Here is a 115,343-nt window from a genome sequence, read left to right as displayed (position 1 = left end):
GCTTCATCTTCCAGCAGTTCAACCTGCTGCCGACGCTGACCGCCGAGGAGAACATCCTGCTGCCGCTGTCGATCGGCGGGCGGAAGGCCGATCCGGCCTGGTACAACACCGTCATCGACACGGTCGGCCTGCGCGACCGGCTCTCGCACCGCCCGAGCCAGCTCTCCGGCGGCCAGCAGCAGCGCGTCGCCTGCGCCCGGGCCCTGGTGTCGCGGCCCGAGGTCATCTTCGCCGACGAGCCCACCGGCAACCTCGACTCGCGCTCGGGCGCCGAGGTGCTGGCGTTCCTGCGCAACTCGGTCCGCGACTTCGGCCAGACGATCGTGATGGTCACGCACGACCCGGTCGCGGCCTCCTATGCCGACCGCGTCGTCTTCCTCGCCGACGGCCACATCGTCGACGAGCTGCACGCGCCGACCGCCGACGCCGTCCTCGACCGGCTCAAGCGCCTGGACAAGGTGGCCTGACCCTCATGCTGAAGGCCACCATCAAGAGCCTGCTGTCGCGCAAGCTGCGGCTCGTGCTCTCCGGGCTCGCGGTCGTGCTCGGGGTCATGTTCGTGTCGGGCGCGTTCGTGCTCACCGACACCCTCGGCCGCTCGTTCGACAGCCTCTTCGCGTCGGTGTACTCCGGCACCGACGTGCAGGTCAGCAAGAAGGCCACGCTGGCCGGCGGCGGCTTCGACGGGCCCGAGCAGGCCGCCGCGGGGATGCCGGCCGACCTCGTCGACAAGATCAAGTCGGTGCCGGGCGTCGCCGGGGTGACCCCGCAGGCCGCCGCCGACGGGGCCCGGGTGATCGGCAAGAACGGCAAGGTCGTCACCACGTTCGGCCCGCCCCGGCTGGGCGAGAACTGGACCGGCGAATCGGACCTGCTCAAGCTGCGGCAGGGGCGGGCACCGAGCGCCGACGACGAGATCGTCGTCAACGCGGAGCTGGCCAAGGCCGCCGGGATCACGGTCGGCGACGACGTCGGGGTGCTCACCCTGCAGCCGAAGAAGACCTTCAAGCTCGTGGGCATCTTCGGGTACAGCGGCGACCGCGACTCCATCGGCGGCTCGCTCGAGGTCATGTTCACCACGCCGGTCGCCCAGGAGCTGATGCTGGGTCAGAAGGGGGTGTTCAGCAGCGTCGACGTCAAGGCGGAGCCGGGCGTCACCCACGAGGCGCTGCGCGACCGGGTCGCCGCCGCGCTCGGCGACGGCTACCAGGTCAAGACCGGCAAGGAGCTGCAGGACGCGACGACCAAGGACTTCAAGGCGGGCCTCGGCTTCTTCAACAACATCCTGATCGGCTTCGCCGGGGTGGCGCTGTTCGTCGGTACCTTCCTGATCCTCAACACCTTCTCGATCATCGTCGCGCAGCGCACCCGGGAGCTGGCCCTCATGCGGGCCCTCGGCGGCAGCCGCGCCCAGACGCTCGGCTCGGTGCTCACCGAGGCGGTCGCCATCGGGCTGCTCGCGTCGGTGCTCGGGCTCGCGGCCGGCATCGGCGTCGGGGTGCTGCTGGCCTGGCTCTTCGGCAACCTCACCGGCGTCGCGCTGGCCTCGGTGGGCGTGCCCGCCGCCGCGGTCATCAGCGCCTTCGTGGTCGGACTGGTCGTGACGGTGGTGGCGGCGGTACTGCCGGCACTGCGCGCCAGCCGCATCCCGCCGATCGCCGCCCTGCAGGAGGTGGCCACGCCCGACCGGCCGCTGACGAAGCTCACGGTCAGCGGCGCGCTCGTCGGCGCGGCCGGCGGCACGCTGCTCGGGCTCGGCCTGGCCGGCAAGGGCAGCGGCAACACGACGCTGTGGCTGATCCTCGGCGGCGTGCTCGTGACCTTCATCGGCGTCGCGCTGCTCACCCCGCTGCTGGCCCGCCCGGTCGTCGGCCTGCTCGGCCGGCTGTTCTCGTGGTCGGTGCCGGGCAAGCTGGGCCGGCTCAACTCGGGCCGCAACCCGCGCCGCACGGCGATCACCGCGGCCGCGCTCATGGTCGGCCTCGCGCTCATCACCGGCGTGAACGTCGTCCTCGCCTCGGCCAAGTCGAGCCTGAACCAGCAGGCCCAGAAGGACGTCACCGTCGACCTCATCATCTCCGGCGACGGCGACCAGAACGGGCCGGCGACGTTCGACCCGGCCGTGATGGACTCGGCCGCCCGGATCCCGGGGGTGTCGAGCGCGGCGGCGGAGTACTGGGAGTACGGGCAGGTCGGCGACGACCGCGCCAGCGTCTCCGCGGTGCCGGACGTGGTCGCGTGGGCGGGCATGTTCAAGCTCGCCGCGCAGCAGGGCTCGCTCGCGTTCACGGGCAAGAACCAGGCGATCCTCGACCCGGACACGGCCAAGCGCCGCGGGCTGGCGGTCGGGCAGAGCGTGGACATGCGCTTCACCCGCGGCGAGGTGCACCACGTGACCATCGTGGGCATCTACGCCAAGAGCAACGTGGCCGGCGGGATCATCGTGTCGCCCGACGTCATCGCGGACTTCCGGGTGCAGCAGCCGTCGTGGGGATACCTGAAGGTCGCGCCGGGCACCGCCGTCGCCGACGTCCAGCGGCAGGTCGACACGCTGCTCAAGGACAACCCGGAGGTGTCGGTGGCCAACCGCGCCGAGTACGTGGCGGCGCAGTCGGCCCAGTTCGACCAGCTGCTCACGATGATCCAGGTGCTGCTGGCGCTGGCGATCCTCATCGCGGTCCTCGGCATCGTCAACACCCTGGCGCTGTCGGTGCTGGAGCGGACCCGGGAGCTGGGCCTGCTGCGGGCGATCGGCATGCGCCGGGCGCAGACGATGCGGATGGTCACCGTGGAGGCCGTCGTGATCTCGGTCTTCGGCGCGCTGCTCGGCCTGGGCGTGGGCGTCGGGCTCGGCTCGGCGGTGGTGCGGGCGCTCAAGAACGAGGGCTTCACGCAGATGGCGTTCCCGTGGACGCAGATGGGGACGTACCTGGTGCTGGCCGCGCTGATCGGCGTCGTGGCCGCGGTGCTGCCCTCGATCCGGGCCGCCCGGGTCAACGTCCTGCAGGCGATCGCGCACGACTGAGCTTGCTCATCGGGGGTGGACGCCCGCGGCCTCGTGGCCGCGGGCGTCTTGCCGTCAGGCGACGAGCTTGCGCAGGTAGTCGACGTCGACGTCTTGCAGCGAGCCGATGAGCGTGACGCCTTCGGGGTCGAGATCCACCTCGCACGGTACCGCCAGCACGGCACACCCGGCCGCCCGCGCGCTCTTGATCCCGTTGGGCGAGTCCTCGACCGCGACGCAGTTGGCGGCCTCGGCCCCGACCAGCGCGGCGGCGGTCAGGTAGGGCATCGGGTGCGGCTTCGTCTCGTCCACCTCGTCCCCGGCCACGACGGCGTCGAAGTGCTCGGCCCCGATCGTGAGCAGCGCGACATCGACGAGATGCCGGTGGGTGGCCGTGACCAGGGCCAGCGGTACGCCGGCCGCCTTGAGCGCGCCGAGCAGCTCCTTCGCGCCCGGCCGCCATGGCACTCCCAGCCGCAGCAGCTCCTTCACCCGCTCCTCGAGCCAGACGACGGACTCGTCCATGGCCTCGCGGGTGGCGGGCAGGCCGAGGTCGTCGTGGAGGATGCGCATGGACTCGGCCATGTTCGTGCCGACCATGTCGCGCCGGGCCTGGGCAGACAGGGGGCGGCCGTGGTGGGCGGCCAGTTCCGTGAGGCCTACCTCCCAGATCTTCTCGCTGTCCACGAGGGTTCCGTCCATGTCGAAGAGCACCGCCTGCATCGCCACGGTTCCGGATCCTGCCTCGGCCGGGTTTCGGGTCGGGGGGTCGGCGGCTGTTCCGTGCGCAAACTCACGGGGGCCAGGGCGATAAGTCGGGCGCTCCGCGCCACGACTTATCGGATTTATGTCGCGCTGGGCGAAAAGTCCGACATGCTCCGCATGTCGGTTCTTGGCCACACCGGGCGTGGGACGTGCGGCGCGGCGTTGAAACCCTGCGCGACCGCGCAGAGCGAGGTGTGCGGCGTGGCGTTGGAGCGCATGCGGGGCCGGGGCCGGGTTCGCCGCGACACGACACCGCCGGCGTGTGGTCAGCGGTGTCGCCTCGTGTGCACAGCGCGTGCGGGCCGTTCCGGAAAGAGCCGGGCACCGATGGCGGCCGGGGATCGCGTTGCCGGGCTGCTCAGGACTCGTTGATGGCGGCCAGGAGTTGGGCGGGGGTCAGGGCTCCGGGGGCCTTGGCGGTGCGGGCGGCGTCCACCACCAGGCGGCGGGCCGTCTCGTTGGCCGGGGCCGGGACGCCGTGGAGGCGGCCCAGCAGGACGATCTCGCCGTTGAGGTAGTCGGCCTCGACCGTGCCCGTGCGCCGGGTCAGGCTCTGCCACGTCGAGCCGCCGCCGCGCATGGTGCCCGCCACCGGGACGAGCTGGAGGATGTCGCCGCGCCGGGCCTTGTCCTCTTCCAGGGTGGCGAAGTCGATGCCCGCGGCCTTCAGGACCGTCTCGCCCTCGGCTCGCAGGATCGCCGCGGGCTCGTCGGCGCCCTCGACCTGGCCGCACAGGGCCTCGACGGCGTTGCCCAGGTTCATCAGCAGTTTCGCGTACTTCTGGCGCATGATGTCCGGCCGCGCCTGCGACACGAAGCCGGCCTTCGACAGGTGGGCGGCGATCTCCCGGCTGGTGTCGTCGACGCCGCCGGGGAAGCGGCCGATGTCGAGGATGCCCGGCACCGGGGCGCACTGGGCCACGACCACGCCGGGCTCCAGGTGGGCCGACGGGAGCATGACGCAGATGGCGTACACGTCGGGGAACAGGCGCAGGGCCGCGCGCTCGTTGGCCACGCCGTTCTGCAGGCAGACGACGGGGACGTCGCGCGGGAGCTGTTCCAGGACCGCCTGGGTGTCGTTGCTCTTCACGGCCAGGACCGCCACGTCGCCGGGGCGCCAGTCGACCTCGGACGGGGTGGCGTGGGCCGGCAGGTGGTGTCTCGAGTCGCCGGCGGCCTCGCGCAGCAGCAGGCCGTCGCGGCGGATGGCGTCCAGGTGCGGGCCGCGGGCGACCAGCGCCACGGGCGCGCCCGAGCCGGCCAGCCGGCCCGCGACCACGCCGCCGACCGCACCCGCTCCGATGATCACGAATCGCACGCCCCCGACGGTACCCACTGAACCGGCCCTAGCCACGTACGACCGTCGCTCGTAGTGGGCAGCCCGGCTGGCACGAATGGGGGACTCGGTCTACGAGATTGGCTAGTAGTGTTCCTCGCATCTGATCCACCCCCCTTCAGCTACAGCACCGAGAGGAATACGACAATGAGCGAGTACGGCGACTTCTCCATGGGCCAGGAGTCCAGCGAGCTGGAGCAGCTGCACCAGGCCTCCGGCGGCGAGCAGGACTTCCAGTCGCAGTTCGGGGTGTTCGAGGCCGACCACTCGGCGGCCGAGTCGACCGACTTCGAGACCGGCCGGCACGTCGAGTTCGAGGGCGCGGACGGCAGCCGCTACGAGTCGACCGACTTCACCAACTACTCGCACGACACCGAGGAGTCGGACCACGTCTTCGCCGCCGAGGGCAGCGAGTCGATGCACAGCGCCCAGTTCTCCGAGATCGACGCGTTGCGCGCGCAGATGGGCAGCAGCTTCGCGCAGGGTACGCAGATCAGCACCGGCGGCGACGGGTTCTCGATCGCCGGAAACTGACGACCGTCGCGCCACGCGGGCGCCGTGCCGCATCAGCCCCGGCCGGCGTCCGCGCGGCGTTGCGTGACAAACGCGACAAACAGGACCAGGAATCGGCGACCGTCGCGCCGCGTTCCGCGCGACGAGCAGGACTGGGGACTGACGACCGTCCCGCCCGGCCGCATCAGCTCCGACCCGCGTCCGCGCGGCGTTGCGCGACGGACGGGAGTCCCGTGACGGGCGGCGTCCGCGCGGCGTTGCGTGACGGACAGGAGTGGTGGCGGTCTGTTCTTGCCACCGCGGAGGCCGGGATTCCTGGCGGGAGCGACGGTCCGCAGGTGACGCGGACCCGAGCCATGCGCTTGCTACAACGCCAGGAGCGTGCGCTCCAGGATCGCCAGCACCGGCGGGGCGGCCAGGGTCGCGCCACAGAGCGTGACGATGGCGGCGCGCGGGAGCCGGCGCAGGGGGCGGGGCGGGTCCAGCAGGCGGTGCATCCGCTCCAGGGCGTCGCCGCCGTGCAGGGGCAGGCCGGGCGCCGGTCCCGCCGAGCCGGCCATCGCGGCGAGGGCCCGGGCCAGGTCCACGCGCCGGGCGGTCCGCGCCGCGGTGTCGTCCGCGCACAGCTCGACCAGGCGGTCGACCTGCCGCGCGCCGAGGCGGAAGCAGGGCGCCCACGGGAACGCCTGGGCCAGCATCCGCATCCAGCGGGTCGCCTCGAAGTGGCGGCCCTCGTGGTGGCCGCGCTCGTGGGCGAGGACGGCCGACAGCTCCGGCGCGGCCAGGCGGTCCACGGCGGCCGACGTGATGACGATGTCGGCGGCGCGCCCGGGCAGCCGCGGGCCGGGCACCAGGTAGGCGGCCGGCTCGGGGTGCGTCACGACGGTCGCGCCCGGCACCCGCTGGCCGGTCCCCGCGGCCCGCACGAGCAGCCGCAGCCGGCTGCGCAGCGTGCGATGGGTGGCGTACAGCCGCCCGGCGCTGAGCACCAGCCGCACCCCGAGCGCCAGCAGCACCACGAGCCCCGCGAACGCGATGGCCCGCGCGCGGTGGTGGTCGTGGCGGCCCAGGAGCGCGTCGAGGCACATGTGCCAGGCCCCGGCGGCGAGGTCGTGCGCGCAGTCCCAGTAGAGCAGCAGCGTCAGCGCGGCCAGCAGGGCCGAGGCCAGGATCGCGGCGCTCAGCACCAGCCAGGCCGCGACGCCCAGCCGCGGCGAGCGGGTCACCCATCCGGCCGCGGCCAGCCGCGGGGCGCCGAGCGCGGCCAGCGCCAGCGCGAACCCGACCAGCAGTAACGGGCTCATCGCCCGGCGATCTTGCGCTCGTACGTGCTCAGCGCCGCGCGCAGGGCCGCGGCCTCGTCGAGGGTCATCCGGCCGACGAAGTGCGTGAGGGCCTCGAGGCGATCGCCGCTGTCGACGAGGACCTCGTGCATGGTCTGGGCCACGTACTGGTCGCGGGTCAGGGCCGGGCTGTACCGGTAGGCGCGGCCGTCGGGCTCGCGGGTCAGCCAGCCCTTGCGGAACAGGGTGTCGAGCACCGTCATCACCGTCGTGTACGCGAGCTCGCGGTGCCAGGTCAGCTCCGTCATCGCCTCCCGGACGGTGGTCGGCCGCTCGCGCTGCCACAGCAGCTCCATGAGCGCCGCTTCCAAGTCCCCGAACCCCTGCACCGCAGCCCCTCCCCTGGCCCGCCCAACTATCGCGAATCGTACCCACGGGCGGCCCGTGTGCCAGTCGGCCGCGGGGCCACATCCTGGGAAGTGGCTACCGTCGCGGTTGCCGGCGAGTCGTAGGGTGCCTGCATGCAGGTGACTCAGTCCGCGAAGCTGGCCAACGTCTGTTACGACATCCGCGGGCCGGTCATGGCCGCCGCCAAGCGCATGGAGGCCGACGGCCACCACATCCTCAAGCTCAACATCGGCAACCCGGCGCCGTTCGGCTTCGAGGCGCCCGAGGAGATCCTGCAGGACGTGATCCTCAACCTGCCGGCCGCGCACGGCTACGGGGACTCCAAGGGGCTGCTGTCGGCCCGGCGGGCCGTGGTGCAGTACTACCAGCAGAAGGACGTCACCGGCGTCGACATCGAGGACGTGTACCTGGGCAACGGCGTCTCCGAGCTCATCGTCATGTCGCTGCAGGCGCTGCTCGACAACGGCGACGAGGTGCTCATCCCCTCCCCCGACTACCCGCTGTGGACGGCGTCGGTGTCGCTGTGCGGGGGGCGGCCCGTGCACTACGTGTGCGACGAGTCCAACGACTGGATGCCCGACGTCGAGGACATCGCGGCCAAGGTGACCCCGCGCACCAAGGCGATCGTGGTCATCAACCCGAACAACCCGACCGGCGCGGTCTACAGCCGGCAGATGCTGGAGCGCATCGCCGAGGTCGCCCGGCGCCACGACCTCATCGTGTTCTCCGACGAGATCTACGACAAGATCCTCTTCGACGGCGCCGAGCACGTCTCGACCGCGGCCGTCGCGCCGGACCTGCTCACGATCACGTTCAACGGGCTGTCCAAGGCGTACCGGGTGGCGGGCTTCCGCACCGGCTGGATGGTCCTGGCCGGGCCGAAGGCGCACGCGACGAGCTACATCGAGGGCCTCGACATACTGGCCAACATGCGGCTGTGCCCGAACGTGCCGACCCAGCACGCGGTGCAGACGGCCCTGGGCGGCTACCAGTCGATCAACGACCTGGTCCTGCCCGGCGGGCGGCTCCTGGCACAGCGCGACATCGCCTGGAAATTGCTCAACGACATCCCGGGCGTGTCGTGCGTGAAGCCGCAGGGGGCGCTCTACATGTTCCCGCGCATCGACCCCGAGGTGCACCCGATCAAGGACGACCTGCGCTTCGCCCTGGACTTCCTGAAGGCGGAGAAGGTGCTGGTCGTGCAGGGCACCGGGTTCAACTGGCACCACCCGGACCACTTCCGCATCGTGACGCTGCCTCGGGTGGCCGACCTCGAGGACGCGGTGACGCGGCTCGGGCGGTTCCTGAGCACGTACGTGCAGGACTGACGCGGCGACCCGGGCGCGCGAGCGCCCGGGTCTTCCCGTTCCGGACATGTCGCCCGACGAGGTATAAGTCCGAAATGTCGGCCGGTTCGGCCGCGAAGCGGCCGACATTTCGCACGGAAGCTGCGGGAGCGGTCTACCAGGCCCCGGTCGCCGACGGGCCGGCCTGGCCGCCGCGGCGGCGCAGGTACTTCTCGAACTCCTGCGCGATCTCGTCGCCGGACAGCGGCTGCAGCCCCGCGTCGCCGGAGCGCTCCTCCAGCTCCCGCACGTATTCGGCGAGCTCGGCGTCCTGCTCGGCGGCCTGCTTCAGCCGCTCCTCCCACTCCGCGGACTCCTTGGCCAGGTCGCCGGTCGGCACCGGCAGGTCCAGGATCTCCTCGAGGCGGTGCAGCAGGGCCAGGGTCGCCTTCGGGCACGGCGGGTTGTTCGCGTAGTGCGGCACGTGCACCCAGAACGACACGGCCTCGAGGTCGGCGCGCACGCTCGCGTCGTGCAGGACGCCCACGATGCCGGTCGGGCCCTCGTAGCGGGTCGGGATCAGGCCGAGGCGCTCGATCGTCTCGGCCGAGGCGCCGGACGGGGCCGAGCCGCTCACCGGCAGCGGCCGCGTGTACGGCACGTCGGCGAGCAGCGCCCCGAGCAGGACCACGCGGCTGACCTCGAGGGAGTGGCACACCTCGAGGACCTCCTCGCAGAAGGTCCGCCAGCGCATGCTCGGCTCGATGCCGCGGATCAGCACGATGTCGCGCTCGGCGTCGGGCGGGCTCGCCACCGAGAAGCGGGTGGTCGGCCACTCGATGCGCCGCGTCTCCCCCTCGGACATCACGACCGTCGGCCGGTTGACCTGGAAGTCGTAGAAGTCCTCGGGGTCGAGCGAGGCGATGGTCTCGGCACCCCACTCCTGCTCGAGATGCTCGACCACGGCGGTCGACGCATCGGCGGCGTCGTTCCACCCTTCGAACGCGGCAATCGCGACAGGGGAGCGCAGCACGGGCAGGCCGTCGAACTCGGTCACGGGTCCCAGCCTACGTGGATGCCCGCGCAATGGCTTGTTGGCCGCGCTGGGGAACCCAGATGAGAGTGGATACCCGCCGCCGCCGGCGCCGGGTGAGATGTCACGCCCAGTAGCAGGGGACTCAAGATCTCTCGGTAGCATCCGGGAATGCGAAACGGTCGCAGGTCCTGGCTGCTCGCCTTCTCGGCGTTCTTCCTCGTCTTCGGTGCCTGGTGCTTCGCGGCCCCCTTCGACGGGCCGGCCGACGAGGTTCAGCACACCATCCGGGCCGCCGGGGTCGCCTCCTTCGACCCGGGGCAGATCTTCGCCCGGCCGGCGACCGTCCCGGACGCCTTCGAGAAGCCCGGGATGGGGGCCTACCAGCGCGTACCGGTCGGCATGGACGCCCACGCCGTATGCTTCGGATTCAAGCCCAACGTGTCGGCGGCCTGCGCCGAGGGGCTCAAGGGCGGCCCGATCGGCGAGGTCAGCACCAGCGCCGGGCGGTACAACCCGCTCTACTACTTCGCCGTCGGCGTGCCGCTGCGGCTGTGGCCGAACTGGGGCGGCCTGGTCGTCGCCCGGCTGATCAGCGCGGCGATCTGCGCGGCCCTGCTGGCCTCGGCGTTCGTGTCGCTGCTGCGCTGGTCGCGGTTCGGGCTGGCGGCGGCGACCCTGCTCGGCGTGGCCACCCCGATGCTGGCCCACCTGGCCGGCGGCGTGAACCCGAACTCGGTCGAGATCGCGGCCGGCATCGCGTTCTTCGCCGCGGGCATACCGCTGCTGCTGGAGCCGCCCGACCTGGCGAACAAGCGCTCGCTCGTCACGCTGCTGGGCATCAGCGCGGTGCTGCTGCTGACCCTGCGCTCGGCCGGCCCCGCCTGGTTCGCGTTCGCGTTCTTCGCCCTCGCGGTGCCGGTGCGGTGGAAGTGGCTGCGGGAGTACTGGGGGCTGCTGCGCGTCAAGCTGTGGACGGGCGGCGTGATCCTCGCCGCGGTGCTGTCCGCCGCGTGGATCGTCGGCATGAAGACCGGCGAGCTCGTCCCGCCGCCGCCCGGGCTGTACCAGTACAAGACCGGCGAGGCCATCGCGATCTACGCGAACAGCTGGTGGGTGTACATCGAGGGCATGATCGGCGTCGCGGGCTGGTTCGACGTGCTCATGTGGGCGCCGTTCTACGTGGTCTGGGCGCTGCTCGTGGGCGGGCTGGTCTTCCTCGGCGGGATCTTCGGGGACTGGACGACGCGGTGGCGGTACCTCGTCATCCTCCTCGGCGGCGTCGCGCTGCCCGGCATGCTCCAGGTGAGCCAGGCCAACATGACCGGATTCATCATCAACGGGCGGTACATGCTGCCGCTGCTGGCCGGCCTGCCCCTGCTGGCCGCGTGGACGCTCGAACGGCGGCTGTTCGACGCCGGGCAGACCCGCACCCTGACCCGCACGATGATCATCTTCCTGCTGCCGATCCACTTCGTGCTGCTCGTCTGGGCGATGGTGCGCTGGCAGCGCGGCCTGCCCAACAACGCCGGCGTCGGCTGGTTCAACCCCCTCGCCGGCAAGTGGCACCCGCCGACCGGCTCGATCACCCCGCTGCTGATCATGGGCGTGGCGCTCATCTTCCTGGCCGTGGTGTTCTGGCACGTCCCCCACGAGGAGGCGCCGGCCGCCCAGCCGGCCCCGAAAAGTGATGCAGGCGGTGACCTCCTGACCACGGAAGTTCCCACCCAGCGGGAGATCAGTACCGATACGTGGCGGGAATCGCGTCTGCCCGGGGCGGATTCGACGCCGGGCGCCCGATAGCCTCTGGGGTATGCCGGATCTACTGAAGACCCTCGCTGAGCGCGTGCTCCTCGCCGACGGCGCGATGGGCACCATGCTCCAGGCGGCCGAGCTCACCCTCGACGACTTCGAGGGGCACGAGGGCTGCAACGAGGTGCTCAACGTGACCCGCCCCGACGTCGTGCGGCAGGTCCACGAGGAGTACTTCGCGGCCGGGTCCGACGCCGTCGAAACCAACACGTTCGGGGCAAACCTGGCCAACCTCGGCGAATACGGCATCGAGTCGCGCATCCGCGAGCTGTCCCAGGCCGGCGCCCGGCTCGCCCGCGAGGCCGCCGACGCCCACAGCACCCCCGAGCGGCCCCGGTTCGTGCTCGGCTCGATCGGCCCCGGCACCAAGCTGCCCACGCTCGGCCACGCCCCCTTCGCCGCCCTGCGCGACGCGTACTTCGACAACGCCGCCGGGCTCATCGAGGGCGGCGCCGACGCGCTGATCATCGAGACCTGCCAGGACCTCCTGCAGACCAAGGCGGCGATCATCGGCGCCCAGCGGGCCTTCGAGTCCACCGGGCTCACCGTGCCGATCATCTGCCACGTCACCGTCGAGACGACCGGCACCATGCTGCTCGGCTCGGAGATCGGCGCCGCGCTCACCGCCCTGGAGCCGCTCGGCATCGACCTCATCGGCCTCAACTGCGCCACCGGGCCCGCGGAGATGAGCGAGCATCTGCGGTACCTCGCCCAGCACGCCCGAATCCCCGTGTCGGTCATGCCGAACGCCGGCCTGCCCCAGCTGACCGCGAACGGCGCCTACTACCCGCTCACCCCGGACGAGCTCGCCGAGGCGCTGCAGCGCTTCGTGCTCGACTACGGCGCCGGGCTCGTCGGCGGCTGCTGCGGCACGACCCCCGCCCACATCAACGCCGTCGCGAACCGGCTCGGCGCCCAGCACCCGGTCACCCGCCGGCCGCAGATCGAGCCGGGCATCGCCAGCATCTACCACCACGTGCCGTTCCACCAGGACGCCAGCGTGCTCATGGTCGGCGAGCGGACCAACGCCAACGGTTCCAAGGCGTTCCGCGAGGCGATGCTCGCCGCCGACTACCAGACCTGCCTCGAGATCGCCCGCCAGCAGGCCCGCGACGGCTCGCACATGCTCGACCTCAACGTCGACTACGTCGGCCGCGACGGCGCCCAGGACATGCGCGAGCTCGCCGGCCGCTTCGCCACCGCCTCCACCCTGCCGATCATGCTCGACTCGACCGAGCCCGAGGTCATCGCGGCCGGCCTGGAGATGCTCGGCGGCCGCTGCATCGTCAACTCCGTCAACTTCGAGGACGGCGACGGCCCCGGCTCCCGCTACGCCCGGATGATGCCGCTGGTCAAGGAGCACGGCGCCGCCGTCGTCGCGCTCACCATCGACGAGGAGGGCCAGGCCCGCACCGCCGAGTGGAAGGTCCGCGTCGCCGCCCGCCTCATCGACGACCTCACCACGAAGTGGGGCATGCAGGTCTCCGACATCCTCGTGGACTGCCTGACCTTCCCGATCACCACGGGCCAGGAGGAGGTCCGGCGCGACGGCATCGAGACGATCGAGGCGATCCGGGAGATCTCCCGGCTGTACCCCGGGATCAACTTCACCCTGGGCATCTCCAACGTCTCGTTCGGCATCAACCCGGCCGCGCGCCAGGTGCTCAACTCGGTCTTCCTGCACGAGTGCCAGGAGGCCGGCCTCACCAGCGCCATCGTGCACGCGTCGAAGATCCTGCCGATGAGCCGCATCCCCGACGAGCAGCGCGAGGTCGCCCTCGACCTCGTCTACGACCGCCGCCGCGAGGGCTACGACCCGCTGCAGCGCTTCATCGAGCTCTTCGAGGGCGTCGACGTCGCCTCGGCCAAGGCCTCCCGCGCCGAGGAGCTCGCCGCGCTGCCCCTGCACGAGCGGCTCAAGCGGCGGATCATCGACGGCGAGCGCAACGGCCTCGAGGCCGACCTCGACGAGGCGCTGACCGGCCTGAGCGCGCTCGCCATCATCAACGACGTCCTCCTCGACGGCATGAAGACCGTCGGCGAGCTCTTCGGCTCCGGGCAGATGCAGCTGCCGTTCGTGCTGCAGTCCGCCGAGGTGATGAAGACGGCCGTCGCCTACCTCGAACCGCACATGGAGAAGTCCGACGACGACGCCGGCAAGGGCCGCATCGTGCTGGCCACCGTCAAGGGCGACGTGCACGACATCGGCAAGAACCTCGTCGACATCATCCTGTCCAACAACGGGTACGAGGTCGTCAACATCGGCATCAAGCAGCCGATCTCCGCGATCATCGAGGCCGCCGAGGAGAAGCAGGCCGACGCGATCGGCATGTCCGGCCTCCTCGTCAAGTCCACGGTGATCATGAAGGAGAACCTGGAGGAGATGAACACCCGCGGCGTCGCCGAACGCTGGCCGGTGCTGCTCGGCGGGGCCGCCCTCACCCGCGCCTACGTCGAGGACGACCTGCGCGCCCTCTACCACGGCGACGTGCACTACGCCCGCGACGCCTTCGAGGGCCTCGCCCTCATGGACCGGGTCATGACCGCCAAGCGCGGCGGCGCCCCCGTCATCGACGCCGAGCGCGAGGCCGCCCTGGCCGCCCGCCGGGAGCGCCGCGCCCGCACCGTCGAGGTCCGCGAGGACCTGCCGGCGCTGGACGACGCCTCGGTGAAGTCCGACATCGACTACACCGCGCCGGTGCCGGTGGCCCCGTTCCTCGGCACCCGGGTCGTCAAGGGCATCCCCCTCGCCGACTACGCGGCCCTGCTCGACGAGCGGGCCACCTTCCTCGGCCAGTGGGGCCTGCGCGGCGCCCGCGGCGGCACCGGCCCCTCCTACGAGGAGCTGGTCGAGACCGAGGGCCGGCCCCGGCTGCGGTACTGGATGGACCGCCTCGCCTCCGACCGGGTCCTCGAGGCCGCGGTCGTCTACGGGTACTTCCCCTGCTACTCCGAGGGCAACGACCTCGTCGTGCTCGACGAGAACGGCCACAGCGAGCGGGCCCGGTTCTCCTTCCCGCGCCAGCGCCGCGACCGCCGCCTCTGCATCGCCGACTTCTTCAAGCCCCGCGACGCCGGCGAGCTCGACGTCATCGGCATGCAGCTGGTCACCGTCGGCCAGCCGGTGTCGGACTACACCGCGAAGCTCTTCGCCGAGAACGCCTACCGCGACTACCTCGAGGTGCACGGCCTGTCGGTGCAGCTGACCGAGGCCCTGGCCGAGTACTGGCACCGGCGCGTGCGCGAGGAGCTCGTCCTGCCCGGCGACCGCCCGATGTCCGACGAGGACCCGAAGGACCTCGACGGGCTGCTGCGCACCGAGTTCCGCGGCTGCCGGTACAGCTTCGGCTACCCGGCCTGCCCCGACCTGGAGGACCGCGCGAAGACGGTCGCCCTGCTGCGGCCGGACCGCATCGGGGTGTCGCTGTCGGAGGAGTTCCAGCTGGTGCCGGAGCAGGCCACCGACGCGATCATCGTGCACCACCCCGACGCGTCCTACTTCAACGCCAAGTAGCACCAGCTTTGAGCAGCCGACGCGCCCGAGCGCGTCGGCTGCTCAGCCCTGTCCGCCACAGCCTTGCCACTCAGGCCGCCCATCGACCGGAACGCCACTTTGTCCTGACAAATGCGAAATATCCGGTAAGTCACGCCGTGACCTGCCTGAGCTTTGCCACACCGCCACCGTTGCCGCGCGTCAGTTCACTCGAACACGTTGCGCACGGCATCCTAGGAGGCTAGGTTGAGCCCTATGACCATCAACCCGGGCGCGGCGGAGTTCCCGCATCGGCAGATCGGCGCCCAGATCCGCGCGCAGATCCAGCGCGGCGACTGGGCCCCCGGCGAGCGACTGCCGTCGATCCCAGCCCTGGCCGCGCAGTACGGGGTGGCCAAGCAGACGGTCCAGCGCACGATCGACCAGCTGCGCATCGAGGGCCTGCTGATCACCCGGCCGGGCTCGGGCACGTTCGTGCGCGGCACCAAGCGCCGGATGAACCGGCTCTCCCGCGGCCGCTACGGTTCCCAGCGCGGCTACCACGCGGAGCTCGCCGCGCGGTACCGTCAGCATCTCATGATCGTCGCGCAGCTGCCGGCCCCCGCGGACGTGGCCGAGGCGTTCGGCCTCGACGCGGGCGCGCCGCTGCTCGTGCGGCGGCACCTGGTGCGCACCGGTGACTCCCCGGTCGAGGTCGGCGCCTCCTGGTTCCGCCCCAATGATGTGCGCGGGACGTCGATCGAGCGCCCCGACGTGTTCGACCGGCCGCTGTTCCAGGAGGTCGAGGAGGAGCTCGGCCGCCGCTACGCCAGCGCCCGCGACCAGGTCAGCGCCCGGCTGCCGACCCGGGAGGAGGCCGAGCTGCTGCAGATCCGGCCCGACACGCCGGTCCTGGTGCTGCTGCACGTGGCCTACGACGACGACCACAAGGTCATCGAGGTCGCCCAGGCGGCCTGGCCCGGCCCGATGACCCAGCTGACCGAGGAGTACCGCATCCCGGCCCCCCGCCCCGGCCTGCCCGACGACGAGCCCGGCCTGGCGCTGGGCTGACCACGAGTGCTGGTCGGACGCGATTCGCAGTGGGCGCGGCTGCACGCCGTGCTGCGCTCGGCCGCCCGCGACCAGGGCGGCGGACTGGTGCTGCGCGGCGAGGCCGGCATCGGCAAGACGGCGCTGCTGGCCCAGGCGGCCGACACGGCCCGGGCCGAGGGAATGCGGGTCGTCACGGCGGCCGGGGTGCAGGCCGAGGCCCTGATCCCCTACGCGGTCATCCACCAGCTGCTGCGCCAGGTCGGGGTGCGCTTCGACCCGGACGGGGAGTCCTCGCCGTACCGGATCGGCATGCGGGTCCTCGACCGGCTCGGGGACCTCGGCGAGCCGGTCCTGCTCGCCGTCGAGGACGCGCACTGGGCCGACGCGCCGAGCTGGGATGCGCTGACGTTCCTGGGCCGCCGCCTGGAGTCCGACCGGATCGCGCTGGTGATGACGGTCCGCGACGGCGACGACGTCGAGCGGCGCCTGGCCGCCGCCGGGCTGCCCGAGATCCGGCTCGACCCGCTCGGGCCGGGGCCCGCCGCGGAGCTGCTCGACCGGATCGTCCCCGGCCTCTCCCCCGCCCTGCGGGCCCGGGTCCTCGACGGGGCGGCCGGCAACCCGCTCGGCCTGGTCGAGCTGGGCGAGGCCGCGGCCCGCTCCGGGGCCGCCGCGCTGCTGCCGGCCGCGCTGCCGCTGAGCACCCGGGTCGAGCGGACGTTCTCGGCCCTGGTCGCCGAGCTGCCGGAGCCGACCCGGGCCCTGCTGCTGACCGCCGCGCTCGACGACGGCGACGCGCTGGACGAGGTGACGGCCGCGACCGCGATCGTCTGCGGGCGGCCGGTCACGGGGGCCGACGCGGAGCCGGCGGTGAGTACGCGGCTGATGGCCGTCGACGAGCAGTACCGAATCCGGTTCCGTCATCCCCTGCTGCGCTCGGCGCTGGCGGGATCGGCCGCGGCGGAGGTGCGCCGGGCCACGCACGCCGCGCTGGCCCGGGTGCTCGCGGCCGAGCCGGGCCGCCAGATCTGGCATCGCGCCGCGGCCGCCGCCGGCCCGGACGAGGCGATCGCGCGGGACCTGGCCAAGACCGCGATCCGGGCCCACCGCAGCCAGGCCGCCGGGGTCGCGCAGGCCGCGCTGGAACGGGCCGCGCAGCTCAGCGAGGACCACACCGAGCGTGTCCTGCGGCTGCTCTGGGCCGCGGAGATGGCCAGTCAGCAGGGCGACGGCGACACCGTGCGGCGGCTGCTGGCCCAGGTCGGCTCCGAGGAGCTGCGACCGGCCCACCGGGCGCGCTACGCGTGGCTGCACGAGTCCTTCGTCGGCGCGGGCTTCACCGGCACCACCCGGCTCGGGGTGTACCTCGATCTCATCGACGACATGCGCCGGACCGGCGACGCCAACCTCGCCCTGAGCTCGCTGATCGACCTGAGCCTGCGCATGCACTGGTCCAACCCGGGCGACGCGCTGCGCCGGCGCTACGTCGAGATCGCCGAGGCGCTCGACACGCCCGGCGACGACTACCGGGCCCTGGCCGCGATGGCCACCGCCGCCCCGATCGAGCGCGGCGTGGCGAGCCTGGAGCGGCTCGAGCGGCTGCGCCACCGGGTCGGCCTGAGCGCGGTGGCGCTGAGCGAGCTCGGCGTCGCGGCATCCGGCGTCGGCGCGTTCCCGCTGTCCAATCACCTGCTGATCCCGAGCATCGCCGACCTCAGCCGGCAGGGCCGGCTGGGCCTGCTGGTGCACGTGCTCAACAGCCTCGCCTTCAACGCGGCCGCCCTGGGCGACGCCCGCTCCGCGCTGCGGCACGCCGAGGAGACGGTGAGCCTGGCCGCGGAGATCGGCCTGGGACAGGTCGGGCTGACCGGCCGGCTCAGCCTGGCGATGGCCGCGGCCCTGCGCGGCGACGGCGAGCGGGCCCGCGCGCTGGCCGACGGGGCCGAGGCGGTGTTCCTCGCGGCCGGCATGCATCCGCTCGTGTCGCAGGTCCTGCGCGTGCGCGGCGTCGAGGCCCTGGCCGCCGGGCGCGCCGAGGAGGCGTTCCGCGAGCTGCGGCGCATGTTCGACCCGGCCGATCCCGCGTACCACCCGTACCTGCGCCTCACCGCCGTCGGCCACCTGGCCGAGGCGGCCCTGCTCGCCGACCTGCGGGCCGAGCTGGCCCCGGTCGTCGCGGACCTGGAGCCGGTGGCCGGGCAATGCCGCAACCCCGCGCTGCTGGCCGGGCTGCGCTACGCCCGCGAGGTCCTGGCCGACGGCCCCGCCACCCGGCCCGGCGACGACGCCGGGCCGGACCTCGCCGCGTGGCTGTTCGAGCGGGCCCGGCTGGCGCTGACCCGCGGGACCCGCCTGCGCCGCGGCCGGCAGAACCTCGAGTCCCGGCCGCACCTGCGGGACGCGGCGGCCACGTTCGACGCGCTCGGAGCGACGCCGTGGGCGGACCGGGCGCGGGCCGAGCTGCGGGCCTCGGGCGAGTCGCTGCGCCGGCCGGTCGACGCGACGGCCGCCCTCACCGAGCACGAGCTGCAGGTCGCGCACCTGGCCGCGGCCGGGCTGAGCAACCGCGAGATCGGCGAGCGGCTGTTCCTGTCACCGCGGACGATCTCCACCCACCTGTACCACATCTTCCCCAAGCTCGGCGTGAAGTCGCGGGGCGAGCTGGCCAAGGTGCTGCTCGATCCCTAGACCGGCTTGGCCTTCTGGGGCTGGAAGGTCTCGTGGCGGGCCAGCATCGCCACGAACTCGGCGATCTTCCGCTCGCGGGTCTCGGCCCGCTTGACGGCGTTGAGGCGGTAGACGAGCGCGAACCGGTTCGCCTTGGTGAGCACGTCGAACATGGCCTGGGCGGCCGGCACCGCGGCGATCGCGGCCAGGAGATCGGCCGGCACCTCGGCCTCCGACGGCGGGGCGTAGGCGGCCGCCCACCGCCCGTCCGCCTTGGCCGCGTCCACCGCCGCGCGGCCCGCCGGTCGCATCCGGCCCTGCTCCTCGAGCCGGGCCACGTGCCCGACGTTGCGCTGCGACCAGGAGCTGCGGGCGGTACGCGGCGTGAAGCGGATCCAGGAGTGCTGCTCGTCGCCCTTGCGCGCCTGCCCGTCGATCCAGCCGACGCACAGCGCCTCGTCCACCGCCTGCTGCCAGGTCAGCGTGGTGATCGTCCCGCCCTTGCGGGTCAGGGCCAGCCAGACCCCCGCCGACACCGCGTGGTGCTCGGCCAGCCACGCCCGCAACGCCTCGGCGTCGGCGACGATCAGCTCCTGCAGTTGCGCTCCCGGCATCCCTGCAGGCTAGCGGCGCCGGCCACGGAGTTCCGCGACCGGCGCCACACCTTCCTCAGGTGATCGGGTCCGGGGCGGCCGTCGCGGCCGGGGCCGGGGACGTGGGGGCGTCGGAGATGCGCGGGTCGCCCTCGTCGGCGAAGTAGTCCTCGCGCGTGGTGTCGTCGCCGCCGTCGGTGACCGAGGAGGCGCGCAGGATCAGCGTGACGATCGCGGCCACGGCCAGGTTGACCACGACGGCCACGAAGCCGACGTAGATGGTCTTCTTGGTGTCGAAGCCCCACTCGCTCAGCGGGAAGGCCGAGCCCGCGAAGTGGCGGTGCGTGGTCGGGTTCACCACCTGGTAGAGCATCCACAGGCCCAGGCCCATGCCGGCGACCCAGCCCGCGACCAGGGCGCCGCGGTGGAACCAGCGGGTGAACAGGCCCAGGGCCACGGCCGGAAGGGTCTGCAGGATGATGACGCCGCCGATGAGCTGCAGGTCGATCGAGAACTGCGGGTCGATGAAGACGACGAAGAGCAGGGCGCCGAACTTGACCAGCAGGCTCATCACCTTGGAGACCGTGGCCTCCTGGGCGGGCGTGGCGTCGCGCTTGAAGTACTCGCGGTAGATGTTGCGCGTGAAGAGGTTCGCGGCGGCGATGGACATGATGGCCGCCGGGACCAGGGCGCCGATGCCGACGGCGGCGTAGGCGACGCCCGCGAACCAGTCCGGGAAGATCTTGTCGAACAGCAGCGGTACCACGGTGTTGTTGTCGTTGGTGCCGTTGGCGTTCTTCAGCGGGGTCACGCCCGCGGCGATGGCCGCGAATCCGAGCAGCGCGATGAGGCCGAGCAGGAAGCTGTACGCCGGCAGCGCCGACATGTTCCGCTTGATCACGTCGCGGTTCTTGCTGGCGAGCACGCCGGTGATGCTGTGCGGGTACAGGAACAGGGCCAGCGCCGAGCCGAGGGCCAGCGTGAAGTACTGGATCTGGTTGTCGCCGTTGAGCAGGATGCCGTCGGCGGGCGACGGCGTCTTGGCGAACTTCGCGTCCGCGGCGTCGAAGATCGCGCCCCAGCCGCCGAGCTTCGCGGGCAGGTAGAAGACCGCGACCAGGATGACGACGTAGATCAGGATGTCCTTCACGAACGCGATCAGCGCCGGGGCGCGCAGGCCGCTGGAGTACGTGTAGGCGGCCAGGATCGCGAAGGCGATGATGATCGGCAGGTGCCGGGCCAGCGTGCCGGACCCGGTGACGCCCATCGTCTTGAGCACCGACTCGATGCCGACGAGCTGCAGCGCGATGTACGGCATCGTCGCCACGATCCCGGTGATCGCGATGACCAGGGCGAGCGTGGGCGACTGGAACCGGGCCCGCACGAAGTCGGCCGGGGTGACGAACCCGTGCCGGTGCGACACCGACCACATCCGCACCAGGACGAGGAACACGAGCGGGTAGATGATCACCGTGTACGGCACCGCGAAGAAGCCCGCCGCGCCCGAGGCGAACAGCAGGGCGGGCACGGCGACGAACGTGTAGGCGGTGTACAGATCGCCGCCGACCAGGAACCAGGTGATCCAGCCGCCGAAGCTGCGGCCGCCGAGGCCCCACTCGTCGAGATGGTTGAGCGTGTCGGGGCGCCGCCAGCGGGCCGCGACGAAGCCCATCGCGCTCACGGCGAGGAACAGCACGACGAAGATGACGACCTCGGTGACATGATCACGCCACATGGCCGCTCACCGCCGCTTCGTCATCTGGTAGACGAGCGTGGTCACGCCGACGCCCAGCAGGATGAAGGCCAGCTGGAGCCAGTAGAACCGGGGGAAGCCGAGGATGCGGGGTCCGTCGGCGTTGAACACGAAAGTCAGCAGCGGTACCACGATCGGGATGAACAGCAGCCAGTTCCACGGGCTGCGGTCACTCGCCGGGGCCTTCCGCTCTTCAGGACCGGTCATGGCAGACCTCTCCTTCGACGGGGGTGTCCGGACCTGGGCGGCAGGTCCGTAATGATCGACGTAACCTGATCCCTGCCACTCCCCGAGGGCCCGCGGGCCGCGAATCGGCGAACGGTACGAACGATGCGCCTAACGGGCAAGCTCCAATTCGGACGCGTTGGCCCCCGTGACGACCACCCCGACGGCTGAGCCCATGAGCCCGGGCCGCGCGAGCACCGCCGCGAGGGCCGCCGCGCCCGCGCCCTCGGCCTGGGTGCCGGCGAGCCGGGCGAGCAGCCGCCGCGCGTCGCCGATGGCCGCGTCGCCGAGCAGGACGAAGTCGGCGAGGTGCTCACGGAGGATCGCCTGCGGGCCGGCGAAGCCCCGCCCGGTGGCCAGTCCGTCGATCTCGGTGAGGTTTGCGCGGTACTGGCACGTGCCCGCCCGCCACGAGTCGTGCGCGGCGGGCGCGGCCTGGGACTGGACCGCGATCACCCGGCAGCCGGGCGCGAGCGCGGCGGCGACGAGGCAGGCGGCCGCGGCGCCGGTGCCCGAGCCGACGGGGACGACGAGCGTGTCGAGGTCGGGGTGGCGTTCGAGGAGCTCGCAGTACAGCGTGGCGACCCCGGCGACGAGGGCCGGCTCGTCGCCGGGGCTGACCAGGCGGCCCGGCAGGGTCCCGGCGTGCTCCTCGGCGTCGCCCATGTTCGCGCCGTGGCGCACGACCGTCGCGCCCAGCGCCTCGACGGCCCGGACGCGCAGCTCGGCGGCGTGCTCGGGCATGACGATCGTGGCCTCGCGGCCGTACTCGCGCGCCGCGTACGCGATCGCCCGGGCGTGGTTGCCGGTGGAGTAGGTGACGATCGGGTCGTCGCCGTCGAGGGTCGCGAGGAGGTTCAGGGCGCCGCGGACCTTGAAGGCGCCGGTGGGCTGGGCGTTCTCGTGCTTGACGACGACGCGGCGGCCGGCGGCCTCGTCCAGCAGCGGGTAGGACCAGGACGGGGTGGGCGGGAGGTGGCGGGTGACGATCTTCCGGGCCTCGAGCACGTCGCGCATGGTGAGCATGGGGTGAGCTTTCCCCGGTACGACATATTGGTCCAATGCTTGTTCGGTCGCTTTCTCATAGACATCATTGATGCGTGCTCGATGTGACGCGCCTGCGGGTGCTCGTGGCGGTGGCCCGGCACGGGTCGGTGACGGCGGCGGCCGAGGCGCTGCACTATGCGCAGCCGTCGGTGAGCCACCACCTCGCCCGGCTGGAGGCGGAGACCGGGGCGCAGCTGTTGCAGCGGGCCGGCCGCGGGGTGCGGCTGACGCCGGCCGGGCGGCTGCTGGCCGAGCGGGGCGAGGAGATCCTGGGCCGCCTCGACGCCGCGGAGGCGGAGCTGGCCGAGCTCAGCGGCCTGCGGGCCGGGCGCGTGCGGCTGGCGGCGTTCCCGTCGGCGCTGGGGTCGTTCGTGCCGCGCGCGGCGGCCCGGTTCACGGCCGCGCATCCGGACGTGGTGCTCGAGTTCGTGGAGGCGGAACCGCCCGCGGCCCTGGCCCTGCTGCGCACCGGGGAGGCCGACCTCGCCGTGGTGTTCGACTACGGCTCCGCCGACGGCTCCGCCGACCGCGAGGTGCGGCTGACGCCGCTGTTCACCGAGGGCCTGCACCTGGTGACCCGGCCCGGCGCCGGGGGGCCGCTGGAGTCCTTCGCGCGGGCCCGGTGGATCGCGGGGTGCGCGCGGTGCCGGGAGAGCCTGGTGCGGCGGTGCGCGGCGGCCGGGTTGGTGCCGGACATCGCGTTCACGACCGACGACTATGTCGCGGTGCAGGCGCTGGTCGCGGCCGGGCTGGGCGTGACGATCCTGCCGTCGCTGGCCCTGCGGGCGCACCGCTCGGCGTCCGTGTCGACGGCACCGCTGGCGGGCGAGGGGCGGCGGGTGAGCGCGGCGGCGTACGGTGTTCCCCCGGACCCACCCGCAACCGCGCGCCTCCTGGAGTTTCTGGTCACGACGGGTGACGAGGAAATGCGGGGCGTGACGGCGGAAACGTGAATTTATCTCACGGGTGTATGGTGTCAAGAAGACGGAACGGCCACCACAGCTAGGTATTCCGACTCACGGCGGCTGAGTTGCGCGGCGGATCCGATCTCCTCCCGGCCCGGCTGGAATGTTCCGCATGGGACAGACGGTCTACATCACGGGGTGCGGGTCGTTCCTGCCGGGAGCGCCGGTCGGCAACGACGAGATCGCGGACCGGCTCGGCGGCACGGATCGGGCCACGGCCCGGCGGCGGGTGCGGGTGCTCGCGGCCAATGGGATTCGGCAGCGGTACTACGCGGTCGGCTCGGCCGGCCCATCCTCCGGCGGCGCGGAGGCGGAAGGTGAGCTTGACGGGACGCGGGAAGGGTTTGGCAACAGCGAGGCCGGACCGGGGCTGAGCAACCAGGAACTCGCCGCCGCGGCGGTCGAGCGGGCCGTCAAGGACGCCGGGCTCGCGCTGGGCGAGATCGGGATGCTCGCGACCGGCACGACGATGGGCGATCAGCTCGTACCCGGGTTCGCCGCGATGGTGCACGGGCGCGTCGGTGGCGGGCCGATGGAGCTGCTCAGCGCCGGCGGGGTCTGCGCGTCCGGGATGGCCGCGCTCAAGGCGGCCGCCGCGACCGTGGCGCTCGGGGAACACGACGCGGCCGTCGTGGTCGGCTCCGAGCTCGTCAGCCGAGTGCTGGCCGAGCCGCGGTTCGGGGCCGGCGGGCGGGTCACCGCCGACGCCGAGTTCCTGCGGTGGACGCTCTCCGACGGGGCCGGGGCCGTGGTGCTGTCGTCGCGGCCGCGCGCCGATCGGGCCAGCCTGCGGGTCGAGTGGGTGCGCAGCGTGTCGTACGCGCACGAGTATCCGGCCTGCATGCGCGCCGGCGAGGGGTGGCTCGACGCCGCCAGCGCCGCCGAGGCCGAGGCCGCGGGGGCGTTGCGGCTGCGGCAGGACGTGGGCGGGCTGCCCGGGCTGGTGCGGCTGGGAGTCGAGCGGCTGCGCGAACTCGTTGACATCCGAACGATCGATCACGCGCTGGTGCACTACTCGGCGAACACCTTCCGAGACCGGATATTTCGTGAAATGCCGGAAATTGCCGCCATCTGCTTCAGCAACCTCGAACAGTGCGGGAACACCGGCGCGGCCAGCATCTTCGTCATGCTCGAGGAGGCCTGGCGCACGCAGAAGTTCAAGCCCGGGGACCGAATTCTGCTCGCCGTGCCCGAATCCGGGCGGTTCACGATCGCGTTCGCGCTGCTCACCTGCGTCGGGCCGGCCCAGCTCCTCGACGACCTCGCCGAGATCTGGGGCGAGCTCGAAGAGCGGCTCGCCCGCGTCCCGCTGGTACGCCGGATCGAGGACGGCACGGCCACGATCAGCGACTATCGTGCCCTGCTCGTCAACCTCCGCCAGCAGGTGGTCGAGGGCGGGCGGTGGATCTCCCGGGCCGCCTCCAGCTTCTCGGCCGAGCGGTTCGAGCTGCGCAGCGCCGCGATCCGGCACGCCGCCGAAGAGCACCGGGACTTCCGGCTGCTCGAACGCGACTTCGTCGCCGTCGGCGGGGACCTCGCCGAGATCACGGCGGCCGCCAAGAACCCGGGGTCCGAGGCGTTGTCCGCGTTCATCCTGCAGCAGGCCTCGCTGCCCGATCCGGTCGACCTGCTCGGCGCGATGTTCGTGATCGAGGGGCTGGGTGGCGTCAAGGCGCTCGGGTGGGCGCGGATGCTGCAGGAGCGGCTGGGGCTCACCGACGAGCAGGTGACTTTTCTGCGGTACCACGGGCAACACGACGGCGACCACCTGAGCGAGATGCGTCGGCTGCTCGGCCCGGTCATGGCCGATCCCGCCGACTGTGCGCGGATCGTGCGCACGGCCCGGATCACGGCGCGGCTGTACGCCCTGCAGCTCGAGGAGATCCAGTGACCGACGACGGGATCTGGGACGAGCTGGCCGCCCGGGAGCCGATGGACCCGGCCACGCTCCGGCTCGTCATCGAGGACCAGCGGTCGGCGTCGCGGCGGTGGCTGTACCCCCTCCTGCGCCCCGTCTGCGGCGTGCTCGTCGCGGTCGTCGTCGTGGTGCGCCGGCTCGTGCCCGGGCGGCTCACCGCGCACGGGCTCATGGACGCGCTGTGCGTGTGGTTCCTGCGCCGGTGTGTCAGCCCGGCCGCGGGTGAGCTGCTCGTGCGGCACTTCATCGTCGAGACGAACCTGCTCGTGTTCGTCGCGCGCAACACCGGCATGCCGCACGAGGTGACGCTGCGGCCGCGGGCGCTGCGCGAGCTCGGCGACCGCGCGGTCATCGAGCACGACGTGAACGTGTACGACGTGCTCAAGGCCGTCGGGCAGCGGCGCAACGCGCTCGACACGAGCATGCTGAACATCGGGCCGGTCGACGCCGAGCCGGGCACCCGGCGGATCATGCGCCTGGACATCCAGTCGGCGCTGTGCCTGATGAACATCCCGTTCGCGTTGTGCCTGAGCGCGGCCGAGTACCGGCGGGCCGTGCACTCGCTGCGGCTCGACGCGCACCTCATGGCCGTGCTCGCCGACGTCACCGGCGATCCGGTGTTCCGCACCTGGGCGCCGGCGGGCGTCGCGGTGCGGGTCGACAGCCGGCTCGACGTGCCGCGGGCGGTCTACGAGCACGCGGTCGTCTGCGAGTACGCCCACGAGAGGTTGCGGCGGCCGGCCACCGTCCGACTGGTGGCCGGCGCCGCCGGCTAGAGGCGGACGCCCAGCAGGGCGTCGACCGCGGAGGCCATGATCGCCGGGGCCTCGCGGTCGTCGCCCGCGTCGGCGAGCGTCGCGTCGACCCAGGCGTCGACGGCGGCGAGGGCGCCGGGCGCGTCGAGGTCGTCGCCGAGGCGCTCGCGCAGCTGGGCGACGAGCTCCGCACCCGACGGGCCGATGCCGGCCCGGGCGGCCTCCCGCCAGCGCGACAGGCGCTGCTGGCCGGCCTTGAGGACGTCGTCGGTCCACATGCGGTCGTTGCGGTAGTGATCGGCGAGCAGGGCCAGGCGCACCGCCATCGGGTCGACGCCGTCGCCGCGCAGCCGGGACACGAAGACGAGGTTGCCCTTGCTCTTCGACATCTTCTCGCCCTCGAGGCCGATCATGCCCGCGTGCACGTAGTGGGTCGCGAACGGCGTCTTGCCGGAGAGGGCCTCGGCGTGGGCGGCGGAGCACTCGTGGTGCGGGAACAGCAGGTCGTTGCCGCCGCCCTGCACGTCGATGGTGTCGCCGAGCAGGCTCTGGGCGATGACCGTGCACTCGATGTGCCAGCCGGGGCGGCCGGGGCCGAGCTCGCCGCCGTTCCAGGCCGGCTCGCCGTCGCGGGCGCCGCGCCACAGCAGCGGGTCGAGCGGGTCGCGCTTGCCGGGGCGCTGCGGGTCGCCGCCGCGCTCGGCCGCCAGGCGCAGCATCTCGGTGCGCGACAGGTTGGACTCGGAGCCGAACCCGGGCGCCGTGGCGACGGAGAAGTACACGTCGCCGGTGCCGTCCTCGAGGGGGTAGGCGTGGCCGGAGGCGATGAGCGAGGCGACCTTGCGGGCGATCTGCGGGATGGACTCGACCGCGCCGACGTACCGCTTCGGCGGGATGATCCGCAGCGCCTCCATGTCCTCGCGGAACAGCGCCGTCTCGCGCATGGCGAGCACGATCCAGTCCTCGCCGTCGCGCTCGGCCCGCTCCAGCAGCGGGTCGTCGACGTCGGTGACGTTCTGGACGTAGTCGACCTCGTGCCCGGCGTCGCGCCACACCCGGTTGGCCAGGTCGAACGCGATCATCGTGGCCGCGTGCCCGAGGTGGGTGGCGTCGTAGGGGGTGATGCCGCAGACGTACATGGTCGCGGGGCGGCCGTCGAGCTCGACGGGGGCGATCTCCCGGCGCGCCGAGTCGAACAGGGCGAGCGGCGCGGCATCGCCGGCGGGGCGGGGCAGCGTGGGCAGCGCCGGTGCGGTCCAGGAGTCCATGACCAACAGCGTATCCGGGCTCACGCTTCCCGAGGGATGTGACGATCGTTGCCCTTGCGCTTGCACTTCCCGTAGCTGGAAGGGGTTCACTGGTGCCCATGACGACGGGCGTCCCGATCGGGGAGTTCTCGCGGCTGAGTCATCTGTCCGCGAAGACGCTGCGGTACTACCACGACATCGGCCTGCTCGTGCCCGCCGAGGTCGACGGGGAGACCGGGCATCGGCGGTACCACCCGGGCCAGGTCGGCGACGCGCACCTCATCCGGCGGCTGCGCGGGCTGGACCTGCCGCTGGCCGAGATCCGCACGGTGCTGGCCGCGCCCGATGCCCGGGCCGGGACGCTGCGTCAGCACCTGGAGCGCATGGAGGCGGAGCTGGCGCGGACGCGGGACGTAGTCGCCTCGCTGCGGCGGCTGCTGGACGCGGCGCCGGCGGTCGCGGTGCTGTACCGCACCCATGCCCCGGCGACCGTCCTGCGGGTCGCGGCCCGGGTCGCCCGCCCGGACGTGGAGGCGTGGTGCGGGGCGGCGTTCGGGGAGCTGTTCGGGGTGCTCGGGCGGGCGGGCGCCGATCCGGCCGGCCTGTCGGGCGCCACCTACTCGGCCGAGTTCTTCGAGCAGGACGCCGGGGAGATTTCGGCCTTCGTACCGGTCGTGCCCGGCGCGTTCGCCGGTGATCCGCGCCTGGGCACGCTGCCGGGGCGCCGGTATGCCGTGGCGGTGCACGCGGGGCCGTTCGGCGACTGTGACCTCACGTACGGGGCGCTGGGCGCGCACGTGGCGGTGCATGACACGGCGCTGGCGGAGCCGATCGTGGAGCAGTACCTGGTCGGGCCGCAGCACACGGACGACGAGGAGCGATTCCGCACCGAGGTGTGCTGGCCGGTCGCCTGAAACGGCCGGGCGGTCGCCTGAACGGCGGCCAGGTCGCCTGAAACGCCGGCCGGGCGCCCGGAACGCGAGCTGGGCTTGCCGGCGAGCGCTGGCCCGTCGAATAAACACCGGCCGCCAGCCGGTCGAACAAGCAACGGCGCCGGCTGGTCGCATCAACGCTGGCCCCACGAAAGCGCTGGCCGGGCGCATCGAGAACAGCGGCCGGTCGAGCAAAACGCCTTACCCCAGGACGAAAAGTCCGACACTCCGTGATCGGACTTTTCGGACTTATACCCCGGCAGGAGATAAATCCGATATGTCGCGGCGCGCCAGCGCCCGACATATCGTTCGCAACCGAACGAAGGAGAGCACCGCAATGCCCGACATCACCCTCGCCAACGTCACCGTCGACTGCACCGGCAGCGCCAAGGACCTGGCCGCCTTCTACGCCGAGCTCCTCGGCCGCGACCTGAACCCGGGCGCGTCCGAGTTCTTCGCCACCGCCGGGGACTCCCCCACGCTCATGTTCATCCGCGTGCCCGACCGCACCCCCGGCAAGAACAGCGTCCACCTCGACCTGCACACCGACGACATCGCGGCCGGGGTCGAGCGGGCGGTGGCGCTCGGGGCCAGGCACGTGGGGGACTTCGACGAGTACGGCGCGGCCTGGGCCACGCTCGCCGACCCCGAGGGCAACCTGTTCGACATCGGCCGCCCGTCGAAGGACTGATTCGGGCATATACGAAAAATCCGATATGTCGTGGCGCGTCAGCGCCCGACATATCGGGTCACACCAGCAGCGGGACTAGATCGGCGGCCAGGGAATCGCGTGGCGGTCCTCGTCCGGCGACGGGAACGTGCGCGCCCGCAGCAGGGCGTCGATGCGCACCCAGATCATGGCCACCTCGGCCGGGGTCAGGTGCTCCGCGAACGTCTCGGCGAGGCCGGCGGAGTACTGCGCCCGCAGCTTCTCCAGGACCTCGATCCCCTCGTCCGGGATCGGCTCGCCGGCCCAGCCCCAGATGATCGTGCGCAGCTTGTCCTCGGTGTGGAAGCAGATGCCGTGGTCGACGCCGTGGACCTTGCCGTCCACGGTGTCGATCACGTGGCCGCCCTTGCGGTCGGCGTTGTTCGCGACCGCGTCGAAGAGCGCGATGCGGGCCAGCCGCGGGTCGTCGGCGTGGGCGAGGACGAAGGGGCGGCCGCGCTCGTCGCGGGCCGACATGATCCGGCGCCAGTCCTTCGGGACCTTGTTCGCCGGCACGAACCCGAGCAGCAGGTCGTCGGTCTGCAGCTCGTCGTCGATCCAGAGCTGGCACATGCCGGGGCCGAGCGGGCCGTCGCGCAGCAGGGTCGGCGGGACGATGCCCCAGCCGGTCGCCTCGGAGAGCAGCCAGGCCGAGAACTCGCGGCCGGCGAGGGTGCCGTCGGGGAAGTCCCACAGCGGGCGCTCGCCGCTGACCGGCTTGTAGACGCACCGGGCCGCGGTCTCACCCAGGGTGATGACGCAGCGCAGGGTGGCGTTGGAGGCGTCCATGAGCCGGCCCTCGAGCTCCAGCTCGCCGTGGCGCAGCAGCTCGAGCGCCTCGTCCTCGGGCAGGGCCGGCACGCCCGGCTACCGGCGGTAGCCGTTGTGCCGCGGGCAGAGGTGCCCGCGGGCGTCGAGGGGCTGGCCGCACAGCGGGCACGGCGGGCGGCCGGAGGCGACGACCCGCTTGGCCCGCTCGATGAACGCCTTCGTGGCCGCCGGCGTCAGCCGGACCCGCAGGCGGTCCCGGTCGGCGGTGGCGAGCTCCTCGTCCTCGTCCTCGTCGGGCTCCTCGGCCTCCTCCTCGCCGACCGCGATCGCCTCGATGATGACCGTGGCGCTGTCGACGTCGAACTGCAGGCCGAGGGTGCCGACGCGGAACTCCTCGTCGAGCGGGGTGTCGAGGGGCTCGTTGTCGGCGGTCTCGACGACCGTCTCCGTGGCGAGGTCGACGCCGAAGCGGCGGTGGGCCTCCTGCAGCAGCTCCTCGAGCTTCTCGGCCAGCAGGGAGACCTGCACCTTCTCCAGTGCGACGCTGATCAGCCGGCCGCCGCCGCGGGCCTGCAGGAAGAAGGTCCGCTCCCCCGGCGCACCCACGGTGCCGGCAACGAACCGCTCCGGCGGCTCGAATGCATACACGTGGTGGCTCATGCTGTCACCTCCGCTTCGCTCCGGCGCCAGCCTGAGCTGAATCAATGCCCATGATGAGCGGCCTCTCCGCTTCGCTCCGAACCGCTCATGCTGAGAACTCTATCCAGTCGTGGCGGGAACTGCCGCAGGCGGGCACAAGATCACACCGAACCGCCCGAACCGCCCCCGACGGCGGCATCCGAGGACGGCTCGCCCTCCGTCTTCTCCGGCGGCTGGAACCCGGACAGATCGCCGCCGGTGTCGTTGAGGCGCAGGACGAAGGAGCGCAGCGGGGTGTACCGGATGACGGTCACGGACGCGGGCTCGACCGCGAGGCGCTGGAACAGGTCCAGGTGCATGCCGAGCGCGTCCGCCGCGATCGCCTTGATGATGTCGCCGTGGCTGCAGGCGAGCCACACCGCCTCCGGGCCGTGCGAGGCGGCGATGCGCGCATCCCAGGAACGGACCGCGGCGATCGCCCGGGCCGACATGGCGGCCATCGACTCCGCGCCGGGGCCGGGGAAGACGGCCGCGGAGGGGTGGGCCTGCACCGTCGCCCACAGCGGCTCCTTGGCCAGCTCCTTGAGCGGGCGGCCGGTCCAGTCGCCGTAGCGGCACTCGATGATGCCCTCGTCCTCGACCACGTCGGTCATGTCGGGCAGCGCGAGGGACAGGGTCTCCCGGCAGCGCGGCAGCGGGCTGCTGACGACGGCGGCGAGGGGGAGCTTGGCCGCGGCGAGTCGCTCGCCGACGGCGACGGCCTGGGCCCGGCCGACCTCGTCCAGCGCGACGGGCTGGTGCCCGGCGAGGACCCCGGTCGCGTTGGTCGTGGTCCGGCCGTGGCGCAGCAGCAGCACGGTCGTCACGAGCTCAGTCCCGCCCGCTCCCACGCCTCGGCGAGCTGGCGGATGACGCCGATCGAGTAGTCGGCGTCGCCGAACACGATGGTGGAGATCTCCGTCACGCCGGCCTCCTGATACGCCTGCAGCCGCTCCGCCACGCGCTCGACGGGCCCGAGCAGCGAGGTGCGGTCGATGAACTCCAACGGTACGGCGGCGGCCGCGTCCCGGTGGCGCTTGGCGAGATAGAGGTCCTGGACCTCCTTGGCCGCCTCGCCGTAGCCCATCCGGGTGGCGAGGGCGTTGTAGAAGTTCTGCTCCCGCGAGCCCATGCCGCCGACGTAGAGGGCCGCGTAGGGGCGCACGAGCTCGGCGCACATCGCGACGTCGTCGCCGAAGACCACCGGTACCGACACCGCCACCTCGAAGCCGTCCATCGTCTTGCCGGCCTTGGCCCGGCCCGCGGCGATCGAGCCCAGCGACTCGCCCGCGTATTCCGGGGAGAAGAAGATGGCCAGCCAGCCGTCGGCGATCTCGCCGGCCAGCTCGAGGTTCTTGGGGCCGACGGCGGCGAGGTAGACCGGCACGTGGTCGCGGACCGGATGCAGGATGAGCTTGAGCGCCTTGCCGGGGCCGTCGGGCAGCGGCAGCGTGTAGAACTCGCCGTCGTAGTCGACGACCTTGCGGGTCAGGGCGAGGTTGACGATGTCGACGTATTCGCGGGTGCGCTTGAGCGGCTTGGCGAACCGCACGCCGTGCCAGCCCTCGGAGACCTGGGGGCCCGACACGCCGAGGCCGAGGCGGAACCGGCCGCCGGAGAGCTTGTCGATCGTGGCGGCGGTCATCGCCGTCATGGCGGGGGTGCGGGCCGGAATCTGGAAGACGGCGGAGCCCAGCTCGATCCGCTCGGTCTGCCCGGCGATCCAGGCGAGCATGCTCGGCGCGTCGGAACCGTAGGCCTCCGCCACCCATACGCAGGAGAAACCGAGACGGTCGGCCTCCTGGGCGATGGCCAGGTGACCGGCCGGGTCGTTCCATGACGACAGGTAACCGAGGTTCAACGCAAGCCGCACTACTGCCTCCCAGAGGTCCCCCGTGCGACCCTGCACGGTGCCGCACCAGGGTAGCCCCTGCCGCCGACGTGGCCCGCCTCCGCTACGTTGGCGCCATCCGGCCGTATCGTTCCATGCATGCAACAGCGACCGCTCGGCCGTAGCGGGCTGGCGGTATCCCGGCTGGCCCTCGGCACGATGACGTGGGGCCGTGACACCGACGCCGACGACGCGGCGGCTCAGCTCAAGACGTTCCGCGACGCCGGCGGGACGCTGCTGGACACCGCGGACGTCTACGCCGACGGCGAGGCCGAGTCGGTCATCGGTGCCCTGGTGGGCCGGCTGGTACCGCGCGAGGAGCTGGTCATCGCGACCAAGGCGGGCCTGCGCCCGGGGATGACCCGCCGCCGGGACGGCTCCCGCGGCCACCTGCTGAGCGCCCTCGACACGTCCCTGCAGCGGCTCGGGACCGACCACGTCGATCTGTGGCAGGTGCACGGGTACGACCCCGACACGCCGCTGGAGGAGACGCTCTCGGCGATCGACACGGCGGTGAGCAGCGGCCGGGCCCGCTACGCCGGGGTGTCGAACTTCTCCGGCTGGCAGACCGCCCGGGCCGCGACCTGGCAGGCGGCGTGGCCGGGGCGGGCGCCGCTGGTGTCCACGCAGGTGGAGTACTCGCTGCTGGAGCGGGGCATCGAGCGCGAGGTCATCCCGGCCTGCTCGGCGCTGGGCATCGGCATCCTGCCCTGGTCGCCGCTGGGCCGCGGGGTGCTGACCGGCAAGTACCGCACCGGCGTGCCGGCCGACTCGCGGGCCGCGTCGCCGCACTTCGAGCGGTTCGTGGCCCCGTATCTCGACGACCGGTGCGCCGGGATCGTGGAGGCGGTCGCGACCGCGGCGGGCGGCCTCGGCGTGTCGCCGCTGGAGGTGGCCCTGGCGTGGGTGCGGGACCGGCCGGGCGTGGTCGCGCCGGTGCTCGGCGCGCGCACGGTCGGGCAGCTGCTCGGGGCGCTGCAGACCGAGGAGATCGTGCTGCCGCGGGAGATCCGGGCCGCGCTCGACGACGTGTCGGCGCCCACCTCCGGCTACCCGGAGCGGCAGACGTAGACCGAGCGAATACCCTGGTCGGACCATGCTGCGCCGACTGCTGACGCTGGCCGGCGTGCTGCTGCTCACCGCGTGTGACGCCGGCGCGCCCGTCAGCCACCCCGACGCCACGATGCCGACCCCGACCTGGGCGCCCGCGCCGTCCACGAGTCCCGCCGGGACGACGATGGCGGTGCCGGAGCGCCCGACCGGGGTCGCGATCGGCACGACCGTGGCCGCGATTTCCGAAAACGCCGCATTTGTACTGCCTGAGGCCGCCCGATCCCCCGTCGCCGGACCACCCCGGGGCGTGGTGAGCGTCGCCGGCGGGTTCCGCGTGGTCGCCGGGTCCGCGGTGCACAACCTGCCGGGCGGGGCGACGTGGGCGCTGCCGGGCGTGGGCGGGGCGATCGCCGTGCCCCGCGACGCCGACTGGACCGCCGTCGCGCTGCCCGACCGCGGCGATGTGATCATCCTCTCGGCCGCCGGGGAGGTGCTGCGCACCATCGGCACCGGCGGGCGCCCGGCCGCCCTGGCCGCGGACGGCTCCCGCATCGCCGTGCTCGACACGTCGCAGTCCTCGATCACCGTGTTCGACGCCGCGACCGGCGCGCGGCAGGAGGCGCTGCGGGCCGGGGACGGGGCCGTGACGGTCGCGGCCGTCGGCGGCGGGCGGTTCGCGGTGATCGACGCGCGCGACGGGGAGCTGCTGGTCTTCGACACCGGGCCGCTGATCCTGCGCCAGCGCTACCCGGTGAAGGGCGGGGCGTGGGCGGCCGCGTACGACGAGAACCGGGGTGTGCTCTGGGTGACGCTCACGGCCCGTAACGAGGTGGTGGGCTTTCACCTCGGGGGTGGGACGCCTCGGGAGGTCGGGCGGCATCCGACGGTACGGCTGCCGCTGGCTCTTGCCGTCGACCCGGCCTCCGGGGCGCTGGCCGTCGCCGGGTCGGACGGCACCGGGGCGCAAGGGCTGGTGCAGCGCATTGCGGCGTAGCAGTATCGGTGCATGGACTACGAGTACGTGCCGCTGCGGTTGCCGTCGAATGTCGACCGGATGACCGCTAACGCACAGCTGACGATCCAGGCCGAGTACGGCGGCTGGGAGCTGGCGCGGGTCCGGCTCTACCCGGACGGCTCCCGCCAGGTGATGCTCCGCCGCCGTGTCACCAACACCACGCTCCCCGGGCTCAGCACGTAGTTGAACGCCGGCGTTCCGCATTCGCACGACGGAACGTAACGTTGTCAATGCTTGCTGCTGTGTGCGGGGTACGCCAGACTCACCCCGTGCTGCTGGTCTCGGTCACGCTCAGTGCCGCCGCGCTGGCCGCGGCCCTCGCCGGGCTCCTGCCCGCCGGGCTCGCGCTCGCCGTCGCCGGACTCGTCGCCGCCGCCCGCGCCGCCACCCTGCTGCTGCGCAGCGACACCGCCGCCTGGCACCGCCCGGTCTCCGCCGGCCTCGGCTTCTGCGGCGTGTCGACCGCCGCCGCCGGCATCGCCTCCGTGGCCGCCCCCGGCGCCATGCTCTCCGACGTGCCGCTGCCCGCCGAGCTGCCGCTCATCGGCCTGTTCTTCGTCGCCGGCACGCTGCTCGCCGGGCTGTTCCACCTGCCCGGGCAGGCCGCCACCTACGTCGGCCGGGTCCGGCGCCTGCTCGACGGCGTCGGCATCGGGGTCATCCTGTTCTTCATCGCCTGGCTCGTCGTCTTCGAGGCCGCCGGGCTCAAGGGCGCCGCCCTCACCGCCACGCTCGTGGCCGCCGTCGCCGTCGGCGCCGCCGTCGTGGGCACCATGCGCGCCGCGACCGTCCAGCCCGGCGCGCTGCTGCGCGGCCTCGGCGCCCTGATCATGATCGTCGCGCAGACGGCGCTCGTGCTGATCCTCGACTACCACCTCGAGCCCGGCTGGCTGCTGCTCGCCGGCGTGCCGCTCGTCGCCGGCCCGCTGCTCGCCGGCCGGGAGCTGCCGCCGGGCCCGGCCGAGTCCGGTGCGCCGACGACGGACGGGAGTTTCGCGCGGTACCCGCTGCTGGCCCTCCCGCTCGCCGGCGCGCTCGTCGCCGCCGCCTACCACCTCGTCGTCGCCGGCCGCTTCGACACCGTCTCGGCGGTCCTGGCCATCGTGGGTGTCGTGATCATCGCGGTGCGGGAGGCGCTCGCGGTCGCGGATGTGCGGCAGTACGCGCGCTGGCTCGCCGAACGCGAGGCCCGCTTCCGCGCCCTCGTGGCCGGCTCCGCCGACGTGACCATGATGCTCGACGACGCCCTGGTCGTGCGCTGGCAGTCCCCCGCCGCCGCGCGCCGCCTCGGCCTCGCCGACGCCGATGTCGTCGACCGGCCCCTGCTCGACCGCGTCCACCCCGACGAGGCCGCGGCCGTGGCCGCGGCCCTCGCCGGCGGCGACACGCTCATCGAGGCCCGCATCGGCGACGGCTTCGGCATCTGGCGCGAGACCGAGTGGAGCGTCAGCGACCAGCGCTCCGACCCGTCCGTGCGCGCCGTCGTCGTGCACGTGCGCGACATCAGCCGGCGCCGCCAGCTCGAGCACGCCCTGCACCAGGCGGCCCGCACCGACCATCTCACGGGCCTGGCGAACCGCACCGAGCTGCGGCGCCTGCTGGCCGAGCGCACCACGCCCGGCGTGCTCGTCGTGCTGGGCCTCGACGGGCTCGGCAGCGTCAACCAGCTGCGCGGTCACGAGATCGGCGACGCGGTGCTCGTCGAGGCCGCCCGCCGCCTGCGCGCCGCCCTGGCCCCCGGCGAGGTCGCGGCCCGCCTGACGAGCGACCAGTTCGCGGTGCTGACGGCCGGCGGCGCCGTCCACGCCCAGATGACCGCGAGCCGCCTGCTCACGCTGCTGTCGGACCCGTACCCGGTGCTGGGCGTCGCCTCGCACCTGTCCGCGTCGGCCGGCCTTGCCGAGCACATCACCGCCGAGCACGTCACCGCCGAGCACGTCGCCGCCGGGCACACCGCCGACGCCGGCGGCCGTGCCCTGAGCCGCGCCGAGCTCGCCCTGCAACGGGCCCGGCAGCTCGGCCCGGCCCAGCCGCCGCAGTGGTACGACGAGGCGACCGCCGCCCAGCTGCGCCGCCGGCTCACCATCGAGCAGGACCTGCCGGGCGCCCTCGCCCGCGGCGAGCTCGACCTGCTCTTCCAGCCCGTCGTCGAGCTCCCGTCCGGCCGCGTGGTCGGCGTCGAGGCCCGGCCCCGCTGGCGCCGCGACGGCCTCGGCCCGGTCACCGACGCCGAGTTCCTGCCCGTCGCCGACCAGCTGGGCCTGCACCACGAGCTCGGCGCCTGGCTGCTCGCGGCCGCGGGCCGCCAGCTCGGCCACCGCGACGGTGGCGGCCCGCCCCTGTGGCTGGCCGTGCCGGTCTCCCCCGCCCTGCTCGCCGCCGACGGCTTCGCGGACCTGCTCGCGGCCACCGGCATCCCGCCGTCGCGCCTCGTGGTCCAGTTCACCGTCCCGGAGCCGGAGCTGCCGGACCTCGTCGACCGCCTGACCGCGATCCGGACCCTGGGCGCCCGCACCGCCCTGGACGGCTTCGGCGTGCCCGCGACGACGCTGAGCCTGCTGCGCCGCCTGCCGCTGGACCTGGTACGCGTCGACCGGCGCACCTTCGCGGGCGCGGAGACCCCGGTGGTGGCCGCGGTGGTGAACCTGGCGCGGCAGCTGGGCGTGGAGGTGGCCGTGGACGGCGTACGCGACGACGCGGAGCTGGCCACGATCACCGCCGCGGGCTGCCGGTTGGCCCAGGGCTCCCTGTTCTGCGCTCCCTCGGTCCCGGAGCGCCTCGAGGCCTACCTCGACACCCGCCGCACCGTCCGCTAGCCCCGAGCCGGCGGTTTGGCCGGCGGTTTGGCCGGCGGTTTGGTCGGGGCCAGGCGCAGCACCGCCGCGAACTCGGGGGTCAGCCGGTGCGCGACGAGCTCGCCGCCGTCGCCGAACACCGGGCGGACGACCGCCGGGACCGGGATCGTGCGGCCCTCGGTGAGGCGCAGGAAGTCGATGTACGCGGCGATGAGCGCCGACAGGCCCGGCCCGTCGGCCGGCGTGACGACCACGGTGTCGTCGCTCGCCGCGGCTTCCCGCACGGCCGCGGCGACCTCGGGATCCACGCGCTCGATCACCCGGATCAGCGCCAGCGCCGCGTCGGCGGTCAGCGCGGCGGGGGCCGTGCTGCGGTCCCGCTCGGCGTCCTGCACCGAGGCGGGGCTCACCTCGATGTCCAGGGCGGCGGAGCGGGAGAGCAGGTCCCGCACGCGCAGCAGGTGCAGCCGGCGGCCGCTGAGATCGAAGAACTCCTTGACCAGCTCCGGCCGCGGGCCGACGAACTCGGACCGGTGCCGCCACCACCAGTCCTCCTTCTCGTCGTTGGTGACGATCACGAGGTCCAGGCCGCGCTCCCGCGCCGCCTCGCAGGACTGCCGGAAAATGAGGAAGTCGCCCGTGGCGCCCTCGGGGTGGGCGGTCTTGTCGGCGTCCAGGTATCCGGGCGGCCGCCGCTCGGCGACCCGCCGCGTGCCCTCGGCGACGAGCTCCGACCAGCGCTGCTCGCCGGGGTGTGGCAGCACCCGGCCGGCGAGGAGCACGAGTAGCCGCCGCATCACCGGGTCCTGCTCGACCGGGGTGGCGGCCTGCACGCGGCCGGTCTCGGTCCGCACGATCGCGATGTCGAGGTCGTCGAAGAGCTCCTCGATCGCCTGCTCGTGCCGGCGCAGGTCGGCGTCGTCGAGCGCGACGGTGCGCGCCCACCGCCGCATCGCCTCGGCCGCGGCGGCCCGGCTCTTCCCGAGCTCCTCGCGGGTCTCGCGGGCCACGCCGGACGGGTTGCCGATGGCGCTGATCCGGTTGCGGTGGAACTCGCGCAGGGCCTGGTGCGGCACGACCAGCCGGTCCCCGAGCCGCTCGAGGACCGCGAGGAGGTCCTCGGTCGTGCGGCGGTTGTAGCGGTACAGGCTCAGCAGCACGTTGGCGTCGACCGCGACGAGCGCGGACTTGAGGGCCTGGTCCTTGTCGGCGTCGCCGACGATCCGGTAGCCCTCGAAGCCGTCGAAGAGTCCATGCATCGACGGCCACAATATCCTCGGCACCCGGCGCATCGCGCATCGGCGGCCGGCCGATCGGCCACGATCATTGCGGAACGCATGCGCCGAACGGGTGGTCCGACTCGCCCGAGCGACCTCCTGCGTTGGCCGCGGTCATTACCGTAGGCTCACGGAAACCGGCTTCCCGCGTCAGCCCCGGCGACGAGGAGTGTCATGAAGATCAGCCCCCGTCACGAACTCCTCGACGTGTGGCGGGCGGTGGCCGGGGAATCCATGCGCGACGGCCAATGGGTCTGGGGCGGGCGGGCCGGGCGCAACTGCGTGCACGACGCGGAGCAGCTGTTGTGCATCATGGCGCCGGCCGCCGCGCTGCGCACCTTCGCCCTCGACCGGCCCGACGAGACGGTCGACGACATCGCCGACGCGCTGCGGCCCCTCGGCGACGTGATCAGGATTCCGCGGATGCTGCTCGAGGTCGCCGCCGAATACCTGACGACGTACACCGACGAGGCCGGGCAACCGGCGTTCGGCGGCGGTTCGTACTTCCGCGCCCTGCCGGAGGGCGCCGGGGAGTCGAGCGAGCCGACCGAGGAGCAGCGCGCCGTCGACACCGTCGGCGCCTACGCCGTCTCCGTCCGGCTGACCCTGGCCGTGCTGGGCTTCACCCGTGTCTTCCGCCGCTCCGTGAACCGGCCGGACGTGCGGGAGCAGATCGCCCGCACCGAGCGGCTGGCGAGCCTGCGGCTCACCGCGGCGCTGGTCGGCCTGCTGCGCAGCTTCTCCGTCTCCGTCTTCCCGGCGGACTCCCCGCACGGCCGGGTCCTCATGGACGTCGTCAACCAGGCCAAGCTCCCGGACCGGCGGATCCACGCGCTGCTGCAGGACCGGCTGGTCGACATCCGCGCCGTCCTGCGCGACATCTGGCTGGGCCCCTACATGGACGAGCTCGACAACCCGAACATGCTCTTCGAGTGCGGCTGGTCGTGGGGCGTGCCGACGTCGGCGCCGCCGCAGGCGGACGTCGACCCGCTCGTCGGGCAGCCCGAAGGGGTGGCCGTCGATGCACCCAACCTCGCCGCCACCGCCGTCGTGCTCGACGCGCTGCAGGAGCTGTGGTCGGACCGCACCCGCCTGCTCGGTCTCCTCTTCGACGACCAGCAGCGTCTGGCCAGTGCCCTGCAGCTGCGCTGGGACATCACGCAACGGTACTGGACCCGGATCGCCTGCTTCGGTGATCGCCGCTGGCCCCTCGAGGACGTGCCGTGGCGAGCCTCCGACGGCATCGAGTCCGACTATCTCAGCCTGCTGGTGTGCTCCATCGTCATCCAGGACCTGCAGCGCAAGCCGGACGCGGAGGCCGCGAACCGGATCGCCGGCGTGCTGGCCGAGCTCGCCGGGCGGGCCCGGCTCACCCGCCGCGTCGGCCCCGGCGAGTGGATGACCCTGCACCATCCGGGGTTCCCGCTGCCGCTGGCGGGCTCCGAGGACTCGGGCGGGCCACGGCTCGTCTGGGACCTGTTCGACTTCGCCCCGCAGCTGCTCAAGCAGGCGGTGCTGGTCGGCGGGGCCGGGCCGGACATCGCGCTGCGGCTGCGGGTCGCCGACCTCGTGGACGAGGTCTGGGGTGAGCACATCCTGCGCCGGCGGCTGCGGCCCGGGCTCTGGGACCAGCCGGCCGGCGTCTACGACGAGTTCGCCTACCGGGCCGAGGAGCCGTTCTGGAGCTTCACCGAGCGCGTCGTCAGCGCGCTGATCAGCGTGGCGCAGCTGGTCGCCGGCCCACCCCTGCGCAGCGGCGGGCTCGCGGTCGCGGCCGCCGACCTGCTGGCCGAGGCCGACCACGTCTACGACCAGGAGCTCTTCTACGGCTCGACCCGGCCCGGCCCGCATCTGGAGCGGCACCTCACGAAGATCCGGGCGACCCTCGACCAGGCGCACGAGCGCTACGAGGAACGGCCCGGCACCGCGCTCGTGCTCGCCATGGCGGCGCTGCAGGACCTCGCCCAGCTCGACGCCGCCCGCCGGCACGACACCGGCTGGGGGGACTGAGTGCTGGCCTTCGCCTGCGCGGTGGACGGCGGCTCCGGCCGCTCCGTCACCGGCGCCAACCTGCTGTTCCGCAGTGCCCTGCAGGGCCGCGACGTCTGCTACCTCGACCTCGACCCGCCCACGGCGCGCGCGCTCTTCCGGGTGGAGGAGCCGCTGGGCGGTATCGACGACTCCGTCCACGAATACCTCGAAAGCCGGGTGGCCGAGCCGCGGCGGATCGACGTCTGGAGCGAGTCGGAGCGCGAGACGTTACGACGGCCGGATCGGGGCACCGGGCGCATGGTGCTGCTGCCCGGCGGCCGCGCCGACGACGTCACCGCCGACCCGCGGACGATCGACCGCTTCGCCGTTCTGCTGCTGCGCCTCGAGGAGGAGTTCGACACCACCCTCGTGAGTCTTCCCGCCGGTCGCTGCCACAGCCTCGACATGGCACTGGCGGCCACCGCCGGGCCCCAGCTGCACCGGGTCGAGGCCCGGTGGCTGGTCTTCCACCGTTGGACCCGCCAGCACGTCGTGAACACCAGCGACTTCGTGCACGGCGACCGCGGGCTGCTGCACATCGGCGTCGCGCGCGGTCACGACCGCGACGCCTTGCTGCAGGCGACGCGGATGGTCCGCACCGGGGTGACCGAGCCGAGCGGGCCCGAGCTCGCGGGGCTGCGGCCGGCCCAGATCGCCTGGCTGCAGGGCGCCAACGAGAACCTGCAGCGCTTCGCCAGCCGCCGGGGCATCGGGCGGGTCAACCTGCTCGGGGCGGTCCCGCACGACCCCGTGCTGCAGTGGCGCGAGCAGATCATCACCGATGACGACGTGAACCTCACCGGCGTGGCCAACCAGGCGACCGTGGACGCGTTCACGCTGCTGGCCGGGCGCCTGGCCGACGACGAGGTCTGGGCGGGCCTGTGAGCCGGCGCCTGGTCAGCATCGCCGTGTCGCGCTTCTCCGGGGGGCTCGACGACCTGCCGTTCGCCGCGCCCGCGGCCGCGAGCCTCACGGACGCGGCCGCGGCGCACGGGTACACCACCGTGTCCGACGGGACCGACCCGACCGCCGCCGAGCTCGCCCGGACCGTGCTCGCCGCCCTCGACGGGGCCACCGGCGAGGACGTGCTGATCGTGCACGTGGTCAGCCACGGGCGCGCGCACGGCGGGTCGGTGCAGGTGTACGGCTCCGACGGCAGGGCCAACTCGGGCACGAGCCTGGACAGCTGGATGGCCGACGCGACCGGGACCGACGAGCACGAGGACCCCTGGCGACGCACCGACGAGGCCGGGACGCGGCCCTGGACGCTGTTCCTGGTAGACGTCTGCGGCGCCGGGCGGGCCGCGCGCGTGCAGTGGGAGTTCGACATCGCCGATGCCCAGCGACGGGCCTGGGTGATCGCCGGATGCCTGCCGGAGCGCCAGGGCTTCGGGGCGCGGTTCACCCGGGCCACGGCCGCCGTGCTCGCCGACATCGGCCGGCTCGACATCCATCCCTCGATCCGGCACGTGCCGCTGGACCGCGTCGCGCAGGAGATCCGCGACGAGGTCGACCGGCTCGTCGCCGCCGAGGACGGCCTCACCCAGACGGTCGTGGCGACCCGGGTGGACATCGCCTCCCGGGTCGCGTGGCCGCCGTTCTTCGACAACCCGCACTACCGGCCGACCGTCGCCGGCCTGGTCCGCGACGACCTGCGCGAGTTCGCCACCGCCGTCGAGGACCTCTTCGACGCCTGGCACTTCATGTCCCGCGCCTCGGGGCACCCGCCGAACGAGGCCCGGCCGATCGCCTCCGGCGGCACCTACCGCGGGCGCGGGCGGCAGCTGCGAGCGCTGAGCGCCTACCTGGAGGGCCGCGCCGGCCGGACCAACCTGCACCTGGTCACCGGCACGCCCGGGGTCGGCAAGTCCGCGCTGCTGGGCATGCTCGTCTGCGCCGCCCACCCGGTGCTGGCCGGCAAGACCCGCGAGCTGTGGTGGGCCCGCCGCGACGACCTCCCCGGCGTCGTGGCCGATCTCGCCGCCGTGCACGCCTACGAGCAGGACATCGTCGCCGTCCTCGGCCAGGCCGCGGCCCAGCTCGAGCTGCCGGACGCGCACCGGGCCTGGACCGTGGCCGAGTTCGTGGCCGCGATCCGCCACCGGCACCGGCCGCCGGTCCTCGTCGTCGACGCAGTCGACGAGGCCGTCGACCCGGCGGCGCTCTCGCGCGCCCTGCGCGATCTCGCCGACGCCACCCGCGGCGACGGCACCCCGGCGGCCCGGCTGCTCGTCGGCGCCCGCAGCGGACGGCACTGGCGGATGACCCAGCCGCTGCTGGAGCGCGCCGAGGCCGGTGGCGAGCTGACCGACCTGGACGACGAGCCCCGCGACCAGCTCGAGCGTGACCTGAGCGCGTACGTCGACGACCTGCTCCGGGCCCACCCCGGATACCGGGTCGACGGCCGCCACGACGTGCGCCGCATCCTCGGCGCGGGCATCGCCGAACGGCTGGCCGCGCCCGTCGCCGACGAGACGCAGCCGCGCTGGGGCGAGTTCCTCGTCGCCGGGCTCTTCGTCAACTACCTGTCCCGGCTCCCGCCGCCGCCCGGACCGGCCGCCGCCGCGGCCGTCGTCGAGATGGTCCCGCGCACGCTGCCCGGCGTGCTGGAGCTCGACCTGGCCGCGCCCGAGCACCCGTGGTTCCACCCGACGCTCGTCACCCTGGCGCACAGTTTCGGGGCCGGCATGCCGCGGCGCATCGTCGAGGCCTGCGCCGGCGTCTTCGCCCCGGCCGAGGCCGGCCCCGCGTCGCGGCGGGACATCACCGACGCGCTGGAGCGCGGCCGGTTCTACCTGCGCCGCGACGTCGACAGCCGCGGCACGACGCTGTACCGGCTGTTCCACAAGGCCCTCACCGAGCACCTGCAGCGCGGCAACGGCACGAGCGCGGCGGCCGGACCGGGTCCGCGGCCGGCCCACGCGGCGCTGCTGCGCCGCCTGATCGCCACGGTGCCGGCCGGCGGTGGCTGGGCCGCCGCCGACCCGTACGTGCTGCGCCACGCGCTCGACCACGCCGCCGCGGCCGGGGAGGCCGACCTGCTGCTCGCGGACGCCGACTTCATGGTCCACGCCGACCCGGACGTCGTCGCCCGGCATCTGCACCGCGCGGCCACGCCGGCGGGCGCGACCATGGCGACCGTGTACCGCACGTCCTACTGGCGGCACCGCCAGCTCGCCGACCGCCCGGACATCCGCCACGCGTTGCTGCTGTTCGACGCGGTCCGGCACGGCCGGGCCGACCTGACCGACCGGCTCGCCGCCGCGGGGGTGCCCGGGCGGCTGGGGCAGTGGCGGCCCGTGTGGGCGACCGCCACGACGATCAACTCGGCGCTGCGGCACACGCTCGTCGGGCACACCGCCGCCGTACGGCACGTCGCCTGTCACCGCACCGCCGAGGACGCCGACGTCGTGGTGACCGCCGGCGCCGACGGCACCGTGCGGGTCTGGGACGCCGACGACGGCGGCCTGCGCCATGTGCTCGCCGCGCCGGGCCGGACCCCGGTCACCGGGCTGTCGCTCGCGCGGGTCGACGGCGAGGACGTCGTGCTCATGGCCGCCGGCGCCGAGGCGCTGGTGTGGCGCATCGCGGACGGCACGCTGCGCGGCGTGCTGAGCGGCCATCGCCACCCCCTCGTCGCGGTGGCCGTCACGACCCTGCCGGACGGCACCCCCGTCGCCGTCACGGCCGACTCGGTCGAGGGCCTGCGGACCTGGGACCTGTCCACCGGGACGCTCCGCCACGTCCTGGACGATCGCGGAGGGGCCGGCGTGCTGGCCCTCGCGGCCGTGCACGGCGAGCCGCTGATCCTGGCCGCGTCGACGGTGGACGGCACGATCCAGGTCCGGGACCTGGCCGGCGGCGGCGACCACGGCCGGCCCGAGCGCGGGCACGACCGGACCGTCCGCGCGATCGCGGGCCGGCGGGGCCGGCCGCTCGCGGTGAGCGCCGCGGTCGACGGCTCGGTGGCGGCCTGGGTCACCGATCCCCTGCGCCCGCTCAAGCTCGAGGCCGGGCGCAGCTCCGCGGTGGCGGCCGTCTGCCTCGGCGACGGCCCCGGCGCGGTGGCCGTCACCGCGCACACCGACGGCAACGCCCGGGTGTGGTCGCTCGACACCGATCGCCCCGACTTCCCCACGAAGCCGTCCGCGGTGCTGGCCGGGAGCACCGACCTGCTCCAGGCCGTCTCCGGGCTGGAGCTGGAGGACGGGACGCTCCTCGCGGTGGCCGGCGGCGCCGACGGGACCGCGCGCGTCTGGGACCTCGACACCGGCGACGTCCGGCACGTGCTGACCGGGCACACCGGCGGGGTGACCGCGATCGACTGCGCGCGGCTCGCCGACGGACGAGGTGTCGCCGTGACGGCCGCCGCCGACGGGACCGCGCGCGTGTGGGACCTGGCGGGCCGGCACCGCGAGGTCATGCCGGGGTCGGCCGGGCCGGTCACCGTGATCGAGTGGTGCCTGCTGGCCGACGGGACCGCCGTGGTGGCCGGTGCCGGAGGCGATGCGACGGTCCGGCTGTGGAACGCCCGCAGCGGCGAGGCGATCGCGTCGCTACCGGGGCACGAGGACACCGTCACCGCCGTCGCGTTCGCCCGCCTCGGCGAGGCGACGATCGCGGTGACCGTCGGCGCCGACGGCACGTACCGGACCTGGGACGTGCCCTCCGGAAGGCCCCGGCACGTCTTCCGCGCCCGGTCCGGCCGGCGGGCGTTGCCGCTGGTCCACCGCCGCGCCGACGGCACCGGCCTGCTCGTCGTCACCACGCCGGCGCTGACCTTGGAACTGTTCGACCTCGCCGACGGCTCGTCGCGCGGCACCCCCGGCCGCTATCTCGCCCCCGAGGCGCCGTTCGCCGCGCTCACCCTCGCCGACGGCGCCGAGGTCGCCGTCGCCCAGTCCCGCGACGGGCGCGCGCAGGCCTGGAGTCTCGAGGACGGCGGCCGGATCCCGGTGCCGGGGCTGACCGGGCTGCCCCTCGGCGGTGCGACCTGGCGGGCCGGCGGCATGTCGCTCGCGGCGATCCCCGCCGGGCGCGACCTCGGCCTCGTGCTGATCCGCGACGGCACGGCCGAGCGGCACACGCTGCCCCGCGCCTCGCGCGACGCGGTCCTGTCCTGCGGTGTCACCACGGGCGGGCGGCCGCTGGTCCTGCTCGCCGACGGCCCGGGCGTCACCACCTGGTGGCTCGACACGCGCACCGCCGAGCGGATCCCGGTGCCGTCGGGCGAAACGGTCGCCGCGGCGGCGCACACCGTCGTCGACGGGCGCGACGCGGTGGCCATCGCCGCCGGCAACGCGCTGCACGTCGCCGCGCTCGCGGGCGACACCGCCGCGCAGACGCTGGTGCTGCCCGAGCCCGTGCACACGGTCACCGCCGGCCCGGACGGCTCGCTGCTCGCGGGCTTCGGCCAGGACCTGTGCCGGCTCGTCCGGATCCACGACCGACCGACGGCGGAGGGGTGAACGGCGATGCGGATGCAGCCGACCGATGAGCTGCTGGCGATCTGGCGCGAGGTCATCAGGAACTCGTACCGGGGCGGTTTCGACTTCGACTGGCGCTGGGGCGGGCGCGGGGACTCCAACTCCATCAGCGACGCCGAGCAGCTGCTGTGCCTGCTGTACCCGGCGACGCAGGTGGCCGGCATGGCGCTGGACAGCCCCGACGAGACCACCGACGGGGTGCTGCAGGCCGTCCAGCGCATCGGCGACTCCCGCGAGGTCCCGCGCCGCCTGACCACCGTCATGCGGGAGTACTTCGGCCGCCACACCGACCCGGGCACCGGCCAGGCGCTGTTCGGCGGCGACGGGTACCTGGAGGCCGCCGAGCCCGGGGAGGCGGTGACGCCGCGGCAGAAGTCCATGGACCTGGTGTCCTCCTACTCGATCTCGGTCACCCTGTGCCTGGCCGTCATCGGCTTCGTGCGGGTCTTCCGCCAGCACGTCCGGCGCAACGTCCTGCAGCAGGATCTCGAGGACCTGGAGAACCTGGCGTCGCGACGGCTCTCCGCGGCCATGGTGGGCCTGCTGCGCAGCTTCGTCGTCGACGCCTTCGACGACGACTCGCCCGCGGGCGACGTGATGCTGGGCCGGACCAACCAGACCGCCCTGCCCCGGCGCCGGCTCCTCGAGCGGCTCCGCCTCGAGCTGCAGGACACCGCGGCCACGTTGCGCGACTTCAGGATCGGGTCGGGCGCGATCACCGACGAGGCCGCGACGAAGCTGTTCGAGTGCGGCTGGAGCTGGGGCGTCGTGCGGGACGCCCCGACCGTGCCCACCAGCGATCCGGTCGAGATCCAGCCCGACGGCGTGGCCGAGGACGAACCCTATCTGGTGTTCACCGTCGAGGCGATGCAGGCGATCGACGAGCTCGCCTCGGAACGGACCCGCCTGCTCGGCCTGCTCAACGACGAGCAGCAGCGGCTCGCGCAGGAGCTGCGCCGGCGCGGCGACGTCACCCGCGCGTTCTGGAGCACGATGGCGACCTTCGGCGACGGCGCCTGGCCGATCGAGGACGTGCCGTGGCGCACGAGCGACGGGTCCGAGTCCGACTACTTCACCGTGATGGTCGCCTGGCTGACGATCGGCGGCGTCGGTGCCCCGGCGACGCCGAACGGCTGGGCGCGGTTCGGCGCGGTGCTGTCGGAGCTGGCGACCCGTGGCCGGATCAACCGCAGGGCGATGGCCGGCGACTCCGCCCTGGTCCACCATCATCCCGGTTTCGTGGTGCGCCTCCCGGGCGCCGAGACCATCGGCCCCGAGGTCGGGCTGGCCTTCAACGACTACGCGCCGCTGCTGCTGGAGTGCACCGCCCGGGTCGCCGGCGAGACGCAGACCACCGAGCAGCGCCAGCGCCATCTCGACCTGGCCGACGCGATCTGGTCGCACCTGAGCCGGCGCCGCCACGCGGGGCTGATGCGGCTGTGGGACCAGCCGAACCAGGTCTTCGCCGAGCTGCCGGAGCTCGCCGGGCCGTCGTGGTTCTACACCGCCCGGGTCGTGCGCGCCCTGGTGGTGACGGCCGGCAGCCTGACCGACCCGCCACCGCCGAGCGAGCGGCTCACCGAATACGCGGCGGACCTGCTCGCCGAGGCCGAGCGCATGTTCGACCAGGAGATGCTGCGGGCCTCGACCCGCACCCCGGGCGACGTCATGCGGCACGACTTCGACGGCACCCGCAACGGGCTGCGGCGCGCCCGGGAGATCTTCAACGACCACCCCGGTGCCGCCACGGCGCTGATCCTCGACGCCATGCGCCGGCTCGACGCGCTCGGCGTCGCCCGGATGAACGCCGAATCCGACTGACACCACGCCGTCCCCGAGCCGCCCCGGGAGGGAACCCGATGCCGGACCAACGCCGCGTGCTCACCGTGCACGGCATCTCGAACCTACGCGGCGCGCTGAGCCCGCCGGAGGCCGCCACCGCGATGGCCGGGGAGCTGCGGCCCCGGCTCGCCGAGGGCTACCGCGCCGCGGGCCTGGGGCACGTGCCCGTGCCGGAGCTCGCCGCGGCCTACTACGCCCATCTGCTCGATCAGGGTGCGCAGTCGGCCGGCGTACCGCTGGAGGCCCTGGAGCCCCCGGAGCGGGCGATGCTGTGGCAGTGGCTGCGGGAGCTCGGCGCACCGGCGGAGGTCGCACAGGGGCCGGCGACGGCGCCGCTGCGCGAGGCGATGGACTGGCTCGCCCGGCGGCGCAGCGTCGGCCCGCAGGCGCTCGCGCGGGTCATGACGGCGGTGCTGCGGGAGGTGTACGTGTACCTGACCCGGCCGGCCGTGCGCGCCCGGGTCCGGCAGGCCGTGGCCGGCGCCATCGAGCAGCACCGGCCGCGCGTGCTCGTCGCGCACTCGCTCGGCACCGTGGTGGCGTACGAGACGCTGCACGCCACCGGGGCCGAGGTCGACCTGCTGATCACGCTCGGCTCGCCGCTCGGGCTCCCCGGCGCCATCTTCGAGGCCCTCGAGCCGGAGCCGGCCGACGGGCGCGGCGGGCGACCGCCCGGCGTCGGCCGCTGGGTGAACATCGCCGACCCGGGCGACCTCGTCGCGGTGCCGAAGCGCCTCGGCGACCGTTTTCCGGTGGACCAGCACGAGGAGGCGTACCTCGGGGTCGTCGACTTCCACACCCTGGGCGGCTATCTCGCGTGCGGGCTGACGGCCGCGGCGATCATGCCCTACGCCGGCTGACTCAGATCAGGGCGGCGGTCAGCGGTCAGCACGCGGGCCAGGACGGCCGCGACGATGCGACGGGCACCTCGGCGTCGGCGAGCAGGACCGTGCCCTCGCCGATGCGGCGCTCCGGGTTGGGCGCTCCAGGCGCTGCGGCGCGCTGCGGGCGAGGTGGGCGGCGCCGCGGCCGGTGTGCAGGCGGGTCATGGACCGGGAGTGCGGGGCAGCCCCGGGCCGGTAATTTTCACGCGTTTGCGTCGGGTTCGGCGGGTCTGTGACGGCGCATGTTGACCCCGCTGTCGAAGCGCATCGACAGTGGCCGTGACAACGAACGGTCGGAAGAAGGGGTCGTACCGCCATGCGAAGAACCCGCACGCTCGCACTCGCCCTCGGGGCCGTGGTCGCCGTCGGGGCGGCCGGGGCCGTGGCCATCGCCCTGCCCGCGTCCGCCGCCGCCGGGTGCCGGGTCGGCTACCAGATCAGCAGCTCCTGGCCCGGAGGGTTCGGGGCCAACGTGACGATCACGAACCTCGGGGACCCGATCTCCAACTGGACGGTCGTGTGGTCGTACTCGGCCGGCCAGACGGTCACCCAGGCGTGGAACGCCACGGTCACCCAGAGCGGCTCCACGGTGACCGCGAGGAACGCCGGGTACAACGGCTCGGTCGCCACCGGCGCGAGCGCGTCGTTCGGCTTCAACGGCTCGTGGACCGGCAGCAACCCGGTGCCGTCGAGCTTCACGCTGAACGGGACGGCCTGCACGGGTACCGTGACGAACTCCCCGACGCCGACCCCCTCGCGCACCAGCGCGTCCCCGACGCCCACGCCGACGTCGGGCAACCCTGGCGGCGTGCCCTCCGACGCCGCCTGGGTGGCGACGGGCGCCTGGGACCAGTGGACGAACAACGGGTACACCGTGATCAACGACGTCTGGGGCGGCGGCGCGGGGCCGCAGACCATCTGGGCGCGCACCGGGATGAACTGGGGCGTCGTGGCCGAGCACCCGCGCACGAGCGGGGTGAAGTCCTACCCGCACACCGGCAAGACGCTCAACCGGACCCTGAGCTCGCTGGGCTCGGTGCGCAGCACGTTCAACGTGTCCGTGGCCGCCGACGGCGACTACGAGACCGCGTACGACATCTGGGCGAACAACAACGCCTACGAGGTCATGATCTGGACCAACCAGCACGGCGCGGTCGGGCCGATCGCGGAGTCCTACGACTCCAACGGCGCGGTGCCCAACGCCCGCAACGTGAGCGTGGGCGGGCACACCTGGAACGTGTACCGCGGCTCGAACGGCGCCAACGCGGTGTTCTCGTTCGTGCGGACCGCCGGCACCGGCTCCGGCACCGTGGACGTGCTGGCCGTCATGAACTGGCTGCGCACCAACGGCTGGTGGGGCGACGTGACCGTGGGGCAGGTCCAGTTCGGCTTCGAGCTGAGCGGTACCGCCGGCAAGTCCAACTTCGTCTGCAACTCCTTCACGCTCGACTACAGCTGAGTTCGGCCGGGGCGGCGCTCCGGCGCCGCCCCGGGCGCCGGAAAAATGCGACGTTACCGGTCCTGAGCTGCGGGTAGTCGGAGGTCATGACGTTTCGCAAAGGCGACCATGTGACCTGGCGCAGCCACGGCAAGAAGGTCCACGGCACCGTCGAGCGGCGCATCACCTCGCGCACCGAGGCGGCCGGGCGGACGGTCGCGGCCTCCCCGGACGAGCCGCAGTACGAGGTGCGCAGCGACAAGACGGGCCGCACCGCCGTGCACAAGGAGGAGTCGCTCGACGATGACCGGTGACCCGTACGCCGAGTTCCGCGACGCGGTCAACATGACGGCGTCGGAGCTGGAGCGCTGGCTCGGCACCGAGGAGTCGAAGGCGGCCGGGCAGAGCAGCGGCGGCGGCGAGTCGGTGGGCCACGACAGCGGCCGGCGGATCGTGCGCATCCTGCACACGAAGCGGGCCGACCTGACCGACGCGGACGAGGCGCACATGCGCAAGGTCGTCGGGTACGTGCACCGCCACCTCGCCCAGCGCCCGTCCGGCGACGTCACGGACACCCGCTGGCGGCACTCGCTCATGAACTGGGGCCACGACCCGCTCAAGCGGTAGCGGCGCCGCCGGGGTCCGTCAGGAGCGGACCCCGGCGGCGGGCGGCTCAGGTGTTGACCGGGAAGCCCAGGGACAGGCCGCGCTGGCTCGGGTCGCTCCAGCGGGTCGTCACGACCTTGGCCCTCGTGAAGAAGTGCACGCCCTCGGTGCCGTGCGCGTGCACGTCGCCGAAGAGGGAGGACTTCCAGCCGCCGAAGGAGTAGTACGCCATCGGCACCGGGACGGGCACGTTGACGCCGACCATGCCGACCTGGATCTCGCGGCAGAAGCGGCGCGCGGCGCCCCCGTCGGCGGTGAAGATCGCGGTGCCGTTGCCGTACGGGTTGGCGTTGATCAGGGCCACGCCCTCCTCGTACGACGCGACGCGCACGACCGACAGGACCGGGCCGAAGATCTCGTCGGCGTAGACGGACATGCCGGGCTCGACGCCGTCGAGCAGGGTCGGGCCCACGAAGAAGCCCTCGCCCTCGGCGTCGTAGGCGCCGTCGCGGCCGTCGACGACCACCCGGGCGCCCGCGGCCTCGCCCGCCGCGATCGCGGACGTCACCCGGTCCCGGGCCGCGGCCGAGACCAGCGGGCCCATGTCGCAGCCGCGGCGGCCGTCGCCGGTGCGCAGGCTGCGGGCCCGCTCGGCGATCCGCTCGACCAGGTCGTCGGCCACCTCACCGACGGCGACGACCACCGAGATGGCCATGCAGCGCTGGCCGGCCGAGCCGAAGCCGGCGTTCACGGCCTGGTCGGCGGCCAGGTCCAGGTCGGCGTCGGGCAGCACCAGCATGTGGTTCTTGGCGCCGCCCAGGGCCTGCACGCGCTTGCCGTGGCGGCTGGCGGTCTCGTGGACGTACGACGCGACCGGGGTCGAGCCGACGAACGACACGGCGGCCACGTCGGGGTGCTCGAGCAGGGCGTCGACCGCCTCCTTGTCGCCGTTGACGACGTTGAAGACGCCGTCGGGCAGGCCGGCCTCCTGCCACAGGCGGGCCAGCCACAGGGCGGCGGTGGGGACCTTCTCGCTGGGCTTGAGCACGACGGTGTTGCCGGCCGCGATCGCGATCGGGAAGAACCACATCGGCACCATCGCCGGGAAGTTGAACGGGCTGATGATCACGACGGGGCCGAGCGGCTGGCGCAGGGAGTGCACGTCGACGGCGGTCGAGGCGTTCTCCGTGAAGCCGCCCTTGAGCAGGTGGGGCATGCCGCAGGCGAACTCGACGACCTCGCGGCCGCGGGCGACCTCGCCGCGGGCGTCGTCGAGGACCTTGCCGTGCTCGGCGGTGATGATCGCGGCGAGCTCGTCGGCGCGCTCGTTGAGCAGCTCGCGGAAGCGGAACAGCACCGTGGCGCGGCGGGCGAGCGAGGTCTCGCTCCAGTCGGCGAACGCGGCGGTCGCGGCCTTCACGGCGGCGTCGACCACGGCCCGGTCGGCAAGGCCGACGCGGGCGGTCTCGGCGCCGGTGGCCGGGTCGGTCACCGGGGCGGTGCGGCCGGCGGGGGCCGCCTCGGCCCCGGAGATCCAGTGCGGAACGGTGGTCATGTGGCGGCTCCCAGGCAGCGGCGGATGTGGGCGTGGACGGCGAGGACACGTTCGGCGCCGCGGACCATCGCGGGGTCGACCATGCGGCCGGTCGCGGTGACCGCGACGGCGCGCCCGCCGGCCCCGGCGGCGGCGAGGCTGTCGAGCAGCGCCTGTGCGGCGGCGACCTCCCCGGGGTCCGGGGCGAAGCCGGTCAGGATGGGCTCGACCTGCTTCGGGTGGACGGCGGTGCGGCCGAGGAAGCCCATCGCCCGGCCGGCGCGGCAGGAGGCGATCAGGCCCTCGGTGTCGGCGAGGTCGGTCCAGGCCGACATCATCGGCGCGGGCAGGCCGGCCGCACGGGCCGCGACGATCACCCGCGAGCGCGCCCAGACCAGGCCGTCGTCGGAGGTGACGCCGAGGTCGCTGCGCAGGTCCGCCTCGCCGAGCGCGAGCGCGGCGACCTGCGGGGCGCGGGCGATGTCGGCCGCGGCCTCGATGCTGACGGCCGACTCCAGCAGCGCGTGCACGGGCACCGGGCCGAGCGCGGCGACGACCCGCGCGACCTCGGCGGGCGACTCGACCTTGGGTACCCGGACCGAGTGCAGCCCGGCGACGTGGGCCAGGGCGGCCAGGTCGTCGTCGCCGCCCGGCGTGCCGACCCCGTTGACCCGCACCGAGATCCGGGCCCGGGCCGGCGGGTCGAGCCCGAGCAGCCAGGCGCGGACCGCGGCGCGGGCGGCGTCCTTGCCGCCGGCCGGGACCGCGTCCTCGAGATCCAGGATCACCACGTCCGCGGGGCCGGCCAGCGCCTTGCCGAACAGCGCCGGCCGGTCCCCGGGGACGTAGAGGGCGACCAGGTCGGGCGTCACGAGCCCGTGGGGCGGTGCAGGTAGCGGCCGCGCGGCTCCCCGGTGACCACGCCGTCGGTGAGCACCCGCATGCCGCGCACGAACGTGTCGGTGACGGCGGCGCTGAGCTCGAAGCCCTCGAACGGCGTGTACTCCTGCGCCGAGAGCGAGTCGGTGGCGCGGATCGTCCACGGATGGTCGTCGTCGAGCAGGCACAGGTCGGCGTCGAAGCCCTCCTTGATGGCGCCCTTCGAGGGCAGGCCGTAGCGCTGGGCCGGGTTCCACGCGGTGAGCGCGGCGATCCGGTCCCAGCCGAGGCCGCGCTTGCGTCCCTCGCTGACCAGGGCGGGCAGGAGGTACTCGGCGCCGCCGAAGCCGGACTTGGCCAGGAAGACGTCGTCGCGGTCGGCGCCGAACTTCTGCTCGTCGCGGCAGCAGGCGTGGTCGGAGACGACCCAGTCGAGCTCGCCGGCGAGCAGGTGCTCCCACAGCGCCTCCACGTCCTCGCGCGGGCGCAGCGGCGGGTTCACCTTGCCGCCGATGCCCGAGGCCGTGTGGATGTCGGCGACGAGGTGCCCGATGGTGACCTCGCGGCGGAAGTCGATGTGCGGGAACGTCCTGGCCATGAGCAGGGCGGCCGCGACGGCCTTCGCCGAGCTCAGGTGCAGCAGGTTGATCTTCGGCAGGCCGGTCTCGTGGGCGAGGTACGACGCGATCGAGATGGCCAGGCCCTCGGAGTGCGGCGGGCGGGAGGCGGAGTAGGCCTCGAGCCCGGTGAGGGTGCCGTCCTCCTCGACCAGCTTCGTGTAGGCCGCCATGATCTCGGCGGTCTCGCAGTGCAGGCTGAGCGAGATCGCCTCGGCCTTGTCGGGGAACTGCTCGCGGGCCTTCTGGATGCCGCGCATCACGAACTCGAAGTGGGCGATGTCGTACCGCTCGCCCTCGGGGGTCATCAGGAACTTCGACTGGTCCGAGGACCGCCCGTGCAGGCCGTGGCTGCCGTAGAACATGAAGATCTTGAAGGAGGTGACGCCGTGCCGCTCGACCAGCATCGGGATCTCGTCGATGTGCTCCTTGCTCATCGGGGCGAGATGGAAGGCGTAGTCGATGAAGGCGTTGCCCTCGGAGAGGCCGAGCACCTCGGGGAAGACCTCGGCGTAGGGGCCGCCCTTGTTGAGGTAGTACTGGCCGGTGCGCATGTAGTTCAGGCCGGTGGTGACCCCGCCCTGGGCCGCGGCCCGGCTCTCGGCCTCGGTGTCGACGTCGAGCGGGTTGTAGATGCCCCAGTGCTGGTGGGCGTCGACGACGCCGGGGAAGGCGAGCTTGCCGCCGCCGTCGACCACCTCGGCGGCGTCGGCGGTGTCCAGGCCTGCGGCGACCGCGACGATCTTGCCCTCGGCGATGCCGATGTCGGCCGGGACCGGCTCGGGAGCGTCGTGGGAGACCACCCGGACGTTTCGGACGATCAGGTCGTAGTGGGTCATGGTTGATGTCCTTCCGGGTTCACGGGTGGAGCAGGGTGCGCACGTCGGCGAGCGTGTCGAGGGCGAGCACGGCGGCGCGCAGCCGCTCGGCCTCGCCGGCCGGGAGGGCCGCGCCGGCGTTGTCGGCGAACTTGCGCCCGACCTCCTCGTCGGTCAGCGGCCACTGGTCGCCGCCGCGGTTGGCGAGCACCTCGACGGTCTCGGTGCGCCCGTCGCGCAGCCGCGCGGTGAGCACGGCCGGGAACTGGTGCGGGAAGATCGCGTCGCAGCGCGGGTCGGCCACGACGCTCACCTTCGCCATCAGCTCGCGGCGGGCCGGGTCGGCCGCCAGCGCGTCGGTGTAGTCCTCCAGCGCCGCGCCCAGGCCGCCGCCGCCGAACAGGCCGACGGTGACCGCGTACGGGGCCGAGAACTGCGCCTGGTAGCCCGTCGCGGGCGCGCGCTTGACCTCGATCGGCTCGCCGATGGTCCGGATGACCGGCCCGGGCACGCCGACCTCGACGGCCTCGACGTCGGCCGGGCGCACGCCGCGGCGGCGCAGCTCGGCGGCCGCGTCGACGGTCGTGTGGGTGAAGTGGTTGGCCGGGTAGGGCTTGAAGAAGATGCCGGGGACCGCCCACCGCTCGCCGAGCCCGTCGGTGACCTGGCCGGCGTCGAACGTGCCGTGCAGGAAGGCCTGGAAGAAGCCGAACCGGCCCTCCAGCGCCGTCGGCGGGCCGGTGAGGCCGCGGCGGGTCAGGTCGGCGGCGGTGACGGCGCTGTGCGCGGCCCAGCCGCAGTGCAGCCGCTTCACGGTGCCGCCGGTGCGGTTGGCCTCGATGATGCCGGAGGCCATCGAGGCGGCGACGCCGAGCGCGGACTGGATGCCGTCGGCGTCGAGGCCGTGCAGCATGGCCGCGGCGACCGCGCCGCCGAGCGCGCCGCAGATCGAGGTGGCGTGCTGGCCGTGCTCGAAGAAGGTCGAGTTGCCCGCGACCGGGTCGTAGCCGGCCATGCCGATGCGCACGCAGGTCTCGAGGCCGACCGCCACCGCGGCGAGCAGCGCGGCGCCCGGCGCGCCGACGGCCTCGGCCGCGGCGAGCGCGGCGGGCACGACGCCGGCGCTGGGGTGCAGGACCGACGGCAGGTGCGTGTCGTCGTAGTCGAGGGAGTGCGCGAGCGTGCCGTTGACGAGCGCCGCCAGGGCCGCCGGCACCCGCTCGGCGACGCCGATCGCGGTGGCCTCGGCCCGGCCGCCCTGGTCGGCCACGTAGCCGATGACGGCGCGGCTGGAGTCGAGGTCCTGGGCCCGCAGCGCCAGGCCCAGCGTGTCGAGGACCCGCAGCCGGGTGCTGGCCAGCACCGCGTCCGGCAGCCCGCCCGGCCGCGTCTCGGCCGCCAGCTCGGCGATCCGGCGGGAGAGCGTGGGCTCAGCCACGGGAGACCACCGCCAGCGGGCGGACCGGCGAGCCGGTGGCGCCGTACAGCTTCAGCGGCGACAGCACGAAGGTGAACCGGTGCACGCCGGCCGCCGCGAGGTCGTCGAGCACCATCGTCTCGATGATGTAGATGCCCCGCTCGACCAGCAGCACGCGGTGGGCCGGGAGGAGGCCGTGTCCGGCGCCGGGCTTGAGGCACTCGAAGGCGATGGTGTCGGCCCCGACGGCGTGCGGGCGATGCTCGGCGAGCCAGGTCGCGCCGTCCTCGCTGACGCCGGGCACACCGGTGTGCTGACCGACGTAGGCCGCGTAGTCGTCGAAGTGCCGGCCCCAGCCGCTGCGGATCAGTACGACATCGCCCTGCTGGATCGTGACGCCCTGGACCTTCGCGGTCAGCTCGAGGTTGGCCGGGGTGATCTCGTAGCCGCCCTCGATGCCCTCGGGCGAGCCGAGCGCGGCCGCGACGTCGAGCAGCACCCCGGGGCGCACCATCGGCTCGATGGTGTGCGCGCCGAGCGCGTCGAAGCGGCCGCCGACCGACGCCTCGCGGGCGTCGGACCCGTCGGCCAGCCGGCCGTCCTGGCTCACGTGGGCCAGCGCGTCGATGTGGGTACCGACGTGCGTGCCCATCGAGATCATGTCGTTCGCGGCCGAGCCGCCGTCGCCGCGGACCATGTCGCCGTGCCGCCGGGGCAGGGCGTGCCAGTACGGCGGGTGGTTGGGCGACTGCGGCATGCCGATGCGCAGCGTGCGGCCGAGGTCGTGGACCTCGACGCCGGCACTGACCGCGGCGATCAGCGGGTCGACGGACACGGGTTCTCCTCGCTCTTCGGGAATCGTCATGCCACGACCTGCCGTTTGCGCAGGTCCTCGACCCGTTCGGGGTCGTAGCCGAGGTCGGCCAGGACCTCTTCGGTGTCGGTGCCGAGGGGGCGCCCGGTGAAGCGGATGGATCCGGGGGACGCCGACATCCGCCACATCACGTTGTGCATGAGCACCGGGCCGAGCTCGTCGTCGTCGACCTCCGTGAGCATGCCGGTGGCCCGGACGTGCTCGTCCTCGACGAGGTCGCGCGCGGAGTAGATGGGCGCGACCGCCGCCCCGGCCTCGGTGAAGGCGCGCACCACCTCGGCGCGGTCCCGCTCGCGGACCCAGCCGCCGACGTAGGCGTCGATCTCGTCGGCGTGCCCGGCCCGGCCGCGGCCGGAGGCGAACCAGGGCTCGTCGATGACCTCGGGGTGCCCGACGAGGTGCATCACCCGCTCGGCGATGGACTGGGCGCTGGAGGACACGGCGACCCAGTGCCCGTCGCGGGTCTCGTACGTGTTGCGCGGCGCGTTGTTGGTCGAGCGGTTGCCGTGCCGGGTCTCGACCACGCCGAGCTGCTGGTAGGCCGTGGGGCCGGGCCCGACCGCGGTGGTCAGCGGGCTGAGCAGGTCGAGGTCGATCACCTGGCCCGCGCCCGTGCGCTCGCGGTGCAGCAACGCCATCGCGATCGCCGCGGAGGCGGCCACGCCGCAGATGCTGTCGGCCAGGCCGAACGCCGGGAGCGTGGGCGGGCCGTCGGCCGGGCCGGTGAGGTGCGCGAAGCCGCTCATCGCCTCGACCAGCGTGCCGAAGCCGGCGCGCTGCGCGTAGGGGCCGGTCTGGCCGAAGCCGGTGATCCGGGCGATGACGAGCCGCGGGTTGCGCTCGTGCAGGACGTCCGGCCCGAGGCCCCACTTCTCCAGCGTGCCCGGGCGGAAGTTCTCGACGAGCACGTCCGCGGTGGCGACGAGATCGAGCAGGACCGCGGCGCCCGCGGGGTCCTTGATGTTCAGCGCGACCGCGCGCTTGTTGCGCGAGATCTCCTTCCACCACAGGGCGACGCCGTCCTTGCTCGGCCCGTGGCCGCGCATGCCGTCGCCCTTGAGCGGGTGCTCGATCTTGATGACGTCGGCGCCGTAGTCGCCGAGGAGCTGACAGGCCAGCGGGCCGGCGAGGATGGTCGACAGGTCGATGACCCGCACGCCGGCGAGGGGGCCGGTGGCCGCCGCGCTCACCACGAGAGGATCCCGGTGCCGAGCAGCCGGCCGAAGGTCATCGCCGGGGTGGCGAGCATGCCGCCGCAGAAGGCGTTGCCCATGAACGCGCCCGAGCCGAGCAGCTCGCCGAGCGCGTAGAGGCCGGGCACGGCGGTGCCGTCGGGGCGCACGACGCGCAGCCCGGCGTCGACGGCCAGGCCGGCGGTCGAGGTGATCGACATGCCCTGCACGCGGATCGCGTAGAACGGCGCCTCGGCGAGCGGCAGCGGCCGGAAGCGGCGCCCGAGCGGGTCCTCGCCGTCGCGGTTCGCGTTGTACTCCTCGACGGTGGCGACCAGGTTGCCCGGGTCGATGCCGGCGGAGGCGGCCAGCGTGCGCAGGTCGTCGGCGACGTGGAACATGGGGTGGCGCCCGGCGTGCGCGCGCACGTCGTCGGCGCTCCAGCCGGGGATCATCGGCGGCGCCTCGCGCAGCATCCGCTCGTCGAACACGATGTAGCGGCGCAGGTCGGTCTGGCGCAGCAGCGCGTGCTCGCGCACGTCGACGCTGGGCTCGTCCTCGGCCACGAACCGGCGGCCCTCGACGTTGACGTAGATCTCCCAGGGCATGCGCATCTCGGGCCAGTGCACGGGCCGGCACAGCACCGGCGCCGGGAAGTCGTCGTGCTCGAGGACCGAGCCGAACGAGCACAGGTAGAGGTCGTGGTTGCGGGTGTAGCCGCCCGCGTCGACGCCCAGCCGGTGCCCGGCGCCCTTCGCGAAGCGGTAGGAGGCGTCGGCGTACGCGGGGACGCCGTTCATCTTCTCGAACAGCGCGGGGGTCGGCGTTGTAGCCGCCGGTGGCGAGCACGACGTTGGTGCCGTGGTGCTTTTCGCCGTCCGCGGTGACGACGCCGGTCACGCGGCCGCCCTGCGCCCCGGGGTCCTGGATGAGCCCGACGACCTCGGTGCCGAAGCGGGCGGTGACGGCGCCGCTGTCGATCAGCTCGCGGAACGGCGCGCGGATCGCGGCGAGGATGGAGCGGCCGAGGTCGGGGCCCCAGTAGTACCGGTCCTGGCTGTAGTGCTCGTGGTTCTGGCCCCGCACCGGGTGCTCGGGCAGCACCGGCATGCCGAGGTCGTCGAGGAGCCAGTCGATGGTCGTGGCGGCGTTCGAGACGGCCAGCCAGACCAGCTCGCGGTCGGCGGTGTCCTTGCTGATCCGGACGATGTCGGCGAGGTGCGACTCGGGCGTGTCCTCGATGCCCTTCGAGCGCTGCAGGCGGGTGCCGGCCGCGCTGAGCTGGCCGGTGGCCAGGTGCAGGGCCCCGCCTTCCTCGGGCGCGGCGTCGATGACCAGCACGCGCGCGCCGTTGCGCGCGGCGAAGATCGCGGTGGACATGCCGCCGGCGCCGGCTCCGACGACGATGACGTCCCAGCGTGTCCCTGGGGTGGTGTGCACCAGAACTCCTAGGTCGGGGTGTGCGGCCCGGGATGACCGGGCCGCACACGGGTGATCGGCTGGGCTAGCCGGCGATCTTGTAGTCCTTGGCGTCCTTGATGACGGCGTCGTGGTCGAAGGTGTTGATGTCCTTGATCAGCGAGCCGTCGAAGACCTCGGAGACGTTCGGCTCCTTCTTCACCTGGCCGGTCGACACCGCCCAGGTCGCCGCCTTCTTGAGCTGCTCGTCGGAGAGCTGGCCCCACGCCGGCCAGGACGACGGGTCGCCGGTCTGCGGGGTGGAGGTGGTCATCCACGCCTTGAGCAGGGTCACCAGCTCGGCGCGGCGCTTGGCGGTGTCGCCGCCGCTGCCGGCCAGCTCGGGGAAGGTCTTCAGGCCCATGTCCACCGCGGCCTCGGGGTTGAGCCGGGCGAACATCAGGCCCTTGTAGGCGGCGCGGGTGTACTTCACCGCGAGGTCCTTGTCCTTGCCGCTGAGCGTCTTGGCGCTGACGGTGAAGGAGATGCTCGGCATGCCGTCGAACAGGGCCGGGTTGGTGAGGTAGCTGAACTTCATGCCGATCTGCTCGAGCTGGGAGAACAGCTCGGCGTAGAGGGCGATCGCGTCGACCTGGCCGCTGTCGAGGGCGGCCTTGGCCTGGGTGCCCTGGCCGACCGGGAGGATCTTGACGTCCTTGTCCGGGTCGATGCCGTTCTCGTGCAGGAACGAGCGGGTGAACAGGTTCGAGCCCGAGGCCAGCGAGATGACGCCGATCTTCTTGCCCTTGAGGTCGGCGGGCGAGCTGATGCTCTTGCCGGCCGGGATGCCGATCTTCCACGGGAACGAGGTGTTGATCGAGCCGATCGTGCGGACCTGGACGCCCTGCTCGACCGCGGCCATGGTCGAGGCGACCTCGGCGTTGGTGGCCAGCGCGTCACCGGAGGCGATGACCTGCAGCGCCGCCGAGGAACCGTTGGCCGTCTTCAGGTTGGCCTCGAGCCCCTCCGCCTTGAAGTAGCCCATCTGCTTGGGGACCGCGTAGAGGGCGATCTGGGTCGAGCCCGGGACGGTGGCCGTGGTGACGTAGTTGACCGAGGTGAGGCCGCCGGGGGCGCTGCTGCCGGTGTCCGATGAGCCACCACAGGCCGATGCGGCGAGCGCTAAGGCCGCGAGGGCGGCGGTCAGCGCGAGGGGACGACGAAACATGGTTCTCCCTTGGATGGGCGGGGATTAGCGGCGCGCGACGATCAGGCCGATGCGGCCCGCGGACGACTGCCCGGTCACCAGGCGGCGGCCGGTGGGGATGAGTTCGCGGCTGACCCGATCGGGTTCGAAGCCGGCGCGCGCGGCCATGGCCTCGAGGTCGAGCGTGCGGACGGTGCTCCAGAACGGCTCGTTGTTGTTGGTGGTGTCCCACTCGACGAGGAACTGGGCGAAGGGGTCCATCGTGGTGAACGGCGGGTACTCCGCGTGGATCATCAGGCCGCCCGGTTTGAGCAGCCGGAAGCTCTCGGTGAGGATGTTCTGCACGGCCTTGGTGCTGGTCTCGTGGAGCAGGATGTGCGACACGACGAGGTCGAAGCTGCCGGCCGGGTAACCGGTCGCCTCCGCGTCGCGCTGGGCGAAGTGCACGGGCAGGCCGAACGAGGCCGCCCGGGCGTGGGCGTAGCGCAGCATCGGGGCGGCGACGTCGATCGCGTGCACCTCGGCCTCGGGGTAGCGCTCGGCGTACGGCAGCGTGCTGTGCCCGACGGAGCAGCCCATGTCGAGGATCGCGGCCGGCGCGAGGCCGGGGTGGTGCACGTCGAGGTAGTGCTCGATGACCGAGCGGCCCTTGTCGTCGTTGGCCGCGCCGAGCTGGCCGGCGGCGTAGATGTAGACGCCGCGGTCGTAGAGCGCGCCGGCGGTGAGGTCGTCAGGCCCGGTCTCGCGGTAGTAGCCGGTGGGCATGCAGTGGATGTCGACGGTCTGCAGGTACGCCGGAATCCGCACCGACGCGTCCAGGGTCAGCGACCCCGTGCTGCCCAGCAGGGAGCCGGCGACGCCGGTCAGGCGGCTCAGCTGCCGGGCGGTGCTGTCGGCGACCAGCGCCCACATCTGCTCCTGGCCGCTGCGGCGCAGGGCGCTCCACATCTGGGTCGCCGGGTCCTCGGCCATCAGCTCGCCGATGACGTGCCGGCTGGTGGGGGCCGCGCCGTGCGCCCTGGCGTAGGCGGGCGCGATCTCGGTCTCGTACCGCTGACGGATACGGGCGGCGACGTCGTAGGCGAGCCGCGTCTTGAGGTCCCAGATCTCCTGCTGGCGGTAGGCCTCGCCCACGTTGGGCGCGGCGAGGACGGCGTGCTCGAGCTGCCCGTCGGCGAGCCTGTTCATCGCGACTCCTTGGTGAGTTCCTCGACAACGCGGCCGAGGGCGACCGAGTCCTCGCCGGGGTCCCGGCCCTCGAGGACGGCGACGCGGCGCTGGAGCACGCCGATCTCCTGGCCGAGCACGACGATCGCGGCCAGCAGCCGGTCGGTGTGGGCGTCGCCGAGGTAGACGGGGCGCTCGCCGCGCCGGGTCTTCACGCGCCCTGCCCGGGCGTGTAGTCGTGCAGCACCTCGGCGACGGTGTCCGTGGTCCAGCCCTGCTTGAACGCGTAGGCGGCGAACGGCTCCACGTCCCGCAGCGGCGCGAGGTCCTCGTTCACCGCGTCGTGGATCGTGAGGTGCGGCTTGCCCCGGAACACGTCGCCGGTGCGCACGTCCGACAGCTTCAGGCCGAGCAGGCTGGTGCGGGTCGGGATGGTCGGCGACGGCGAGGGCTGGTGCGACAGCAGGAAGCCGCGGTTGCCGTACGCCGGCATCTGCGACGCCTCGATCGCCTCGGTGATCTCGATGCCGACGTCGAGCACCGGCGCGCCGAGCCGGCTGACCGAGCCGGACAGCTTGGTGCCCGGCCCGATGGGGCCCATCGCCGGATTGTACGGATTGATGTGTGTTCGCCGGACTTCGCCGATCTTCTTGCCCCAGCCCATCACGGTGCCGAACCCCATCGACCAGTCCTCGGTCACCCAGATGAAGGTGCTGAACCGGCCGGGCTCGCCGCGGTGGGTGGCGTAGAAGCCGACGATGCCCTCGCCGTACTGCGTGCGGCGCGGCGCCGTGAACGCCTGGTCGGGCTCGCCGTCGCTGACCTTGACCATGTCGGCCACGAATGCGAAGCCGACGCCGTCCTCGACGGGCTCCAGCGGCTCGGGGAGGTAGCGGCGGGCCAGGTCGGCGCCGGCGCGGAACAGCACGCGGATGGCGTCCGAGCCGATGTGGTGCGGGGGTGGTTCGACGAGGCTCGCGGATCCTGTGGGCGAGAGCGGGTTGGTGAAACCTCGCAGCTGCATCGAGACCACCTCGTGTTCCTCGGGTCTTGTTCCTCTGAGCGAAACGCCGTTTCTCCTGTGAGGCCAGACGCTAGACACGCCCCACTGGCGGCGTCAAGGGGTTACGAGCGCCTTTACTCAGCGGAAACAAGCTTGGCAAGAAAGCCCGCCCGGACTCTTGACGCGATCCGAGACCGATGCTTAGCGTTTCGCAAAGCGGTAAGTCGTACCGCCCAGATGAACGATCCCCCCGAATCGAAGGACAGCCCGTGACGTCAGCAGCCAACGTGGCCCGCGCGGCCACCGACGGCGACCTCGACTCGCGCTGGATCGAGGCCACCCACCTCGAGAAGGTCTACCGACCGCGCAAGTCCGCGCCGACCCATGCCCTCTCGGACGTCTCGTTCGCCGCCCGCCGCGGCGAGTTCGTCTCCATCGTCGGCCCCTCGGGCTGCGGCAAGACCACTCTGCTGAAGATCCTTGCGGGCCTGATCCCCTACACCGACGGCGAGACCAAGATCGCCGGCAACCGGGTCAGCGGCCCGGACAAGGGCGTCGGGATGGTGTTCCAGGCGGCGACCCTGCTGCCGTGGCGCACGATCCTGGAGAACGTCATGGTGCCGGTCGAGATCCAGAAGCTCGACCGCAAGTCGCACGAGGTCCGCGCCCGCGCGCTGCTCGAGCTGGTCGGCCTGGACGGCTTCGAGAACAAGTACCCCGGCGAGCTCTCCGGCGGCATGCAGCAGCGGGCCGGCATCTGCCGCGCGCTCGTGCACGACCCCGCCGTGCTGCTGCTCGACGAGCCCTTCGGCGCGCTCGACGCGATGACCCGCGAATACATGAACCTCGAGCTGCTGCGCATCTGGCAGGAGAGCCGCAAGACGGCCATCCTCGTCACGCACTCGATCCCCGAGGCGGTGTTCCTCTCCGACCGGGTCATCGTGATGACCCCGCGGCCGGGCCGGATCGCCGAGGTCATCGACATCGACCTGCCCCGCCCGCGCGAGCTGCGGATGATGGCCTCCGACGACGCCGGGGTCTACGTCGAGCGGATCCGCGCGTACTTCAACAGCGCCGGCGTCATCGACTGAGGACGGACAACCATGACAACGCAGACCGTCGTCCCGCCCGGCGCGGGGCAGCGCCAGCCGCTCGCGGCCCCGCGACGCCGCCGTAGCCTGATCCCCGATCTGCACGAACGGCCCGAGTTCGCGCTGGTGCCGATCGTGTTCGTCGTCGTGATGGCCGCCTGGGAGTTCGTGCCGGGGTGGTTCGGCGTCGACGAGTTCGTGCTCCCCCGGCCCAGCCAGATCGTCGAGATCTTCTTCAACCAGCTCGGCGAGGCCGCGTTCTGGCACAACATGTGGGTCACCGTGCAGGAGGCCGGCCTCGGCTTCGTGATCGCCGTCGTGGTCGCGGTCCTGATCGGCACCGCCGTCGCCCAGATCACCCTGCTCGAGCGCACCGTGCTGCCGTACATCGTGGCGTTCCAGTCGGTGCCGAAGGTCGCCCTGGCCCCGATGTTCGTCGTGTGGTTCGGCTTCGGGCTGGCCTCCAAGATCGTGATGGCGACGATCATCGCCTTCTTCCCGATCCTCATCAACGTCATCGCGGGCCTCAAGTCCGCGGACAACGACAAGATCGAGATGCTGACCTCCTTCGGGGCGAGCCGCTTCCAGGTCTTCCGGATGGCCCGCTTCCCCAGCGCCCTGCCGTACATCTTCGCCGGCCTGCAGAGCGGTGTCGTCTTCTCGATTCTCGGCGCCATCGTGGGCGAGTACATCGGCGCCCAGGAGGGCCTCGGCTACCAGTTGATGCAGGCCAACTACCGCTTCGACATCCCGGCGATGTTCGCGGTCCTCATCGTGCTGTCGATCATGGGCATGATCGCCCATGGCGTCGTGAAGCTGGCCCAGCGTAAATTCGTATTCTGGTCCGGCGATGAGAGCAAGCGGGGGACGTGATGTCGCTAGCGGAGGTCCAGTCGACGCGGGAGCCGACGTCGGGTCTCGAGCGCGTGCTCAAGGTGATCTACGCGGTGTCGGCGGCCGGTTCCGGCGGCATCGGGGTCTCGGCCCTGGCCCGCGAGATCGACCAGCCCAAGGCGGTCGCGCACCGGCTGCTCAAGGGTCTCGCGGCCGACGGGTTCCTCGCCTTCGACGACGCCACCAAGTGCTACCGGCTCGGGACCGGCGCGCTCGCGATCGGCATGGCCGCGCTGCGCCAGACCAACGTCCAGCAGACCGCCCGCCCGATCCTCGAGCGCCTGGTCCGTGAGACGCAGGAGACCGCGACCCTCTCGCTCAAGCAGGGCGACAGCCGGATCTACGTCGACCAGGCGCTCTCGCCGCAGGAGATCCGCATGTCGGTGACCATGGGCGTCGCCTACCCGCTGCACGCCGGGGCGTCCTCCAAGGCCATCCTCGCGGCGATGCCGGACAGCTCGATCGACGACTACCTGGCCTCCCACTCCCTCAACCTGCTGACGTCGGCCACCATCGCCGGCCGCCACGAGCTGCTGCAGGAGATCGTGCAGATCCGCGAGCGCGGCTACGCCATCAGCGCGGGTGAGCGCGACGCCGGCGCCGCGAGCGTCGCCGCCGCGGTGCTCGGCATGGCCGGCGGCGTGCTCGGCTCCATCTCGGTCTGCGGGCCGGTCGGCCGCTTCGAGGCCACCGACATCCAGCGCCTCGGCGCGCTGGTCCGGGCGGGCGCGCAGGAGGTCTCGCGCGCCGTCGGCCACGTCGCCTGACCCATTTCCGGAAGGCTTTTTTCGATGCACCGTGCCTATTTTCAGACCTCGCATGGGCAGATTCACGCCCGCGTAGCCGGCGAGGCCGGTCCGAACATCGTCCTGCTGCACGAGAGCCCGCTCTCCTCGTTCGTGTACGACGACGTCCTGCCCCTGCTCGCCCCCTGGGCCCGCGCCCTGGCCCCGGACACGCTCGGCTACGGCATGTCCGACGCCCCGACCCAGCGCCTCGACATCCCCGGCTACGCCGAGCCGGTCGTCGAGCTGCTGCGCACGCTGGACGGCTCCGCGGTGATCGTCGGCTCGCACACCGGGGCCAGCATCGCCATCGAGGCCGCGCACCAGGCCCCCGAGCTCGTCTCCGGGCTCGTGCTGCTGGGCATCGCGACCTACACGCCCGAGCAGCAGCGCGACCGGCGGCAGAACTGGGCGCCGGACGAGCCGGTCACCGAGGAGGCCACCCATCTGCTGTCGGCGTGGCAGCGGTACCAGGGACTGTGGCGCGGCTGCGACCTGCAGACGCGGCAGCGGGCGGTCTGGACGATGCTGGGCTCGCTCGATCGCTACCACTGGGCCTACAACTCGGCGTTCGAGTACGACCCGCTCACCCCGCTGTCGCAGCTCACCTGCCCGGTGCTGTGCGTCGCGGCCGACGGCGAGTTCCTGGAGGAGGGCACCCGGCGCGCGGCCGAACGCCTCGGCCTGCCCTACGAGGTGGTCCCCGACTGCATCGGCCAGATCCCGGTCCGCCAGCCCAAGGTCTGCGCCGAGCTGATCGAGCGGTTCGTCGATGGACTGTAGGAAGGTGCAGGACGCGGCGCTGCGGGCCACCGTCGCCCGGCTCGCGTCCGCGCACCCGTTCTACCGCGAGCACTGGGCCGGCATCGACCTGACGGCCGTGCGCGGCATCGACGACCTTCCGCTGCTGCCGCTGACCACCAAGACGATGTTCACGGCCGAGCCCGAGCGGTTCCGGCTGGAGCCCGACGGCTCGCCCGAGCGGCAGCTGTGGGACATCGCGTACACCTCCGGCTCGACCTCCGCCCCCGCGCCGATCTACCAGTCGGCGTACGACTTCCACGCGATCCTGGCCGCCCAGGTGCGCATGGCCGAGATCCGCGGCATGCGCGGCGACGACCGGATCGCCAACCTCTACCCGCTCACCCCGCAGCCGCACGGCGCCTGGACCCGGGCGAACCACGCCGCCGCGGTGCTCGGCGCGACCGTCGTGTGCGGGATGAGCGGCACGAGCCCTTGGTTCGAGGTGACCCGGCGCCTGCCCGAGGTTGCGGACCTGCTCGTCGCCGCCCGGCCGACGGTGCTCTGGGGCGTGCCGAGCTACGTGCGCCGGGTCGTCGACGAGGTCACCAGCCGCGGCGGCACCCTGGCCGACGTGCGCATGCTCGCCATCAGCGGCGAGGCCGTCACGCCGGCGATGGCCGCCCAGCTCGCGGAGCTGCTGGCCGCCGCCGGGGCCCCGGACGTCGTGATCTCCAACAGCCTCGGGGCGTCGGAGCTGCAGTACGGCCTCGTCGAGTGCGTCCCCGGCACCGGGTTCCACAACCCGATGCCCGAGCTGCTGCACATCGACGCCGTCGACGACGACGGCCTCCCGGTGCCGCCCGGGACGCCCGGTGCCCTGACGATGACCCACCTCGACCGGCACGGCACGGTGCTCGTGCGCTACCTGCTCGGCGACCGCGTCGAGGTCGCCCACGACGCCTGCCCGCACTGCGGCCGGCTCGGCGGGCGGGTGGTCGCGCACCACGGGCGCTCGGGCCGCTCGCTCAAGATCAAGGGCCAGCTCGTGGACACGACGGCACTCGAGGCCGCCATTGCCGCGGTACCGGGCGTGGCCGACCACCGCGCCGTCGTACGCCGGCTCGACCCGGCCGACCCGCTCTCCGGCGACGAGCTGGTCGTCCAGGTCTGCGGCTCCACCCCGGCCGATCGCGTGGCGGCGGCCGTCAAGCTCGCGACCCGCGTCACGCCCGTCGTCGAGTTCACGACCGCCGATGCCCTCTTCCCCGCCGACGAGCGCATGAAGCCGCGCCGGTTCATCGACGAACGCCCCTCATTGGAGTCCCGCACATGAGCACGCCCGCGATCGACATCGTCTGCAACCTGTTCACGCCCGAGGTGGTCGCCTCCCGGCCCGCGTGGAACAAGCAGTTCCTCGGCGGCAAGGTCAACGCCTCCGAGCACACCCTCGCGGGCCTGACCGTCGAGCAGCACCTTGCGGCGCTCGACGCCGCGAACGTCGAGCACGCGCTGCTGATCGCGCCGAAGATGGGCCGCGAGGGGCTCTCCGAGTCGTGGCGGCTGGACCCGATGCGGGTCGTCGAGCTGGTGCAGGCGCACCCGGACCGCTTCAGCGGGCTCGTCGGCATCGACCCCTTCGAGGGCATGAAGGGCGTGCGCGAGCTGGAGCTGATGGTGCGGGAGTACGGCATGGTGGGGGCGCACATCTACCCGCACTGGTTCGAGCTCGCCCCGGACCACGCGCGCTACTACCCCTTCTACGCCAAGTGCGCCGAGCTCGGCGTGCCGGTGCAGATGCAGGTCGGGCACTGCCTGCGGTACAGCCACGACCACCCGCTGCCGTCGGTCGGCCGGCCGATCCTGCTCGACACGCTCGCCTGCCACTTCCCGGAGCTGAAGATCATCGGGATCCACGTCGGGTGGCCGTGGACGGAGGAGATGATCGCCGTGTCGTACAAGCACCCCAACGTGTACATCGGCATCGACGCCTACGCGCCCAAGTACCTCGACCCGAAGCTCGTGAGCTACCTCAACGGGTGGGGCGCGGACAAGGTCATGTTCGGCACCGACTTCCCGGTCATCCCGCACGCGCGGGCCCGCGAGGAGATCGCCGCCTGGAACCTGCGCCCCGAGTCCGAGGCGAAGCTGATGCGGGAGAACGCGCTGAAGGTGTACGACCTGAAGATCTGAGCCCGCCCCAGCGCCCGGGCGGCACCGTTGCCGTGCCACCTCGGGCGGTCACCGCCGTGCACGCTCGGCCTGTCGCCGCTGGCGTACTCGCTCGCGGTGGCCCGGGGCGGGGGTCCTGTCCGTGGCGTGCGGGGCGGCCGGCCTGCTCGCCGTCATGGCTCCGGCGGTCCGCCGGGCATCATTGCGGGCGAGCGCGTCGGCCGCGTCGGCCGGCCCGAGGTTCTGGCCGGACGTCGCCGTCCCGGCTCGCCGCCGGCCGGCACGTGCGGAGGACGACAGTCCAATGTGGTCGCCCGGCGCCACGGGCCCGGCATCCGTCCACTCTGGACGGTCGCCCGAGCACGCTGGCGCACGGGCCGGGCCGTTCGCCTATTGTCGCTGGGATGAGAGCCCGCACGGTCGTCTCGGCCGCCGTTCTGGCCGCGGCCGCCAGCTATGCCGAGACGTCGGTGGTGAGCCGGGCCTTCGCCGCCTGCGACGTGGGCATCAACGCGGGCGCGAACAACGCCTTCCTGCTGTTCATCGCGATGCCCGTGCTGTGGGTCGTGCAGACGGCGCTCGTCGCCGGCAGTGCCCCGCTGCTGTCGCGACTCTCCCCCAGCCGGGCGGTGACGACCGCTGCGACGGCCGCGCTCGCGCTGGCGGTCCTGGCCCTGGTGGCCTACGGCTTCTTCTTCTGGGCGGGCCTGCCACTGACCGACGCGGTGAGCTGTCCGGGAGGCCACGAGCCAGCCTGGTGGCCGTCCTGGCTCCCGCCCGCGCCGCACCCCTACTACCGCTGACAGACGGCCCGGCGTGACCACCCGCGGACCTGGCCTGCTACCTGGCGCCGACGGGGCCGGCAGACGGCTCAGCGTCACCATCCGCAGGCCCGGCCACGGCCCCCGCCGCACCCCTGCTGTCCGGCGCCGACGGGCTGGCAGGCGGCTCGGGCGTGGCCATCCGCGGACCTGACAGTGGCCGCCCGGGCGGCCACGAGCCGAAAGGCTCACAGATAATTCGGGGTGACCATCAGCGGACCTGGCAGCGTCGGCGCGCAGCGCCAAGCGGTGTCTGGCGGGAGCGACGGTCCTCACCCCGACGGACCCGAGTCATGCCCTGGCAATTGACCGTGGCTCTCAGCGGCTTGCCGGACGTTCACGACGCCCTGCTGCACGGGCGCTATCGAAAGCGCGGCGCGGCGGCCCCGCGGTGCCAGCAGGCCGCGGGGCCGGGGCCGCGTGCCGAGGGCTACTCGGCCGTGCTCTTCCGCGAGGGCTCGTCGTCGTCCTCGGTCAGGTCGTCGTCCAGGTCGGCGAAGGCGTGCTCGTCCAGCCGGTCGACCACCCGGTCGCCCGCGGCCAGCGCGAACGGCCCGGCGCCGTCGTTGTCCTCGTACGTCTCCGGGTCGAGCGGCGTCTCCACCTCGGCCACGATGACCACCCCGTCGAGCGACTCGAGCTCGGGGATGTCCAGCGCCCCCAGCGACCCGTCGCCGGCCTGCATGAGCTCGAGGACGGCCTCGCCGACGGTCTCGACCGCGGCGCCGTCGCCGTCGCCCGGGTTGGCGCGCCGGGCCGCCTCGGCCACCGCGAGCAGGGCGCCGACGCTCGGGATGCGGTAGTCGCGGCGCTGGCGCACCGAGATCACCCGCGGGTGCGGGTCCTCGGCCTCGGCCCCGTCGACGATCCCGACGCCGAACTGGCGGTCGGCCTCCTCCGGGTCGATCGCCTCGACGTCCCACGGAGTGACCTCGCCGAACTCGTCGAGCAGCAGCTCGTCGTAGCTGTTGGAGGCGTTGTTGAGCTCCACGTAGGCGCGCCACACCACGTCGTCGTCGGCCCGGCCGCCCGCGGCCTTGACCGCGGCAAGGTGCTCGCGGGCCGCCGCGATCACGCGCTCGAGCGCGGCGTCAAGCTCCGCGTGCCGGTCGGTCATGATGAGATCCCCCTGAGAAAAGATGAGTTAGGACTGCTGCAGGAACCGGTCGAGCACTCGCACGCCGAACTGTAGTCCCTCGACGGGTACGCGCTCGTCAATGCCATGGAACAACGCGCCGAAGTTCAGGTCGGCGGGAAGGCGCAGTGGCGAGAAGCCGAAGCAGCGAATGCCCAGCTTGGCGAACTGCTTGGCGTCGGTTCCGCCACTGAGCATGTAGGGCACCGGGATCGCGCCCGGGTCCTCGGCCCGCAGCGCCGCCGACATCGCCTCGACCAGCGCCCCGTCGAACGTGGTCTCGAGCGCCGCCTGGCGGTGGATGTATTCCAGCTCGATGTCCGGCCCGACGATGCGCCGCAGTTCCTCCTCGAACAGCTCCGACTGGCCGGGCAGCGTCCGGCAGTCGATGGTGGCCGAGGCCCTGCCGGGGATGACGTTGTCCTTGTAGCCCGCGGCGAGGCGGGTCGGGTTCGCGGTGTTGCGCAGCGTCGCGCCGATGATCATCGCGATCGGGCCGATCTTGCCGACGGCCGCCTCGGGGTCGTCGAGGTCGAGCTCGATGCCGAGGATCTGCGAGACCTGCTCCAGGAACGCCCGCACGGTCGGGGTGAGCACGACCGGGAAGCGGTGCGTGCCGACCCGCGCGACCGCCTCGGCCAGCGCCGTGACCGCGTTGTCGTCGTTGATCATCGAGCCGTGGCCGGGCCGGCCCTTCGCGTGCAGGCGCAGCCAGTCGATGCCCTTCTGCGCGGTCTCGATGAGGTAGAGCCGCTGGTCCCCGCCGACGCTCACCGAGAACCCGCCGACCTCGCCGATCGCCTCGGTGACGCCGTCGAAGAGCCCGGGATGGCGATCCACCAGGTGCTGCGCGCCATAGGTGCTGCCGGCCTCCTCGTCGGCGACGAACGCGAGCACGACGTCCCGCGGGGGCTTGCGGCCCTCCCGCTTCATCCGCCGGACCAGCGCCAGCACCATGGCGTCGAAGTCCTTCATGTCGATCGCGCCCCGGCCCCACAGGTAGCCGTCCTTGATCTCGCCGCCGAACGGGTCGACCGACCACTCGGAGGCGTCGGCGGGCACGACGTCGAGGTGGCCGTGGATCAGCAGCGCGTCCCGCGACGGGTCCTCACCCTCGAAGCGCGCCACGACGCTCGCCCGGCCCGGCTCGCTCTCGTAGATCTCGGGCTGGAAACCGACCTCGGCGAGCTTCTCCGCCACGTACTCCGCCGCGACCCGTTCCCCGGTGCTCGTGTCGAGGTCGCCGGTGTTCGTGGTGTCGATGCGCAGCAGGTCCCGGCAGATTTCGATGACTTCGTCGGCGGCGGGGTCGGTGGCGTCCATGAGGAAGTCATATCAGGCGGGACCGACAGTTTTCCGCGTGGTCCGGCGACGACTACCCAGAGTCGTCGCCGGACTACCCTGAGGTCCTACCAGCCGAAGCCGGCCGCGTAGGTGAGCGAGGCGAGCACCGCCTGACCCGACGCGTTCGGGTGGAAGTAATCCCAGGTAGAGACCTGCGAGAGGGTGAATTGGTAGCCGAAGACGGCCCCACCGTCGTACTTGCAGTTGGCCCCGTAGGCGGTACAGGCTGAGGCGAGTTGCCCGTTGAAGTCGGCGACGCGCTGGCGCACCCGGTCCCGCCGGGCGGCGTCGGCCGCGGCCGTGGATGAGGGGTTGGCGAGCATGGACTGACACACGCCGAAGAGCGACCACACGCCGCGCGCGGACGAGCTGGCGCTGCCCACCTGCCAGAGGCGCTTGATGTCCGGGATGCTGATGAGCTGGATCTTCGCGTCCGGCAGCCCGGCCTTGAGCGTGCCCAGCGCGGAGTCCAGCGCCGAGCGGAACGCGGCGACGCTCGTCATCGACGCCTCCGAGCTCGTGCAGGCGTCGTTGGCGCCGATGAGGATGGTGACGTACGCCGCACCCTGGCTCACCACCGTCGCGGCCTGCCCGGGCATGTCGGCGACCTTGGCCCCGGACTTGGCATCGTTGAGGTTGTGGCCGTTGATCGCCGGGTTCACGGCCTTGATGCGCAGGTACTGGCTGTTCACGGCGGAGTCGGTGCCGGTGCTGAACGATCGGCTCGGGCAGTCGACGTACCACCCGCAGGCGTTGAAGCCGCGGCTGATCGAGTCGCCCATCGAGGCGATGGAGCCGGGCGGCGGGCCCGGAGCCGCGGCCGCCGGGGTGGCGGTGCCCAGCTGCGCGGCGAGGAGAGCGGTGGCGGTGAGAGCGGCGAGGGCGGCGGACCCCCGCCAGGTCGACGACATGGCGGCCCCTTCCATCTTCATTGACAGATGTGAATGAGATGGTACCGACGGGTAACCTGCCGTTTCAAGAAGTTGGCGCCCGGGTACATCGGCAACCGTGAGCGGACTTCCTCTGCCGCCCCTCCCGGGCGCGCCCGACGACGAGCACGACGCCATGGGTCGCAGCATGATCGACCTGCTGGACGAGGAACACGAACAGCTCGACCGGCTGTGCACCCGCGCCGAGACCGAGCCGGCCGCGTCCGACGTCCTCGTGGCCACCCTGGCCCGGCACCTGTCAGCCGAGGAGCAATACCTGATTCCGGCAGTTTCCGCGGTACTGCCCGAAGGCCCCGACATCGCCTCCCGCGAACTCGCCGCCGACGCCGAACTCCTAGCGGCCCTGCGCCGCCTGCACACGTCCGCCGACAAGGCCGCCCTGCGGGCCGTCACCGACCACGTGCGCTCACACACCCACACCGCGGCCGCACTCTTCCCGGCACTGCGCTCGCGGTGCACGTCCGAGGAGCTGGTACGCCTGGGCAACCGCGTGGAGATCGCGCGCTCGGCCGCCCCGACGCGCCCCCACCCCGGCACCCCGTCCACCCCGCCGCTGAACAAGCTCGTGGACCCTGCCCTAGGCGTGGTGGACAAGGTGATGGACGTCCTGACCCGCCGTACGACCTGGGAAGAAGATCTCTGAGAACCCGAAGTTTATCGATCACTACCCACGGGGTAAACCCGACGTAGACGCGAGGCGACCGGCTCCCCCCTCCGGTCGCCTCCGCGCGTCGGCCCCCCGATTCGTCAAGATCCGGGGTGACCGTGTAAAGTCTCGCGTGGCCGTTGAAGCGGAGCCGGAAGGCACCGAGTACAATTGGCCAGCCGGTCGAAGTGGCGGAATGGCAGACGCGCTAGCTTGAGGTGCTAGTGCCCTTTATCGGGCGTGGGGGTTCAAGTCCCCCCTTCGACACACAAACGTTGCACACATGCCACATCTGACGGGCGAGTGTTCGGGTGCCTTCCGACACTCGCCTGTAGCGTTCACGCGACGTCCGCTGAGTCCCCGCGAAGGCGGGTGGACCGCATGACGGGGTCCACGATCCCAGCGGTGATTCCGTCCTCGGCAGCCGCGCCGGCACGGTCGTCCATTCTCGGGCAGCGACGAGTGCTGCCGTTGGCGCAGCAGCAGGCGCGGCGTAGCCGATCGACGGTGTACGGGTTGGCCGCCGTCGACAATCGGGGCCGGATCGCCGACAGCGCCTTGTTCCGCACGCTGGGCTGGCTCCCCGGCATCCGGCTGCAGGTCCGGGAACACTGCGGATTCGTGCTGGTCAACGCCGACCAGCAAGGCGTCCTGAGCATCAATCGCCAGGGTCACCTCCAGTTACCGGTCGCGGTGCGACGGTGGTGCGACCTCGCCCCCGGCGACAAGGTGTTGCTGGCCGCCGAACCCGACCAGCAGCTGCTGATCGTGCACCCACCGGCCACGCTCGACTCCATGATCACCTGCGCGTACGGCATCCTCGGCGGTGATGTGGCATGACGCAACCGGCCATGCCGTCTGCGGGTGCCGCCGAGCTGGACGCCGCTCGCCTGTTGCTCGCCAGGCTCGGGGTGTCACCGGCGGACCTGCTCGGCCTCGTCGACACCCGTCCGCCGGCACCGACCTTCGCCGAATACGTTCCGGTGGTCGCGGCAGCGGTCACTGACGCCAGCCGCCGGGCGTACCGAAGCTACTGGAACCGGGCCCTGGAGCATTGGGCCGACCGGCGCCTCGACGAGATCAGACCCTCCGACATCGAACGCCTGGCGGAGTACGTCAAGGCGCATGTGGTCGCCCGCCGCAACGCGCGCGGCGGGCGCAGCGCCGCGGAGAACCTCATCACCGCCCTGCGCTGTCTCTACAACCGGGCCGTCGCCGACGGGCACCTCACCGAGGCCGACAACCCGGCACGGAAGGTGGCCAAGCCCCGCCGCCTGCCCAGCACCCGGCGGGCGGTACCGGACGCGCGGCTGCTCGAGATCAACGCCGCGGCGGCAGGCAGCGGCGATGATCCGGTCCTGGACTGCTTGCTGCTGCGGCTGCACACGGAGACGGCGTGCCGCCGCGGCGGGGCGCTCACGCTGCGACCCGCGGACCTCGATCCTGAGCAGTGCCTGATTCTGTTGCGGGAGAAGGGCGACACCGTCCGGTGGCAGCCGGTCTCCCCCACCCTCATGCGGCACCTGCAGCAGCACGTGGAAGAACGGCACGCGCCTGCGACCGGTCAGCTGCTGCGGTACCGCAACGGTGACCCGATCACCTACCGTCGCCTCGACCACCTGTGGGCCAGGATCGGCAGGCAGCTGCCGTGGGTGATGACGCAGCAGATCAGCACGCACTGGTTGCGACACACGACATTGACGTGGGTGGAACGCAACTTCGGCTACGCCGTCGCCCGTGCCTACGCCGGCCACTCCACCACTGGCGGTGACACCGGAACGACCGCCACGTACGTGCGAGCCAGCGTCCACGAGGTTGCGGCGGCGCTCGCGGCGCTCACCGGCGAATCGCACCCTCTGCAGCTGTCCGACGCGTGACCTTTCGTGGGCGGCCTGCCCGCAGCCGTGCGGGCAGGCCACACGCGGTGACACGGGGTGGTACGTGGTGACACCTCCCCCGCCGCCGAGTTCCGGGGCAGCATCGGAGTGTCGCTCCGAATGCTGGGCGGCGGGGTGATCGCCGTTGCGGAAGCGAGGTGGATCAAGATGTTGCACGAGGGTGGCCCCAGCGCCACGGCACCGGGACTACCCATGGCACAGCTGGACCTACGGCCTGCCGAAAGCAGCTCGCACTACGTCGTCACCGCGGTCGACGTTCGGGGACGGCTCGCGGACCGCTCCGGACTGCAGGCGCTGGCGTGGTCGCCCGGCCACCTGATTTCGATCCAGGTCACCCCAGTGACGGCGATCGTCAAGGGATGCACCGACGGGCCACATACCATCACCCGTCAAGGTCATCTCCGGCTACGCTCCTCGGCACGGCATGCGTTGGGCCTGCAAGCAGGTGCCAGAGTGCTCCTGGTCGCGCAGCCCGAGCACGACCTGCTGGTCATCTACCCGATCCCCGTGCTCGAAGCGATGCTGCAGCGGCACGACCTCGTTCCCGGCCACGAGGGCTGGGCATGACCGCGTCGCCGTCGGCGCGGAAACGCGCCGAGCTAGACACGGTACGGGTCCTGCTCACACAGCTCGGCATCACGCCCGAGGAACTGCTCAGCAATCCTGTCACTCGTGAGATGCCGACGTTCGCCGAGTACATCGACCGGGTCGCGGAGGCCGTGACGCCCGGCACACGCAACGCGTACGGATCGTACTGGCGGCGTATCAGTGCAGTGTGGGGTAGTCGCCGGCTCGACGAGCCCAGCCCGCTGGAAATCAAGGCGTTGTCGGAGCAGGCGAAAACAACTGCCGTCGTGCGGGCGAACTCTCGTGGCGGCCGGACCGCGGCCGAGCACGTCATCTCAGCGCTGAGGTGCCTGTATCAGCACGCCGTCGCCGACGGACTCCTCGCCGAGGCAGACAATCCCGCGAAGCGCGTTGCCAAGCCGCGTCGCCTGGCCAGCACGCGCCATGCGCTCACCGACGCGCAGCTCGCCGAGATCGTCGCGGTGTCGGCGACGACCGGCAACGACCCCGAGCTCGACAGTCTGCTCATCCGTCTGCACACCGAGACGGCCTGCCGCAGAGGCGGCGGCCTGGCCTTGCGACCAGTTGACCTGGATCACGGGCAATGCCTGATCCGGCTTCGGGAGAAGGGCGAGACCGTCCGGTGGCAGCCGGTCTCCCCCACCCTCATGCGCCACCTCCTCCGCCACGCGGAAGAACGCGGCGACGGTGACCCGCGCGGCCAACTCCTGCGCTACCGCGACCGGCAACCAATCACCAGCCGCCGGTATGACCACCTGTGGGTTCGCGCGGGCCGGCACCTGCCGTGGGTCGCCACCCAGCAGATCAGCACCCACTGGATCCGGCACACGACCCTGACTTGGGTCGAGCGCCACTTCGGATACGCCGTGGCCAAGGCGTTCGCCGGCCATAACGGCCGCGGCGACGCCGGCACCACCGCCACCTACGTCCGCGCGGACCTGCACGAGGTCGCCCGGGCCACCGCCGCGCTCACCGGCGAACATCACCCACTCGCCGTGCCGGCACCCACATCACCAGGAAGTGGCACCCGGTGGCACCTTCCTGCCGGGTGAGGCGACGAGCACCGTCAACAGCGATCTACCAATCACGCCGAACCGCAACCGAACGGGGACGACCGCATGACGCGCTATGCCATCGACGTGCAACGCAGTGAACTTCACGCCGTTTGGAGCACTGGCTTCGCCGACACGACACAGCAGGCCGCAGTGTTGCCTCCCGGCGTGTCGCAAGACGAGGCCGGAGCGCTCGCCGCCGCACTGACCGGCCTGTCGGTCGCCCTCTGGCGTCGCTATACGCACCCGTCCACCGAAACGTACGCCGACGAGGAAGCGAGCGGAGGCTGGCAGCGACACGAAACACGAGCCATGTTCGGCGACGTGGCCGCGGCAATCCGGAACCCGAATCTCCCCGTCGACGGCATGCTCATCGCCTCGTACGACCTGGTCGAGGAGAACGCCCACCGCGTCGGCAGAGCACTGCACGCAATCGGCTCCAAGGCCCTCACCGACTCGGTCGCAGGAGACATCGAGTTCGAACTTGCGGCAGTCGCCGACGCAGAGGCAGACCATCTCGCCGGGAGGGCACTGCAGGCGATCTCCCTGACCCGCCAGAAAGCCTCACCCGTGCAAATCGCCACGGCAGATCAACTCCTGCACCGCAGTCTCCTCAAGTCCGACGAACTGCTGCAAACTGTTGACCCGACATCTGCTGCCGTCGCGGCCGCGCACTGGCTGCACGCAGCCGCAGAGGTCGTCGCTGAGCACCTCGGCGTCCCGCCAGCCGCTGTCATCCGGGAAGCCGACACCATCGAAGCGACTCCACAGGAGACGCCTATCACGGTGCTGGAGCTGATGGACCGCCGAGCCTCACCGCAGAAGGCCGTCACCGCCCTCATCCAAGACGCCATGCTCGTGGCCGAGGGGTTGCTGCCCAACGCGGACACCGCCGTCTGGGCCGTCAACAGGCACGGCGCCGGACGAAAACGCACACCAGCGCGGAGCCGGTGCGGCTCACGCCGCTCGACCCGCGGCGGCCGTCCCGGGATCTGCTTGAGGACCTGCTCGCAGGCATCCGCGGTTGCTGGCTCGTCTACCCGCAATGCGTCGACTACGACGGCTTGGGCGAGGTGGATGAGTCTGACATCGACGAGATGTTCGTCGCCGCAACTCGCGCACGGGCTTCCCAACGGCAGAGCCGACTGACCGAACAGTGAGCGTCGGGCGGGTGAAGGGAATCGAACCCGTCCTCCACCGGTCCTGTTGACCTGCACAAACACTAACTGCCCTGGTTTGTCCCTGTCTATAGGCTCCTCTACCGGCACCTAGCGTCCCTGGTGTTCCCGGCCGTGTTCCCACGGGAACACCGTTGATCTTGGCGGGCCGGCCGATCACCTCGTCGTCCTGTCGAGTCGAGACATTTCCGAGCACGGCACCGCTAGGGCGCAAGCTACTCCGCGCCTTGCGAACTCTTCGCGACGCGTGAATACACTGTGCACATGCCCGTTCAGAGTCCCTCAAGCGAAAAGCCTGCACGACGGGGCGAATCGTTAGTGAGATTGAGTCGAGATGTTGTCGTGAATATAGTCGCCAACCTCGCCGCGGCGGCCATCATCTATTTAGTCGGCATCGGGATAGGTTTCCTACCAAAAAACGCCGCTGCGGCGACTGCTGCGGTCACGTTCCTAGCCAGCCTAGGTGGAATCATTCTAATGTCATTGACTCTATATGTGATGATAAGCATACGTTTGATGCGCAAGCCCCGTATGCGCTACTTTCGAATAGCTTCTTACCTTTTTGCGAGCACACTCACCGTCTCTGGAATTTTCTTTCTCGGGTTGCCGCTCGGCGGAGACCATGCAACCGACCCTCAGGCGTTGATCTTTTACATACCTGGCGTTTCGATGCTCATCTTCGGAATTTATGCCTTCTGGAAGCCGGTGATACAGCCGCGGGAAACCCCCGAAGACCAGTAAACACGCCGACGTGGAGTAGACCAGTCGGCGGCAAGCGCCACCGCCGGCCACACAGGCCGCCCGTCGGGCTCCCGGTAGTCGCACGGAAATCACACGATTAGCTTCTCGCCGTCTTCCGGGTCTTCGATAAACTGCATGAACATTCGGCCAAGTAGCGTCAGCTTATCCAGCCTCACGTCATGAGCGAAGTATTCGTTTTCCTGGTCGTATCCCGATTCACTGAGTGCACTATAGTCGAGCAATCCTTCTTCCTTAAGGCGTTCGCACTCCCTGTCGAAGAGGGCTGCCATATCGCCGTGCCACCCGCCGCCGGACGGCGTCGGCAAGAGCAGTTTGGAAATGGCAGCCACCGCCACCAGATCCGAACCCGACGCGGCCACGTAGCCAACGTCCTCGCGGTACTTTCGATCTGACAGGAACTTGAGAAGCCGCAAGGACATTGGGGGGAAACGGTCGATCAACTCGAAGAATATATGCTGGCGATCTTCATTATGGTCAGCCGCCAGGGCGGTGTTGAGCACTGCATTGCGTAAAGCCGTTCGTTTGTCCTGACGGCTCCGGGCAGCAATCCGTACCCCGGCCCCGAGCGCGTCCACAAAGGCTTCGTTTTCGGCCAGGGTCTCGAAACTGCCGACGCGGCACTCAAGGCTACGCAAGCGTTGCGCCAAATCGGCTAGCCACACTTCCATTCGTCGAAGTTGTGGCCGCGCAAGTGTCTCGCCGACAATAATCTGGGCAGCTCCACCGACGACAGGAATCAAGGACAACAGAACTTCAGCACTCTTGCTCAGTCCGTAGTGGCGGTCACTCTGCGAGGGCGGCTCCAGCTCCATGGCCGCAATTATTAACGATGCCGTCCACTCGATTCACCCGATCGGGTGGACGTGGCTCGAATGTGATATCTGCTCATGCCGCAGACGGCGCACACCGTGGCCGGCCGCGTCCGCCGCACCCGCCCGTCCGCTCATGGGAGGCCGAGTACTTAAGTAGACGGAAGCGGGGCTCACCCGCCACGCCCTCGACGCAGCCCTTGCAGCAACCGCGATCCGTGAGCCCCTGGAGGCGGACCGGCCTGCAAGGGCTTTCGGCTTGCCCCGTGTGGCGCGCCTCGGCGGACCAGTCTCCCTCATCCGGAGGCCCTAACCTCGGCCCTTCATTGAGGCCGTCCGTGGTTCATGATCAGAAATGAGGAAGTGCCTCCCATCTGAGATGATCTGGCTTGTCGAAGGCTCTGATCACCTGCCACGGAAGGCACTTACCGAGTGAAGGCTACCCGAACGCGGCACATGAAAGACCGAGGCTAGAGACGTGGCCGCGCGTCATATATGCACGCAGCACAGGGTCCGCAGGAGTAGCGTACGCGTCACCGTCGGACAGGAGTAGCGGTGAATCGTCTTCCCGCAGCCCGAGAGTTGGCCGCCGCCGTTTCCTCCGCTCGGACACATAAGCGTCAGCGTGTTGCCGACTCCGTCGCCTTCTTGGTGTCCCGCAGAGCCGACCTCGCCCAGTACGACAGCGTCGATCATCTTGCGCAGATTGGATTCGAATCGTCGCCAGCACCAACGGCGGTACGTGCGGCACTCCATCATCTGACCGAGATCCGCAGCGAGCTGGCTATACGTATAAGGAAGCGGCAGCTCTACTCGGCATTTCCGAGTCCAAGCTGCATAAGGCGGTCGCGGGTGGACTGATGTCTTTCCACCGCGTCGCCGGAGGTCGTCTGGTGCGATTCACCGAGGACGACCTCCGGACCGCGTTCAAGCCGGTGCCGGCAACGCCAGCCGACGGGACGGCGAGTCGCCGCCGGGCACCGCGCCGGCGGTCTCGTTGAAGCGAGATCGCCGGCCGGCAACTCGACGAAGCCCTCACTCACGGTCCCAACCCCCTCCACCTCACCGCCGTGTTCGGCTTCCACGACAACACCGCAATCCGCTACGCCCAAGCCGCCCGCCTCATCCTCGAATCAGACGCCGAACGCAACCACCCCAGTTCACCCTGAACCCGGCGGCCCCCGCCCGCTCAACAGCGATAGACCCCCGAGTTCCCGATGAAGAACCCTCAGTTCGCCTAAACCCACGGCGGAGGAACGGTGCCGTAGTGATGACCACGCCTGACAGACCAGCCTGATGGCCGCGGACCCGAGCCACGATGACCAGCCCGAAGTCGGCGTCCACGACCTCGGCGATCTCGATGCCGTCCAGATGAGGAAGTAGCTGTCCGACAACATCGCGCATCCGGACAACGATTCATCGTCCAGCATCCATCGCACAGTTCGCGCCAGAGCCGACTCACGCCGCCAGATGTCGGTGGGCCGGGCACCACTGGGATCGCGCCCCAGCCCCATGCTCGACCTGCGCCGCAGTGAAACGCCATGATTTGCGCCGAATGCCGGGATCAGCGGATCGGCGTCCTGGCGCCGATGCTCGCCCGACCGGTGGAGACGGCACGGCATTGCTCCGATCTCGTCCAGCGGGTTGATCGGGGAGTGACACCGCACCTACTACACTCACGGACCTGGTCACCTACAGTGTGTCTCCGCCGAGAAGGGTGCTCTGCTGATGCAGGAGGGTCGTTGGACGACGGTCACCCCCTCGCAGTTCACCCATGAACGGGAGGCTCTGGCCCACGTCCAGCAGCTCCTGCCGGACGCGGAACCCTACCGGGCCTGGTCGAACTTCACGTTCACGGCCGACACCGGGCACGTATACGAGGTTGATCTTCTCGTCGCCACGCCGAGCGGGCTCTACCTGATCGAGATCAAGAGTCTCCGTGGCCGGTTGACCAATAGCGGCTCCAACTGGCTGCTCGGCGGTGGTGAGGGCACCCGTACGTTCGACAACCCGCTGCACCTGGCTGACGCCAAGGCCAAGCGCCTGCGTTCGCTCCTGGACAGGGCTGCGGGCACCAACGTCAAGGTGCCGTTCATCCAGGCCGCGGTGTTCCTGTCCGTGCCGAGTCTGCAGGTCGCCCTCTCCGACAACCAGCTGCATTGGGTGTACGGGCCGGAGGGTCCGACCCAGCACCAACTGCCGCATATCGGCTCGGGCCTGTTGCTGCGTCCGCCGATGGACGAGTACCGGCGGGTCACGCCGACCATCTCGAAGGCACTGCCTGAGCTGCTCAAGAAGGTCGGCATCGCCCGCAGCCGCAAGCACTACCAGATCGGCGCGTGGCAGCTCGCTGCGAAGCCGATCGACCAAGGCCCGACCTGGCAGGACCACCTCGCCCGGCACAACCAGCTCGACAAGGAACACCGGCGGATCCGGATCTACCTGGTCGAGCGCAACGCCGTGCAGTCTGAGCGGGCCAGCATCGACCGGGCCGCGAAACGGGAGATGCTCGCGCTGCACGGCATCAACCATCCCGGCATCGTGCAGGTCGACGCACTCGAACAGCACGAGGCGGGCCCGGCGCTGGTGTTCCGCTACGACCCGCGGTCGCTGCGGCTGGACCACTACATGGCGCAGTACGGCGCCAAGCTCGACGTCGCGACCCGGGTCGGCATGGTGCGCCAGCTCAGCGAGGCACTGGCCTACGCTCACGGCCGTCACCTGCATCACCGCGCCCTGTCTGCGCGCAGCGTGCTGGTCACGCCCGGGCAACGGCGGCGGGGCACCGAGGAAGAGGCGTGGCTGCGCCCGCAGCTGCAGATCAGCGACTGGCAAACCGCGAGCCGCAGCACCGACTCCAACGCCGGCTCATCCGCGCCCAACCCGCTGCTGGTCTCCCCCACCGCGCACGTCAACGCGCACATCGAGCAGTCCGCGCAGGGGTACCTCGCGCCGGAGATCGCGGCGCCGGAGGCTGATCCGGTGGCGCTGGACGTCTTCGGGCTCGGCACGGTGGCGTACCTGCTGCTGGCGGGGAAGCCACCCGCGGGCACCCGTGCGGAGCTGCTGGCCCGGCTCGCCAGCGACAACGGCCTGCGCCCCTCGGCTGACGCCGACTCCGTCTCGGAGTTCATGGACGAGGTGGTACAGGCCGCCACGGCGCCGCAGCCAGCGCAGCGCCTGGCCACGGTCGCAGAGTTCCTCGAGATGCTGGAACTCGTCGAGGACGAGCTGACCGCACCCGAGCCACCGGCCGTCTCAGTGTCGATCCATCCACCGGTCGAGCCGGCCGACGAGGCCGACCTGCTCGAGGCCCGCGGCGGCGACGTGTTCGGCGAGTGGCGGATCGAGCGACGCCTGGGGACCGGTTCGACGAGCCGGGCGTTCCTGGCCCGTAACCTCGGCTCGACCGCCGAGACGTTGGTGGTCTTGAAGGTGGCGCTGTCCGACGAGAAGGCCACCCGTCTGGACCACGAGGCCGCGGTCCTGCGGGGGCTTGTCGACTCCCGCATCATCCGCCTGGCCCGCCAGGAGCCGGTCCCGCTCGGGCGACGAACCGTCCTCGTGCTGGAACATGCCGGGGACCTCACCGTCGCCCGCAAACTCCGCGAAGACGGCCGGCTCACCGTCGACGAGCTGGAGACGTTCAGCGACTACTTGTTCGGCGCGGTCGACTTCCTCGACGGCGAGGGCGTCTACCACCGCGACATCAAGCCGGACAACATCGCGATCCGGGTCCGGCCCAACCGCACCCGCCAGCTCGTCCTGTTCGACTTCTCGCTCGCCGCCATCGACGTCAAACAGACCACGGCGGGCACCCCCCGCTATCTGGACCCGTTCATCGGTACGGTGCACCGCCCGGTGTACGACGCGCACGCGGAACGCTTCGCGGTCGCGGTCACCCTCCACGAGATGGCCTCGGGCGAACTGCCGGTGTGGGGGGACGGCGTCACCGAGCCGCAGTTCACCGAAGGCCCGGTCACCCTCGCCAGCGAGGCGTTCGACCCGGCGATCCGGGACGGGTTGGTCGAGTTCTTCAACCGTGCGCTAGACCGGGACGCCAAGCGGCGGTTCGAGACGCTGAAAGAGATGCGCGACGCCTGGCTGCAGGTGTTCCGCAAAGCCGACGCTGCCGTCCCGGTCGGCTCGGCCCACCCGGAGACCGACGACACCGTCGACCTCGAGATCCTGGCCAGCACCCGGGACGCGTCCGCGGCCGCCGCCACCCGGGCAACATCGCTGGAAGCGGCCGGTCTCAGCCCACGGGCGATCTCGGCTGCGCACCGGCTGGACGCCACGACGGTCGGGCAACTGCTCGGCCTCGCCGGCAAGGTCCTGTTCAACCTTCCCGGCATGGGCGCCAAGACCCGCCAGGAGCTGCAGCGGCGGATCAAGGAATGGCGGACCCGGCTCGGCGAGCAGGAACCGACGCCGCAGGACTCCACCGAACGCAAGGCCGCCAAGCACGAGGCCACCGCCGGCGGTGCGACCGAGGCCCAGCTCGCCCGGGTCGGGCTCGACACGATCGCCGCGCTGCTGCTCCCGCCGGTACCGAAGACTGGAAAGCCCACGACGGAGGCCGAGGCGATCCGGCTGCTGCTGGGCCTCCCCGATGCCCCAGGGGTGTTGCCGACGCTGCCGGCGTGGCCGCAACAACCGCTGGTCGCCAAGCATGTACAGGTCACGCCCGGCCGGATCGCCCAGATCCTGATCAAACAGCGGAAGCGTTGGCTCGCCGAACCGGTGGTCACCGACGTGCGCGCCGAACTGCTCGGCATCCTCACCGACAACGGCCGCGTCATGGGCGTCACCGAACTGGCAGCCGTGCTGCTGAGCCGCCGCGGATCGGCCCGCACCGGCGACGAACTACGGCTTGCGCTGGCCGCCGCGGCCGTCCGCGGTGCCGTCGAGATCGACACGATCGTCGACGAACCCCGCCTGAAGACCCGCCGCCACGGCGACACCCTGCTCGTCGCGCTGGAGGTCGGCGCCGACGAGAGCCCCGACACCCCGTCCGCGCCGGCCCTGCTCGACTACGCCGACGCGCTCGGCACCGTCGCCGACCGGCTGGCCGGCCTCGAGGTGCTACCCAGCCCCGCCACCGTGCTGCGGGAACTCGCAGCCGTCACACCACCGGCCGGCGCCGCGCCGGACGAGCGGCGCCTCGTCCAACTCGCCGCAGTGGCGTCCAAGGACGCCGCAGCGAGCCCACGCCTAGAGATCTACTCCAAGACGCTCGACCCGGTCCGCGCGCTGCGCCTGGCACAGGCCGGTGTCGTACCGCCACCCCTCAACGACCTGCCCGTCGGGCTGAAACCGGCGCAGATCCAGCAGCGAGTGTCCGCCCGCTTCCCCGACCTGCCACCCCTTCCACCACACCCGAAGCTCGACACGCTGCTCGCGGACGCCGGCTTCCAGCTCCAGTGGCGCGACGGGCAATACGTGCCGCCACGCTCCGCAGCCTCCTCGTCCGCGTCCGTGGTCAACCGCCGCCACTCGACACGCCTCACCGGCGCGCACTGGACCGTCGTGGACTCCCCCGAGCTCGCCGCGGCCCTGCGCACCGAGGAACGGCTCCACGGCGCCCGTGACAGCGTGTTCCGCGCGCTCACCGTCCGGTTCGACCGCGCGGACGCCGCGCAACGCGACCTGACCGGCCGGTTCGGCGCCCGCCCGGTCAACGTGGCAGCGCTGTTCATCACCTCGCTGCGGGAACTCGTCACCGCCAAACCGAAGCCCACCTGGGAGACCGTGTTGCGTGCCGACACGGCCCCGCCGGGTTCACGCGACGCCATCAAGCTTTCCGAGTACGTGAAGAGCGCCTGGACCGCCGTCCGGCCGCGCCTCTTCGAACAGCTCGGCCCGGACCAGCCTGTGCTGCTGCACGACGCCGCCCTGCTGGCCCGGTACGGCGCGATGGACCTCCTGCACGAGCTGACTACGCGGGTCGACGCCGGCGCCGGAGCGGTTTGGCTGCTCTGCCCGGTCGAAGACCCGGGTGCCCTGCCGCGCCTCGACGGCACCGTCGTGCCGGTCGCGGACAACCAGTGGATCCCGCTGCCCGACGCCTGGGTGGCCAACGAACACCGAAGTGGAGCACAAGCGTCGTGATCGACCGTCAACGGCTGCTCGCCGACCTCAAGAAGCAGGTCAAGCTCCTGGAGACCGACCTGCGGGCGCAGGTGACGGCCGTGCCGATGGTCTTCGAGCGCCTCGACGCCGAGTACAAGAGGGCCTTCAAGCTGCGTCGGACTGCGGCGACCTGGGCGGCGTGGCGGGACGAACGGGTCACGCAGGCTGCCGCCGCCTGGGTCCTCGGCACGGTATTCGTGCGGTTCTGCGAGGACAATGGCCTACTGGAGCAGGCGTACCTGGCCGGACCGACTCTCGAGCGGATGACCCACGCCGAAGAGGCGCAGGAGGACTTCTTCCGCCTCAAGCCCGCTGAGACCGACCGGGGCTGGATCCTGGAGGCGTTCGACGCGATCGGCTCGACGCAGGCCGGACGGCTGCTGTTCGACCAGCAGCACAACGCGGCGTACCAGATCCCAGTGTCTGCGGACGCGGCGAAGGCGTTCATCGGCTTTTGGCGGCGTCGCGGCGAAGACGGCGTTTTGATCCACGACTTCACCGACCCGGATTGGGATACCCGCTTCCTCGGCGACCTGTATCAAGATCTTTCGGAGTCCGCCCGGAAGACATACGCGCTGCTACAGACGCCGGAGTTCGTCGAGGAGTTCATCCTCGACCTGACGCTTACACCGGCGATCGAGGAGTTCGGCTACGACGTAGTCAAGATGATCGACCCCACGTGCGGATCGGGTCACTTCCTGCTCGGCGCCTTCCACCGGCTTCTAAAAGAGTGGGAGCGGTCCGGTAAGGAGCCATATGAGCGGGTGCGGCTGGCCCTGGAAGCGGTCCACGGCGTGGACATCAATCCGTTTGCTGTTGCTATCGCGCGTTTCCGGCTCGCCGTGGCAGCCTTGCGGGCTGGAGGCTTCCACACCTTGACGGCAGCATCTGGCCACAATTTTCCTATTCGTGTGGCAGTCGGCGACTCCCTGATCAAATTTCACCAGCTGAGCATGTTCGAGGGAGAGCTCGGAGACTTCGAGTACAGAACAGAGGACCTAAGCAGCTTTCCTGGAATTCTCGAGGAGGGCACATACCATGCCGTGGTCGGAAATCCGCCATATATCAATGTAGATGATCCGAACCTAAATACCCTATATCGGTCCATGTACACTGCATGCACTGGCGGATACGCGCTTACCGTCCCCTTCGCGCAGCGCTTTTTCGGTCTAGCCATTCGCAGAGAATCAGGAACGGCGGGATCTGGATTCGTCGGACAAATCACCGGAAACGCCTTTATGAAGCGCGAATTCGGCCAAAAACTGATTCTGGACTTCTTCAAGAAGTCCGTTACATTTACTCACGTTATCGACACTTCCGGCGCATTCATTCCGGGACACGGCACTCCAACAGTAATACTGATTGGACGGCCCGACCGTGGGTCAGGAAACCCGTCAGTCCGAGTAGTGCGAAGCGTGCAGGGCGAACCACTTGAACCGAAAAAACCAGATGATGGCCTCGTATGGACGGCGATCCGCTCTCAGATCAACACCCCGGGAAGTACCTCCAACTGGGTAAGCGTGGGCGATCTGGATAGGACCCGTTACCTTGATAGATTCCCATGGCTTCTTCGTGACGGGGGACTCGAGATTGTAGAGGAACTTGATCGAGCGTCTTCGAAACCCCTCGAAGCGGTCGTTGCCTCTATTGGACGCACCACGTCAAGCGGCGAGGATAGCGTATATCTACTGGAGGATCCACAAACGGCACGCCGATACGGCGACGGGCACCGAAGCCGAGAACTCGTAGTCGGCGACGCGGTCCGCGACTTTACGGTTCGCGAATTTACCACTATACGGAACCCCTACGCCGATACCAGCAACTCGGAACCAGTAGACGCCGATGATCACCTAATTTCGAGAACCTTTTGGCCATATAGAACAGCCCTAGGCAGGCGGGTAATATTCGGAAGGTCCATCTACGACCAGGGCAAGCCGTGGTATGTCCATCTAGAGAATTATCCAAGCAAGCTTAGCGCCGCCCTGGGCATAGCCTTCTCATTCGTCGCAACACATAACCACTTCGTCCTGGATCGCCACGGCCGCCTATTCAATCGAACCGCACCGGTGATCAAGTTGCCAAACGAGGCCAGCGAGGAGGAGCACCTTCGACTGCTGGGAGTGCTCAATAGTTCCACCGCATGCTTCTGGCTCAAGCAGGTGAGCCACGACAAAGGCAGCCAAGGTGTCAACGAAGGCTTCAAAAGCCAGGAATGGGAACGTTTCTACGAATTCACCGGGACCAAGCTGCAAGAGTTCCCGCTGCCCGCTAGATGCCCGGCACACCCAGCGACGCAACTGGACTCCCTAGCGCAGCACCTGTCGACAGTAAGCCCGTTCGCGGTCGCGTCGTTCAACGTGCCAACAGGACAAAGGCTTGCCGACGCCAGAGAAGATTGGCACTCAACTCGCGCACGAATGATCGCTCTGCAGGAGGAGTTGGACTGGCAAGTCTACTCGCTCTACGGGCTACTCGATGACCTTCGCGCGCCGGAGGGGTCGGTGCCGGAGCTACGACTCGGCGAACGGGCATTCGAGATCGTCGTTGCTCGCCGGATGGCTGCTGGCGAGACCGAAACCCAGTGGTTTGTCCGGCATGGTTCTACGCCGATCACTGAGATGCCTGAACACTGGTCGCCGGAGTACAAGGCCGTCGTTGAGCGCCGGATCGCAGTGATCGAGTCGAACCGAAGCATCGGGTCGATCGAGCGGCCAGAATGCAAGCGCCGCTGGTCAACCGAGGGCTGGGACGCCATGCAGGAAAAGGCGCTACGGAACTGGCTGCTCGACCGATGCGAGACGCGCGAGCTCTGGTTCCATGCGGTCGATGGTATGGAGCAGCCGCGTCCACTGACCGCGAATCAGCTCGCTGACGAACTGCGCCGCGACGCCGACGTGCTCTCCGTCACCGAACTCTACGCACCGGGCAAGGACCTCGCGAAGGTCGTCGCCGAACTGATCGCTGATGAGCACGTCCCCTACCTGGCAGCGCTTCGGTACAAGGACAGCGGTCTGGACAAGCGGGCCGACTGGGAGGCGGCCTGGGAGTTGCAGCGTGCCGAGGATGCCGCCCTGGACGAGCCGACGAAGAGAAAGATCCGGGATACGATTCCGATGCCGCCGAAGTACGGCTCGGGGGACTTCCTGAAGGCCAGCTATTGGCGCAAGCGGGGCAAGCTGGACGTACCGAAGGAACGGTTCATCTCCTATCCCTTGGCAAGTCCGGACGGTGACACTTCGCTGCTGCTCGGCTGGGCGGGGTGGGACCGGCGCGAGCAGGCCCAGGCGCTCGCCACGCTGGTCGTGGAGCGGGAGCAGGCCGAGGCGTGGTCTGCGGATCGGTTGACGCCTTTGTTGGCCGGTCTGCGTGAGGTGCTTCCGTGGGTGCGGCAGTGGCACGGCGACTTCGACCCGCTCTTCGGCGGCTCCCCCGCTGAACTCTATGAAGGGTTCCTGTCCGAGGTCACGGGCCGGCTGCACGTCACCGACCAGGCGATGACCGGCTGGCGTCCGCCGAAGGCCACCCGTGGCCGACGGCCGGTGAGTGCCACGTGAGTTCGGTGTTGACGATGGTTCCTGACGTGTCGTGATCTTCTCGATACGATGGCGCGGCAGCCGGGTCGTTTATCGACGGTGACCGGCACGCTACGGTGACGACCATGGCGCCGACACCCTTGCCGCTGCTCCGTGAGCTGATCAGTATTCCGGAGCGGTCCAGCCAGAGCGACTTCGTGCTCAAGCTCGTGGAGGGTGTGACCGATCCGCGAGAGACGCTGCGGGAGTATGTGATCACCGATCGTCTGGTCGATAACTTCGACCAGGCGCTCAACCTGATCGCCGGTGCGCTCAGCGGCGGGTCGAAGGCAGCGTATCTGCACGGCTCGTTCGGTGCCGGTAAGTCGCACTTCATGGCGGTGCTGCACGCGTTGCTGCGGGGTGAGCAGGTCGCGCGGGAGCGGGACGAGTTCGCGCGGCTGCTCGGCAAGCACGACGAGTGGCTGTCGGGGAAGAACTTCCTGCTCGTGCCGTTCCATCTGATCGGCGCCAAGTCGCTGGAGCAGAAGGTCCTCGGTGGCTATGTCGAGCACATCCGGCGGCTGCACCCCGACGCGCCGATTCCGGCCGTGCATCGGACCGACGCGCTGCTGGACAGTGCGCGGTACCAGCGCAAGACGATGGGTGATGCGGCGTTCATCGGCGGGCTGCCGGGTAGCGACGACGAGTGGGGCGACGAGGAGGCCTGGACGCCGCAGCGGCTCGACGCGGCGTTCGCCGCACCGGCCGACGACGAGGACCGCCAGAAGCTGGTCAACGACCTGCTGCTGACCTGGAACCAGGGGTTCTTCACCAACGCGCAGGAGGATGCGGAGGGGTTCGTCTCCCTGGACCGCGGCCTCACCGAGATCAGCCGGCACGCCAAGAGCCTGAAGTACGACGGTCTCGTGCTGTTCTTGGACGAGCTGATCCTGTGGCTGGCCAACTCGATCGCGGACGAGAAGTTCGTCGCGCGGGAGATCCAGAAGATCACAAACTTCGTCGAGGGCGGCGATACCCGGCGGCCCATCCCGATCGTCAGCTTCATCGCCCGGCAGCGTGACCTGCGGGAGCTGGTCGGCACCGATGTGACCGGCGCGACCGAGCTCGGGTTCATGGACACGTTGAACCTGGCCAGCGGCCGGTTCGAGGTGATCACGCTCGAGGACCGCAACCTGCCAGCCATCGCCCGGCAGCGTCTGCTCAAGCCGGTGTCTGTCGAGGCGGGTCAGCAGATCGCCGACGCGTTCGAGCGCACCACGAAGGAGGTGCGCCGCGACGTCTTCGACACGCTCATGGGCGCTGACGGCGCGGACATCGCCTCGTTCCGTGCCACGTATCCGTTCAGCCCGGCGTTCATCAGCACCCTGGTGCACGTGTCCAGCGCGCTGCAGCGGTCCCGGACCGCGTTGAAGCTCATGCGGGACCTCCTCGTCGAGCGTCGTGACGACCTGCGGCTGGGGCAGTTGGTGCCGCTCGGTGACCTGTACGAGGTGATCAGCCGGGGCGGGGACCAGCCGTTCACGGAGAAACTGAAGATCGAGTTCGAGACGGCGCAGCGGCTGTACCAGGGGCGGCTCCGCCCGTACCTGTTGAGCGTTTACGGCATCGGTGAGGACGATGTGGAGCGGGTCCGCCGCGGCGCGGACGTGCCGGCGGACCTCGCCGGCCGGGTCCGGGTGTTCACCGGCGACGACCGGATCATCAAGACGCTGCTGCTGTCGGCGTTGGCGCCGACCGTGCCGGCGCTGCGGAACCTGACCGCGCGGCGGCTGTCGGCGCTGAACCACGGCAGTATCACCAGTCCGATTCCGGGTGGTGAGGTCGGCCAGGTCATGCGCAAGATCGACGACTGGGCGGGCCAGTTCGGGGAGATCAAGAAACTGGGCATCGAAGACCCGGTCGTGTCGCTGGAACTCGTCGGCGTCGACGTGGACAGCGTGCTGCAGTCCGCGCACCACTTCGACAACCTGGGCAACCGGCGTTCGATGGTGAAGCGGCTGCTCTGGGACGAGCTCGGCATCACCGAGTCCGGTCAGTACGTCGATACGGCGGACCTGACGTGGCGCGGCAGCCGCCGCCAACTTGAGGTGATCTTCGGTAACGTCCGCGACGAGAACAACATTCGCGACGATGCCTTCCATCCGCTGGACCCCATCGCGTGGCGGCTGGTGGTCGACTACCCGTTCGATGAGGGCAACCACAGCCCGGCCGACGACCGCGACCGCGTGCACCGCCTCGGTGAACGCATCGCACCGCGCACCGTGTGCTGGATCCCGGCCGCGTTCACCGCCGACCGTCTCAACGACCTGGGCCGGCTGGTCATCATCGACGCGGTGCTCAGCGGCCAGCGGTTCGACAGCCACGCCCAGCATCTGAGCAAGGACGACCGGCGGCGGGCGTTCGACACCCTGCGCAGCCAGCGGGACGCGCTGATGAGCCGGATGCGGACGCTGCTGCGGCAGGCGTACGGGTTGGCGGCGAAGCAGTCGGGTGACGTCGTCACCTCGTACCAGGATCATGTCCTGGCATTGGCCGCCGGGCTGACGCCGACGCTGCCGGTCGGTGCGGCGTTCAAGCAGGCCCTGCATGCGCTGGCCGACCAGATGCTGGCCAACCAGTTCCCGGCGCATCCGGACTTCGACCCGGACCGCAACGGCACCGTCGTCAAGCCGGCCGACCTGAAGCTGGTGCTCGAGGTCGTGCGCCAGGCGATCGACACCCCCGACGGCCGGGTCGAGGTGGAGCGCAAGGATCGCCTCACCGTCCGGCGGATCGCGAACCCTCTGCGGCTGGGTGAGATGCACGAGTCGGCGTTCGTGCTGGGACGGCACTGGGTGCAGCACTTCCACCAGAAGGCGGCGCAGGAAGGCATCAGCGACGACCTGAACGTGAAGGACCTTCTGCGCTGGCTGGACGAGCCGCAGCCCTACGGCCTGGACCGTCACGTCGCCGGTCTGGTCCTGATGTGTTTTGCGGAGCAGACCGACCGGGCGTGGCTGCAGCAGGGCGGTGTGCTCAACCCGCCGCCGGACCTGACGACCATCCGCGAGCACTACACGTTGCGAGAACAGGCGCTGCCGTCGGAGGAGCACTGGCAGACGGCGGTCCGCCGGTCGATGGACCTGTTCGGGGTGACGACGCCCGGGCCGCGGCGCGGCCGGCTGGTGGCGCTGCTCGTGCGTGACATCTCGACTGAGGCTGCCCGGCACCGCGACAGCGCCCATCGGCTGCTGCGCCAGCTGCAGAACCACGCCGAGCAGCTCGACCTCTCCCCCGACAGCGGACGGCTGCACACCGCTCAGGCCGCCGCCGATCTGCTCGACGGGCTGCACTCCCGGGCAAGCACCGTCGACGTCATCAAGCACCTGGCGACAGCGGACCTCGGCGGACCGGCGGACCGGTGCGGTGCGAGCATCAAGTCCGCCGCCACGAACGCCCAGGCCCTCGAGCAGATGGACTGGAACTCACTGGACCTCGTCGTGCGGCTCCCGGCGCCGTTCGACCGCGAGGGCGCCGACATCCTGGAAGAACTCCGAACGGTCGCGCGCACAGACGAGCTGACCACGAAGGTGAAGCTGACACCGGCGCTCACGGCCGCCAGGTCCAAGGCGTCGGCACTGCTGAAGCGGGCCATCATCAAGCCGCCGCAGGGCGGTGGCCGGCAGGATCTCGTCAAACAAGAGGACGTGGTCGACCTGCCGGACGTCACCACCCATCCGGAGGTCACGGCAGCCAACCTGGCGGAGGTCGTCGAAGCACTGCGCGCGGCCGTCACCGCGAAGCCGGGCAAGCGATTCACAGTTTCCTGGCGGGAAGTCGGATGACCGCTCCCGACGCCACGCGATCCCGCGTCATACGCATCACGCCGGCGGCACTGACCCGCAAGATAGAGCAACAACTCGCCCGCCACCGGTGGGCTGCGGACGGGCCCGCCCCGGTGATCCTGCTCCGCGCGGAACCGCAGTGGGCCACCGAGCCGACCTTGACGCTCACGGACGGAACCCCGATCCGGGTCACCACGGCGGTCTCCGCGCTCGCGGTGTGGGACCACCTCGTCGGACACCGCACCGGCGCCGCACCCGAACCGCTGGTGGTCCTGACCGACCTGACCGACACCGAACTCGGCCCCGGCGTCCTCAGCGACGTGTTCCGGAACAAGGTCATCACCATCGAACCCTGGTCATTGATCGCGGACTGCTTCGGCGCCCAACGGGTCGATCCACGGCTGGCGCAGCAGCGGTGGGCCGGCACGGCGCTGATCGACGCGATGCCGAGCACCGGATGGCCGAAGCTGTCCGGCACCGTGCTCACCCGCGATGTGGCGCTCAGCTGCCTCGCCGCGGCACGGCTCGGCCTCAACGCCACGAGCGGTGACGCCGAAAACCTCGACGGTGCCGCGCTGCTGCGGTGGACCCTGCGGCCTGAAGCCAACGCCGCGCTGACCGACCTGCCGGCCGACGAACGCGCCGGCCTGCAGCAGTGGCTGGTGGAACGCACCGGCACATCGGCGCGTCCCGTCTTTGCCCTGATCAAGGCCGGACGGGTCGGGGACACCCTCCCGCTGGGGCTGGTGTGCGCGGTGCTCTGGTCCAACGACAGCGCTGAGGCTGCCCGCGCCAAGGGCCGGGTCGACCAGTACCTCAACGACGCCGCACTCGGTGACCAGGAACTGGACGCGCTCGGCCGGACGGCCGAACAGGTCGTCGCCGAAATGCTAGTGGAGTCCGGACGCGACGGTGTGCACGGTGCCGCCGTCGGGCTGCACCTGCGGCAGGTGCTCGACCGGGCAGAAGAGCTCGTCATCCAGCTCGGCGCCCAGACCGCCGCCGCATCCAGTCCGATCCTGCGGTCCGGCTTCGACCACCTGGTCGGGACCGTCGCCGGCGCACTGCACGGCACGCTCGCCAAGCCCGGACCGCCGTCGTTGCCGGCGCTCGAAGCCGCGGTCGACGCGCTCGGCAGGCACCATCTGGCAGCCGCGCAGCGGCAGCGGGTCGAACGGGCCCGGATGGCGCTGCGCCTGACCCGTTGGCTGGCGCTGGGCGATCAGACGCCGCCGCAGGGCGTCGGGGAAGCGATCGACCAGCAGGTCACCCAGTGGGGCTGGGTGGACTGGGCGCTCACCCACGTCTGGGCGGGCGAGGAGGCGCACCCGGTGCTGCAGGCAGCGTACCGGGGTCTCTATCAGCAGGTGGCGGCCCGCAGGCGCGCACTCGATGAGGCGTTCGCCAGCCGGTTGGCGACGTGGACCGCCGCAGGGGGACCGCTGTCCGGGCCGACCCTCGTCGTGGAGAAGGTCCTCGAACGGGTGGTCGCGCCGCTGATCCGCGATGCCGGACCGCCGGTGCTGCTCGTCATCCTCGACGGCATGAGCACCGCCGTCGCCGCCGAACTGGCCCAGGACCTCACCGACCACGGCCTCGTCGAGTTCGACCCGCTGTCCGGCGCCGACAAGGCCGCTCAGCCCCGGCGTCGCGGCGTCGTGGCCGCGTTGCCCACGCTCACCACGGTATCCCGGGCGTCGCTGTTCAGCGGCAAATTACGCAGCGGCGGCCAGGACGACGAGCGCACCGCCTTCGAGTCACATCCGCTGTGGGCCGGCCGACCGGCACGGCTCTTCCACAAGGGATCGCTGCACGGCGGGGCCGGTGAGGTCCTGGGTGCGGAGCTGGTGCAGGCGCTCGGAGATGCGCAGATGGTCGTCGCCGTCGTCATCAACACCGTCGACGACGCGCTCGACCGGGGCCGCGAGTCCGCCGACGCATCGTGGCGGCTCGACAACCTCGGCCCGCTGCGGGTGCTGCTCGACCATGCCCGAAGCGCGGGCCGTGCGGTGATCCTGACCAGCGACCACGGTCACGTGCTGCACCGTGACGGCATACACCGCTCCGTCGACGCGGCCGAATCCGGGCGCCATCGACGTCCCGGCTCGATACCGGTCGGCGCCGGTGAGGTGCTGCTGTCCGGCCCCCGGGTCGTCGCCGATGAGCACCGCATCGTCGCGCTCTGGGACCCGGATCTGCGGTACGGGCCGAAGAACGCCGGCTACCACGGCGGTGCGGCCCTCGCGGAGGTCGCCATTCCGCTGCTGGCGTTCCTGTCCCGCGGCGCCGAGGTCCCAGCGGGCTGGGGGGCGTTGTCCGACCAACGCCCGGCCTGGTGGGAACCGGTCACCCCGGCCACCTCGGCAGCGCCTGTCGCGACGATCGCGCCGGCTGTTCCCCCGCGGAAAGGTACCCGTCGTCCGGTACCGCAAGGGCAGGAAGCGCTCGACATCGTGCTCGAAGCGCCGGTCGCGGACGTGCCCGCGCCCGGGCTGCTCGACGCGTTGTTCGCCAGCGAGATGTTCGAGGCGCAGCAGGCGTCCACCGCGCGACGGATGCCGAAACCGAAGATCAGAGCCGCCCTCGACGCGCTCCTCGCGGCCAACAACACGCTGCCGTTGCCGGTCTTCGCGCAGCGCGCCGGTGAAGTGCCGGCACGGGCCAACGGGTTCGCCACCACCCTGGCCCGCATCCTCAACGTCGACAACTTCGAGGTGCTGCAACTGATCGACGGCGGGCAGACCGTCCGGCTCAACGTCGCGCTGCTGCGCGCCCAGTTCGGCCTCCCGGACGACGTGCGATGACCGCCGCGGTGAGCGCCGCGCGGCGCCGGCAGGTCATCGACGCGCTGCGGCGGGGCGCCGTCCCCGAAACCGGGCTCGACCTGCTCGCCGTCGGCCTAGACCGCTTCTCCGGCAGCGTCGAGGAGGATCTCGACGTGGTCGCCGGTGGTGGTGCGGTCTTCAAGGCCGTCCGCGGCGAGTACGGCGCCGGCAAGACCTTCTTCGCCCGCTGGCTCGCCGACCGGGCACGAAGAGCGAACTTCGCCACCGCCGAGGTGCAGATCTCCGAGACGGAAACCCCGCTGCACAAGCTGGAAACCGTGTACCGGCGGCTCACGGAACGCCTGACCACATCAGCGTTCCCGCCGAGCGCGCTGCGGCCCGTGGTCGACTCGTGGTTCTACGCCCTCGAAGAAGACGCCGTCGCCGCCGGCACGCCCGCCGACGACGCCGCAGCACTGGAACACGCCGTCGCTGACCTGCTGCAGCAACGCCTCACCGAAGTGGGCCGGACCGCGCCGACCTTCGCGGCCGCCCTCGCCGCCTACCGGGCCGCCACGATCGGCTGCGACCCGACCACCGCAGCCGCGATCCTCGCCTGGCTCGGCGGGCAACCGCACGTCGCCGCCGCGGCCCGCCGCATCGCCGGCGTCCGCGGCGACCTCGACCACTTCGGCGCGCTCGGCTTCCTCCAAGGGCTCCTGACCGTACTGCGAGATTCCGGCCACCCCGGTCTCCTGCTCGTCCTCGACGAGGTCGAAACGCTGCAACGCGTCCGGTCCGACGCCCGCGACAAAGCCCTCAACGCCCTGCGGCAGCTCATCGACGAGGTCTACTCGGGTCGCTTCCCCGGCCTGTACCTAGTCATCACCGGCACACCACCGTTCTTCGACGGCCAGCAGGGCGCCCAGCGGCTCGCCCCACTCGCCCAACGGCTCGCCACCGACTTCCCCGCCGATCCCCGCTGGGACAACCCGCGAGCGGTCCAGATCAGGCTGCCCGGCTTCACCATCGACGCGCTGGCCGACCTCGGCACCAAGGTCCGCGACCTCTTCGCCGCCGGCACCACCGACCCGGCCCGCATCGCCACCACCGTCGACGATCGCTACCTTCACGACCTGGCCAACGCCGTCGCCGGCAGGCTCGGCGGAAAGGTCGGCATCGCACCCCGGCTGTTCCTGAAGAAGCTCGTCGCCGGCGTCCTCGACCCCATCGACCTCCACACGGATTTCGACCCCCGCCAGCACTACGCCCTGACCGTGACCGACACCGAAATGTCCGACGTGGAACGCAACGCGGCCAACGCCGACGACATCGACCTCGAGGTACCGTGAGCCTGGAGGCGCTGCACCCGTCCATCCAGCATCACGTCGCCAACACGCTGGGCTGGTCGGCACTGCGACCGTTGCAGGAGGCCGCAGTCGCCCCGCTGATGGCCGGCGACGACGCCTTGCTCCTGGCCCCGACGGCCGGCGGGAAGACCGAGGCCGCCGCCCTGCCGCTGCTGTCACGGATGGCCGCCGAGCACTGGCGCGGACCGTCGCTGATCTACCTGTGCCCGCTGAAAGCGCTGCTGAACAACCTCCTGCCGCGCCTAGAGCAGTACGCCGGCTGGATCGGACACACCGTCGCCCTCTGGCACGGCGACGTCAACACGGCACAGCGCCGGCAGATCCTGCGCAACCGGCCCGACATCCTGCTCACCACACCCGAATCCCTGGAAGCCATGCTGGTCAGCGTCAACGTCGACCACGCGTCGTTCCTCGGCGGCATACAAGCCGTCGTCGTCGACGAGGTGCACGCGTTCGCCGACGACGATCGCGGCTGGCACCTCCTCGCCGTTCTGGAGCGGTTGAGCCGGGTCGCCGGGCGTCCGATCCAACGGGTCGGGCTCTCCGCCACCGTCGGCAATCCCGACGAGCTGCTGCACTGGCTGCAAGGCGCCCAACGGGGGCGACGACCCGGGTCGGTCATCGCGCCCGACCTCCCCACGCCCGTCGTCCTCGGCGGCAGCGTTCCTCCCGGCGACATCGAACTGGACTACGTCGGCTCCGTACCGAACGCCGCCACCGTCATCGCTGCCCTCCACGCCGGGGAAAAGCGGCTCGTCTTCTGCGACTCCCGCCAGCTCGTCGAGGAGCTCGGCGCGGCGCTCCGCGACCGGGGCGTCACCACGTTCGTGTCACACGCCTCCCTCTCCATCGACGAACGCCGCCGCGCCGAGGAGGCGTTCGCTGAGGCGCGTGACTGCGTCATCGTCTCCACCAGCACACTGGAACTCGGCATCGACGTCGGCGACCTCGACCGCGTACTGCAGATCAACGCGCCACGCACCGTCGCGTCCTTCCTGCAACGCCTCGGACGCAGCGGACGACGGCCCGGCAGCGCACGCAACTGCCTCTTCCTCGCCCTCGACGAGCCGGGCCTGCTGCAGGCCGCGGGGCTGCTGAACCTCTGGGGCAGCGGATGGGTCGAGCCCGTCACGCCACCGCCCGAGCCGAGACACATCGTCGCGCAACAACTCCTCGCGCTGTGCCTGCAGGAACAACAGGTCGGCGAGAACCTCTGGCCAGCCGCCTGGAACGGGCTACCACCGTTCGACAAGACCGCCGAGGTCATCCAGCGCTACCTGCTCGAACAGGGCTACCTGGACCTGGACGGGGGCATGCTCCACATCGGCCCAGCCGCGGAGCTGCGCTTCGGCCGACGCCACTTCATGGACATGACCGCAGTCTTCACCGCACCGCCACAGTTCACTGTCCTGAACGGACGCACCGAGATCGGCCGGACCGACCCAGCGCTGCTCACCGAAGAGGTCCGCGGGCCACGGCTCCTCCTGCTCGCCGGACGCAGCTGGCGGGTCACCTACGTCGACTGGGTCCGGCGACGCTGCTTCGTCGAACCCGCCGACAGCGGCGGGAAGGCACGCTGGAACACCGGTGGTGGCGTCGCCGGGCTCGGCTTCGACCTGGTCCGAGCCATGCGGGGCGTGCTCCTCGGCGCCGACCCGCCCGTACGGCTGACCCGCCGGGCTCGCAGCCGCCTCGAAGAGACCCGGCTGCGCCTGTCTTCGCTCGCGCATCCAGGTGGCACGGTCGTGCACCGCAACCGGGGACAGCTGCGCTGGTGGACCTGGGCTGGCTACCGCGCGAACGCCACCCTCGCCACCACACTCAGCGAACTGGTGGACCCCGCCGGATACTTCGACGACCAGCACATCCGGCTGCGTACAGACCTCACCCCGGACGACTGGCGCTCGGCCGTCTCGGACGCCGCCCAACGGCTCTGCCTGCCGGACGTCGACCCGAAGGCACTCGTAGGCCTCAAATTCAACGCGGCCCTACCGGAACGGCTGGCCATAGCTACCTTGTCCGCGCGTCTGGCCGACCTACCGGCGGCTGCGGATGTGCTCAAAGAGCGAGCGGTCTTCGTCGTATCGGACGACAATTGACCAATCGTGCCGCCGCATCCCGAGCAGCGGAAACTAAATTAGTCCCCCGGGGAATACCGGCAACGACGCCGTTCTCAACACGTTGCTGCTCCGGCTGCATACGGAACCGGTTACCGGCGCGGCGGCACGCTCAGCCTACAGCTCATGGACCTCGACGCCGAACGACGTGTCCTTGTCGCCGACTGATCGACCACCCCGCAATGACCGAGACCATGCCAGAGCCGTTCGTTTGACAGACCGGCTTTCGAACCTCCCGCAGCCGTCCTCTGCGACAGCGAACGGCCGTGTTCTGAGCTACGCGTGCGTCACCAGGTGCTCGAGAATGCTCAACGTCAGCGCTGCGAGATCGTGGCGGGTGAGCTCCACGGTCTTGACACGTAGCTGGGTAGCTAACCGCAACCCGCGATCGTGGAAGAAGACTGGGTGTCGCCGCCCCGGCTGGTCACCGGCGACGATCCGAGCGCGCCAATCAGCCAAGACGCCTGGCTCCGCTGGATGACAAAGACCATCATGCTCCTCGGCGTACAAGGCCGCCGCCAGCCGGTTCCGTCCCTGCGCGGTCAGAGCATCCCGGATAGCAGGCAGCACCATCGCTGGTTGCAGCGCTACGGCCAGGTCGTGCGCTTCCAGAAGAGAAGTCTGCCCCTTGGACAACACGTCGATGCACGGACGGACCAGCCATGGGCGCGACGGAACGCCACGCCCCTCACAGCGCACATCCACCGCAATCCAGGCGTCACCGGAGCCGTGCGGGTGCCGACGCCACGCCATGAACATAGGGTTGCCGCCACTGGTCCGGTAGGCGCGCGCCTCGCTGCCGTCGTCGTGCGCGCGGCGCAGCTCAGTGTCGATGGCGTCGGCGGTTCGCCGGCTCACCAGGTCCGGGACGTACCAGCCGGTGGCTTGCCCGATGACACCGTCGGCCTCGATGTCCCAGGTGCGCAGAACCTCGGTGACCTCGCCCGCAAGCCAGGCGGCGTGAGCGTCACCGCACGTCTGCCAGGCGCCGAAGACGGTGATCAGGCTCAGCGGCCGCCACGGCGCCGGCGGGATCACGCCGTCGCCGTCGAGGGGTGCAGTAGAGCCGTCGCGGGGCAGGTTCGAAATTGTCGGCCCACGAGTTGTACCGGTCGAGTTGGTCGCCGTGCACGTCCGAGGCGCCCTTCATCTCCAGCACCGCGACCGGGTGACCGTCGGCCTGCCGTCGTAGCACCAGATCAAGCCGGCCCTTTCCCTTGCCGGCTTGGACTTCCCGCTGGCAGATGTAGGGGCCGCCACCGAGATGCAGCAGGTCCAGCAGGGGTTGAGGGTCCACCTCGAAGAGAAACGCAACCAGGTCGCTGGCGCTGTTCTCATGTGCGACCAGACGCCCAAGGCCGTTGCGGCGGCGCATGCTGGTGTCCACCCGATCATCTTCCTCGACCACGGCCTCTTCCGGTAGGACATGCAACCGGTCACAGGGACAACACGATCCTGCTCCGCGCTGCGAGCCTCAAGTCGTGACCAATCGATGCCGACGGACGTGGTCATCGTGCCCACGAAACAGGGTTCGCGCAGTGGTTCCCGCGGCCACGGACTAGCATCACCGAACGGCAGGCTGATATACACCGACGACGGGAAGAGCTCGACCCCGGTGACGGACGATGCCTCCTCGCGTGCCTGCCGAACTGGTCTGGGACTCCCGGACGGCGGAGACGAACGAAGTTGTTTCGCCGCGGCTCGGCCTTCCGGTGCTGCCTGTCGTCGAACTGGCCGGACGCCGACGAGGAACCGCAGCGCGGTGTGCACTGGAAGACGGTGCTCCTCTCTCGATGGGCCGCGGGCCGCGTATTCGTCTGGCTCGACGACGAGACACCATGCCGACCAGCGTTGGGCCGCCGCACACCACGCGTAGCCGGCAATACTGCACCGCGTGGACCCGAACCTTGGACTTTTCGACGCAGATTTCTCAGCAGAGCGTGACTCAGTCAGGTTGGTCACCCGATCGTGTGGTGATCTCGCTGGTCCGGTCCGGATTCCGCAAGGCCGCGTCGCGGCGTAAGGCTCGCTCTACCCCCCAGCTGCGACGCAGACTCACGGTCCGTGATCGTCCGTGGTACAGACTGGGTCGCTGGTCGGACGGGCCTTCTGCGGCTCAACCGCGGCGGCGCCTACTCAACCTTGGTGGCGCCACTGCGCGAAAGCGCGGGCGGAAGGGGAAGGTGATGCACGACGGCGAGTTCGCGGTTCGCCCGAGTGAGGCTTGTGTAGAGCATGCCAACGAGCGCCGTATGTGGCACGAACAGACTGGGCTCCACGACTACGACACCGTCGAACTCGACGCCTCGGGCGGACTCCGGGGTCCTGACCGCCAGTTGTTGATCATTATTCGTCCAGTCCCCTGGGCGACTGGAGCGCCGCCAGCGAGCGTTGAGGAGCGCCTTCTCGATCGCCTCAGTTTCAGTGGTGATGATTGCGACCGTTCCCTCGTACGTAGCTCGCAGCCGGATGGCCTCCTGCACGGCCCGTGCATCCCGCTTGCGCGGCTTGCTCAGCAAGATCACTGTCGGTGCCGGGCCGTACTGCTGGAGCGACTGCGTCGTGCGCGCGTCTGGTGGCAGGAGCCGATTCGCGAAATCAAGGATGGGCTGCGTTGAGCGGTACCCTCGCTCGATGATCTCGGGCTGGACGGGTCCGGAGTCGGTCTTGATCTCGAGCCGCTCCGCAACCTTGCCCCAGTCGGCATCACCGATGTCCGATCGGCGTCGCTGGTTGGTGTCGCCGAGGAGTGTCCACCGTCCGTGGACGTTGTGAGCGCGGATGATCTCCCACTCCAAGCCGGAGATGTCCTGCGCCTCATCGACGATCACGTGGTCGTACTTCGTTGGAGCATGGCCGAGGGACAGCGACGCTTGGGCAAAGAGCGGCAGATAGCCCCGAAGACCGAACGCCACATGAAAGGGTGGCAATGTCTTGATCCACGGGCGCGAGTAGTTGCCAAGTTCCAGCCGCCCCCGTGCTGTGCCACCGGCTCGAATGATCTCGTAGAGGCGTTGCAGCTTCATTCGTTCGCTGCGGGTTGGTGTCGGCGGGTGTTCGTCCAGTTCGAGGAGCCTGGCGGCCTGATCGACAATGTTTTTGACGAACTTGCCGACGTCTTCACGGCGGCCTTCGGCGATCTGCAGGGGGTGCGTGAACCCGGCGATCTCGGCAAGCCAGGTGGGCAGCGCTTTGAGCGTGACGTGCTGCGCTACATCGAGGTCGTTGAGTATCTCTGATACGTGGCGCACGTAGTGCTCGGTGGGCCCGAGCAGGAGCAGTCGCCCAGCTCGTTCCTTCTTCCGTTCGGGACTGACCAGGTACGCCGCGCGATGGACCGCGATGATTGTCTTGCCGGTGCCGGGGTGGCCTTGGATGATGAGTGGCTCACCGGGCGGTCGCGCGACCAGCCGGTACTGGTCGGGTTGCAGTGTCGAGAGCACGGAGGTCAACGCGGCGGTGCGTGGCGCGTTAAGTGCATACTTGACTGCCTCGACTGCGCGCATGCCATGCTCGAGCCGCTTCCTCACCGCTTCATTGGGATTTGGCCGGTCAGGCGGCGTCGGCGACTGCACCGGGACCGGCGGCTTTGGCAGCATCGGTGGTGCGGACTGCCGAGGGACCGCCCTTGGCGTCGGCACAGTCACGGGCGGCCGTAACGCAGGAGCCTCAACAGGCGGCGTCGGCGTTGCCTCGGGACGCGCCCGACGATCGGAGCGGCGCGGTGCGGCGGGCACCTCCAGCTTCCTGACCTTGAACGGCGACTGTTCCGCGGGGACCGGGGTCTTCCAGTCATCGAAGACCTTGACGATGTCCTGCCCTCGCACCATCAGGGTGCGGCGCACGAGAACCCGGTCGTTGAGCTCAAGCTGGCAGCCGTCCGGGTCAAAGAAGATCTTCGCCATGCGGGCGTCCCAGCTGATGACTCGGTGTTCCCAGTCGGCCTGGCTGAGGTACCGCGCGCCAATGTAGAAGGCGGTGCCGAGGTCCTCGTCGTCCACGTCCAGCCCGACGCGTGCCACGAGCGGGCCGAACTGGGCTACCTCACCTCGTGGGATGTTGTTCGCATACTTCTCGTTGGCTGTAACGGAGACCACGACCGGCGTCCGGGTGAGCCGCTGCTCGAGGGCCTTGAGGTAGCTCCTGTTGGTGGCAGCCTCGTAGGCGAGTTCGTCGCTGTTCCCGGTGCTCACTTCAGCCGACCTCTACGACGCATACCGCGAGATCCACGGTGGTGAGCATGGGGGCGGACTTGGACGTGATGTCCTGCGCGAAGGCTGCGTAGCGGGCATCTTCCCGCCTGAGCTGGGCTTCGAAGAGCGGCACCATCTTGGTCCGGCCACGGGCCTGCAGCGTGTTGATCCGGTCCTGGATCGAATCGATCCGCCGGAGGTGGACCTGGTCCGCGCTCAATCGCCGCGTCGCCAGGAACGCGTCGTTCTCCGCCCTCATCCGCTGTTCTGTGGCGAAGTGGCGCTCGGCGAGGGCATCACTGGCCACCGACACCGCCGGCTGGAGATCGAGCATGCCGTCGTAGCGCGCGGACCGGAGCCGTCCAGACGCGACAGCGGCCATCAGCCGATCACCGGCATCGGATGCGAGCCTCGACGTGGCGGCGTCAACCGTCACGGTCCAAACCTCGTGCAGCGGTCGGATACCGTCCCAGTGGGCGACGCACAGCTGGACCAGGTACGTTCCGGCTGGTACACCCGCCTCGTCCGGCGCCATGGAGATGGCCGAGAACCTGCTCTGCCGGTGGCCGGGTACTCCCAGCGCCGCGCGAACGAGCGGATGCGTCGCGGTCAGCAGCGGAGTCCCGCCGAGACGGGAGGACTCCTGGTCCAGCGACAGGTGGATCGGAAGCTCGTGGGTGAGGCTGGCGAGCAGCTGGGCAACTTCGGTTGCCGTGCGGTCACCGTTGCGCACGAGGTCGCGAACGTGGCCGGCGAGTTCGGTGTTGCCGACGACCGTCAGCAGATCATTGGCGAACCTCGCCTGTCCGCCGTAGGTCTTGATCCAGTCGGCGACGAGCAGCCCCAGTTCCTCCTGACCGACGTATCGGCCCGACGACAGCAGAGCCGGCTCGAGGCCGTCGATGTCGACGCCGTCGCTGGAAATGAGATACGGTGCGGCCGACTCGACCTCCTGGACCGCCCGCTCTTGCTCTGCCAGGGCGGCGAGGAGTTCCTGAGTCCGCTGCTCACGCTGGGCTGGCGTCAGAGAGAAGTCGAGCAGCGCGGTCTCGATGTCGGGCCAGACGCTGTCGAGGATGGGCTCCAGTGCACCGATGGCGTGCTCGAAGATGCCGATCCGCGCGAGAACCCGTTCGAGGATGTCGGACTCGATCGTGCCAGGCGTCGTGAAATTGATGATGATCATTTTCTCTTCGCGCTGGCCGATCCGGTCGATCCGGCCTATCCGCTGCTCGATCTCCATGGGATTCCAGGGGAGGTCGTAGTTGACCAGGACAGAGCAGAACTCGAAGTCGAGGCCCTCGCTGGCGACCTTGGTCGCCAGCATGACGTCGTAACCGCCGGCGCGGAACTCGGCCATGGTCTTGTCCCGCTGTTCCTTGGCTACGCCTCCGTGTAGGACTGCGACGCGACAGCGGCCTCGCAGGTGACGCTCCAGGTAGGACAGTGTGCGCCGGGAGAAGGTGAAGACGAGGGCCTGCTTTCCCTGAGACAGCAGGTCACCGACCACAGAGCTGAACCGGTTGAGCTTGGTGTCCACAGCGAGCCGCGATGCGAGAGCCACCAGTGTCGAGGGTGGTGGGACGTCAGGCCCGCGCGCCGGTGCCCGCCGCTGAGCGCTCGTGTTCACCTCGTCGTTGACGCTGGCGTCCTCAGACCACGCCCGAACCATTGCGGCGGCCTCGGGCAGGCAACTGCCCGCCAGGCGAAGGGGCATCTGCATCGCGAAGTTCAGGGGCATCGCCTTGACCTTGGCGCGTTCGACACACCACGCGTAGTAGGCCTGGTAGAAGTCGCGTTCCGAGTCGGTCCATCGCACCGGAACCGGCCGCGGTTCGCGTACCGCCTTGTCCTCCTGCACTTCTACCTTGCGCGTCCTGGTGACCTGTGACGACAGGCCGTGCAGTTCGCTGCAGATCCGCTTGATCTGCACGACATCTGCTGGGGTCAACTCGGGTTTGGCGAGCACGTCCTGCAGCAAGGCGTGATCCGGCCTCAGGGTGAGGACCTGCCCGAAGGCGCTCAACGAGAGCTCATCCAGCCATCGCCGGCGCGTGGTGTTGGTGACCGTCGTATCCAGCAGGGACGAGGTGATCCTGTTCAGGACGGCGTTGGGCTCGATGCGTTCATGCAGGTCCTGCAGGTCCTGGAACTCGCCTGGGACCAGCAGCTCAAGTAGGTTCAGGAGGTCATTGTTGCGCAGGTTCACAGGGGTCGCAGACAGGAAGACGAGCGCGTCGGCCCACTGGGACAGGTACTCGCCGAGCGCGTGGCTCTTCGTGTCGGAGTTCCGGAAGACGTGCGCCTCGTCGACGATCACGAGATCGAACTGCAAACCGAGTATCGTCGCGTCGTCGAGGGCGTCCCACTTGCGGAGCCGCTCAACCGTGCAGACGTATGCCACCCGTTTCGGCACCCGATCCGATTCGAGCCGCGTCCTGAGATCGGCCAAGCCCGGGCCGGTAAGTTCGGTGAGCTCGAAGCCGAAGCGCTCCTCCATCTCACGTTGCCACTTCGCCAGCAGCGCGGACGGGCAGACGACCAGCACACGGTCGGCGTTCCGGCGCGCCTCGAGTTCGGTCCACAGCAGGCCGGCTTCGATGGTCTTACCCAGGCCGACCTCGTCGGCGATGAGTAGCCGAAGTGAACCCGACCCGAGCGCCTTCATGATGGGCTTGAACTGGTAGGGACGGAAGATGGTTCGGGTGGCCCGAAACGAGAAGACCGTATCGGTGAAGCGTCCCTCCAGCTTGGCCCGCGTCAGCGTGGCGGCGAAGCGGTCGGCCGGCACCGGCTCCGTCTCCACCCACGCCCGCGGCGAGTCCAGCGTCGGTCTGGAAAGGAGTGTGTCCTCGCTCATCCGCTGAACCCGGGTGCCAACGAAGACTGAGTACATCCAGCGGCCCTGGATGAATTGGCGTGCCTTGACGAGGCCCTCTTGCCCTGCCCGCGTGACAACCTCGTCCAGCACCGCAAAGGCGGGAAACGGCACCTCCGCCGCCGTGTCCCATAGGTGGTCGAACCAGCCGAGCGCCTGGTCTAGCGGCGACCCTTCCGGAACGGAGTCGCTAGGTTCCCGCAGCGGCGCGCTCGGCGCCGAACCCGAGTGGACCAGCAGCACGGCGGCCGGCGACACCCCGGCGAACCAGTAGATCCCCTCCGGCAGTTCCAATGTCGGCTGGGAGACCTGACGGACCCGCTCGACCTTCCCGCTCGCATCGGGAACACCCGCACCGAGAACGAGGACCTCGGCGAACAGGCCTGTACCCAGCAGAGGGCCAGCATCCCCGACCAGCGGGTGGTAGCCATGCGTCCTCGCCACCACGCTCAGGTCCGGAAGGGTCATCGCGGTCCGCCTGCCACCAGCCTCCGTCGGGATACTCCACGTCCGCAAACCAGCCAAACGGCCGAATACTCGCCGACGAGGTCGCGCCCCGTCGGGCGCGAGATAGCGGCGATGGAGCGCGGTTGCCTTTCGGCCGCGGCCAACACTAGGAGGATCTTGGGCCACCGCATGGTTGTCAAGGCCCCCACCCGCATCCCGGCCAGGACGTGGCCGTCCTTGACCTAAAAGTCGATGGATTCCGGGTTCGCGCCCGGCCGGATCGTCGGGCTACACGACCTGGTCGTACACACCAGGCTCGACGCAGCCCGAGAACGCCATTCGGATGCCGGCCGAGCGCCGTAATGGTCGGTTGCAATCGTTGGCACGAGAGCGTCAGCTCACCGAGGGCAGCAGGTCAGGCCACGAGCGAGGGTTGACGTTGACCGGTTCCTCGGCGGCGACTGTCTTCAGGTGCCGGCCCACGGTCAATTCCGCTTACCTTGGCGAGGGTCACGGTTGGTCACTGCCTGACCGCTTGACCAGGGTCTTTCGTCGTGCCATCTCCGGTGGGCACTTTGGAACATTCCATCGACGCCGACGTGTCGACCCTGCGCAGCGCGTCAATCATTTCTGGCGGGTGCCCACTCCCCCACCAACTGGATGGCGTAGGCATCGGGTACAACTCGGACCTCGACACGTACCCCCACGCGTAGCCAATTGCGGGTAAATCGGTCACATCGGATCGAGTGAGCACACCGTCTCGGTGCATCTCACGATGAGCCGTTCACGACGAAGATGCTCGACGAGCGCTGTGGCCGTCGCGTCAGCGCCACCAGGGCCGAGCAGGTCGCGGATGATGCCGAAGATCTGATCTTCACGGACGTACAGGTTCCTCGCGCGCCCGCCACGCCGCGGTTGTGCACTGGGTGACGTGTCGACAGCGGTACGCCGGACGGCTGTGCGACCAGCAGGAATCCAACAGCCGCCCACAGCGCCCGCACCGCAACAGGCCCGCCAACCGGTACCGGCGAGCCGGCAATCATCCGCGTCCTGGAGGACCAGGCCGCATAACCGAGTCCTCCACGATTCCAGGGGATTGACATAGTTCCCGTACGACGTCCGGCTGCGGCGCCGTTGCTCAGGGCGAGCATCGCCCGGTGGGTCGGCTCGGGCACCTCCCCAGGTAGCTCTCGTCGGCTGGGTCGAGCGAGATTAAGTTGGGCAGGCCGCCAGCCCGATCGTCATTAGGATCTTGCATGGGGCGATACCATGCGTGGGCGAGACGAACACTACTCTGACGCCTCGTCTGACCGACCCTGACGGAGGTACCGCCGATGGTGCGGATGGTCATGCGGCCTATCCCTATCGTCCTCGCGGCTACCGGATTCGTCACTGGTGTGGGCGGGGTGGTGGCAGGCCTCTACGGGGGTGTCCAGCGCACGCGGGCGGAGACGCAGGCGCGCGAGCTTTGGGCCGCCTACGAGGATCGCTATAACGCGCACCTTGCTGACCACGGACGAACGAACGCACAGCTGCAGGCTTTCGGACGCAAGCACGAACAGGTACACAACGACGTCGTTTTACGGATGCGCGACATCCTCGAACGCAGCGACATGCACGTACGAGTCAGCGAGTTGCTCGTCCTCGACGGCGTCGACTTCTCCACCGCCCTGCAGGTCATGGCGCAGCCGAAACTTGACCTCGACGTCGAGGGTTGGGCCCAAGGCCTCATTCACTCAGCCCAAGCCGGCCACACGGTGTGGGGTTTCCTCCACGACGGTATGAACCAGATCGCGAACGCCAGCACCGGCACACCCCTCGCGAACCTTCGCGGCATAGCGCAGGAGAACGCACGCAAAGCGGCCCTCGGCGGCGGACCGATCGCATCAGGCGGCGGCGGAACGGCGCTGGGCGCACTGGTCGAGAAGGTCGCCGTGGGCGGGATCGTCGTGGGTGCCTTCGGTGCCACGGCGTACAAGCAAGGCGAGAAGGCGATGACCGAAGTCGAGAGGTACCGGGCAGCGTTCGATATCGCCATCGAGGACCTCGACGTTCGTGACCGGCTCTTCCACGGGGTGAGGGAGCAAGCTCAGGAGAAGGACGTCGTTCTCACTCAGCTTGCCGCGCGAGCGTCGAGAGCCATCGACGAGCTCGGGACCGGTCGTCTCGACTCGGCCATTCACGGCGAGCGTTTCGATATGGCGTGGAACCTGGTCAAGGCGGTGCAGAAGGTAGCCACCACACCTGTCGCTAACGAAGACGGCACCCTCGACCCGGACACCGGGAAACTGATCTTCAAGTACCGCAAACGCGCGTAAGGGACACCCAAATGGCGGAGAAGAAGGACGTGCTGGAAGGCACCCCGATACGTCCGAAGGCGAAAGATCTGCAGGTCGGGGCGGTAGACGCGTTCAGCGCACTGAACCTGATCGTCGGTGTTGTCCGCGACGTGGTCCAGACTCACCAGGCGGAGAGCACGAAACGCGAGCACCTCCGAACCTACCGCGAGACCGAAATCGCCCGGATCAAAGCGTCGCAGGAAGCCTTGCGGGACTACTTCGACCGGGTTTACACAGAGCGACGCGACACCCATCAGCGGCTGTTCGCCAGCCTCGACCAGGCATTGGAAGCAGGTGACGTCGCGGCAGTCCAAGCTGTAGTCGGCGGGATCGTCGAAGTGGCACGCACGTCACCTCTCGCCGACATCGGCAACCTCGTCGACCTGAAGCGGGCCATGGACGACCCCAGCACCGTGTGGCAGCTGTAGCACGAGGCGTCTCGGGATTGGGCTGGCCGGAGGCTCGGATCATGCTGGCCTATCCGACGCGCACGGCACGATCGGAACTGCGCCTTGAGCAGCAGTGCCCGCAGATGCTGACGGTCGATCCGGGCGGTGGCTGGTCGGCAATGGCGGGTGGTTCGACTCGCCGTAAGGTTGTGCGAATCGGCAACCGAGCGATCGACCCGGCACCGAGCGCGGCTGCAGCACGTGGGCCGAATTCCTGCGCTCGCAGGCCAATGCCCTGCTGGCCTGCGGCTTCTTCGAGACGGTTACCCTGACCGGAGCGCGGATGTACGTGCTCGCGGTGATCGAGCACGCCAACCGCCGGGTCCTGGGCGCGACCGCGCACCCGACCGCCGCCTGGGTGACGCAAGCGGCGAAGAACCTCGTGATGGACCTCGAGGATGCCGGATGCCGGGTGAAGTACCTGATCCGCGACCGGACAGCAAGTTCCCTGCGTTGTTCGACGCCGTTCTCAAGGATGCGGGTGTCGAGATCGTACTCAGCGGGATCCGGATACCGCACATGAACGCGATCATGGAGCGGTGGGTCCAGACCTGCCGTCGTGAGGTGCTGGACCGGACGCTGATCTGGAACCAGCGGCACCTGCTGCACGAGTACGAACACTTCTACAACGAACACAGGCCCCACCAGGGCATCGTCAACGCCCGACCACTGCACCCCTTGCCCGCACCGATCGGCGATCCGGAACGGATCGCCTGCCTCAACATACGAAGACACGATCATCTCGGCGGCATGCTCCATGAATACGAACATGCCGCCTGACCTGCCCGGATGACATTCTCGGCAAGTGCAGCGTCGACAGCAAAGATGTCGACAGCCGGCCGAGTATCGCCGACACTTCCCGTTCCGCTCGGGAAAGGCTCGACCAGGAAGGGCCTGACGTCGGGCACCCCACGCCGGTCTGGTTGGCCTCACTGCCCACCGATGCCGACGGGCTGATCCACGTCCTGCGCCCCGGCACGATCGAAACGGACCCGACAGCCAGCCGATGCGCCGCCATGTTCTACCACGCCGATCCACTACTACCGGGACCGCTCCGGCTGGCACTGCTCAAAGTCCTCGCAGCCACCCCGGGCGTACGTGCAAGCGAGGTCACAATCGGGGGCAAGCGGCACTACGCCATCCGCTTCGACGGCGCCAGCAGGCCAACCGAACTATTCTTCGACCCCGCCACCGCGCACGCCGTCGGCGATGCGGCACTCAACTCGCAGTCCAAACCTGGGCCGTCGGCAGGGCCACAACACGACAGTGTGAATCTGTAGACCTTCAAGATCGTGTCAAACCTGCCCTAACCATCTATCTGGAGGTTTCAGAGTTGGCGATCTGGCCCACGACCGACCCCGACGGCGGCGCTATCGGTGACGGCGGCGGGATCGTCACCGTCCGCGTCGGCGACGGCGAGCTCAGTGCGGGCCACCTGGGCGGCGCGGATCTCGTCCCTCAGCGCTACCGGCATCGCAGCGGCACCGTCCAAGCGACCGGGCACGACGCCGCCGCGATGGCGCTCGCCGCCGTCGCCGCCCGGATCATCGCCACCCTCGAGACGTTCACCGCAGGCCTCGGCCGCACCGCGGACGGGGATCAGGTGACCGGCGTCCCCGGTCAAGCCAGCTGTGTCGTCCGCGAGTTCCTTCCAGCCCACCATCGCCGGGAAGAGCGGCTCGTCTGCGCTCGTTTCCTGCGCGACGGCTTCATCGAGCGCAAGACGGCAAAGGACATCGTCTGGCACGGGACGCATCGGCAACCCCCCAGTTGGCAAACACCGACAACCTACGGCTGAACGCGTCGGCAGGCAGTCCGCATCTGGTTGAGGTTCCACCCGCGGGGCCGGCCGCGGCGGCGCAGTCGTCGGTCACCCTGCGCATCGCCGACGCGGCGGCCGCCATGCTCGACGGCACCGCCGTCAAGCCCGTCCTCACCTTTACCTGTGCCGGTCACTCCTTGTAAGTCTCGCCGTCCCACCGGTAGACGGTGTGGTGGACAGTGCCCTGGCCGCAGCTCGGCTCGCAGTCGTTCAGCGCGCTGTCGACCTCGTAGGTGCCGTCGTGGTCGACGTCGACCAGGTCCGCGCTGTAGAACCGGGATCGGTAATCGCCCGGGTCGGGCAGCGTCGCGAAGTCCGCGAAGCCGTCGGTGACCGGCGCGAGCACGATCACCCCGTTGTACCGGCCCGGGTTGAAGTTCAGGAAGATGTGGCCAGTCTTGTCCCGCGGCGGGTCGGCGAACGCCAGCTTCTCCCAGGGCCCGCCGAAGTGGCTCCAGCGCACGGCGCCCTTCGCGTCGACGGCGGCGATGTCGGCCTCGACGTCCCCCGAGCCGCGGGCCTTCGTGGTCACCAGCTTTGTGCGACCCCAGGCCGGATGGTCGAACTCCACCAGGCCGGTCACCGTGCAGGGGACCTTGCACACGCCGAGCCGCCGCAGCAGCTGCCCGTCGATCGTGACGGCGGTGCGGCTGGGCAGCGGCGGCGCGACCGCGGGGGCGACGGCGAGGCTCCGCACCTGGTCGGCGACCTTCGCCCGCTCCCGGCCGTTGCGCAGGTACAGCGACGCGTCGTGGCCGTTCGCGTCCTGCAGCTGCAGCCACGCGTCACCGCCCAGCGGACGCTGCGCGATGCCCACGGTCTTGTCGACGCTCGTCCAATGGTCGCCGTCGAGGCGGAAGAGCGTCGGCGGTGCGGTCATCTCGGCGCCGATCGCACCGCAGCGGTGGGCCGAGATGCTCGCGGTGAGCGCGCCCCGGGCGTCCCACCACCAGTCCCAGATCGTCATCCAGGCGGTCTCGCCCGGAGCGCTCGGCACCATCGAGGGCGGATTCGTGCTCGCTCCGGTGGACGGGTCGAAGATCAGGTACTTGCTGCTGACGCAGCGGCCGTCGTCGGCCGGAATGGTGATCGCGAACCGCGGCCGCCCGTCGGGCCCGGCACCGGCGACCGCGGATGAGCCGACAATGAACGCGTGCTCGACCGCCTTCGTCGCCCGGCCGCCAGCGAGCGAGACCGCGAACAGCACGTCCTTGGCCATGGGGTCCTGCTCGGCGCCGGGGGCCCGGGTCCGCAGCAGCACCGCGCCCGCCGCGCCGGCCATGACCTCGACCACCTGCAGGCCGGCGGGCAGGGTGACCGCGACGGGCTGCGGATCCGAGTCAGCGGCGAGGTCGAGCGTGACGAGCCGGTGGGCCGGAGTCTCGACGTAGGCGATCCGGTTGTCACCCGCCGGCGCCGCCCCGGTGCAGTCGCACTGCAGCCGCTGCACCGTCCCGGAGGACGCCTCCACGAGGGTGAGGAACTCGTCGCCGGTCGTGCTCCGGGACGGGGTGACCAGGAACGTGCCGGTCTGCGTCCAGAACGGGCCGCCGAAGTCCCCGGCGACGGCCCGGCGCTCGTGCCGGTCGGAGTCGAGCACCAGCTGCGCGGACGTCGTGTAGGCGTAGCGGTAGCCGCCCGCCGGGCCGCCCGGACCGGGCGCCACCGTGCCGCCCGGACCGCCCGGGCCGGGCGCCGCCGTGCCGCGGGGTGACGCGGTGACCAGGTAAATGATGACCGCCACCGACAGCAGGGAGACCAATGCGGAGCAGGCGATGATGACGACGTTGAGCCTTCGCGATGAGGCTCGCATCAGGCACCTCCGAGGCCCTGGGTGACGGCGACGCGGATCGGGTCGCCCGGCAGCCGGACCCACGCGATGCGCCGCCAGGCGGCGCGAGCGGCACCGTCGCAACGGCTGACCGACGTGCGGACCGCGGCGGCGGCGCTGGCGTCGAGCACGGCCGGATCGAACAGGTCGACGACTTCCACGCCGCCGCGCGCCGACGGCGGCAGTGCCACGGCGGTGGTGCCGTCGACGAGTGGCAGCAGGCAGCGGCGTGGCGCGTCCGGCGGGCCGACGTCGACCTGCAGCACGGAACCGTCAAGCACCTGCGTCCCAGTGGCGCTCAGCCGGACGTCGTCCGCGCTGCTGATCAGCTCCAGCCGCAGCCGCAGGGCCGAATCGGACCATGCCGGCCCGGCCCCGAACGGGCGCCCTTCGAGGGCGTCCAGCGCGTCCAGCACCTCGTCGGTGGCCTGCCGGGCGGCGGCGGGCAGGTGTGGCGGCGGCTCGGTGGGCAGCGCCGCCCCACCGGGCACGCCGAGCACGTCGGCGTCGCCGGCGAGGCCGCGGACGTCCGGCCCGGCCTGGTTGAGGACCCGCGCCCACGCGCGCTGCGTGCCGACATCTGCCGCGGCGGCCAGGGACGCGCGGAGCACCGTCTCGCTCCACCCCGCGACCCGGCCGACCGCCACCGGCGCCGCGGCCGCGACCGGCTGGCCTGGGTCGATGCCGCCGAGCAGCGCGCCGGCCCGGGCGATGCCGTCCTCGTCGGCGGCGAGCGGCAGCCACAGCTCGACCGGCCTGCCGACCGTGGTCGTGAACTCGACCGGGAGGACGTCCGGCCCGGGCGTGCGAGCCTCAACGGAGATCAGGTGCCCGCCGCGGCGCCGGTCGTAGGCCACCGTGACCGCAACGCCGTCCGCGATGAACGCCGGGAGCTCGTCGCCGGGCCACGCGGGGTCGTCCCCGGAGGCACCGAGCGGCGCCACCACCGGGAGGGCGGGCAGGCGCAGGGCGTCTGGGCCGAGCAGCACGGTAAGCGTCTCGCGGAGGTGCAGTCGCCACGACCCCGGCCGGACGCCCCGGACCGTCGCGGTGCCGGCCTCATCGACGTTCGCCAGGTAGCGCTCCGCGCCGGTGTCCACCTCGACCGTGTAGCCGGGCACTGCGATAGGTGTGCCGTCGGCGGTCCGGGAGAAGCCGAGCCGCACCGCGTGCGCGTCCTCCGCCGGGTCCCACCGGCCGGTGATGCGGACCGGGCCCCGCTCGGCGACAACGGTGCGTCCCGCGTCGAGCCCCTGTCGCGCCAGGTCCGCAAGGGCGGCACTGAGGTCGTTACCCGGCACGGCGGCCGGTGCTCCCGCCGACCGCGGCGCCGGGCCGAGCCACACGAGGCCGGCTGCGGCGCCCAAGGGGATGCCGGTGACTGGCGCGAACGACCCCGGCACCGGACCGGAGTACGAGACGGTTGGCTCGATCAGCTGGGCCGCCGCCAGCATGCGCCGCATGCGCGGCCACGCACGCCGGAGTGCGTCGTCGAGGCCCGGCCCCTTCTCGACCGCGCGGATCAGCCGGGCCAGCAGCCGCAGCCCGGCGGTCCAGTGCAGACGGCCGTCGCGGCAGACCGCGGCCAGCAACGGCCGCGCCTCGGCCATCGCGTCCGCGCCGCCGCGGCCGGCCAGCGCCGCGGCTCGCAGCAGCAGCGCATCGGCGTCCTCGCCCGGCGGCGGCTCTGCGACCGTCGCGGTGCCCGCCCGCACTACGTCGCAGTAGGCCAGCGCGAGCCGGGTCGCCGGGGCCCACGGACCCGTCTCCCGCACCGCGTCGGCGATCCAGCGGAGGCGCTCACCGACGCCGAGCGTGAGGTACGCCATGATCGCGTCGGCCCCCGGCTCGGCCCCGGCGACCGCGATGCCGATCATCGGGGCGTCGCCGCCGCGCGGGCGCAGTGTCACGTCAACGGCGCCCGGCGGGACGCTGACCATGCGCCACGGGCAATGCACGCCGCCGGCCTGGACCATCCGGGCGACCGCCGTCCCGGCTGGCATCCGGACCCGCAGGGCTCCGGCGTCGCGGCTCGTGCAGACCGGTTCGCGGGCCGGCTCCCATCGTGCGCTCGGCTCGGGAAGCTCCCAGACGCGCATCCACGCTCCCTCGAACGCGGGATCTTCGAAGCCGGGGCCAGGCCGC

At 71.1% G+C, this 115,343-nt stretch carries 88 protein-coding genes, 1 tRNA gene and 1 pseudogene (2 of these 90 only partly in view); 52 read left to right on the top strand and 38 right to left on the bottom strand.

The annotated features are described in order from the left end of the window. Together AC6JBM_RS05550 and AC6JBM_RS05545 are read left to right on the top strand one after the other, a co-directional pair. Positions 1–467 carry the 3' portion of an ABC transporter ATP-binding protein gene (locus tag AC6JBM_RS05550; protein WP_433076499.1) on the top strand. It extends 289 nt beyond the left edge of the window, so the window shows 467 of its 756 coding nt (coding positions 290–756); its start codon lies off the left edge, out of view; the stop codon is at positions 465–467. A gap of 5 nt (positions 468–472) precedes the next feature. Then, complete coding sequence (locus AC6JBM_RS05545; protein WP_497982541.1) at positions 473–3,025, top strand: ABC transporter permease; 2,553 nt, start codon at positions 473–475, stop codon at positions 3,023–3,025. Positions 3,026–3,079: 54 nt separating this feature from the next. Here the strand turns inward: AC6JBM_RS05545 and AC6JBM_RS05540 are convergent, their stop codons facing one another. Together AC6JBM_RS05540 and AC6JBM_RS05535 are read right to left on the bottom strand one after the other, a co-directional pair. Beyond that, entirely contained in the window at positions 3,080–3,718 is a 639-nt protein-coding gene (locus AC6JBM_RS05540) for an HAD family hydrolase (RefSeq protein WP_497986419.1), read from the bottom strand. A gap of 409 nt (positions 3,719–4,127) precedes the next feature. Continuing rightward, complete coding sequence (locus AC6JBM_RS05535) at positions 4,128–5,087, bottom strand: ketopantoate reductase family protein (protein ID WP_497982540.1); 960 nt, start codon at positions 5,085–5,087, stop codon at positions 4,128–4,130. A 165-nt stretch (positions 5,088–5,252) separates the two neighbouring features. On the opposite strand from AC6JBM_RS05535, the gene AC6JBM_RS05530 reads away from it, so the two are divergent. After that, the gene (locus AC6JBM_RS05530; RefSeq protein WP_497982539.1) at positions 5,253–5,639 is read left to right on the top strand and encodes a hypothetical protein; all 387 of its coding nucleotides are present in this window, start codon (positions 5,253–5,255) and stop codon (positions 5,637–5,639) included. Between the two features lie 344 nt (positions 5,640–5,983). Here AC6JBM_RS05530 and AC6JBM_RS05525 read toward each other — a convergent pair whose 3' ends face one another. Then, positions 5,984–6,922: a M56 family metallopeptidase gene (locus tag AC6JBM_RS05525; RefSeq protein WP_497982538.1), complete on the bottom strand. Its 939-nt coding sequence runs from the start codon at positions 6,920–6,922 to the stop codon at positions 5,984–5,986. Continuing rightward, positions 6,919–7,290, bottom strand: coding sequence for a BlaI/MecI/CopY family transcriptional regulator (locus tag AC6JBM_RS05520; RefSeq protein ID WP_350625681.1), 372 nt, complete (start codon positions 7,288–7,290; stop codon positions 6,919–6,921). Before AC6JBM_RS05520 ends, AC6JBM_RS05525 begins: the two co-directional genes overlap by 4 nt. A 132-nt stretch (positions 7,291–7,422) precedes the next feature. Between AC6JBM_RS05520 and AC6JBM_RS05515 the strand changes: the two genes are divergently transcribed. Continuing rightward, complete coding sequence (locus AC6JBM_RS05515; RefSeq protein WP_497982537.1) at positions 7,423–8,637, top strand: pyridoxal phosphate-dependent aminotransferase; 1,215 nt, start codon at positions 7,423–7,425, stop codon at positions 8,635–8,637. A 133-nt stretch (positions 8,638–8,770) separates the two neighbouring features. Here the strand turns inward: AC6JBM_RS05515 and AC6JBM_RS05510 are convergent, their stop codons facing one another. Next, positions 8,771–9,652, bottom strand: coding sequence for a PAC2 family protein (locus tag AC6JBM_RS05510; protein WP_433076511.1), 882 nt, complete (start codon positions 9,650–9,652; stop codon positions 8,771–8,773). Positions 9,653–9,799: 147 nt separating this feature from the next. Here AC6JBM_RS05510 and AC6JBM_RS05505 point away from each other — a divergent pair, with 147 nt between their 5' ends. The 4 genes from AC6JBM_RS05505 (at position 9,800) to AC6JBM_RS05490 (ending at position 18,653) form a co-directional block, all read left to right on the top strand. Then, positions 9,800–11,431 carry a glycosyltransferase family protein gene (locus AC6JBM_RS05505; RefSeq protein ID WP_497982536.1) on the top strand — a complete coding sequence of 544 codons (1,632 nt, stop codon included), beginning with the start codon at positions 9,800–9,802 and terminating at the stop codon, positions 11,429–11,431. Between the two features lie 10 nt (positions 11,432–11,441). Continuing rightward, on the top strand, positions 11,442–14,954 hold the full coding sequence (gene metH, locus AC6JBM_RS05500) for a methionine synthase (RefSeq protein WP_497982535.1): 3,513 nt from the start codon (positions 11,442–11,444) through the stop codon (positions 14,952–14,954). Between the two features lie 234 nt (positions 14,955–15,188). After that, positions 15,189–15,983: a GntR family transcriptional regulator gene (locus AC6JBM_RS05495; protein WP_497982534.1), complete on the top strand. Its 795-nt coding sequence runs from the start codon at positions 15,189–15,191 to the stop codon at positions 15,981–15,983. Positions 15,984–15,989: 6 nt separating this feature from the next. Then, positions 15,990–18,653 carry a helix-turn-helix transcriptional regulator gene (locus AC6JBM_RS05490; RefSeq protein WP_497982533.1) on the top strand — a complete coding sequence of 888 codons (2,664 nt, stop codon included), beginning with the start codon at positions 15,990–15,992 and terminating at the stop codon, positions 18,651–18,653. Here the strand turns inward: AC6JBM_RS05490 and AC6JBM_RS05485 are convergent. The 4 genes from AC6JBM_RS05485 to AC6JBM_RS05470 all read right to left on the bottom strand — a co-directional run bounded on the left by AC6JBM_RS05485 (position 18,650) and on the right by AC6JBM_RS05470 (position 22,229). After that, on the bottom strand, positions 18,650–19,246 hold the full coding sequence (locus tag AC6JBM_RS05485) for a YdeI/OmpD-associated family protein (protein WP_497982532.1): 597 nt from the start codon (positions 19,244–19,246) through the stop codon (positions 18,650–18,652). The two genes, AC6JBM_RS05490 and AC6JBM_RS05485, sit on opposite strands and share 4 nt — an antisense overlap. A gap of 55 nt (positions 19,247–19,301) precedes the next feature. Beyond that, positions 19,302–20,960: a monocarboxylate uptake permease MctP gene (gene mctP / locus AC6JBM_RS05480; RefSeq protein WP_497982531.1), complete on the bottom strand. Its 1,659-nt coding sequence runs from the start codon at positions 20,958–20,960 to the stop codon at positions 19,302–19,304. A 6-nt stretch (positions 20,961–20,966) separates the two neighbouring features. Continuing rightward, a complete protein-coding gene (locus tag AC6JBM_RS05475; RefSeq protein ID WP_350625699.1) occupies positions 20,967–21,185 on the bottom strand; it encodes a DUF3311 domain-containing protein in 219 nt (72 codons plus the stop codon). A 129-nt stretch (positions 21,186–21,314) separates the two neighbouring features. Beyond that, complete coding sequence (locus tag AC6JBM_RS05470) at positions 21,315–22,229, bottom strand: threonine ammonia-lyase (RefSeq protein WP_497982530.1); 915 nt, start codon at positions 22,227–22,229, stop codon at positions 21,315–21,317. Positions 22,230–22,303: 74 nt separating this feature from the next. Here AC6JBM_RS05470 and AC6JBM_RS05465 point away from each other — a divergent pair, with 74 nt between their 5' ends. The 3 genes from AC6JBM_RS05465 (at position 22,304) to AC6JBM_RS05455 (ending at position 25,909) form a co-directional block, all read left to right on the top strand. Beyond that, positions 22,304–23,203, top strand: a complete 900-nt coding sequence (locus AC6JBM_RS05465; protein WP_497982529.1) for a LysR family transcriptional regulator — start codon at positions 22,304–22,306, stop codon at positions 23,201–23,203. Between the two features lie 124 nt (positions 23,204–23,327). Beyond that, positions 23,328–25,106 carry a 3-oxoacyl-[acyl-carrier-protein] synthase III C-terminal domain-containing protein gene (locus tag AC6JBM_RS05460; protein WP_497982528.1) on the top strand — a complete coding sequence of 593 codons (1,779 nt, stop codon included), beginning with the start codon at positions 23,328–23,330 and terminating at the stop codon, positions 25,104–25,106. Further along, positions 25,103–25,909 carry a DUF6999 family protein gene (locus AC6JBM_RS05455; RefSeq protein WP_497982527.1) on the top strand — a complete coding sequence of 269 codons (807 nt, stop codon included), beginning with the start codon at positions 25,103–25,105 and terminating at the stop codon, positions 25,907–25,909. The genes AC6JBM_RS05460 and AC6JBM_RS05455 overlap by 4 nt, the downstream gene beginning before the upstream one ends. On the opposite strand, the gene mshC is transcribed toward AC6JBM_RS05455, so the two are convergent. Then, positions 25,906–27,156, bottom strand: coding sequence for a cysteine--1-D-myo-inosityl 2-amino-2-deoxy-alpha-D-glucopyranoside ligase (mshC, locus tag AC6JBM_RS05450; RefSeq protein WP_497982526.1), 1,251 nt, complete (start codon positions 27,154–27,156; stop codon positions 25,906–25,908). The two genes, AC6JBM_RS05455 and mshC, sit on opposite strands and share 4 nt — an antisense overlap. A 98-nt stretch (positions 27,157–27,254) precedes the next feature. On the opposite strand from mshC, the gene AC6JBM_RS05445 reads away from it, so the two are divergent. After that, complete coding sequence (locus tag AC6JBM_RS05445; RefSeq protein WP_497982525.1) at positions 27,255–28,049, top strand: MerR family transcriptional regulator; 795 nt, start codon at positions 27,255–27,257, stop codon at positions 28,047–28,049. Between the two features lie 355 nt (positions 28,050–28,404). Then, entirely contained in the window at positions 28,405–28,758 is a 354-nt protein-coding gene (locus AC6JBM_RS05440) for a VOC family protein (protein WP_350625713.1), read from the top strand. Between the two features lie 75 nt (positions 28,759–28,833). Here the strand turns inward: AC6JBM_RS05440 and AC6JBM_RS05435 are convergent, their stop codons facing one another. From AC6JBM_RS05435 to AC6JBM_RS05420, 4 genes are all read right to left on the bottom strand, one after another. Continuing rightward, positions 28,834–29,637, bottom strand: a complete 804-nt coding sequence (locus AC6JBM_RS05435) for an SCO1664 family protein (RefSeq protein WP_497982524.1) — start codon at positions 29,635–29,637, stop codon at positions 28,834–28,836. Between the two features lie 6 nt (positions 29,638–29,643). Further along, positions 29,644–30,207 carry a DUF3090 domain-containing protein gene (locus tag AC6JBM_RS05430; protein ID WP_497982523.1) on the bottom strand — a complete coding sequence of 188 codons (564 nt, stop codon included), beginning with the start codon at positions 30,205–30,207 and terminating at the stop codon, positions 29,644–29,646. 140 nt (positions 30,208–30,347) lie between these two features. Next, positions 30,348–31,052: an MSMEG_4193 family putative phosphomutase gene (locus tag AC6JBM_RS05425; protein WP_497982522.1), complete on the bottom strand. Its 705-nt coding sequence runs from the start codon at positions 31,050–31,052 to the stop codon at positions 30,348–30,350. Continuing rightward, positions 31,049–32,098 (bottom strand): LLM class F420-dependent oxidoreductase, encoded by a 1,050-nt coding sequence (locus AC6JBM_RS05420; RefSeq protein WP_350625721.1) that lies wholly within the window; start codon positions 32,096–32,098, stop codon positions 31,049–31,051. Before AC6JBM_RS05420 ends, AC6JBM_RS05425 begins: the two co-directional genes overlap by 4 nt. 117 nt (positions 32,099–32,215) lie before the next feature. Between AC6JBM_RS05420 and AC6JBM_RS05415 the strand changes: the two genes are divergently transcribed. From AC6JBM_RS05415 to AC6JBM_RS05400, 4 genes are all read left to right on the top strand, one after another. Continuing rightward, on the top strand, positions 32,216–33,187 hold the full coding sequence (locus AC6JBM_RS05415; protein ID WP_497982521.1) for an aldo/keto reductase: 972 nt from the start codon (positions 32,216–32,218) through the stop codon (positions 33,185–33,187). Positions 33,188–33,212: 25 nt separating this feature from the next. Then, the gene (locus tag AC6JBM_RS05410) at positions 33,213–34,163 is read left to right on the top strand and encodes a YncE family protein (RefSeq protein ID WP_497982520.1); all 951 of its coding nucleotides are present in this window, start codon (positions 33,213–33,215) and stop codon (positions 34,161–34,163) included. Between the two features lie 12 nt (positions 34,164–34,175). After that, positions 34,176–34,367 carry a DUF5703 family protein gene (locus AC6JBM_RS05405; protein WP_350625727.1) on the top strand — a complete coding sequence of 64 codons (192 nt, stop codon included), beginning with the start codon at positions 34,176–34,178 and terminating at the stop codon, positions 34,365–34,367. An 86-nt stretch (positions 34,368–34,453) separates the two neighbouring features. Continuing rightward, entirely contained in the window at positions 34,454–37,000 is a 2,547-nt protein-coding gene (locus AC6JBM_RS05400) for an EAL domain-containing protein (RefSeq protein WP_497982519.1), read from the top strand. Here AC6JBM_RS05400 and AC6JBM_RS05395 read toward each other — a convergent pair. Continuing rightward, positions 36,997–38,238, bottom strand: a complete 1,242-nt coding sequence (locus tag AC6JBM_RS05395) for a PIN-like domain-containing protein (protein ID WP_497982518.1) — start codon at positions 38,236–38,238, stop codon at positions 36,997–36,999. The genes AC6JBM_RS05400 and AC6JBM_RS05395 overlap by 4 nt on opposite strands. A 192-nt stretch (positions 38,239–38,430) precedes the next feature. On the opposite strand from AC6JBM_RS05395, the gene AC6JBM_RS05390 reads away from it, so the two are divergent. The 8 genes from AC6JBM_RS05390 (at position 38,431) to AC6JBM_RS05355 (ending at position 50,564) form a co-directional block, all read left to right on the top strand. Further along, entirely contained in the window at positions 38,431–40,266 is a 1,836-nt protein-coding gene (locus AC6JBM_RS05390) for an SCO2524 family protein (RefSeq protein ID WP_497982517.1), read from the top strand. After that, positions 40,267–41,172 (top strand): SCO2523 family variant P-loop protein, encoded by a 906-nt coding sequence (locus tag AC6JBM_RS05385; protein WP_497982516.1) that lies wholly within the window; start codon positions 40,267–40,269, stop codon positions 41,170–41,172. Continuing rightward, positions 41,169–45,755, top strand: a complete 4,587-nt coding sequence (locus AC6JBM_RS05380) for an AAA family ATPase (protein WP_497982515.1) — start codon at positions 41,169–41,171, stop codon at positions 45,753–45,755. The genes AC6JBM_RS05385 and AC6JBM_RS05380 overlap by 4 nt, the downstream gene beginning before the upstream one ends. Before the next feature lie 6 nt (positions 45,756–45,761). Beyond that, the gene (locus AC6JBM_RS05375) at positions 45,762–47,594 is read left to right on the top strand and encodes an SCO2524 family protein (RefSeq protein ID WP_497982514.1); all 1,833 of its coding nucleotides are present in this window, start codon (positions 45,762–45,764) and stop codon (positions 47,592–47,594) included. Between the two features lie 38 nt (positions 47,595–47,632). After that, positions 47,633–48,475: a hypothetical protein gene (locus AC6JBM_RS05370; protein WP_497982513.1), complete on the top strand. Its 843-nt coding sequence runs from the start codon at positions 47,633–47,635 to the stop codon at positions 48,473–48,475. Between the two features lie 340 nt (positions 48,476–48,815). After that, a complete protein-coding gene (locus AC6JBM_RS05365) occupies positions 48,816–49,958 on the top strand; it encodes a glycoside hydrolase family 12 protein (RefSeq protein WP_497982512.1) in 1,143 nt (380 codons plus the stop codon). An 86-nt stretch (positions 49,959–50,044) separates the two neighbouring features. Continuing rightward, entirely contained in the window at positions 50,045–50,251 is a 207-nt protein-coding gene (locus AC6JBM_RS05360; RefSeq protein ID WP_497982511.1) for a hypervirulence associated TUDOR domain-containing protein, read from the top strand. Next, positions 50,241–50,564, top strand: coding sequence for a DUF3140 domain-containing protein (locus tag AC6JBM_RS05355; protein ID WP_497982510.1), 324 nt, complete (start codon positions 50,241–50,243; stop codon positions 50,562–50,564). The genes AC6JBM_RS05360 and AC6JBM_RS05355 overlap by 11 nt, the downstream gene beginning before the upstream one ends. Positions 50,565–50,610: 46 nt before the next feature. On the opposite strand, the gene AC6JBM_RS05350 is transcribed toward AC6JBM_RS05355, so the two are convergent. The 12 genes and pseudogenes from AC6JBM_RS05350 to AC6JBM_RS05295 all read right to left on the bottom strand — a co-directional run bounded on the left by AC6JBM_RS05350 (position 50,611) and on the right by AC6JBM_RS05295 (position 62,650). Further along, positions 50,611–52,098 carry a CoA-acylating methylmalonate-semialdehyde dehydrogenase gene (locus AC6JBM_RS05350; protein ID WP_497982509.1) on the bottom strand — a complete coding sequence of 496 codons (1,488 nt, stop codon included), beginning with the start codon at positions 52,096–52,098 and terminating at the stop codon, positions 50,611–50,613. Further along, positions 52,095–52,949 carry an HpcH/HpaI aldolase/citrate lyase family protein gene (locus AC6JBM_RS05345; protein ID WP_497982508.1) on the bottom strand — a complete coding sequence of 285 codons (855 nt, stop codon included), beginning with the start codon at positions 52,947–52,949 and terminating at the stop codon, positions 52,095–52,097. Before AC6JBM_RS05345 ends, AC6JBM_RS05350 begins: the two co-directional genes overlap by 4 nt. After that, positions 52,946–54,412, bottom strand: a complete 1,467-nt coding sequence (locus AC6JBM_RS05340) for a dihydroorotase (RefSeq protein WP_497982507.1) — start codon at positions 54,410–54,412, stop codon at positions 52,946–52,948. The genes AC6JBM_RS05345 and AC6JBM_RS05340 overlap by 4 nt, the downstream gene beginning before the upstream one ends. Positions 54,413–54,431: 19 nt before the next feature. Continuing rightward, a complete protein-coding gene (locus AC6JBM_RS05335; protein ID WP_497982506.1) occupies positions 54,432–55,829 on the bottom strand; it encodes an MmgE/PrpD family protein in 1,398 nt (465 codons plus the stop codon). After that, complete coding sequence (locus tag AC6JBM_RS05330) at positions 55,822–56,673, bottom strand: cyclase family protein (RefSeq protein WP_497982505.1); 852 nt, start codon at positions 56,671–56,673, stop codon at positions 55,822–55,824. Before AC6JBM_RS05330 ends, AC6JBM_RS05335 begins: the two co-directional genes overlap by 8 nt. Beyond that, positions 56,670–57,872 carry a CaiB/BaiF CoA transferase family protein gene (locus tag AC6JBM_RS05325; protein ID WP_497986418.1) on the bottom strand — a complete coding sequence of 401 codons (1,203 nt, stop codon included), beginning with the start codon at positions 57,870–57,872 and terminating at the stop codon, positions 56,670–56,672. Before AC6JBM_RS05325 ends, AC6JBM_RS05330 begins: the two co-directional genes overlap by 4 nt. Then, entirely contained in the window at positions 57,869–58,654 is a 786-nt protein-coding gene (locus tag AC6JBM_RS05320) for an FAD-binding protein (RefSeq protein WP_497982504.1), read from the bottom strand. Before AC6JBM_RS05320 ends, AC6JBM_RS05325 begins: the two co-directional genes overlap by 4 nt. 73 nt (positions 58,655–58,727) lie before the next feature. After that, a pseudogene (locus AC6JBM_RS05315) lies at positions 58,728–59,234 on the bottom strand (FAD-binding protein); the annotation flags it as partial. Between the two features lie 124 nt (positions 59,235–59,358). Further along, a complete protein-coding gene (locus tag AC6JBM_RS05310) occupies positions 59,359–60,480 on the bottom strand; it encodes an ABC transporter substrate-binding protein (RefSeq protein ID WP_497982503.1) in 1,122 nt (373 codons plus the stop codon). A 24-nt stretch (positions 60,481–60,504) separates the two neighbouring features. Continuing rightward, positions 60,505–61,647 carry a class I SAM-dependent methyltransferase gene (locus AC6JBM_RS05305; RefSeq protein WP_497982502.1) on the bottom strand — a complete coding sequence of 381 codons (1,143 nt, stop codon included), beginning with the start codon at positions 61,645–61,647 and terminating at the stop codon, positions 60,505–60,507. Beyond that, the gene (locus AC6JBM_RS05300; protein WP_497982501.1) at positions 61,644–61,841 is read right to left on the bottom strand and encodes a hypothetical protein; all 198 of its coding nucleotides are present in this window, start codon (positions 61,839–61,841) and stop codon (positions 61,644–61,646) included. Before AC6JBM_RS05300 ends, AC6JBM_RS05305 begins: the two co-directional genes overlap by 4 nt. Beyond that, positions 61,838–62,650, bottom strand: a complete 813-nt coding sequence (locus AC6JBM_RS05295; RefSeq protein ID WP_497982500.1) for an acetoacetate decarboxylase family protein — start codon at positions 62,648–62,650, stop codon at positions 61,838–61,840. Before AC6JBM_RS05295 ends, AC6JBM_RS05300 begins: the two co-directional genes overlap by 4 nt. Positions 62,651–62,898: 248 nt before the next feature. Between AC6JBM_RS05295 and AC6JBM_RS05290 the strand changes: the two genes are divergently transcribed. From AC6JBM_RS05290 to AC6JBM_RS05260, 7 genes are all read left to right on the top strand, one after another. After that, a complete protein-coding gene (locus AC6JBM_RS05290) occupies positions 62,899–63,720 on the top strand; it encodes an ABC transporter ATP-binding protein (protein ID WP_497982499.1) in 822 nt (273 codons plus the stop codon). A 12-nt stretch (positions 63,721–63,732) separates the two neighbouring features. Beyond that, positions 63,733–64,593, top strand: a complete 861-nt coding sequence (locus tag AC6JBM_RS05285; protein ID WP_497982498.1) for an ABC transporter permease — start codon at positions 63,733–63,735, stop codon at positions 64,591–64,593. After that, the gene (locus tag AC6JBM_RS05280; protein WP_497986417.1) at positions 64,593–65,381 is read left to right on the top strand and encodes an IclR family transcriptional regulator; all 789 of its coding nucleotides are present in this window, start codon (positions 64,593–64,595) and stop codon (positions 65,379–65,381) included. Before AC6JBM_RS05285 ends, AC6JBM_RS05280 begins: the two co-directional genes overlap by 1 nt. A 24-nt stretch (positions 65,382–65,405) precedes the next feature. Continuing rightward, positions 65,406–66,182 carry an alpha/beta fold hydrolase gene (locus AC6JBM_RS05275; protein ID WP_497982497.1) on the top strand — a complete coding sequence of 259 codons (777 nt, stop codon included), beginning with the start codon at positions 65,406–65,408 and terminating at the stop codon, positions 66,180–66,182. After that, on the top strand, positions 66,172–67,476 hold the full coding sequence (locus AC6JBM_RS05270; protein ID WP_497982496.1) for a phenylacetate--CoA ligase family protein: 1,305 nt from the start codon (positions 66,172–66,174) through the stop codon (positions 67,474–67,476). Before AC6JBM_RS05275 ends, AC6JBM_RS05270 begins: the two co-directional genes overlap by 11 nt. Beyond that, on the top strand, positions 67,473–68,333 hold the full coding sequence (locus AC6JBM_RS05265) for an amidohydrolase family protein (protein ID WP_497982495.1): 861 nt from the start codon (positions 67,473–67,475) through the stop codon (positions 68,331–68,333). The genes AC6JBM_RS05270 and AC6JBM_RS05265 overlap by 4 nt, the downstream gene beginning before the upstream one ends. Before the next feature lie 383 nt (positions 68,334–68,716). After that, complete coding sequence (locus AC6JBM_RS05260; RefSeq protein ID WP_497982494.1) at positions 68,717–69,115, top strand: hypothetical protein; 399 nt, start codon at positions 68,717–68,719, stop codon at positions 69,113–69,115. 448 nt (positions 69,116–69,563) lie between these two features. On the opposite strand, the gene AC6JBM_RS05255 is transcribed toward AC6JBM_RS05260, so the two are convergent. The 3 genes from AC6JBM_RS05255 to AC6JBM_RS05245 all read right to left on the bottom strand — a co-directional run bounded on the left by AC6JBM_RS05255 (position 69,564) and on the right by AC6JBM_RS05245 (position 72,544). Beyond that, a complete protein-coding gene (locus tag AC6JBM_RS05255) occupies positions 69,564–70,250 on the bottom strand; it encodes a hypothetical protein (protein WP_350626849.1) in 687 nt (228 codons plus the stop codon). A 27-nt stretch (positions 70,251–70,277) separates the two neighbouring features. After that, positions 70,278–71,591, bottom strand: coding sequence for a M20/M25/M40 family metallo-hydrolase (locus AC6JBM_RS05250; RefSeq protein ID WP_497982493.1), 1,314 nt, complete (start codon positions 71,589–71,591; stop codon positions 70,278–70,280). 86 nt (positions 71,592–71,677) lie between these two features. After that, positions 71,678–72,544, bottom strand: a complete 867-nt coding sequence (locus AC6JBM_RS05245) for an SGNH/GDSL hydrolase family protein (protein ID WP_497982492.1) — start codon at positions 72,542–72,544, stop codon at positions 71,678–71,680. A 76-nt stretch (positions 72,545–72,620) separates the two neighbouring features. Between AC6JBM_RS05245 and AC6JBM_RS05240 the strand changes: the two genes are divergently transcribed. The 8 genes from AC6JBM_RS05240 to AC6JBM_RS05205 all read left to right on the top strand — a co-directional run bounded on the left by AC6JBM_RS05240 (position 72,621) and on the right by AC6JBM_RS05205 (position 78,665). Next, positions 72,621–73,205, top strand: a complete 585-nt coding sequence (locus tag AC6JBM_RS05240; protein ID WP_497982491.1) for a hemerythrin domain-containing protein — start codon at positions 72,621–72,623, stop codon at positions 73,203–73,205. A gap of 185 nt (positions 73,206–73,390) precedes the next feature. Beyond that, positions 73,391–73,475 (top strand) — tRNA-Leu (locus tag AC6JBM_RS05235). A gap of 138 nt (positions 73,476–73,613) precedes the next feature. Then, positions 73,614–74,048 carry a hypothetical protein gene (locus AC6JBM_RS05230; RefSeq protein ID WP_497982490.1) on the top strand — a complete coding sequence of 145 codons (435 nt, stop codon included), beginning with the start codon at positions 73,614–73,616 and terminating at the stop codon, positions 74,046–74,048. After that, complete coding sequence (locus tag AC6JBM_RS05225) at positions 74,045–75,085, top strand: tyrosine-type recombinase/integrase (RefSeq protein ID WP_497982489.1); 1,041 nt, start codon at positions 74,045–74,047, stop codon at positions 75,083–75,085. The genes AC6JBM_RS05230 and AC6JBM_RS05225 overlap by 4 nt, the downstream gene beginning before the upstream one ends. 213 nt (positions 75,086–75,298) lie before the next feature. Continuing rightward, positions 75,299–75,673 carry a hypothetical protein gene (locus AC6JBM_RS05220; protein ID WP_497982488.1) on the top strand — a complete coding sequence of 125 codons (375 nt, stop codon included), beginning with the start codon at positions 75,299–75,301 and terminating at the stop codon, positions 75,671–75,673. After that, the gene (locus tag AC6JBM_RS05215) at positions 75,670–76,746 is read left to right on the top strand and encodes a tyrosine-type recombinase/integrase (RefSeq protein WP_497982487.1); all 1,077 of its coding nucleotides are present in this window, start codon (positions 75,670–75,672) and stop codon (positions 76,744–76,746) included. The genes AC6JBM_RS05220 and AC6JBM_RS05215 overlap by 4 nt, the downstream gene beginning before the upstream one ends. Positions 76,747–76,812: 66 nt before the next feature. Beyond that, complete coding sequence (locus AC6JBM_RS05210) at positions 76,813–77,895, top strand: hypothetical protein (RefSeq protein WP_497982486.1); 1,083 nt, start codon at positions 76,813–76,815, stop codon at positions 77,893–77,895. A 293-nt stretch (positions 77,896–78,188) separates the two neighbouring features. After that, positions 78,189–78,665: a hypothetical protein gene (locus AC6JBM_RS05205; protein WP_497982485.1), complete on the top strand. Its 477-nt coding sequence runs from the start codon at positions 78,189–78,191 to the stop codon at positions 78,663–78,665. 89 nt (positions 78,666–78,754) lie between these two features. Here the strand turns inward: AC6JBM_RS05205 and AC6JBM_RS05200 are convergent, their stop codons facing one another. Further along, positions 78,755–79,498, bottom strand: a complete 744-nt coding sequence (locus AC6JBM_RS05200; protein ID WP_497982484.1) for a hypothetical protein — start codon at positions 79,496–79,498, stop codon at positions 78,755–78,757. 707 nt (positions 79,499–80,205) lie between these two features. On the opposite strand from AC6JBM_RS05200, the gene AC6JBM_RS05195 reads away from it, so the two are divergent. From AC6JBM_RS05195 to AC6JBM_RS05165, 7 genes are all read left to right on the top strand, one after another. Beyond that, positions 80,206–80,496 carry a helix-turn-helix domain-containing protein gene (locus tag AC6JBM_RS05195; RefSeq protein ID WP_497986416.1) on the top strand — a complete coding sequence of 97 codons (291 nt, stop codon included), beginning with the start codon at positions 80,206–80,208 and terminating at the stop codon, positions 80,494–80,496. 727 nt (positions 80,497–81,223) lie between these two features. Then, positions 81,224–85,606, top strand: coding sequence for a BREX system serine/threonine kinase PglW (gene pglW, locus AC6JBM_RS05190; RefSeq protein WP_497982483.1), 4,383 nt, complete (start codon positions 81,224–81,226; stop codon positions 85,604–85,606). Continuing rightward, positions 85,603–89,181: a BREX-2 system adenine-specific DNA-methyltransferase PglX gene (gene pglX / locus AC6JBM_RS05185; protein ID WP_497982482.1), complete on the top strand. Its 3,579-nt coding sequence runs from the start codon at positions 85,603–85,605 to the stop codon at positions 89,179–89,181. The genes pglW and pglX overlap by 4 nt, the downstream gene beginning before the upstream one ends. Before the next feature lie 104 nt (positions 89,182–89,285). Then, a complete protein-coding gene (locus AC6JBM_RS05180) occupies positions 89,286–92,987 on the top strand; it encodes a DUF6079 family protein (RefSeq protein ID WP_497982481.1) in 3,702 nt (1,233 codons plus the stop codon). Then, positions 92,984–95,791: a BREX-2 system phosphatase PglZ gene (pglZ, locus tag AC6JBM_RS05175; protein ID WP_497982480.1), complete on the top strand. Its 2,808-nt coding sequence runs from the start codon at positions 92,984–92,986 to the stop codon at positions 95,789–95,791. The genes AC6JBM_RS05180 and pglZ overlap by 4 nt, the downstream gene beginning before the upstream one ends. After that, complete coding sequence (gene brxD / locus AC6JBM_RS05170) at positions 95,788–97,104, top strand: BREX system ATP-binding protein BrxD (RefSeq protein ID WP_497982479.1); 1,317 nt, start codon at positions 95,788–95,790, stop codon at positions 97,102–97,104. Before pglZ ends, brxD begins: the two co-directional genes overlap by 4 nt. Further along, complete coding sequence (locus AC6JBM_RS05165; protein WP_497982478.1) at positions 97,101–99,221, top strand: DEAD/DEAH box helicase; 2,121 nt, start codon at positions 97,101–97,103, stop codon at positions 99,219–99,221. Before brxD ends, AC6JBM_RS05165 begins: the two co-directional genes overlap by 4 nt. 294 nt (positions 99,222–99,515) lie before the next feature. Here AC6JBM_RS05165 and AC6JBM_RS05160 read toward each other — a convergent pair whose 3' ends face one another. The 5 genes from AC6JBM_RS05160 to AC6JBM_RS05140 form a co-directional block, all read right to left on the bottom strand. Beyond that, a complete protein-coding gene (locus tag AC6JBM_RS05160) occupies positions 99,516–100,277 on the bottom strand; it encodes a hypothetical protein (protein ID WP_497982477.1) in 762 nt (253 codons plus the stop codon). Beyond that, positions 100,207–100,626 (bottom strand): hypothetical protein, encoded by a 420-nt coding sequence (locus AC6JBM_RS05155; protein WP_497982476.1) that lies wholly within the window; start codon positions 100,624–100,626, stop codon positions 100,207–100,209. The genes AC6JBM_RS05160 and AC6JBM_RS05155 overlap by 71 nt, the downstream gene beginning before the upstream one ends. Before the next feature lie 745 nt (positions 100,627–101,371). Beyond that, the gene (locus AC6JBM_RS05150; RefSeq protein WP_497982475.1) at positions 101,372–103,432 is read right to left on the bottom strand and encodes an AAA family ATPase; all 2,061 of its coding nucleotides are present in this window, start codon (positions 103,430–103,432) and stop codon (positions 101,372–101,374) included. Position 103,433: 1 nt separating this feature from the next. Continuing rightward, a complete protein-coding gene (locus AC6JBM_RS05145) occupies positions 103,434–106,778 on the bottom strand; it encodes a DEAD/DEAH box helicase (protein ID WP_497982474.1) in 3,345 nt (1,114 codons plus the stop codon). 853 nt (positions 106,779–107,631) lie between these two features. Next, the gene (locus tag AC6JBM_RS05140; RefSeq protein ID WP_497986415.1) at positions 107,632–107,763 is read right to left on the bottom strand and encodes a hypothetical protein; all 132 of its coding nucleotides are present in this window, start codon (positions 107,761–107,763) and stop codon (positions 107,632–107,634) included. Between the two features lie 328 nt (positions 107,764–108,091). Here AC6JBM_RS05140 and AC6JBM_RS05135 point away from each other — a divergent pair, with 328 nt between their 5' ends. From AC6JBM_RS05135 to AC6JBM_RS05115, 5 genes are all read left to right on the top strand, one after another. Next, positions 108,092–109,075 (top strand): hypothetical protein, encoded by a 984-nt coding sequence (locus tag AC6JBM_RS05135; RefSeq protein ID WP_497982473.1) that lies wholly within the window; start codon positions 108,092–108,094, stop codon positions 109,073–109,075. An 11-nt stretch (positions 109,076–109,086) separates the two neighbouring features. Continuing rightward, positions 109,087–109,524: a hypothetical protein gene (locus AC6JBM_RS05130; RefSeq protein WP_497982472.1), complete on the top strand. Its 438-nt coding sequence runs from the start codon at positions 109,087–109,089 to the stop codon at positions 109,522–109,524. Between the two features lie 426 nt (positions 109,525–109,950). Beyond that, entirely contained in the window at positions 109,951–110,325 is a 375-nt protein-coding gene (locus AC6JBM_RS05125; RefSeq protein WP_497982471.1) for an integrase core domain-containing protein, read from the top strand. A gap of 143 nt (positions 110,326–110,468) precedes the next feature. Next, positions 110,469–110,825, top strand: coding sequence for a hypothetical protein (locus tag AC6JBM_RS05120; RefSeq protein WP_497982470.1), 357 nt, complete (start codon positions 110,469–110,471; stop codon positions 110,823–110,825). Between the two features lie 53 nt (positions 110,826–110,878). After that, the gene (locus AC6JBM_RS05115) at positions 110,879–111,343 is read left to right on the top strand and encodes a hypothetical protein (protein ID WP_497982469.1); all 465 of its coding nucleotides are present in this window, start codon (positions 110,879–110,881) and stop codon (positions 111,341–111,343) included. A 154-nt stretch (positions 111,344–111,497) separates the two neighbouring features. On the opposite strand, the gene AC6JBM_RS05110 is transcribed toward AC6JBM_RS05115, so the two are convergent. Beyond that, positions 111,498–113,180 (bottom strand): hypothetical protein, encoded by a 1,683-nt coding sequence (locus AC6JBM_RS05110; protein ID WP_497982468.1) that lies wholly within the window; start codon positions 113,178–113,180, stop codon positions 111,498–111,500. Continuing rightward, positions 113,180–115,343, bottom strand: partial view of a hypothetical protein gene (locus tag AC6JBM_RS05105; protein WP_497982467.1) — the 3' portion only. The gene runs 329 nt beyond the window's last position; 2,164 of the gene's 2,493 nt are visible here — the last part of the coding sequence; its start codon lies off the right edge, out of view; the stop codon is at positions 113,180–113,182. Before AC6JBM_RS05105 ends, AC6JBM_RS05110 begins: the two co-directional genes overlap by 1 nt.

Source organism: Dactylosporangium thailandense (assembly GCF_059739745.1).
This window is presented reverse-complemented; position numbering and strand designations above follow the sequence as displayed.

Excerpts from the sequence above, each read along its gene's own strand:
- AC6JBM_RS05545 (WP_497982541.1), top strand. The coding sequence starts at position 473 with ATGCTGAAGGCCACCATCAAGAGCCTGCTGTCGCGCAAGCTGCGGCTC.
- AC6JBM_RS05530 (WP_497982539.1), top strand. The coding sequence starts at position 5,253 with ATGAGCGAGTACGGCGACTTCTCCATGGGCCAGGAGTCCAGCGAGCTG.
- AC6JBM_RS05525 (WP_497982538.1), bottom strand. The coding sequence starts at position 6,922 with ATGAGCCCGTTACTGCTGGTCGGGTTCGCGCTGGCGCTGGCCGCGCTC.
- AC6JBM_RS05515 (WP_497982537.1), top strand. The coding sequence starts at position 7,423 with ATGCAGGTGACTCAGTCCGCGAAGCTGGCCAACGTCTGTTACGACATC.
- AC6JBM_RS05505 (WP_497982536.1), top strand. The coding sequence starts at position 9,800 with ATGCGAAACGGTCGCAGGTCCTGGCTGCTCGCCTTCTCGGCGTTCTTC.
- metH (WP_497982535.1), top strand. The coding sequence starts at position 11,442 with ATGCCGGATCTACTGAAGACCCTCGCTGAGCGCGTGCTCCTCGCCGAC.
- AC6JBM_RS05495 (WP_497982534.1), top strand. The coding sequence starts at position 15,189 with ATGACCATCAACCCGGGCGCGGCGGAGTTCCCGCATCGGCAGATCGGC.
- AC6JBM_RS05485 (WP_497982532.1), bottom strand. The coding sequence starts at position 19,246 with ATGCCGGGAGCGCAACTGCAGGAGCTGATCGTCGCCGACGCCGAGGCG.
- mctP (WP_497982531.1), bottom strand. The coding sequence starts at position 20,960 with ATGTGGCGTGATCATGTCACCGAGGTCGTCATCTTCGTCGTGCTGTTC.
- AC6JBM_RS05475 (WP_350625699.1), bottom strand. The coding sequence starts at position 21,185 with ATGACCGGTCCTGAAGAGCGGAAGGCCCCGGCGAGTGACCGCAGCCCG.
- AC6JBM_RS05470 (WP_497982530.1), bottom strand. The coding sequence starts at position 22,229 with ATGCTCACCATGCGCGACGTGCTCGAGGCCCGGAAGATCGTCACCCGC.
- AC6JBM_RS05460 (WP_497982528.1), top strand. The coding sequence starts at position 23,328 with ATGGGACAGACGGTCTACATCACGGGGTGCGGGTCGTTCCTGCCGGGA.
- mshC (WP_497982526.1), bottom strand. The coding sequence starts at position 27,156 with ATGGACTCCTGGACCGCACCGGCGCTGCCCACGCTGCCCCGCCCCGCC.
- AC6JBM_RS05445 (WP_497982525.1), top strand. The coding sequence starts at position 27,255 with ATGACGACGGGCGTCCCGATCGGGGAGTTCTCGCGGCTGAGTCATCTG.
- AC6JBM_RS05440 (WP_350625713.1), top strand. The coding sequence starts at position 28,405 with ATGCCCGACATCACCCTCGCCAACGTCACCGTCGACTGCACCGGCAGC.
- AC6JBM_RS05430 (WP_497982523.1), bottom strand. The coding sequence starts at position 30,207 with ATGAGCCACCACGTGTATGCATTCGAGCCGCCGGAGCGGTTCGTTGCC.
- AC6JBM_RS05415 (WP_497982521.1), top strand. The coding sequence starts at position 32,216 with ATGCAACAGCGACCGCTCGGCCGTAGCGGGCTGGCGGTATCCCGGCTG.
- AC6JBM_RS05410 (WP_497982520.1), top strand. The coding sequence starts at position 33,213 with ATGCTGCGCCGACTGCTGACGCTGGCCGGCGTGCTGCTGCTCACCGCG.
- AC6JBM_RS05405 (WP_350625727.1), top strand. The coding sequence starts at position 34,176 with ATGGACTACGAGTACGTGCCGCTGCGGTTGCCGTCGAATGTCGACCGG.
- AC6JBM_RS05395 (WP_497982518.1), bottom strand. The coding sequence starts at position 38,238 with ATGCATGGACTCTTCGACGGCTTCGAGGGCTACCGGATCGTCGGCGAC.
- AC6JBM_RS05390 (WP_497982517.1), top strand. The coding sequence starts at position 38,431 with ATGAAGATCAGCCCCCGTCACGAACTCCTCGACGTGTGGCGGGCGGTG.
- AC6JBM_RS05375 (WP_497982514.1), top strand. The coding sequence starts at position 45,762 with ATGCGGATGCAGCCGACCGATGAGCTGCTGGCGATCTGGCGCGAGGTC.
- AC6JBM_RS05370 (WP_497982513.1), top strand. The coding sequence starts at position 47,633 with ATGCCGGACCAACGCCGCGTGCTCACCGTGCACGGCATCTCGAACCTA.
- AC6JBM_RS05365 (WP_497982512.1), top strand. The coding sequence starts at position 48,816 with ATGCGAAGAACCCGCACGCTCGCACTCGCCCTCGGGGCCGTGGTCGCC.
- AC6JBM_RS05360 (WP_497982511.1), top strand. The coding sequence starts at position 50,045 with ATGACGTTTCGCAAAGGCGACCATGTGACCTGGCGCAGCCACGGCAAG.
- AC6JBM_RS05355 (WP_497982510.1), top strand. The coding sequence starts at position 50,241 with ATGACCGGTGACCCGTACGCCGAGTTCCGCGACGCGGTCAACATGACG.
- AC6JBM_RS05350 (WP_497982509.1), bottom strand. The coding sequence starts at position 52,098 with ATGACCACCGTTCCGCACTGGATCTCCGGGGCCGAGGCGGCCCCCGCC.
- AC6JBM_RS05340 (WP_497982507.1), bottom strand. The coding sequence starts at position 54,412 with ATGACCCACTACGACCTGATCGTCCGAAACGTCCGGGTGGTCTCCCAC.
- AC6JBM_RS05330 (WP_497982505.1), bottom strand. The coding sequence starts at position 56,673 with ATGACGATTCCCGAAGAGCGAGGAGAACCCGTGTCCGTCGACCCGCTG.
- AC6JBM_RS05320 (WP_497982504.1), bottom strand. The coding sequence starts at position 58,654 with ATGAACGGCGTCCCCGCGTACGCCGACGCCTCCTACCGCTTCGCGAAG.
- AC6JBM_RS05310 (WP_497982503.1), bottom strand. The coding sequence starts at position 60,480 with ATGTTTCGTCGTCCCCTCGCGCTGACCGCCGCCCTCGCGGCCTTAGCG.
- AC6JBM_RS05305 (WP_497982502.1), bottom strand. The coding sequence starts at position 61,647 with ATGAACAGGCTCGCCGACGGGCAGCTCGAGCACGCCGTCCTCGCCGCG.
- AC6JBM_RS05295 (WP_497982500.1), bottom strand. The coding sequence starts at position 62,650 with ATGCAGCTGCGAGGTTTCACCAACCCGCTCTCGCCCACAGGATCCGCG.
- AC6JBM_RS05285 (WP_497982498.1), top strand. The coding sequence starts at position 63,733 with ATGACAACGCAGACCGTCGTCCCGCCCGGCGCGGGGCAGCGCCAGCCG.
- AC6JBM_RS05280 (WP_497986417.1), top strand. The coding sequence starts at position 64,593 with ATGTCGCTAGCGGAGGTCCAGTCGACGCGGGAGCCGACGTCGGGTCTC.
- AC6JBM_RS05275 (WP_497982497.1), top strand. The coding sequence starts at position 65,406 with ATGCACCGTGCCTATTTTCAGACCTCGCATGGGCAGATTCACGCCCGC.
- AC6JBM_RS05270 (WP_497982496.1), top strand. The coding sequence starts at position 66,172 with ATGGACTGTAGGAAGGTGCAGGACGCGGCGCTGCGGGCCACCGTCGCC.
- AC6JBM_RS05265 (WP_497982495.1), top strand. The coding sequence starts at position 67,473 with ATGAGCACGCCCGCGATCGACATCGTCTGCAACCTGTTCACGCCCGAG.
- AC6JBM_RS05260 (WP_497982494.1), top strand. The coding sequence starts at position 68,717 with ATGAGAGCCCGCACGGTCGTCTCGGCCGCCGTTCTGGCCGCGGCCGCC.
- AC6JBM_RS05255 (WP_350626849.1), bottom strand. The coding sequence starts at position 70,250 with ATGACCGACCGGCACGCGGAGCTTGACGCCGCGCTCGAGCGCGTGATC.
- AC6JBM_RS05250 (WP_497982493.1), bottom strand. The coding sequence starts at position 71,591 with ATGGACGCCACCGACCCCGCCGCCGACGAAGTCATCGAAATCTGCCGG.
- AC6JBM_RS05245 (WP_497982492.1), bottom strand. The coding sequence starts at position 72,544 with ATGAAGATGGAAGGGGCCGCCATGTCGTCGACCTGGCGGGGGTCCGCC.
- AC6JBM_RS05225 (WP_497982489.1), top strand. The coding sequence starts at position 74,045 with ATGACGCAACCGGCCATGCCGTCTGCGGGTGCCGCCGAGCTGGACGCC.
- AC6JBM_RS05220 (WP_497982488.1), top strand. The coding sequence starts at position 75,299 with ATGGCACAGCTGGACCTACGGCCTGCCGAAAGCAGCTCGCACTACGTC.
- AC6JBM_RS05215 (WP_497982487.1), top strand. The coding sequence starts at position 75,670 with ATGACCGCGTCGCCGTCGGCGCGGAAACGCGCCGAGCTAGACACGGTA.
- AC6JBM_RS05210 (WP_497982486.1), top strand. The coding sequence starts at position 76,813 with ATGACGCGCTATGCCATCGACGTGCAACGCAGTGAACTTCACGCCGTT.
- AC6JBM_RS05205 (WP_497982485.1), top strand. The coding sequence starts at position 78,189 with ATGCCCGTTCAGAGTCCCTCAAGCGAAAAGCCTGCACGACGGGGCGAA.
- AC6JBM_RS05200 (WP_497982484.1), bottom strand. The coding sequence starts at position 79,498 with ATGGAGCTGGAGCCGCCCTCGCAGAGTGACCGCCACTACGGACTGAGC.
- pglW (WP_497982483.1), top strand. The coding sequence starts at position 81,224 with ATGCAGGAGGGTCGTTGGACGACGGTCACCCCCTCGCAGTTCACCCAT.
- AC6JBM_RS05180 (WP_497982481.1), top strand. The coding sequence starts at position 89,286 with ATGGCGCCGACACCCTTGCCGCTGCTCCGTGAGCTGATCAGTATTCCG.
- pglZ (WP_497982480.1), top strand. The coding sequence starts at position 92,984 with ATGACCGCTCCCGACGCCACGCGATCCCGCGTCATACGCATCACGCCG.
- brxD (WP_497982479.1), top strand. The coding sequence starts at position 95,788 with ATGACCGCCGCGGTGAGCGCCGCGCGGCGCCGGCAGGTCATCGACGCG.
- AC6JBM_RS05145 (WP_497982474.1), bottom strand. The coding sequence starts at position 106,778 with ATGACCCTTCCGGACCTGAGCGTGGTGGCGAGGACGCATGGCTACCAC.
- AC6JBM_RS05135 (WP_497982473.1), top strand. The coding sequence starts at position 108,092 with ATGGTGCGGATGGTCATGCGGCCTATCCCTATCGTCCTCGCGGCTACC.
- AC6JBM_RS05130 (WP_497982472.1), top strand. The coding sequence starts at position 109,087 with ATGGCGGAGAAGAAGGACGTGCTGGAAGGCACCCCGATACGTCCGAAG.
- AC6JBM_RS05125 (WP_497982471.1), top strand. The coding sequence starts at position 109,951 with ATGCCGGGTGAAGTACCTGATCCGCGACCGGACAGCAAGTTCCCTGCG.
- AC6JBM_RS05110 (WP_497982468.1), bottom strand. The coding sequence starts at position 113,180 with ATGCGAGCCTCATCGCGAAGGCTCAACGTCGTCATCATCGCCTGCTCC.